104 protein-coding genes, 1 tRNA gene, 2 pseudogenes, 2 CRISPR repeat arrays and 1 riboswitch (2 of these 110 cut by a window edge) are annotated in these 115343 nt (G+C 58.9%); of the genes and pseudogenes, 75 read left to right on the top strand and 32 right to left on the bottom strand.

Annotated elements, in window-relative coordinates; all coding sequences use genetic code 11:
- The 8 genes from CVV65_RS14190 to CVV65_RS14155 form a co-directional block, all read left to right on the top strand.
- A protein-coding gene (locus CVV65_RS14190) for a basic amino acid ABC transporter substrate-binding protein (protein ID WP_100668682.1) crosses the window boundary here: on the top strand, positions 1 to 520 show its 3' portion. It extends 308 nt beyond the left edge of the window; 520 of the gene's 828 nt are visible here — the last part of the coding sequence; the start codon falls outside the window, past its left edge; its stop codon occupies positions 518 to 520.
- A gap of 141 nt (positions 521 to 661) precedes the next feature.
- Entirely contained in the window at positions 662 to 1330 is a 669-nt protein-coding gene (locus tag CVV65_RS14185) for an amino acid ABC transporter permease (protein WP_100668681.1), read from the top strand.
- Positions 1327 to 2049: an amino acid ABC transporter ATP-binding protein gene (locus tag CVV65_RS14180; protein WP_100668680.1), complete on the top strand. Its 723-nt coding sequence runs from the start codon at positions 1327 to 1329 to the stop codon at positions 2047 to 2049. The genes CVV65_RS14185 and CVV65_RS14180 overlap by 4 nt, the downstream gene beginning before the upstream one ends.
- A gap of 168 nt (positions 2050 to 2217) precedes the next feature.
- Positions 2218 to 2421, top strand: a complete 204-nt coding sequence (locus CVV65_RS14175; RefSeq protein WP_013076740.1) for a cold shock domain-containing protein — start codon at positions 2218 to 2220, stop codon at positions 2419 to 2421.
- Between the two features lie 181 nt (positions 2422 to 2602).
- Positions 2603 to 3145 carry a ribosome hibernation-promoting factor, HPF/YfiA family gene (hpf, locus tag CVV65_RS14170; protein WP_100668679.1) on the top strand — a complete coding sequence of 181 codons (543 nt, stop codon included), beginning with the start codon at positions 2603 to 2605 and terminating at the stop codon, positions 3143 to 3145.
- Positions 3146 to 3392: 247 nt separating this feature from the next.
- A complete protein-coding gene (gene secA / locus CVV65_RS14165; protein WP_100668678.1) occupies positions 3393 to 5954 on the top strand; it encodes a preprotein translocase subunit SecA in 2562 nt (853 codons plus the stop codon).
- 10 nt (positions 5955 to 5964) lie between these two features.
- Positions 5965 to 7114, top strand: a protein-coding gene (prfB, locus tag CVV65_RS14160; RefSeq protein WP_100668677.1) for a peptide chain release factor 2 whose coding sequence is annotated in 2 segments (ribosomal slippage) — positions 5965 to 6042 and positions 6044 to 7114 — 1149 coding nt in all. Because the reading frame shifts where the segments join, the coding sequence is not laid out codon by codon here.
- A 67-nt stretch (positions 7115 to 7181) separates the two neighbouring features.
- Positions 7182 to 7258 (top strand) — tRNA-Ile (locus CVV65_RS14155).
- Between the two features lie 76 nt (positions 7259 to 7334).
- Here the strand turns inward: CVV65_RS14155 and CVV65_RS14150 are convergent.
- On the bottom strand, positions 7335 to 7763 hold the full coding sequence (locus tag CVV65_RS14150) for a helix-turn-helix domain-containing protein (protein ID WP_100668676.1): 429 nt from the start codon (positions 7761 to 7763) through the stop codon (positions 7335 to 7337).
- Positions 7764 to 7917: 154 nt separating this feature from the next.
- Between CVV65_RS14150 and CVV65_RS14145 the strand changes: the two genes are divergently transcribed.
- From CVV65_RS14145 to rlmD, 12 genes are all read left to right on the top strand, one after another.
- Entirely contained in the window at positions 7918 to 8130 is a 213-nt protein-coding gene (locus tag CVV65_RS14145) for a helix-turn-helix domain-containing protein (RefSeq protein WP_100668675.1), read from the top strand.
- A 70-nt stretch (positions 8131 to 8200) separates the two neighbouring features.
- On the top strand, positions 8201 to 8977 hold the full coding sequence (locus CVV65_RS14140) for an enoyl-CoA hydratase/isomerase family protein (protein ID WP_100668674.1): 777 nt from the start codon (positions 8201 to 8203) through the stop codon (positions 8975 to 8977).
- A gap of 120 nt (positions 8978 to 9097) precedes the next feature.
- Positions 9098 to 9388, top strand: a complete 291-nt coding sequence (locus tag CVV65_RS14135) for a YerC/YecD family TrpR-related protein (RefSeq protein ID WP_100668673.1) — start codon at positions 9098 to 9100, stop codon at positions 9386 to 9388.
- Positions 9389 to 9505: 117 nt separating this feature from the next.
- Positions 9506 to 10159: a hypothetical protein gene (locus tag CVV65_RS14130; protein ID WP_100668672.1), complete on the top strand. Its 654-nt coding sequence runs from the start codon at positions 9506 to 9508 to the stop codon at positions 10157 to 10159.
- A gap of 219 nt (positions 10160 to 10378) precedes the next feature.
- Positions 10379 to 12646: a DNA helicase PcrA gene (pcrA, locus tag CVV65_RS14125; RefSeq protein ID WP_100668671.1), complete on the top strand. Its 2268-nt coding sequence runs from the start codon at positions 10379 to 10381 to the stop codon at positions 12644 to 12646.
- A gap of 36 nt (positions 12647 to 12682) precedes the next feature.
- Positions 12683 to 14716 carry an NAD-dependent DNA ligase LigA gene (ligA, locus tag CVV65_RS14120; RefSeq protein ID WP_100668670.1) on the top strand — a complete coding sequence of 678 codons (2034 nt, stop codon included), beginning with the start codon at positions 12683 to 12685 and terminating at the stop codon, positions 14714 to 14716.
- Positions 14717 to 14785: 69 nt separating this feature from the next.
- Positions 14786 to 15754 (top strand): MraY family glycosyltransferase, encoded by a 969-nt coding sequence (locus CVV65_RS14115; RefSeq protein WP_100668669.1) that lies wholly within the window; start codon positions 14786 to 14788, stop codon positions 15752 to 15754.
- Positions 15755 to 15993: 239 nt separating this feature from the next.
- Positions 15994 to 16284, top strand: a complete 291-nt coding sequence (gatC, locus tag CVV65_RS14110; RefSeq protein ID WP_100669552.1) for an Asp-tRNA(Asn)/Glu-tRNA(Gln) amidotransferase subunit GatC — start codon at positions 15994 to 15996, stop codon at positions 16282 to 16284.
- Between the two features lie 5 nt (positions 16285 to 16289).
- Complete coding sequence (gene gatA / locus CVV65_RS14105) at positions 16290 to 17774, top strand: Asp-tRNA(Asn)/Glu-tRNA(Gln) amidotransferase subunit GatA (RefSeq protein WP_100668668.1); 1485 nt, start codon at positions 16290 to 16292, stop codon at positions 17772 to 17774.
- Positions 17764 to 19191 carry an Asp-tRNA(Asn)/Glu-tRNA(Gln) amidotransferase subunit GatB gene (gene gatB / locus CVV65_RS14100; protein WP_100668667.1) on the top strand — a complete coding sequence of 476 codons (1428 nt, stop codon included), beginning with the start codon at positions 17764 to 17766 and terminating at the stop codon, positions 19189 to 19191. Before gatA ends, gatB begins: the two co-directional genes overlap by 11 nt.
- A gap of 130 nt (positions 19192 to 19321) precedes the next feature.
- Complete coding sequence (locus CVV65_RS14095) at positions 19322 to 20107, top strand: class I SAM-dependent methyltransferase (protein WP_100668666.1); 786 nt, start codon at positions 19322 to 19324, stop codon at positions 20105 to 20107.
- A gap of 283 nt (positions 20108 to 20390) precedes the next feature.
- Entirely contained in the window at positions 20391 to 21977 is a 1587-nt protein-coding gene (gene rlmD / locus CVV65_RS14090) for a 23S rRNA (uracil(1939)-C(5))-methyltransferase RlmD (protein ID WP_198592041.1), read from the top strand.
- Between the two features lie 363 nt (positions 21978 to 22340).
- Here the strand turns inward: rlmD and CVV65_RS14085 are convergent, their stop codons facing one another.
- Entirely contained in the window at positions 22341 to 23306 is a 966-nt protein-coding gene (locus CVV65_RS14085; protein WP_100668664.1) for a patatin-like phospholipase family protein, read from the bottom strand.
- Positions 23307 to 23363: 57 nt separating this feature from the next.
- Between CVV65_RS14085 and CVV65_RS14080 the strand changes: the two genes are divergently transcribed.
- From CVV65_RS14080 to CVV65_RS14065, 4 genes are all read left to right on the top strand, one after another.
- Complete coding sequence (locus CVV65_RS14080; protein WP_100668663.1) at positions 23364 to 24050, top strand: LexA family transcriptional regulator; 687 nt, start codon at positions 23364 to 23366, stop codon at positions 24048 to 24050.
- A gap of 18 nt (positions 24051 to 24068) precedes the next feature.
- Positions 24069 to 25571 (top strand): DHA2 family efflux MFS transporter permease subunit, encoded by a 1503-nt coding sequence (locus CVV65_RS14075; RefSeq protein WP_100668662.1) that lies wholly within the window; start codon positions 24069 to 24071, stop codon positions 25569 to 25571.
- 368 nt (positions 25572 to 25939) lie between these two features.
- Positions 25940 to 26614 (top strand): HlyD family secretion protein, encoded by a 675-nt coding sequence (locus CVV65_RS14070; RefSeq protein WP_100668661.1) that lies wholly within the window; start codon positions 25940 to 25942, stop codon positions 26612 to 26614.
- The gene (locus CVV65_RS14065) at positions 26611 to 27900 is read left to right on the top strand and encodes an efflux RND transporter periplasmic adaptor subunit (protein ID WP_100668660.1); all 1290 of its coding nucleotides are present in this window, start codon (positions 26611 to 26613) and stop codon (positions 27898 to 27900) included. Before CVV65_RS14070 ends, CVV65_RS14065 begins: the two co-directional genes overlap by 4 nt.
- A gap of 255 nt (positions 27901 to 28155) precedes the next feature.
- On the opposite strand, the gene CVV65_RS14055 is transcribed toward CVV65_RS14065, so the two are convergent.
- The gene (locus tag CVV65_RS14055; protein WP_331250468.1) at positions 28156 to 28521 is read right to left on the bottom strand and encodes a DUF1284 domain-containing protein; all 366 of its coding nucleotides are present in this window, start codon (positions 28519 to 28521) and stop codon (positions 28156 to 28158) included.
- 524 nt (positions 28522 to 29045) lie between these two features.
- A riboswitch (cyclic di-GMP riboswitch) is annotated at positions 29046 to 29132 on the top strand.
- A 59-nt stretch (positions 29133 to 29191) separates the two neighbouring features.
- On the opposite strand from CVV65_RS14055, the gene CVV65_RS14050 reads away from it, so the two are divergent.
- The 3 genes from CVV65_RS14050 (at position 29192) to CVV65_RS14040 (ending at position 33693) form a co-directional block, all read left to right on the top strand.
- The gene (locus CVV65_RS14050; protein WP_232796633.1) at positions 29192 to 30169 is read left to right on the top strand and encodes an EAL domain-containing protein; all 978 of its coding nucleotides are present in this window, start codon (positions 29192 to 29194) and stop codon (positions 30167 to 30169) included.
- Positions 30170 to 30230: 61 nt separating this feature from the next.
- Positions 30231 to 32075 (top strand): FapA family protein, encoded by a 1845-nt coding sequence (locus CVV65_RS14045; protein ID WP_157935539.1) that lies wholly within the window; start codon positions 30231 to 30233, stop codon positions 32073 to 32075.
- A 223-nt stretch (positions 32076 to 32298) separates the two neighbouring features.
- The gene (locus CVV65_RS14040) at positions 32299 to 33693 is read left to right on the top strand and encodes an MFS transporter (protein ID WP_100669548.1); all 1395 of its coding nucleotides are present in this window, start codon (positions 32299 to 32301) and stop codon (positions 33691 to 33693) included.
- 414 nt (positions 33694 to 34107) lie between these two features.
- On the opposite strand, the gene tnpB is transcribed toward CVV65_RS14040, so the two are convergent.
- Genes tnpB through CVV65_RS14020 form a run of 3 tightly spaced genes read right to left on the bottom strand, consistent with a single transcriptional unit; the run spans position 34108 to position 36622 of the window.
- A complete protein-coding gene (gene tnpB, locus CVV65_RS14030; protein ID WP_100668657.1) occupies positions 34108 to 35373 on the bottom strand; it encodes an IS607 family element RNA-guided endonuclease TnpB in 1266 nt (421 codons plus the stop codon).
- The gene (locus tag CVV65_RS14025) at positions 35370 to 35948 is read right to left on the bottom strand and encodes an IS607 family transposase (RefSeq protein ID WP_100668656.1); all 579 of its coding nucleotides are present in this window, start codon (positions 35946 to 35948) and stop codon (positions 35370 to 35372) included. Before CVV65_RS14025 ends, tnpB begins: the two co-directional genes overlap by 4 nt.
- A gap of 32 nt (positions 35949 to 35980) precedes the next feature.
- Positions 35981 to 36622: an AMP-binding protein gene (locus tag CVV65_RS14020; RefSeq protein ID WP_232796632.1), complete on the bottom strand. Its 642-nt coding sequence runs from the start codon at positions 36620 to 36622 to the stop codon at positions 35981 to 35983.
- Positions 36623 to 37042: 420 nt separating this feature from the next.
- On the opposite strand from CVV65_RS14020, the gene CVV65_RS14015 reads away from it, so the two are divergent.
- From CVV65_RS14015 to CVV65_RS17315, 10 genes are all read left to right on the top strand, one after another.
- Entirely contained in the window at positions 37043 to 38701 is a 1659-nt protein-coding gene (locus CVV65_RS14015) for an ABC transporter substrate-binding protein (protein WP_198592040.1), read from the top strand.
- 34 nt (positions 38702 to 38735) lie between these two features.
- Entirely contained in the window at positions 38736 to 39692 is a 957-nt protein-coding gene (locus CVV65_RS14010; protein WP_197945634.1) for an ABC transporter permease, read from the top strand.
- A gap of 45 nt (positions 39693 to 39737) precedes the next feature.
- Positions 39738 to 40658, top strand: coding sequence for an ABC transporter permease (locus CVV65_RS14005; RefSeq protein ID WP_100668653.1), 921 nt, complete (start codon positions 39738 to 39740; stop codon positions 40656 to 40658).
- Positions 40659 to 40663: 5 nt separating this feature from the next.
- Positions 40664 to 41653 carry an ABC transporter ATP-binding protein gene (locus CVV65_RS14000; protein WP_100669546.1) on the top strand — a complete coding sequence of 330 codons (990 nt, stop codon included), beginning with the start codon at positions 40664 to 40666 and terminating at the stop codon, positions 41651 to 41653.
- On the top strand, positions 41650 to 42486 hold the full coding sequence (locus CVV65_RS13995) for an ATP-binding cassette domain-containing protein (RefSeq protein ID WP_157935538.1): 837 nt from the start codon (positions 41650 to 41652) through the stop codon (positions 42484 to 42486). Before CVV65_RS14000 ends, CVV65_RS13995 begins: the two co-directional genes overlap by 4 nt.
- Positions 42487 to 42669: 183 nt before the next feature.
- Positions 42670 to 43914, top strand: a complete 1245-nt coding sequence (locus tag CVV65_RS13990) for a M20 family metallo-hydrolase (RefSeq protein WP_157935537.1) — start codon at positions 42670 to 42672, stop codon at positions 43912 to 43914.
- A gap of 12 nt (positions 43915 to 43926) precedes the next feature.
- Complete coding sequence (locus CVV65_RS16985; RefSeq protein WP_170099788.1) at positions 43927 to 44079, top strand: hypothetical protein; 153 nt, start codon at positions 43927 to 43929, stop codon at positions 44077 to 44079.
- The gene (locus tag CVV65_RS13985) at positions 44069 to 45523 is read left to right on the top strand and encodes an amidase (protein WP_232796631.1); all 1455 of its coding nucleotides are present in this window, start codon (positions 44069 to 44071) and stop codon (positions 45521 to 45523) included. The genes CVV65_RS16985 and CVV65_RS13985 overlap by 11 nt, the downstream gene beginning before the upstream one ends.
- Before the next feature lie 576 nt (positions 45524 to 46099).
- The gene (locus CVV65_RS13980) at positions 46100 to 46564 is read left to right on the top strand and encodes a substrate-binding domain-containing protein (RefSeq protein WP_157935536.1); all 465 of its coding nucleotides are present in this window, start codon (positions 46100 to 46102) and stop codon (positions 46562 to 46564) included.
- Positions 46565 to 46709: 145 nt separating this feature from the next.
- On the top strand, positions 46710 to 46895 hold the full coding sequence (locus CVV65_RS17315) for an ATP-binding cassette domain-containing protein (protein WP_269148826.1): 186 nt from the start codon (positions 46710 to 46712) through the stop codon (positions 46893 to 46895).
- Between the two features lie 459 nt (positions 46896 to 47354).
- Here CVV65_RS17315 and CVV65_RS13960 read toward each other — a convergent pair whose 3' ends face one another.
- Positions 47355 to 47867, bottom strand: a complete 513-nt coding sequence (locus CVV65_RS13960) for a hypothetical protein (RefSeq protein ID WP_100668648.1) — start codon at positions 47865 to 47867, stop codon at positions 47355 to 47357.
- A gap of 234 nt (positions 47868 to 48101) precedes the next feature.
- Between CVV65_RS13960 and CVV65_RS13955 the strand changes: the two genes are divergently transcribed.
- On the top strand, positions 48102 to 49151 hold the full coding sequence (locus CVV65_RS13955; RefSeq protein ID WP_100668647.1) for an XdhC family protein: 1050 nt from the start codon (positions 48102 to 48104) through the stop codon (positions 49149 to 49151).
- Here the strand turns inward: CVV65_RS13955 and CVV65_RS13950 are convergent.
- The 7 genes from CVV65_RS13950 to CVV65_RS13920 all read right to left on the bottom strand — a co-directional run bounded on the left by CVV65_RS13950 (position 49142) and on the right by CVV65_RS13920 (position 56565).
- Positions 49142 to 50296, bottom strand: coding sequence for a vWA domain-containing protein (locus tag CVV65_RS13950; protein ID WP_100668646.1), 1155 nt, complete (start codon positions 50294 to 50296; stop codon positions 49142 to 49144). The genes CVV65_RS13955 and CVV65_RS13950 overlap by 10 nt on opposite strands.
- Positions 50284 to 51144, bottom strand: a complete 861-nt coding sequence (locus tag CVV65_RS13945; protein WP_100668645.1) for an AAA family ATPase — start codon at positions 51142 to 51144, stop codon at positions 50284 to 50286. The genes CVV65_RS13950 and CVV65_RS13945 overlap by 13 nt, the downstream gene beginning before the upstream one ends.
- Before the next feature lie 25 nt (positions 51145 to 51169).
- Complete coding sequence (locus CVV65_RS13940) at positions 51170 to 51664, bottom strand: SRPBCC family protein (RefSeq protein WP_100668644.1); 495 nt, start codon at positions 51662 to 51664, stop codon at positions 51170 to 51172.
- A 99-nt stretch (positions 51665 to 51763) separates the two neighbouring features.
- The gene (locus CVV65_RS13935; RefSeq protein WP_232796630.1) at positions 51764 to 52873 is read right to left on the bottom strand and encodes an XdhC family protein; all 1110 of its coding nucleotides are present in this window, start codon (positions 52871 to 52873) and stop codon (positions 51764 to 51766) included.
- Entirely contained in the window at positions 52837 to 55188 is a 2352-nt protein-coding gene (locus tag CVV65_RS13930) for an aerobic carbon-monoxide dehydrogenase large subunit (RefSeq protein WP_100668643.1), read from the bottom strand. The genes CVV65_RS13935 and CVV65_RS13930 overlap by 37 nt, the downstream gene beginning before the upstream one ends.
- Entirely contained in the window at positions 55169 to 55684 is a 516-nt protein-coding gene (locus tag CVV65_RS13925) for a (2Fe-2S)-binding protein (RefSeq protein ID WP_100668642.1), read from the bottom strand. Before CVV65_RS13925 ends, CVV65_RS13930 begins: the two co-directional genes overlap by 20 nt.
- Entirely contained in the window at positions 55681 to 56565 is an 885-nt protein-coding gene (locus tag CVV65_RS13920) for an FAD binding domain-containing protein (protein WP_100668641.1), read from the bottom strand. Before CVV65_RS13920 ends, CVV65_RS13925 begins: the two co-directional genes overlap by 4 nt.
- A gap of 229 nt (positions 56566 to 56794) precedes the next feature.
- Here CVV65_RS13920 and CVV65_RS13915 point away from each other — a divergent pair, with 229 nt between their 5' ends.
- The 13 genes from CVV65_RS13915 to cas2 (CVV65_RS13855) all read left to right on the top strand — a co-directional run bounded on the left by CVV65_RS13915 (position 56795) and on the right by cas2 (CVV65_RS13855) (position 76863).
- Entirely contained in the window at positions 56795 to 58024 is a 1230-nt protein-coding gene (locus CVV65_RS13915) for a GAF domain-containing sensor histidine kinase (protein ID WP_198592038.1), read from the top strand.
- Positions 57990 to 58622, top strand: coding sequence for a response regulator (locus CVV65_RS13910; protein ID WP_198592037.1), 633 nt, complete (start codon positions 57990 to 57992; stop codon positions 58620 to 58622). The genes CVV65_RS13915 and CVV65_RS13910 overlap by 35 nt, the downstream gene beginning before the upstream one ends.
- A gap of 908 nt (positions 58623 to 59530) precedes the next feature.
- A CRISPR array of direct repeats spans positions 59531 to 60152; the repeat unit is 37 nt; unit sequence GTAGATCCGCGGAATGACTCCGCGGCCCCATTGAAGC.
- A 229-nt stretch (positions 60153 to 60381) separates the two neighbouring features.
- On the top strand, positions 60382 to 61410 hold the full coding sequence (locus CVV65_RS13905) for a helix-turn-helix transcriptional regulator (RefSeq protein WP_100668638.1): 1029 nt from the start codon (positions 60382 to 60384) through the stop codon (positions 61408 to 61410).
- 72 nt (positions 61411 to 61482) lie between these two features.
- The gene (locus CVV65_RS13900) at positions 61483 to 64122 is read left to right on the top strand and encodes a DEAD/DEAH box helicase (RefSeq protein ID WP_198592036.1); all 2640 of its coding nucleotides are present in this window, start codon (positions 61483 to 61485) and stop codon (positions 64120 to 64122) included.
- 11 nt (positions 64123 to 64133) lie between these two features.
- Complete coding sequence (gene cas3g, locus CVV65_RS13895; protein ID WP_100668636.1) at positions 64134 to 66752, top strand: type I-G CRISPR-associated helicase/endonuclease Cas3g; 2619 nt, start codon at positions 64134 to 64136, stop codon at positions 66750 to 66752.
- On the top strand, positions 66749 to 68986 hold the full coding sequence (gene cas8g1, locus CVV65_RS13890; RefSeq protein ID WP_100668635.1) for a type I-G CRISPR-associated protein Cas8g1/Csx17: 2238 nt from the start codon (positions 66749 to 66751) through the stop codon (positions 68984 to 68986). The genes cas3g and cas8g1 overlap by 4 nt, the downstream gene beginning before the upstream one ends.
- Before the next feature lie 48 nt (positions 68987 to 69034).
- Positions 69035 to 69985 carry a type I-G CRISPR-associated RAMP protein Csb1/Cas7g gene (gene cas7g, locus CVV65_RS13885; RefSeq protein ID WP_100668634.1) on the top strand — a complete coding sequence of 317 codons (951 nt, stop codon included), beginning with the start codon at positions 69035 to 69037 and terminating at the stop codon, positions 69983 to 69985.
- Between the two features lie 32 nt (positions 69986 to 70017).
- Positions 70018 to 71655 carry a type I-G CRISPR-associated protein Csb2 gene (gene csb2, locus CVV65_RS13880; protein WP_157935535.1) on the top strand — a complete coding sequence of 546 codons (1638 nt, stop codon included), beginning with the start codon at positions 70018 to 70020 and terminating at the stop codon, positions 71653 to 71655.
- Between the two features lie 539 nt (positions 71656 to 72194).
- A CRISPR array of direct repeats spans positions 72195 to 73041; the repeat unit is 37 nt; unit sequence GTAGATCCGCGGAGTGACTCCGCGGCCCCATTGAAGG.
- 246 nt (positions 73042 to 73287) lie between these two features.
- Positions 73288 to 73980, top strand: coding sequence for a CRISPR-associated protein Cas4 (cas4, locus tag CVV65_RS13875; protein WP_100668632.1), 693 nt, complete (start codon positions 73288 to 73290; stop codon positions 73978 to 73980).
- Positions 73981 to 74038: 58 nt separating this feature from the next.
- The gene (locus CVV65_RS16595; RefSeq protein ID WP_133121317.1) at positions 74039 to 74356 is read left to right on the top strand and encodes a CRISPR-associated endonuclease Cas1; all 318 of its coding nucleotides are present in this window, start codon (positions 74039 to 74041) and stop codon (positions 74354 to 74356) included.
- Positions 74322 to 75623 carry an IS256 family transposase gene (locus CVV65_RS13865; protein WP_232796624.1) on the top strand — a complete coding sequence of 434 codons (1302 nt, stop codon included), beginning with the start codon at positions 74322 to 74324 and terminating at the stop codon, positions 75621 to 75623. Before CVV65_RS16595 ends, CVV65_RS13865 begins: the two co-directional genes overlap by 35 nt.
- A 49-nt stretch (positions 75624 to 75672) precedes the next feature.
- Positions 75673 to 76560, top strand: a complete 888-nt coding sequence (gene cas1c, locus CVV65_RS13860; protein WP_232796629.1) for a type I-C CRISPR-associated endonuclease Cas1c — start codon at positions 75673 to 75675, stop codon at positions 76558 to 76560.
- A gap of 12 nt (positions 76561 to 76572) precedes the next feature.
- Entirely contained in the window at positions 76573 to 76863 is a 291-nt protein-coding gene (gene cas2 / locus CVV65_RS13855) for a CRISPR-associated endonuclease Cas2 (RefSeq protein WP_100668630.1), read from the top strand.
- 34 nt (positions 76864 to 76897) lie between these two features.
- On the opposite strand, the gene CVV65_RS13850 is transcribed toward cas2 (CVV65_RS13855), so the two are convergent.
- The 3 genes and pseudogenes from CVV65_RS13850 to CVV65_RS13840 all read right to left on the bottom strand — a co-directional run bounded on the left by CVV65_RS13850 (position 76898) and on the right by CVV65_RS13840 (position 77665).
- Complete coding sequence (locus tag CVV65_RS13850) at positions 76898 to 77230, bottom strand: ABC-2 transporter permease (protein ID WP_157935534.1); 333 nt, start codon at positions 77228 to 77230, stop codon at positions 76898 to 76900.
- A gap of 40 nt (positions 77231 to 77270) precedes the next feature.
- Positions 77271 to 77465: pseudogene (locus CVV65_RS13845) on the bottom strand (ATP-binding cassette domain-containing protein); the annotation flags it as partial.
- A complete protein-coding gene (locus CVV65_RS13840; RefSeq protein ID WP_198592035.1) occupies positions 77465 to 77665 on the bottom strand; it encodes a GntR family transcriptional regulator in 201 nt (66 codons plus the stop codon). The gene CVV65_RS13840 and the pseudogene CVV65_RS13845, both read right to left, overlap by 1 nt.
- A gap of 174 nt (positions 77666 to 77839) precedes the next feature.
- Here CVV65_RS13840 and CVV65_RS13835 point away from each other — a divergent pair, with 174 nt between their 5' ends.
- The gene (locus CVV65_RS13835; RefSeq protein ID WP_100668628.1) at positions 77840 to 78565 is read left to right on the top strand and encodes a hypothetical protein; all 726 of its coding nucleotides are present in this window, start codon (positions 77840 to 77842) and stop codon (positions 78563 to 78565) included.
- Positions 78566 to 78688: 123 nt separating this feature from the next.
- Here CVV65_RS13835 and tnpA (CVV65_RS13830) read toward each other — a convergent pair whose 3' ends face one another.
- Positions 78689 to 79105 carry an IS200/IS605 family transposase gene (tnpA, locus tag CVV65_RS13830; protein WP_100669540.1) on the bottom strand — a complete coding sequence of 139 codons (417 nt, stop codon included), beginning with the start codon at positions 79103 to 79105 and terminating at the stop codon, positions 78689 to 78691.
- A 22-nt stretch (positions 79106 to 79127) separates the two neighbouring features.
- Here tnpA (CVV65_RS13830) and CVV65_RS13825 point away from each other — a divergent pair, with 22 nt between their 5' ends.
- Positions 79128 to 80327 carry an RNA-guided endonuclease InsQ/TnpB family protein gene (locus CVV65_RS13825; RefSeq protein WP_100668627.1) on the top strand — a complete coding sequence of 400 codons (1200 nt, stop codon included), beginning with the start codon at positions 79128 to 79130 and terminating at the stop codon, positions 80325 to 80327.
- Between the two features lie 393 nt (positions 80328 to 80720).
- On the opposite strand, the gene CVV65_RS13820 is transcribed toward CVV65_RS13825, so the two are convergent.
- Complete coding sequence (locus tag CVV65_RS13820; RefSeq protein ID WP_157935533.1) at positions 80721 to 81119, bottom strand: c-type cytochrome; 399 nt, start codon at positions 81117 to 81119, stop codon at positions 80721 to 80723.
- A gap of 107 nt (positions 81120 to 81226) precedes the next feature.
- Here CVV65_RS13820 and CVV65_RS13815 point away from each other — a divergent pair, with 107 nt between their 5' ends.
- From CVV65_RS13815 to csx20, 3 genes are all read left to right on the top strand, one after another.
- Positions 81227 to 82615: a dipeptidase gene (locus CVV65_RS13815; protein ID WP_100668625.1), complete on the top strand. Its 1389-nt coding sequence runs from the start codon at positions 81227 to 81229 to the stop codon at positions 82613 to 82615.
- A gap of 105 nt (positions 82616 to 82720) precedes the next feature.
- Positions 82721 to 83455 (top strand): metallophosphoesterase family protein, encoded by a 735-nt coding sequence (locus CVV65_RS13810; RefSeq protein ID WP_100668624.1) that lies wholly within the window; start codon positions 82721 to 82723, stop codon positions 83453 to 83455.
- Positions 83456 to 83483: 28 nt separating this feature from the next.
- The gene (gene csx20 / locus CVV65_RS13805) at positions 83484 to 83897 is read left to right on the top strand and encodes a CRISPR-associated protein Csx20 (RefSeq protein ID WP_232796792.1); all 414 of its coding nucleotides are present in this window, start codon (positions 83484 to 83486) and stop codon (positions 83895 to 83897) included.
- A gap of 68 nt (positions 83898 to 83965) precedes the next feature.
- Here csx20 and CVV65_RS17310 read toward each other — a convergent pair whose 3' ends face one another.
- Both CVV65_RS17310 and CVV65_RS17460 read right to left on the bottom strand, forming a co-directional pair.
- Positions 83966 to 84088, bottom strand: coding sequence for a hypothetical protein (locus CVV65_RS17310; RefSeq protein WP_269148825.1), 123 nt, complete (start codon positions 84086 to 84088; stop codon positions 83966 to 83968).
- 5 nt (positions 84089 to 84093) lie between these two features.
- Positions 84094 to 84354, bottom strand: a complete 261-nt coding sequence (locus CVV65_RS17460; RefSeq protein ID WP_100668622.1) for a polysaccharide deacetylase family protein — start codon at positions 84352 to 84354, stop codon at positions 84094 to 84096.
- A gap of 223 nt (positions 84355 to 84577) precedes the next feature.
- On the opposite strand from CVV65_RS17460, the gene CVV65_RS13795 reads away from it, so the two are divergent.
- Both CVV65_RS13795 and CVV65_RS13790 read left to right on the top strand, forming a co-directional pair.
- Entirely contained in the window at positions 84578 to 85729 is a 1152-nt protein-coding gene (locus tag CVV65_RS13795; protein ID WP_100668621.1) for an aliphatic amidase, read from the top strand.
- Between the two features lie 364 nt (positions 85730 to 86093).
- The gene (locus tag CVV65_RS13790) at positions 86094 to 87872 is read left to right on the top strand and encodes a purine-cytosine permease family protein (RefSeq protein ID WP_100668620.1); all 1779 of its coding nucleotides are present in this window, start codon (positions 86094 to 86096) and stop codon (positions 87870 to 87872) included.
- A 26-nt stretch (positions 87873 to 87898) separates the two neighbouring features.
- On the opposite strand, the gene CVV65_RS13785 is transcribed toward CVV65_RS13790, so the two are convergent.
- On the bottom strand, positions 87899 to 88144 hold the full coding sequence (locus CVV65_RS13785; protein ID WP_133121315.1) for a hypothetical protein: 246 nt from the start codon (positions 88142 to 88144) through the stop codon (positions 87899 to 87901).
- Between the two features lie 323 nt (positions 88145 to 88467).
- On the opposite strand from CVV65_RS13785, the gene nfsA reads away from it, so the two are divergent.
- Positions 88468 to 89223: an oxygen-insensitive NADPH nitroreductase gene (gene nfsA, locus CVV65_RS13780; RefSeq protein ID WP_232796628.1), complete on the top strand. Its 756-nt coding sequence runs from the start codon at positions 88468 to 88470 to the stop codon at positions 89221 to 89223.
- Between the two features lie 101 nt (positions 89224 to 89324).
- Here the strand turns inward: nfsA and CVV65_RS13775 are convergent, their stop codons facing one another.
- Entirely contained in the window at positions 89325 to 90047 is a 723-nt protein-coding gene (locus tag CVV65_RS13775; RefSeq protein ID WP_100668618.1) for a TerC family protein, read from the bottom strand.
- Positions 90048 to 90341: 294 nt separating this feature from the next.
- Between CVV65_RS13775 and CVV65_RS13770 the strand changes: the two genes are divergently transcribed.
- Positions 90342 to 91688 carry an amidase gene (locus tag CVV65_RS13770; protein ID WP_100668617.1) on the top strand — a complete coding sequence of 449 codons (1347 nt, stop codon included), beginning with the start codon at positions 90342 to 90344 and terminating at the stop codon, positions 91686 to 91688.
- An 81-nt stretch (positions 91689 to 91769) separates the two neighbouring features.
- Here the strand turns inward: CVV65_RS13770 and CVV65_RS13765 are convergent, their stop codons facing one another.
- The gene (locus CVV65_RS13765) at positions 91770 to 92957 is read right to left on the bottom strand and encodes an aminotransferase class I/II-fold pyridoxal phosphate-dependent enzyme (RefSeq protein ID WP_100668616.1); all 1188 of its coding nucleotides are present in this window, start codon (positions 92955 to 92957) and stop codon (positions 91770 to 91772) included.
- Positions 92958 to 93123: 166 nt separating this feature from the next.
- Between CVV65_RS13765 and CVV65_RS13760 the strand changes: the two genes are divergently transcribed.
- A complete protein-coding gene (locus CVV65_RS13760; RefSeq protein WP_100668615.1) occupies positions 93124 to 93960 on the top strand; it encodes an amino acid permease in 837 nt (278 codons plus the stop codon).
- 47 nt (positions 93961 to 94007) lie between these two features.
- On the opposite strand, the gene tnpA (CVV65_RS13755) is transcribed toward CVV65_RS13760, so the two are convergent.
- Positions 94008 to 94424, bottom strand: coding sequence for an IS200/IS605 family transposase (gene tnpA / locus CVV65_RS13755; protein ID WP_100669540.1), 417 nt, complete (start codon positions 94422 to 94424; stop codon positions 94008 to 94010).
- Between the two features lie 22 nt (positions 94425 to 94446).
- Here tnpA (CVV65_RS13755) and CVV65_RS13750 point away from each other — a divergent pair, with 22 nt between their 5' ends.
- Both CVV65_RS13750 and CVV65_RS13745 read left to right on the top strand, forming a co-directional pair.
- Positions 94447 to 95646, top strand: coding sequence for an RNA-guided endonuclease InsQ/TnpB family protein (locus CVV65_RS13750; protein WP_100668614.1), 1200 nt, complete (start codon positions 94447 to 94449; stop codon positions 95644 to 95646).
- A gap of 255 nt (positions 95647 to 95901) precedes the next feature.
- Entirely contained in the window at positions 95902 to 96828 is a 927-nt protein-coding gene (locus CVV65_RS13745) for a DMT family transporter (protein WP_232796627.1), read from the top strand.
- A 28-nt stretch (positions 96829 to 96856) separates the two neighbouring features.
- On the opposite strand, the gene CVV65_RS13740 is transcribed toward CVV65_RS13745, so the two are convergent.
- Positions 96857 to 97633, bottom strand: a complete 777-nt coding sequence (locus CVV65_RS13740) for an ABC transporter permease (protein ID WP_100668613.1) — start codon at positions 97631 to 97633, stop codon at positions 96857 to 96859.
- Complete coding sequence (locus CVV65_RS13735; RefSeq protein WP_100668612.1) at positions 97630 to 98424, bottom strand: ABC transporter ATP-binding protein; 795 nt, start codon at positions 98422 to 98424, stop codon at positions 97630 to 97632. The genes CVV65_RS13740 and CVV65_RS13735 overlap by 4 nt, the downstream gene beginning before the upstream one ends.
- Positions 98425 to 98447: 23 nt before the next feature.
- Here CVV65_RS13735 and CVV65_RS17305 point away from each other — a divergent pair, with 23 nt between their 5' ends.
- Together CVV65_RS17305 and CVV65_RS13725 are read left to right on the top strand one after the other, a co-directional pair.
- On the top strand, positions 98448 to 99074 hold the full coding sequence (locus CVV65_RS17305) for a DEAD/DEAH box helicase (RefSeq protein WP_269148824.1): 627 nt from the start codon (positions 98448 to 98450) through the stop codon (positions 99072 to 99074).
- Positions 99075 to 99079: 5 nt separating this feature from the next.
- On the top strand, positions 99080 to 99433 hold the full coding sequence (locus tag CVV65_RS13725; RefSeq protein WP_133121314.1) for a hypothetical protein: 354 nt from the start codon (positions 99080 to 99082) through the stop codon (positions 99431 to 99433).
- Positions 99434 to 99595: 162 nt separating this feature from the next.
- Here CVV65_RS13725 and CVV65_RS13720 read toward each other — a convergent pair whose 3' ends face one another.
- The 5 genes from CVV65_RS13720 to CVV65_RS13700 all read right to left on the bottom strand — a co-directional run bounded on the left by CVV65_RS13720 (position 99596) and on the right by CVV65_RS13700 (position 104075).
- Entirely contained in the window at positions 99596 to 100759 is a 1164-nt protein-coding gene (locus CVV65_RS13720) for an ABC transporter permease (RefSeq protein ID WP_100668610.1), read from the bottom strand.
- A complete protein-coding gene (locus tag CVV65_RS13715) occupies positions 100756 to 101526 on the bottom strand; it encodes an ABC transporter ATP-binding protein (RefSeq protein ID WP_100668609.1) in 771 nt (256 codons plus the stop codon). The genes CVV65_RS13720 and CVV65_RS13715 overlap by 4 nt, the downstream gene beginning before the upstream one ends.
- On the bottom strand, positions 101523 to 102818 hold the full coding sequence (locus tag CVV65_RS13710; RefSeq protein ID WP_100668608.1) for an HlyD family secretion protein: 1296 nt from the start codon (positions 102816 to 102818) through the stop codon (positions 101523 to 101525). Before CVV65_RS13710 ends, CVV65_RS13715 begins: the two co-directional genes overlap by 4 nt.
- Positions 102802 to 103518: a TetR/AcrR family transcriptional regulator gene (locus CVV65_RS13705; RefSeq protein WP_198592033.1), complete on the bottom strand. Its 717-nt coding sequence runs from the start codon at positions 103516 to 103518 to the stop codon at positions 102802 to 102804. The genes CVV65_RS13710 and CVV65_RS13705 overlap by 17 nt, the downstream gene beginning before the upstream one ends.
- A gap of 149 nt (positions 103519 to 103667) precedes the next feature.
- Complete coding sequence (locus CVV65_RS13700; protein ID WP_100668606.1) at positions 103668 to 104075, bottom strand: hypothetical protein; 408 nt, start codon at positions 104073 to 104075, stop codon at positions 103668 to 103670.
- Positions 104076 to 104359: 284 nt separating this feature from the next.
- Between CVV65_RS13700 and CVV65_RS13695 the strand changes: the two genes are divergently transcribed.
- The 10 genes and pseudogenes from CVV65_RS13695 to CVV65_RS17555 all read left to right on the top strand — a co-directional run.
- Positions 104360 to 105133 carry an SIR2 family NAD-dependent protein deacylase gene (locus CVV65_RS13695; RefSeq protein ID WP_232796625.1) on the top strand — a complete coding sequence of 258 codons (774 nt, stop codon included), beginning with the start codon at positions 104360 to 104362 and terminating at the stop codon, positions 105131 to 105133.
- 361 nt (positions 105134 to 105494) lie between these two features.
- Positions 105495 to 106316 (top strand): CRISPR-associated endoribonuclease Cas6, encoded by an 822-nt coding sequence (gene cas6, locus CVV65_RS13690; protein ID WP_100668604.1) that lies wholly within the window; start codon positions 105495 to 105497, stop codon positions 106314 to 106316.
- On the top strand, positions 106285 to 108393 hold the full coding sequence (locus CVV65_RS13685) for a TM1802 family CRISPR-associated protein (RefSeq protein ID WP_157935532.1): 2109 nt from the start codon (positions 106285 to 106287) through the stop codon (positions 108391 to 108393). Before cas6 ends, CVV65_RS13685 begins: the two co-directional genes overlap by 32 nt.
- Before the next feature lie 80 nt (positions 108394 to 108473).
- Positions 108474 to 109451, top strand: coding sequence for a CRISPR-associated protein (locus CVV65_RS13680; protein ID WP_100668602.1), 978 nt, complete (start codon positions 108474 to 108476; stop codon positions 109449 to 109451).
- Between the two features lie 15 nt (positions 109452 to 109466).
- Complete coding sequence (gene cas5 / locus CVV65_RS13675) at positions 109467 to 110171, top strand: CRISPR-associated protein Cas5 (protein WP_100668601.1); 705 nt, start codon at positions 109467 to 109469, stop codon at positions 110169 to 110171.
- Positions 110165 to 112585, top strand: coding sequence for a CRISPR-associated helicase Cas3' (gene cas3, locus CVV65_RS13670; RefSeq protein WP_198592032.1), 2421 nt, complete (start codon positions 110165 to 110167; stop codon positions 112583 to 112585). The genes cas5 and cas3 overlap by 7 nt, the downstream gene beginning before the upstream one ends.
- A gap of 39 nt (positions 112586 to 112624) precedes the next feature.
- Entirely contained in the window at positions 112625 to 113128 is a 504-nt protein-coding gene (cas4, locus tag CVV65_RS13665; RefSeq protein WP_100668599.1) for a CRISPR-associated protein Cas4, read from the top strand.
- Between the two features lie 17 nt (positions 113129 to 113145).
- Positions 113146 to 114141 carry a type I-B CRISPR-associated endonuclease Cas1b gene (gene cas1b / locus CVV65_RS13660; protein WP_100668598.1) on the top strand — a complete coding sequence of 332 codons (996 nt, stop codon included), beginning with the start codon at positions 113146 to 113148 and terminating at the stop codon, positions 114139 to 114141.
- Positions 114142 to 114201: 60 nt separating this feature from the next.
- Positions 114202 to 114465 (top strand): CRISPR-associated endonuclease Cas2, encoded by a 264-nt coding sequence (gene cas2, locus CVV65_RS13655; protein WP_100668597.1) that lies wholly within the window; start codon positions 114202 to 114204, stop codon positions 114463 to 114465.
- 341 nt (positions 114466 to 114806) lie between these two features.
- A pseudogene (locus CVV65_RS17555) lies at positions 114807 to 115343 on the top strand (IS1634 family transposase); its annotated part runs 231 nt beyond the window's last position; the annotation flags it as partial.

The raw sequence follows: 115343 nt of genomic DNA, 5'->3' as shown, positions 1-115343 counted from the left end.
CATTGGCCAACGGGATATTTTGATTTCTGCTATCACAATTACCGATGAGCGCAAACAGTCCATGGACTTCTCCAATCCGTATTTTCAGGCGCAACAGATGATCGTCGTGCCGCCGGGTTCGCCGATCCGGACCCTTCAAGATCTGAAGGGCAAGAAAGTGGGGGTACAGATCGGGACCACCGGGGATGAGATTGTCACAGATTTTCTGGGCAAGACAGACCCGAATATCAAGCGTTATGACACGACGCCCCTTGCCTTGGAGGATCTGAGAAACAAAGCGGTCGATGCGGTGGTGGCCGATAACGGGGTGGTGCTCGACTATATCCGTCAGAATTCCTCCAAAGGATTCGAGCATTACACCGATCCCAAGTTCCCTAAGGAATACTACGGCATCGCCGTTAAGAAAGGGAACACGGCACTCTTGGAGAAGATCAATGAGGGCCTCGCCAAAGTGAAGAGCGATGGCACCTATGATACCATTTACAAAAAATATTTCGGATCGGCTCCCCCGGCGGAATAAAGCGCGGCTCGGGTTCGAGGGGGCCGGCGGTGGGCATGGAACCTCGGTGCGGTTCCGTGCCCATTTCGTGTGTGGGGGTATCGCGCTCGGGAAGGCGGGTCGGGGGACCGGCTGTGATCGCGCAAACGAGGAGGGAACCCGGTGGGGGTTCATTTTCGCTGGGAAGTCATTCGGGACTATTGGCCTTTAATTCTCCAAGGTACTCTGGTGACCATCGAGGTCACGGTGATCGCTGTCCTGGCCGGCACGTTGCTCGGTCTGATTCTCGGCTTGATGCGGCTGGGGCGGGGCTGGTGGTGGCGGTGGCCCGCCTTGGCGTATATCACATTTTTCCGGGGCACGCCCCTTTTTGTGCAAATCCTTCTGCTGCATTTTGCCGTGATCCCGCAGTTTAACGGCGGGCGGGCTCTGGACGCGCAGATCTCGGGCACCATCGCGTTATTGCTGAATTCCGCGGCTTATGTGGCGGAGATTTTTCGGGCGGGGATCCAGTCTATCGACCGGGGGCAGATGGAGGCGGCCCGGTCTTTGGGGCTGCGGATGGGCCAGGCGATGCGGTACGTGATTCTGCCCCAAGCGTTTCGCCGCATGCTGCCGCCTCTCGGGAATGAAGCCATCGCCCTTCTCAAGGATTCATCCCTTCTGGCGGTGATCGCCGGGGGCGAGATCGCCACCCAGATGAACCTGATGTTCGGGCGGATCCTGTCGCCTTGGGAGCCCTTTTTGACCTTGGCCTTTGTGTATCTGGTCCTGACCTTGGTTCTGCAGCAGGTGGTGGCCTATCTGGAGAGGAGGTACGGGCAGGGGTGATCCACGTCCGGGATCTGCACAAGCGTTTCGGGGATCTCGAAGTGCTCAAAGGGGTCAACTGCGACGTCCGCGAGCAGGAGGTGGTCTGCGTCATTGGCCCCTCCGGCTCGGGGAAGAGCACATTTCTGCGCTGTTTAAATGGCCTGGAGACGGTGACTTCCGGGGAAGTGGTGATCGACGGCATCCGGGTGTCCGATCCTAAGTGTGACATCAATGCTGTGCGCCGGGAAGTGGGGATGGTGTTCCAGCGGTTCAACCTCTTCCCGCATATGACGGCTCTGGAAAATATCATCCTCGCCCCGATGAAGGTGAGAAAGGTCCCCCGGGAGGAGGCCATGGACCAAGCCCGGGCCCTGCTGGCGAAAGTTGGGTTATCAGACAAGGCGGACGCCTACCCGGAACAATTATCCGGCGGGCAACAGCAGCGGGTGGCCATCGCCCGGGCCCTGGCGATGAAGCCGAAGGTGATGCTGTTTGACGAGCCGACGTCCGCGTTGGACCCGGAAATGGTGGGCGAGGTGCTTGCCGTGATGAAGGATCTGGCCAAGGAGGGCATGACAATGATCGTGGTCACTCACGAAATGGGTTTTGCCCGGGAGGTGAGCGACCGGGTGTTGTTTATGGACGAGGGGATCATCATGGAGGAAGGGGATCCCGCTCAGTTGTTCGGGGCCCCGCAGTCCGAGAGAACCCGGGCATTTCTCAGCAAGGTGCTTTGACGCAGGGCGCCCCGGCCGCGGTTTCACCCTTGGGGTCAAGGGGATGTGCCCACCGGCCCCTTGGCGGTATTGATTTGGATGTGTTTGGCGTACACTACGGGTAGCGCACAGCCGTCCCCGGACGCCTGGGGGTGGCCGCGCAATTACCCGAGGGGAAGGAAGGAATCCATGCAAGGACGAGTCAAATGGTTCAACCCGGACAAGGGGTACGGGTTTATTTCCCGGGAGGACGGGGAAGACGTGTTCGTTCATTATTCGGCCATTCAATCCCAGGGATTCCGCACGCTGTCCGAGGGACAATTGGTGGAATTCGACATCGTTCAAGGGGCTCGGGGTCCTCAGGCGGCCAACGTGGTGCCGATGGGGCTATGACCCAGGGGTGTTCGTTGTCTCTCTGATACATCGACGCAAGGAATGGGAGCCGGTGTCCGCCTGTGGCCCGGCCCTTTTTCTTTTGTCACGAAAAATCCCCATAGTTCCCTTGGGGATTCAGCAGGAATTTACGCAGACTGAGGGAATATTTCATATAGAGACCAAAGGGAGGGGTGTCCCCATGAGAATCCACGTGCGCGGAGATAATTTGGCTGTGACAGAAGCCCTTCGCGAGTACGCGGTACGTAAGGTGGGGCGCTTAGAGAAGTACTTCGACGCGCCGGCCGACCAGGATGTGTACGTCACCTTATCGGTGAAACGGGGCCTTCACAAAGTGGAGGTGACGATGACCCTGGGAGGTATCGTGTTCCGTGCCGAAGAAAAGTCTGGGGATATGTACGGTTCCTTGGATCTCGTCGTCGACAAACTGGTCTCACAGGCGGAACGCCATAAGTCTAAGATCAATAAACGGTTCCGGCAGGCGGGGATCCGTACGCTGACGGCGGAGGTGGAGCCGCCCGAGGAGAGCCAGCGGGAGATCGCCGGGGAAGTGGTCCGGGTGAAGCGGTTTCCGGTCAAGCCCATGCCGGTGGAAGAAGCCATTCTCCAGATGGATCTGTTAGGGCACGACTTTTTCGTCTTCGCCAATGCGGACACGGACGAAGTGAACGTGGTATACCGGCGCAAAGACGGAAACTACGGGTTGATTGAGCCGGCGTTTTGAGGCCGGGGTTGCGACCTTAAAAGGGGACCGAGCGGGGTCTGGCGATGGCCGGAGCCCGCTTTTCTCGTGCCGCTACTTTTGCTTCTTTCTAGATTCTGGATGTGCCCCTGGACTGGCTTCCGCTGACAAAAGGTGCTACAATAACTGTCTGAGATGATGTCGGCCGACAAGGGCCGGCCGCCGATGCGGACCCCGGCGGCGGGGCGCTCGGCGGGCGGAGGATGAGAGGAGAAAGGAGTGGTCCGGTTTGCTGGGACTCCTCAAGAGGATTGTCGGCGGTTCGAATGAGCGAGAAGTGAAACGGCTGCAGCCGATTGTGGAGCAGATTAACGCCCTTGAGCCCGAGGTTCAAGGGCTTTCGGATGAACAGCTGCAGGCCAAGACGACGGAGTTTAAAGAACGGCACGCAAACGGCGAAGACCTGGATGACCTATTGCCCGAGGCTTTTGCGGTGGTGCGGGAGGCTGCCCGCCGGACGTTGGGCATGAGACATTTTGACGTTCAGCTCCTGGGTGGGATCGTCCTTCACCAAGGCCGGGTCGCAGAGATGAAAACCGGTGAAGGTAAAACCTTGGTGGCGACCCTCCCTTCGTATTTGAACGCTCTGGCCGGACAAGGGGTTCACGTGGTGACGGTGAACGATTATCTCGCCCGGCGCGACTCGGAGTGGATGGGTCAGATTCATCGCTTTCTCGGTCTGACGGTGGGCCTGAATATTCCGGGCATGACCCATGGGCAGAAGCAGGAAGCGTACCGGGCGGACATCACCTACGGAACCAACAATGAGTTCGGCTTCGATTACCTCCGGGACAACATGGTGCTCCAAAAAGAGCAGATGGTTCAGCGGCCTCTTCATTACGCCATCGTCGACGAGGTGGACAGCATCCTCATCGACGAGGCCCGCACGCCGCTGATTATCTCCGGACCGGCGGAAAAATCCACCGATCTGTACGTGCGGGCGAATTTGCTCGTGGCGAACATGAAACCCGGAGAGGACTACACGGTGGACGAAAAAGCCAAGTCCGTCACGTTGACCGAGCAAGGGGTTCAGAAGGCCGAGCGGTTTTTCAATATCCAAAATCTCTATGACCACGCCAACGTCCTGATTCATCACCACATCACCCAGGCGTTGAAAGCGCACGGTTTGTTCAAATTGGACCGGGACTACGTGGTTCAAAATGGCGAAGTCATCATCGTGGACGAGTTTACGGGCCGCCTGATGTACGGCCGCCGGTACTCCGAAGGATTGCACCAGGCAATCGAGGCCAAAGAAGGGGTGCGGATTCAGAACGAGAGCAAAACCCTGGCCACGATCACGCTTCAGAATTACTTCCGGATGTACAAAAAGCTGGCCGGGATGACGGGTACCGCGAAGACCGAGGAAGAAGAGTTGCGCAGCATTTACGGGATGGACGTCGTGGTCATCCCGACGAACAAACCGATGATCCGCGCGGACCTGCCGGACGTCGTGTACAAGACGGAAGAGGCCAAGTTCCGGGCGGTGGTGGAGGAGATCGTCCGGCGCCACGCCACTGGGCAGCCGGTGCTGGTGGGGACGACTTCCATCGAGAAATCCGAGCGGCTGTCGGAGATGCTCAAAAAGCGCGGCATTCGCCATCAAGTGCTCAATGCCAAGCATCACGAGCGCGAGGCGGAGATCGTGGCCAAGGCGGGCCACCGGGGGGCGGTGACCATCGCCACCAACATGGCCGGTCGGGGCACGGACATCATCTTGGAAGACGGGGTGGCGGAACTCGGCGGTTTGCATATCATTGGTACCGAGCGGCATGAAAGCCGACGGATCGACAACCAGCTCCGAGGCCGGGCGGGCCGACAGGGGGATCCGGGGTCATCCCAGTTTTATCTGTCTCTGGAAGACGATTTGATGCGCCTGTTCGGATCGGAGAACACCATGGCGGTCATGGACCGACTGGGGCTGGAGGAAGATCAGCCGATCGAAAGCCGGTTGGTCACCCGGGCCATTGAAAGCGCCCAGAAAAAGGTCGAGGGCAACAACTTCGATTTGCGGAAGCACGTGCTGAAGTACGACGACGTGATGAACCAGCAGCGGGAGATCATGTACAAGCAGCGCCGGGAGATCCTCGAACGGGATAATCTGCGGGAAGTCGTCGTCGGCATGGTGGAAGATCTGATCGACTGGATGCTCGATACCTATGCCCCCCAGGATGCGATCCCCGAGGAGTGGGATCTCAAAGGGCTGCTGGAATACGCCGAGCGGACTTTTCTGCTGCCCGGGGCCATAGAGCTCGAAGGGCTAGCCGATAAAGGCCGGGATGAGTTGCACGACCTGCTGATGGAAGCGGTCAATCGGCAGTACGACATGCGGGAACAGCAGCTTGGCCCGATGATGCGGGATTTTGAAAAGGTCGTCCTGCTGCGGGCGGTGGACAGCAAATGGATGGATCACATCGATGCAATGGACCATCTGCGCCAGGGCATTCACCTGCGGGCGTACGGCCAGCGGGATCCGTTGGTGGAGTACAAGTTCGAGGGCTTCCAGATGTTTGAGGAGATGATCCACAGCATCCGGGAAGAAGTGGCCACCTTTATTTTCAAAGCGTATATCGCCGTGGCTCAGCCCGAAGTCGTCCAGCAGCAAGTCGTGGTGCAGGGCGAAGCGGTAGGTCCCAGTGAGCCGACGGGCACGGCACAACAGGTGAATCCCGGAGAGCCGGCGTCCGGCGAGGAAAAAGCGAAAAAGCCGGTGGTCAACAAGGACCAGGTGGGCCGCAATGATCTCTGCCCCTGCGGAAGCGGGAAAAAGTATAAAAAATGTCATGGTGCGTGAGGTGTTGAGGATGGCGCAAACCTTTGGTGAACTCCGTCAGGCGCTCCACGATCTGGTGGAGCGGCTCGACGAAATCGGGAGGTCTCTTTGACCTCGCTGGGAAAAAGAAACAGATCGCCGGTCTCGAACAGCGCATGGCGGCGGCCGACTTTTGGGATGACCAGGAAGGCGCCCAAAAGGTGATCGCCGAGGTCAACCGCTTGAAAGATGTCGTGGAGCGGGTGGAGGGCCTGCGCAGTCGGGTGGAGGATCTGGAGGTTTTATGGGAGCTCGGTCACGAGGAAGGGGACGAGAGCGTCCTCGGGGAGATCAAGGCCGGGATTAACCAGGTGCATTCCCAACTGGGTCAATTCGAACTGGAACTGATGCTCAGCGGTCCCTATGACCGCAACAATGCCATTGTGGAACTCCACCCCGGGGCCGGGGGTACCGAGTCCCAGGACTGGACGGCCATGCTCCTGCGGATGTACACCCGATGGGCGGAATCCCGGGGATACAAGGTGGAAACCTTGGATTATCTTCCGGGGGAGGAGGCCGGGGTGAAAAGCGTGACCTTGTTGATCAAGGGTCACAATGCCTACGGGTACCTCAAAGCCGAGCGGGGCGTGCACCGGCTGGTGCGAATTTCCCCTTTCGACGCTTCGGGGCGCCGCCACACCAGCTTTGCTTCGGTGGATGTCCTGCCGGAGCTCGATGAGAATGTGGATGTGGATATCCGCCCGGAGGATCTGAAAATCGACACGTACCGATCCAGCGGAGCGGGTGGGCAGCACGTGAACACCACCGATTCGGCGGTGCGCATCACCCATATTCCCACGGGTATCGTCGTGACCTGCCAGTCCGAGCGGTCCCAGATCAAGAACCGCGCCACGGCGATGAAGATCCTGGCCGCCCGGCTGTACGAACGACGCCGCCGGGAGCAGGAGGAGCAGATCGCCGCCCTCCGGGGCGAGCAAAAGGAGATCGCTTGGGGGAGCCAGATTCGTTCCTACGTGTTTCACCCCTATTCCATGGTTAAAGATCATCGCACCGGGGTCGAGACGGGGAATGTCCAGGCCGTTATGGACGGGGATATCGATGCTTTTATCGATGTCTGGCTGCGTCGGCAGGCGGCCGCCCAGTTGGATCGGGATGCCGAGGCGAAACCGGCTGCCCAGTGAGGGGCCGGTTTCCTTCTTGCCCGGTGGTGGATTCCTCTGTTATGATATCGATAGGCGCGAAAATCGCGGGCCCATAGCTCAGTTGGTCAGAGCCGCCGGCTCATAACCGGATGGTCCCAGGTTCGAGTCCTGGTGGGCCCACCATGAGGGTAGCTAAAGGCGCTTGTGCGCCTTTTTTTCTGGCGGGGAATTGCACAATCGTGAAATTCCCCTGGAGGAATCAGGTCTGGGTGGGATTGCGGCGAGGCTTGTCACCTGAAGTTCCCGATGTAGAGCTCTCGGGGGAGGAACGCTCATCGCGCAGCCATTGCTCCATCTCTTGGAGGGACACACGGGCTTCTTGTAGGCGCTTGGCGAGGTACAGATAAGGGGTGGCGTCCTCCCGGGTGACAAACTCCCTGATCTCGGGCGGCAGGTGTTCCAGTGGGTCGACTTCCTCTTCACCGGCGTCTTCCAGAAAGGTGGCCAGGGGGACTTCCAAGGCCCGGGCCAGCCGTACCGCCACCTGAAAGGAAGGCTTCATTCGGGTTCCGCGTTCCAGGGAGGAGATATGGCTGATGGACAAGCCCGAGCGGGCCGAAAGCTGTTCCAGGGTCCAGCCCCGCTCCGTGCGGAGTTGCTTTAATTTTACGCCGAAGGCGTTGCTCATCGAAAATCATCCTTTATGGCGAATCTTTTCCATTTCAGTATAACGGCTCTCTACACTTGTGTAAACCAAAGCCCGTATTCTCGGGCGGGCTTTCTTTGTTCCCCGGATTTCTTCAATCGTGAAAATCTCAGATCGCGATGGGGAGGGGTGCGCGATGGCGGAAAAACCGACGATGGGGGAACGCCTGCGGGAACTGCGCCGTGAGCGGGGAATGACTGTGCGGGAACTGGCGGAAAAAGCCGGAGTCTCTCAAAGCTATATCTATGCGGTGGAGGCGGGAACCCGGGGCAGCCGTTTGGCGAAACTGATCAAGATTGCCCGGGCGCTGGAGGTGGATTTGGCGACTTTGATCCAGGATGAGCCGTAAACGACCGGTCGGTTGTCCCCTTGCTTCGCCGGCGATATACTGGGCTTGCAGGCGAAAGGAGAGGTGTGGGATGAACGATGTGCGGTACGAGGTCGATCAAGGGGTGGCGGTCATTACCTTGAACCGGCCGGAAGTGCTCAATGCTCTGACGGACGGGGTGCTCACCGCATTGAGGGAGGCCCTCATCAGGGCCGAACAGGACCGTGGAGTTCGGGCGGTGCTGCTCACCGGGGCCGGGAAGGGATTTTGTGCGGGGCTGGACCTCAAGTCGGTGGATCCCGGGATGATGGGTCAGATCGACATGCATGTTCGGCGGGATTTTAACCCTTTGATTTTGAAGATGCAACAACTGCCCAAGCCGATCCTGGCTGCGGTGGGGGGTGTGGCGGCGGGGGCGGGCCTGAGTTTGGCCCTGGCGGCGGATCTGAGGATCGCTTCGGAAGATGCCCGGTTTGTCTCGGCTTTTATTCGAATCGGATTGGTGCCGGACTCCGGGGCGTCATATTTTTTGCCGAAACTGATCGGGGTGTCCCGGGCGATGGAATTGGCGCTGACGGGGGAATCCCTGGATGCCGAGAAGGCGCTTCAGGCGGGATTGGTCAATCGAGTGGTACCTCGGGAGCAACTCGAAGAAGCGTCGTTGGCCTGGGCTCAGCAACTGGCGGAAGGCCCGACCTATGCCATGGCCTTGACCAAGCGGATGATTTATGAAGGTGCCGCCGGAAGTTTGGCTGAGGCTCTGGACCGGGAGGCGACGTACCAAGGCTGGGCGGCCGGAAGCGCGGATTTTACCGAAGGGGTGCAGGCGTTTTTGGAAAAGCGGAAAGCCCGGTTTCAGGGGCGCTGATCCGAGGGGCGATTTTCTCGATTACTTTGGCGCGGTGATGCGTTACAATAGAGATAAACATGCATCGGAAGCTCGAAGCTCATGATGCACTCGGGGATGAGCGAATGGGGGGCGCGGTGGATGCAGCTGGATCGATTCCGGGACCAGACGGTGGACCAATTGTTCGAGGCCATTCTGCAGTTGCGATCGTTAGAAGAATGCTATCGTTTCTTCGATGATCTCTGCACCGTGGGGGAAGTGCAGGCGATGGCCCAACGCCTCGAGGTGGCCCGAATGCTTCGGGAGGGTTTGACGTACAGCCGCATAGAAGCGCTCACCGGAGCCAGCACTGCCACCATCAGCCGGGTGAAACGATGCCTGAACAATGGGACGGATGGATTCGAGCTGGCTTTAAGCCGCCTCGGCCGATAGCCGGGCGCGGGTGCACGGCGCCCCCGGAGATTCCCCTGAGTGCCGCAACCTGTTAAAAGGTCCAGGTATGGACGCTCCTTTCTGGCCGCAGAATAGGCTTGAAAGGAGGGAAGCCCAATGGCGTACGCCATTTTCTGGACTTTGGTCGTCATTGCCGTAGCCATCGCCCTGGGGTATTTCTTTGTCAACCCCCGGGACGAAGATCGCGGGCGGTCAGAGGCGCGGTGGAAAGACCGCTCGGCGTTGGACACGGAGTTCAGCCAGTGGCTGGGTCTTGATGACGAGGATCATCGCGAGGATTCGGATCACTCGACCGCCGATTCAAGACGGTCCGGAGATGCTCAGTCGCCGAACGACTCCGTTTTTCGGGGAACCTCCACTTCGGGGCGCTCTCCGGTGGCGGTGAGGGAGTTTAAAGCGAAAGGCGAAACCCAGGTTAGGAACAAGCCGGCTCAGGTGGTCGACCTCAAGGAAAGAGAGTTTCCCCCTGCACCCGGCCCGGCGGGGATCCACCAGAAAACCAAAGGTGAGACGGACGGGACGCGAGCAAATGCCGCGAATCGCGCTTTGGGCGCGGCGGATATGAAAGCGGACGCCCGGGAGACGGCCTGGACCGAAGGGGAGACGCCCAAAGCGGCCGATCGAGCCGTGGCTTCTACCGATCAAGACGCGGCCAGGGCTACGGCGAAAGCGGCTCTGGGCGAGAGCGCGGCGCTGCTGGCCATGGATGATGCGCCGGAGGACGATCAAGAGACGAAGGTCGAGTCTTAGGATTAACCTGGGATAACCGTTGAAGAAACCGGCTCAGAGTAGCGGCGGTGCCCGCCTGGTGACAGGCGGGCATTTTCACGCCAGGACGGGTGAAGGGCTGGGCCCCTGGGTATTCTCTTTTGGGACGACGGGACGAAACCTGCTATAATAAAGGGCGGCATATGCAGTCGGCAAGCGGTGGCCTCACCGCACCCGGCGTGCGGGAAAGGCGGGGAGAGCATGGCAATGGCGGGAGAGGAGGCCCTCCGGGCCGAGGCGCTTCTGGCCGGGCTCAATGATGCCCAGCGGGAGGCGGTTCGCCAGACCGAAGGCCCCTTGCTCATTCTGGCGGGAGCGGGGAGCGGAAAAACCCGGGTGTTGACCCACCGGGTGGCGTATTTGGTGGCCACCAGGAAAGCGCCGCCTTGGGGAATTTTGGCCATTACTTTTACGAACAAAGCGGCCCGGGAGATGCGAGAGAGGATCGGCCGGTTGGTGGGGCCGGAGGCCGAGGAGATCTGGGTCTCCACTTTTCACAGCTACTGTGTCCGGGTGTTGCGGCGGCACATTGAACCCCTGGGCTTTACAAGATCCTTCAGCATTCTGGACGCGTCGGATCAGACCACGGCGGTGAAGCAGGTTCTCGGGGAGATGAATCTGGACACGAAAAAGTTCGATCCCCGGCGGATGGCCGGGGCGATCAGCGCCCTCAAAAACGAGTTGATCACTCCTTCCCAAGCGGCGGAGCGGGCCAGGGACTTTTTTCAGGAAGTTGTCGCCCAGGTGTATGAGCGCTACCAAGAGAAACTCCGGGCGAACAACGCCCTGGATTTTGACGATTTGCTCATGAAGACAGTGGAGCTCTGGGATGCGTTCCCGGAGAGTTTGGAAGATCAACAGCGGAGGTTTGTCTACCTCCATGTGGACGAGTACCAAGACACCAACCACGCCCAGTACGAACTGGTGAAACGCTTGGCCCAGCGTCGGCGGAATCTCTGCGTGGTGGGAGATTCGGACCAGGCGATTTACGGTTGGCGGGGCGCCGATGTGAGAAACATTTTGGATTTTGAAGCCGATTATCCCGATGCCAAGGTCATCAAATTAGAGCAGAATTACCGTTCCACCGGCCGGATTTTGGCGGCGGCCAACGCTGTGATCGCCCACAATCGAAAGCGTAAGGAAAAACGGCTCTGGTCGGACAGGCCCCAAGGGGAACCGGTGATTGTCCACGAGGCGATGGACGAGCAGGGGGAAGCCTATTTTGTCGTCGAAGAGATCCGCAATCATGTGGAGCAAGGCGGAAGATACGGGGATGTGGCGGTACTGTACCGTACGAACGCCCAGTCCCGGGTGTTGGAAGAGATGATGATGAAAGCGTCCATCCCGTATGTCATGGTGGGCGGGGTAAAATTCTATGAGCGCAAGGAGATCAAGGATCTTTTGGCCTACCTTCGGATACTGGTCAACCCCCGGGACGATTTCAGCACCGAGCGGGTCGTCAATGTCCCGAAGCGGGGAATCGGGGAAGGGACGCTGGCGAAAGCGGCGGCTTTCGCGGCCCGGAGGAATCTGTCGCTTTACGAGGCTCTGGAGAGGGTCGACGAGTTGGAGGTTTCCGCCCGGGCGGCGTCGGGGATCCGGCAGTTTGTGGATCTGACGGCGGCTTTGCGGGCGATGATGCCATTCTTGTCCGTGACGGAATTGGTGCAGGAGGTCCTGAACCGGACGGGGTATCGGGAGGCACTGATCCGAGAGGACACCCTGGAGGCCCAGAGTCGGCTGGAGAACCTGGAGGAGTTTCTCTCCGTCACCCAGGAGTTTGATCGTCGCCAGGATACGGCGGCCGAAGGCGGGCTGGAGGCATTCTTGGCCGATGTGGCTTTGGTGAGCGATCTGGATATGGCCGAGACGGAAGACGGCGTGGTGCTCATGACCCTTCACAGCGCAAAGGGGCTCGAGTTTCCGGTGGTGTTTCTGGTGGGGATGGAAGAGGGGATTTTCCCCCATTCCCGGGTGTTGGACGATCCCGATCAAATGGAGGAGGAGCGGAGGCTCTGCTATGTGGGCATCACCCGGGCGATGGACCGCCTGCTCATCACCCGGGCCCAGCAGCGGAATTTGTACGGCCGCTGGCAGGCCAACCCGCCCTCCCGTTTTCTGGAGGAGATTCCCGAAGCGCTCCTTCAATGGAGCGCACCCCGGCGAAGTTTGCGCGATCGGGCCGCGGATCCGGCGCCGGCTTCAGGAAAGGGTGCAGGCGTTGGGCCGGGCCGAGGCGCCGGGAAGTCCGAAGGGGGACATTTGCAAGTGCCTTCGGGGTTTGGCGCCGATCCGGCGGAGAGCTGGGAAGTGGGAGACCGGGTGATGCACCGCAAATGGGGCGAAGGCCGGGTTGAAAAAAAGGACGGGGTCGGCGAGGACACAGAATTGGTGGTTGCTTTCGCGCCCCCCATCGGCCGGCGAAAGCTTCTGGTGCGATTCGCCCCGATCCGAAAGATTGATCAATAGCTTGGAATGGTAGGGCCACTCACAGGGGGTATACGGATGTCGGGCCAGGGGGATGCAGCCCGCCGGATCGAAGAGTTGCGGGCGCTGATTCGACGTTATGATTATCACTACTATGTGCTGGACGATCCGCTGGTGGACGACGCCGAGTACGATCGCTGCATGCGGGAATTGGTGGAGTTGGAGGCTCGGCACCCGGAGCTCGTGACCCCGGACTCCCCCACCCAGCGGGTCTCCGGGGCGCCGTCCGAGGCTTTTGCCAAGGTCGTCCACCGGGAGCCGATGCTTTCTTTGGCGAATGCGTTCAGCGAAGGGGATGTGCGGGATTTCGACCGCCGGGTTCGGGCGGCGCTGCCCGGCGAGGACGTGGAGTACGTCTGTGAGCTGAAGATTGACGGGCTGGCCATTTCCCTGCGCTACGAAAATGGCGAGTTTGTGCAGGGGGCGACCCGGGGGGACGGCGAACTGGGCGAGGATATCACCCGGAATCTGCGCACCATCCGGGTTTTGCCTTTGCGCCTCCCGGAGCGGGTCAGTGTGGAGGTGCGGGGCGAGGCTTACATGCCGAAAAAGGTCTTCCTGCGGGTCAACCGGGAACGGGACGAGGCCGGGGAACCGGCTTTTGCGAACCCCCGCAATGCCGCCGCCGGGTCCCTGCGCCAGCTCGATCCGCGGGTGACGGCCCGCCGGGGGTTGTCCCTGTGGATGTACGCCGCGGTCTTGGGGCCCGACGGGACTGTGCCTGGAGGACCGGGACCCTTTCGCACCCACGAGGAGATCCTAGAATGGCTAGATACCCTCGGATTTCCGGTGAACCCCCACCGGCGGGTTTGTCGGAACCTGGAGGAAGTGTTTCAATTCTTAAACGAGGGGGACCAGCTCCGGGCAACGTTGCCTTATGACATTGATGGGATGGTCATTAAGGTCAATAACCTCGATCAACAAAACCGGCTGGGCGCGACGGCGAAAAGTCCCCGATGGGCGATGGCTTATAAATTCGCCCCGGAACAGGCGGAGACGCGGTTGTTGACAATCGAGGTGAGCGTGGGCCGTACCGGTGTGGTGACCCCCACCGCCGTTTTTGACCCCGTTTTTTTGGCCGGTACCACGGTGAGCCGGGCGAGTTTACATAATGAGGATTTGATCCGGGAACGAGATATCCGCATCGGCGACATCGTGGTGGTGGAAAAGGCGGGGGAGATTATCCCCGAAGTGGTGCGGGTGCGGGCCGATCTCCGAACCGGAGAAGAGCATATTTTCTCCATGCCCAAGGATTGCCCGGCCTGCGGGTCCCCCTTGGTGCGCTTGGAAGAAGAAGTGGCCCTGCGGTGCGTGAACCCGGACTGTCCTGCCCAGATTCAGGAAGGGATCATCCATTTTGCCTCCCGGGATGCGATGAATATCGAGGGCTTGGGGGAAGCGCTGGTGGCCCAGCTGTACAGAGAGGGGTTGATTCATAGCGTCGCCGACCTCTATGAACTGAAGAGAGAGCAGTTGGTGCCCCTGGAGCGCATGGGGGCCAAATCTGCAGATAATCTGTTGCAGGCGATTGAGCGAAGCAAGCAGAATTCTCTAGAGCGGCTTTTGTTTGGCCTCGGGATCCGGTATATCGGCGAAAAGGCATCCCGGGTGTTGGCGGCACACTTTAAGGACATGGACGCGCTGATGGAGGCGCCTTCGGAAGAGCTGCTCAAGGTGCCGGATATTGGGACGAAGATGGCCCAGAGTATTCGGGTATACTTTGGTCAGGAATCGGCGCGCCGATTGATCGAGCGCCTTCGGACCCACGGTGTGAACATGGTGTATCGCGGGGCCGAGGCGGCGCCGGTGCCTTCCCGGCTGGCGGGGAAGACGGTGGTGTTGACCGGGACCCTTCATGCCATGGGGCGCCGGGAGGCCCAGGATTGGGTGAGGAGGCTCGGCGGGAAGCCCACCGAGAGCGTCAGCCGGAAGACGGACATCGTGATCGCCGGGGAAGACCCCGGCTCCAAGCTCGACAAAGCCCGGCAGCTGGGCATCGAAGTGATGAACGAAGATCAGTTTTTGTCCATTCTTCGTGAAGCCGGATTTTGACTGGGCAAGGTAGATTGGGTTCTGCTATAATAGACGCGACTTTGTCTGAACACTAGGGGGCCCGGACTGATGGCTTTCCTGTTGGCGTTCGCCGCGGCGTTCGCGGCGGTGTACGGGATGGTACCGGTGGTGCGTCGCATTGCGCTCAAGTGGGGTTTTGTGGACATGCCCAACCAGCGCAAGATCCACAAGGAGCCCATTCCCCTGATGGGCGGGGTGGCGCTGTATGTGGGGTTTGTTTTCGCCGCGACGGCGGCGACGGCGGTTTCGCCAAAAGTTCACCTGACCATGGATTTTTGGGGTATCGTCCTCGGAGGATTGGTGATTGTGGCCACGGGACTGCTGGACGACGGATTTAAAGCGAGGGGCAGGGAGCTCAGTCCTTGGCCGAAGTTGATCATGCAGTTTGTCGCGGCGGGGATTCTCATCGCCTTTGGGGTGCAGATTAAATGGGTGACCATTCCTTTCACCCCCCAGGGGATGTACCTCATGCCCGATTGGCTTTCCATCATTGCCACCCTCTTGTGGGTGGTGGCCATTACGAACATGATTAATTTTCTCGACGGTGTGGACGGGTTGGCGGCGGGGATAGCGGCCATTTCTTCGACCACCCTATTTTTTGTGGCACTCATCAAGGATCAGGCGCCCACCGCCCTGTACGCGGCGACAATGATCGGGGTCACCCTGGCCTTTCTCAAACACAATTTTCACCCGGCAAAAATCTTCATGGGGGATGCCGGAGCCATGTTTTTGGGTTTCACCCTGGCCGCCATTTCGGTGGACGGCGCTTTCAAGAGCGCGACTTTGGTGTCGGTGTTGGTGCCCGTGTTAGCCCTTGGGGTGCCGATTTTTGATACGGTGTACGTGATCTTTAAGCGGCTGAAGGATAATCGGCCGATCTACGTGGCGGACAAGGGGCACACTTTTCACCTGCTCATGCGTTCGGGTATGAACCAGGTGCAGACGGTGGCCTTTTTGTACCTTCTCGGCATCTGTTTTTCCCTGGCTTCGATCGTGGTGCTCCTTGCTGCCCGGTGAGGGGCGGCGATCGTTTTTCCCCTTGCAATTCTCCACTCGTACATAAACTGCCCCGACTTGGCCAAGCGCCGACAAGCTCCCCGCTTCCGGTGAATACGTGCAGTGACCGGGGACGGTGCGCTGCGGGTCCGTCCCGTTCTTCTCGGGATTTGGTGTGAAAGCGCAATTTGCCGCGATTTTCAGGGGTGTGATATAATGGTAACCTGAATGTGCAGGAGTCTGGCGCGGAGGTGTCATTTTTGAAAATCTCGTTGGAACAGGTGGAGCACGTGGCCCGGCTCGCCCGGCTGGCCCTGACGGAACGGGAAGCGGAGGTCTATGCAGAGCAGCTGGGTGCGATCTTGGCTTTTGCGGATCAATTGCAGGAATTGGACGTATCCGATGTGCCCCCGACCAGTCATGTGCTGCCGATCTCGAACGTGCTGCGGGAAGATGAGCAGCGGCCTGGGTTGTCCCGGGAGGCGGCTTTGGCCGGGGCCCCGGACCAAGAGGACGGACAGTTCCGGGTGCCGGCGATTCTGGAGGGATAGATCAGATGAGCATGTGGCGGTGGAGTGTGCGGGAGATGGCGGACAAGGTCCGGCGCCGGGAAGTGAAGCCGTCAGAGCTGGCGGAGGCGGTGTTGGGCCGGATCCGGGAGACGGACGATCGGGTGCGGGCGTTTTTACATATCGACGAGGATCGGGCATTGGAGAAGGCCCGGGAGATGGACGAGGCGGCATCCGCGGGCCGAGGGGAGGGGCCTTTGTTCGGGGTGCCCGGGGCGGTGAAAGACAATCTGTGCACCGAAGGGGTGCGCACCACCTGTGCGAGCAAGATTCTGGCCAATTATGTGCCTCCCTATACGGCCACGGCGGTTCGCAAGCTGGAGGATGCCCGGGCGCTGATCGTCGGCAAGACGAATATGGATGAGTTTGCGATGGGGTCTTCCACGGAGAATTCGGCGTTCCAGCAGACGGCCAACCCGTGGGATCTGGGGCGGGTGCCCGGAGGCTCTAGCGGCGGGTCGGCGGCGGCGGTGGCGGCGGGGCAGGTGCCCTTTGCCCTGGGGTCGGATACCGGGGGTTCCATCCGCCAGCCGGCGGCCTTTTGTGGTGTGGTGGGGCTGAAGCCCACGTATGGGCGGGTGTCCAGGTATGGCTTGGTGGCTTTTGCTTCATCCCTGGATCAGATCGGGCCCATCACCCGGACGGTGGAGGATGCGGCGGCGGTGCTCCAGGCCATCGCCGGACACGATCCCTTAGATTCCACGTCGGCGCCGGTGGAGGTGCCCAATTTTGTCGGGGCCCTGACCGGCGAAGTGAAGGGAATGCGCTTGGCGGTGCCGAGGGAGTACATCGGCGAGGGGACAGATCCCGGGGTGGCCGCCGCGGTGAAGCGGGCGGTGGATACCTTGGCGGGCCTCGGGGCGGAGGTGGAGGAGGTATCTCTGCCTCATACGAAATACGCCGTGGCGACTTATTATTTGATCGCGCCGGCCGAGGCGTCGTCGAACCTGGCGCGGTATGACGGGGTGCGCTACGGGGTTCGAGTGGAGGGGGACAACCTCATCGACATGTACCGCCGGACGAGGAGCGAGGGGTTCGGCCCCGAGGTCAAGCGGCGGATTATGCTCGGCACTTATGCCCTGAGCTCGGGGTATTGCGATGCGTATTATCTGCGGGCGCAAAAAGTCCGGACTTTGATCCGGCGGGATTTTGACGCCGTGTTTGAACGGTTTGACGCCGTGGTGGCGCCGACGACCCCCACCGTGGCCTTTCGTTTCGGGGAGAAGGTCTCGGATCCCTTGACGATGTACTTAAATGACATCTTGACGATTCCCGTGAATCTGGCGGGCCTGCCGGCGGTGAGCGTGCCCTGCGGCTTGGTGGACGGGATGCCGGTGGGGTTGCAGGTGATCGGTAAAGCTTTCGATGAGGCGGCGGTGCTGCGGGTTGCCCACGCCTATGAACAGGCGGCAGCGCTGGAACTCTGGCCTGCAGGTCTGGCGGAGAGGGGGAGCGGCAACAATGGAATTTGAAACAGTCATCGGTTTGGAAGTGCACGTGGAACTGGCGACGAAGACGAAGATCTTTTGCGGGTGTTCGACGGAATTCGGCGCTCCCCCCAACACCCACGTCTGCCCGGTGTGCCTGGGTCACCCCGGGGTGTTGCCGGTCTTGAATCGGCGGGCGCTGGAGTTGGCGATGAAGGCGGCGCTGGCCCTCAATTGCGAGATCGCCCGGGAGAGCAAATTTGATCGGAAAAACTATTTTTATCCGGATCTCCCGAAAGCATACCAGATTTCGCAGTACGACAAGCCGATCGGGGAGCACGGGTGGGTCGAGATCGAGACGGCGGATGGGCCGAAGCGCATCGGCATTACCCGGGTGCACCTGGAGGAAGACGCCGGGAAGCTCATGCACGGAGGGGACGGGCTGCATTCCCTGGTGGATTTTAACCGGGTGGGGGTTCCGCTGATTGAGATTGTCTCCGAGCCGGACATGCGGTCGCCGGAGGAGGCCCGGGCGTATCTGGAAAAGTTAAAGGCGATCATGCAATACTGCGAGATTTCGGATGTGCGCATGGAGGAAGGGTCCCTGCGGTGTGATGCCAATATTTCTCTTCGGCCGGTGGGGACGGCGGAGTTCGGGACAAAGACGGAGATCAAGAATATGAACTCGTTCCGCAATGTCCAGCGGGGCTTGGAGCACGAACAGGAGCGTCAGCGGGAGATTCTTGCGACGGGGGGGCAGGTGGTCCAGGAAACCCGGCGGTGGGATGAGGCGGCCGGCCGGACGCTGCCCATGCGGAGCAAAGAAGAGGCGCACGATTATCGGTATTTTCCCGAACCGGATCTGGTGACCCTCTCCATCGATGAGGAGTGGGTGAAGCGGGTACGGGAGACGATTCCGGAGTTGCCGGATGCCCGTCGGCGGCGCTTTGTGGAGCAGTATGGGCTGCCGGCTTATGACGCGGGGGTGTTGACCGCCTCCCGGGGCGTGGCGGATTTTTTTGAGGAAGCGGCGCGTTATGCCGGGGATGCGAAGGCGGTCAGCAACTGGATGATGGGGGAGCTTCTTGGGCACATGAATCAGAGCGGGCTGGAGATCCGGGATGTGAAGGTGACGCCCCGGAGTTTGGCCCGGCTGATTGAGTTGATCGCCGACGGGACGATCTCGACGAAGATCGGAAAAACTGTCTTTGCGGAGATGTTTGCGACGGGGAAAGAGCCGGATGCGGTGATTGAAGAGAAGGGGCTCGTCCAGATCAGCGACGAGGGCGCCCTGGCGGCTTTGGTGGACCGGGTGATCGAGGCCAATCCGAAGTCGGTGGCCGATTATCGGGGAGGCAAGGGCAAGGCGCTGGGGGCCCTGGTGGGCCAGGTGATGAAAGAGACGAAGGGGAAGGCCAATCCACAAGTGGTGAACAAATTGTTGCGGGAGCGCCTGGGCTGAGCGGATCCGGCCCGGGAGGTCCGGGCAAAGAAGTTGGGATAAGGGCCGGGAAGTCCGGGCAACTCCCCGGGCCATGGCTCTCCTGGTTTGACGGCGCCTGTCTGCGCCTGGGTACGGGTGGAACGAGGGGATGGTGAGGGGAACCATGGCGGCGGAAGTGCGATTTTTACAGGCAATTGCGCCCTATTATGATGTGTGGATGGATTGGGACCGGCGGCTGGCGGAGGAGATTCCGTTTCTGGAGCGGGGGCTGCCGACCCGGGGGCCGGTGTCCATCCTGGATGCGGCGTGCGGGACGGGCCATCGGGTGCGGGTGTTGGCGGACCGAGGGTATGAGGTGATCGGGGCCGACGGGGAATCGACGCTGGTGGACCGGGCTCGAGAGCTTCACGGCGGCATCGAGGTGTATCCCGTGTCCCTCGCGGAACTCACCCGGGCGGCCAAACCGGGATCGATGAATTTGGTGGTCTGCGGGGGAAACGCCGCGGTGCTCGGCCGCAGTCGGGCGGAATTGGAGCAGGCATTGAGCCGCATGTTCGACGTTTTGGCCCCGGGGGGCCGGCTGGTGATGGAGATGGACAATCTCGCCAAGGTGGTGCGGCGGAAGCTGAGGTTTTTGCCCCTGCGGCGGGGACGGCCGGCGGACGGCGAGGGGGAGTGGCTGCTCCTCGGGGAGTATGAATGGAACGGCACGGGGATTTTGTATCATCTTCTCGTGCTGCAGCGGGATTCCGGAGGAGAGTGGACGATGAACGTTCATTCTTCGGAGGTGTTGTCCCTGGAGCACAGTGATTTGGTGCCGATGCTCCGGGAGACGGGATTTAACGATATTCGCTTGTACAGCGATTATGCGGATGGGGAGTTTTTGCCCTTGGAGAGCGACCGGCTGATCGTGACCGCGAGACGCCCGGAGTAACGGGCGAAGAGGCGGAGAAGGCGGCCTCGGGATGAGCCGAAGGTCGAGCCCCCAGGTGGGAGCCTCCAGGACGAGCCTTCAGGCGGTGCCCTCCAGGAAGAGCCCCTAAGAAGGCTCCAGAACGAGCCCCTAGGCCGGCTCCTAGGACAAGCTCCCGGGTGTGCCTGGCCCACGACGTCTGTGGCGGAACGGGGCGCGGGTGAACTGGGCGAGCGGGTTGGCTTGCCGCGGTGTGGACAGGTGCAGGGCGGGGGAAGAGGCTCGCCGAAGGAGGTATTTGGCGGTGGACGAGAAAATACCGGTGTCGCCCGGGGATGAAGTGGACGTGGTGCTTCATCGGGTGACCCAGGAAGGCAAAGGGGTGGGCCGGATCTCGGCGGCCGGGTCGTTGGGCCAGGCGGACCGAGGCGGGTTCACCCTTTTTGTGCGGGGCGGGTTGCCCGGGGAGCGCGTCAGGGCCCGGGTCACCCGGGTGGCCCGGGGATACGCCGAGGCGGACATGGTCGCGGTGGTGGAGGAATCCGCCGACCGGGTGCGGCCGCTCTGCCCGGTGTTTGGGGCGTGCGGAGGGTGCCAGTTCCAGCACGGGGCTTATGGGTGGCAGTTGAGCGTCAAGAGGGTCCGGGTCGGTGAGACGTTGGAGCGGATCGGTCGTTTTCGGACGGTGTTCGAGGAGGGTGAGGATCCGGGGGTCGGCGAGACGGCCAGGGGGTCAGATGGGGGGCCGGGAGGCGCTGGGAAGCCCGAGGTCGTCGCAGGGGAGGGCCATGTGCCCGCCTCGCCCGGGTTGGATCGCCCGGTGGGCCCCGTGATCATCCACCCGACCGTCGGGATGGAATCCCCTTGGCGTTATCGCAATAACATCCATATGGCGGTAAAGGATCGGGGCGGGCGGTTGGTGGCCGGCTACTATTCCTCAGGAGGCCGGCGGTGGGTGGCGGCCGAGGATTGTCCCATCGCGGATGAACGACTGGTGGCGTTGATCCAGGCCGGACTGCGGGCGGCCGAAAGGTGCGGTTGGCAGGCGGCGGAGGAAACGGCGGGGTCCCGCTCCCAGGCCGAGCTCGCGACGGGCCGGGGTCGGTTGTACCATGTTGCGGCCCGGGTGGCGCCGGGGACGGGGCAGACGATGCTCATCGCGGTGGTGGACCGGGAGCGGATGAACCGGATGGGGGAGTTTGCTGCCTGGGTGCGGGACGCGGTTCCGGAGGTGACCAGCGTGATCCTGAATGTCCGGCGGGGGCGCGGAGACGGGCCGGTTTACGGAAGGCGGTCGATTGCCCTTTACGGTCCCAGCCGGATCGTGGATCGAATGGGTGGATTATGGTTTGAAATTTCGCCGACGTCCTTTTATCAGGTGAACAGCTTGCAGGCGGAGCGCATGTACGAGCTGGCGATGGAGGCCGCCGGACTCGACGGCTCCCAACGAGTGGTGGACGCCTACTGCGGGGTCGGAACTTTGTCGTTGTTTCTGTCCCGGGGTGCCTCCCAAGTGACAGGCATTGAAGTCGCTACGGAGGCCGTGGCGGACGCCCGCCGAAATGCGCGGATGAACCGAATCGAGAACGCGCGTTTTCAGGTCGGCGCCGTGGAGGAGCTTTTGCCAAGCCTGGTGGCCGACCGGCGGCCCGACGTGGTGACCCTCGATCCCCCCAGGCGGGGGTGCGGCCGGGCGGCGTTGGAGGCCCTTGTCCACGCCAAAGTCCCCCGAGTGGTCTATGTGTCCTGCGATCCCGCCACTCTGGCCCGGGATTTGCGCGTTCTCGCGGACGGCGGGTACCAGGTCCGGGAGGTTTGGCCGGTGGACATGTTTCCCCAGACCGGGCATGTGGAGAGCGTGGCGCTGCTGGTGAGAGGGGATGTTTTCTAATTGGACTTGTTTCTCACTTTTCTGTTCGGAGTGCAGAATCGGTCCCCTGCCCGTGTTGTGAGGGGGCGCTTGGCGTGATTTGAGATGATCCAATGGCAAATAGACAATAGACTTACAAGAGACCAAGCAAGATCGGTTTTTGAAGAGTATTCGCGAGAAATGGGCCGGGTTCCGCCAGTCTGTGGTGCAGGCTCCCTCGGCAGCCGAAGCGCCGCCGGCGGCGGAATGACGCGCGGCCTGCTCATCGGGAACCGTGCCCTTGGTCCCTACCGTGCGACCATAAGCCTGCGCTCGTTGTTTGACGGACATCCTCACCTTGTCCATCACTCATATGTTCCGGTTCTAAGCCGACGCAGGAAGAGTTCAAATGGAATGAATCAACTCCCCAAGAAATCGGTTGGCAGCGGTTTTTCCAGCAGCTATAGCTTCTTTCGCCAGGTCGAAGCGATGAGCGTCGATGTGGTCTATATCCGGATGAATGACCCAATCGGCCGCTGAAGAAGAATCGTTTTGAGCGGCCAACTGGGCTTCCAGTGCATCTACACTGGCAAGGAGAGTCTTTAGCAGGCCGAATCGGTTGCTTTTTTCCAAGGGATGGGGTGCGTGAGTTTCCTCGTTGAGGAGACCGACTACCTCCATGGCACGGGCGACAGGGGAGTGGTTGACAGAATCGTGCACCTCCTGCAAGAAAGAACGCAGGCGTGTCCAACGAACTCGCGCAAAGGTCGCTGTAACCGTCCACCTGTCTCGACTGGAACCCACGTCCACGGCGACAGTGGGAGCCGGGGATAAGGAACTGGCCGCATTCGATGGAACTCGGTTGCTCACACCGCCGTTCACCAAGAGACGGGAATTCAACGGCATCGGAGTAAACAACCCGGGGACTGAAATGCTTGCCCTTACGGCGTCGATCACCGAGCCGTGTCGTAACACGGCAGTTTCTCCGGTTACAAGGTCCGTGGCCACAACGGCCAGAGGTACCTTGAGGTCCTCAAAATGCACATCCCCGATTAACCTGCGCAGCTCTTGGGCAACCCGATCTCCCTTGATCAATCCGCCACTCAAAAACGCAAAATCGGCGAATTTGATTAAATCGATCAGACGGATCTTCAATGCAGTCTCTTCAAGAATATTCAATTTCCCTGCTCCGTAGGCCGCTGCAACCAGAGCTCCCATGCTGCAACCCGCGATCGCGACAACGGGCACGCTTTCTCTCTCCAGTGTTTGGAGAACCCCGATGTGGGCCAATCCCCGGGCGGCGCCGCCTCCCAACGCCAGGTTGACACCGTTCGTCAATTTTTTGGTTTTTTGCACCTTTCCCCTTGACATGGACGTTTCCCTTTCCTTATCATGGCCATGATTATGGGTTTTTTGGGGGGATTGAGCATGTCCCTTACGGAACGCCGCAGGCAATTTCTGCAACAACTCGTCGGATTATATCAAAAGACAACCTGTCCCGTTCATTACATAACCCTGGCGAAAGCTTTGGGGGTCAGCAAATGGACGGCCTATGACATGTTGCGGGAATTAGAGAAATTAGGATATTTATCTCGAGATTACATCCACGAACATGGAGGGGCAGGAAGGTCGCAGATCGTCTTCGTGCCAACCGAAAAGGCTGTTCAATTGATTTCCCTGGTTTATGAGAACCGACTGGTGCCCGCCGAATGGAGCGAGATGGAGCGAAATATGATCGGCTTGTTGCAAGAGTTGCGACATGCGGAGATGGGATTCGCCGTCAGCCGCCTCATCGAGACCGTCTCCCATACGCCCAATGGAATCACATTTTGCCTTTCGTTGTTGGGACTACTGACCCTTTTCCTCAGCCACGCAGAAGAGCCCGTGAGAACGACCGTTGAACAAGTCATTTTGAGCCTCGACCAACCGAGAACGCGCATCCTCGTCTTCATCGGCACCATGCTGGGAATTGTGGTCCAGACGGTGAGCGACGAGCTCGGACGGGAGACATCCCGTCTGATCGGCCGTGCTCTTTGCTGTGTACAGGAACTCTCGGAAAGCGAGCTCATCCAGTTGGCCAACTTTCTGTCCAAGGCGCTTCAGCAAGTCCAATGAGAGATGAGGTGTCGTGCGTTGCAGAAATGGTTGGTGCTCGCGGTGGTGGTCCTCGGATTGTCGTTGGACCTGCTGGATATGACCATTGTAGAGGTGGCGATACCGGATATCATGAACCAATTCGGCGCCGATATTCACCTGGCCCAATACGTGGTTACCGCGTACATGATGACCATCGGGCTGGTGGAACCGGTGACCGCCTATTTGGCCGAGACCCGTGGCATGAAGAAAATGTACATTAGAAGTCTGGTCGTGTTTATCTTGGGGTCTGCGTTGTGCGCCGAATCGTGGAGCATCGAGTCGTTGATCGCTTTTCGTGTTGTTCAGGCGATAGGTGGAGGCATGATCATGCCCTTGTCGTTGGCCATTGTCCAAAAAGTCTTTGGCAAAGAGGAATTGCCGTTAGCCATGGGTTTAATGGGCGTTCCCCTATTGATCGCCCCGGCTGTAGGGCCCGTGTTGGGAGGATACTTGGTGGAACATTTCAGCTGGAAATGGATTTTTTGGCTGAATATTCCTGTCGGCATACCAGCCTTCCTCGCCGCAGGGCTCGTCCTGACAGAATTTGAAACGATGCAGAGAAAATTTGACGCTCTCGGCTTCATTCTGTCGGGCATCGGTTTTTCGAGCCTGCTGTTGGCCATCAGTAACGGTCCGGACGAGGGATGGGGTTCTGCATCTATTGTCGGTCTGTTTTTCCTTTCCGTCTCCTGCCTCACCCTCTTTGTGTGGGTGGAGGCAGTCGTCTCAGATCCGCTGTTGGACCTGCGCCTCTTTCGCCACCGCATTTACACGTCTGCCACCTTCGTGACGTTTTTTCTCATGATGAGTCTGTTCGGAAGTCTATATTTAGTTCCCTTGTTTTTGCAACAATTGCGAAATATGGGTCCTGTCGACGCCGGACTGGCCTTGATTCCCGAAGTGCTGGGAGCAGCCCTGTTAGTGCCGGTCAGCGCACTCCTCCTCCCCCGGGTGGGAGCCACTTGGTTGACCATCGCCAGCGTGGTTGTCATGACCGCCGGAATGATGCCTTTGACAAGTCTCGAAATGGATACCGACCTCCAGATTCTCAAGCAACATCTAGCAGTGATAGGCTGCGGCCTGGGACTGGGCATCATGCCGGCCGTTACTCTCGCATATAGTACCGTTCCCGACGTTTTAGTGAATCAGGGTTCGGCATTTCTAAACCTCGTCCGGCAGATTGGCAGTGCACTGGGGGTTGCGCTGTTGACAACCATTCTTCAGGAAAGGCAACCCGTGTACCTGACGAGATATGCCGAGACCATTACTGTTGGCTCCCCTGCGGAGCAAGCGTGGAACCAGGTGGCCGTTTCTTTACAGGGCATGGGCTATTCGGTGGGGGAAGCGCAGCAACTGATGGTGTCTCTACTGGTTCAATCGGTTGAAAAGGCGGCGTCCGTTCTGGCGTTTCACGATGCTTTTTTTGCGGCGGTGGTGTTCGGTTGGCTGACGATGGTGCCCGCCCTTTTTCTGTATCAAAGGCACATAGGAGAACCATGAAAGTAAAGGAAGGCTGTCAAGCGTCTGAGAAAATGACAGGTTTATGAGTCTATAAAAGTATCAGGGATAGACCTGACTGGAGATCCTCCGAGTGACGAAACGTGATCGTCCCTCAAGGGAGGCCGGTTAACTGGCAACCGACTACCACGCCAGCTCCGATTGGCGTCCAACGGTCCGCTATGTTCCAGCGGGAGATCTAAGGTGGCTGACGCTGAAATACAACGGATAACGGTTTTTGGCCTTGGTGGTGAGCCTTACTGCTAAGTATCCTGCGCACCGCGCTCAGCAGCAACCGGAGCAATTCCGGAGAGAGAAGGCCAGCCCGATCTCGGGACCGGCTGGAGACAGGGAGGAGAGAAGACGAGGCCATGAAGCGAAGATTGATCTTAGTCGTTCTTGTGATTGCTATCGTGGTCGCTGGAGGGGGGATTGGCGCCTATTACTGGTACAACGCAACCCATTACGTCTCCACGGACGACGCGCGCATTGCCGGGGACGTGTACCGGATCATGCCCCGGGTGGCCGGGAAATTGACGGCCTTGAACATCCAGGAAGGGGACTATGTGGTGGCGGACCAGATCGTCGGCCAGCAAGAGATCAGCAATTTGCCCAACAGCCAACTGGATAACGCCCTCTTGCGGGCGCCGGCCGACGGCACGGTGATCAAGACCCTGGCTAAAGTAGGGGAAGTGGTGTCGCCGGGACAGCCGGTGGCCTTGATTGTCAACAAAAAGCAGGTGTACGTCTCGGCCAACATTGAGGAAACCGACCTGGCGAAAGTGAAGACCGGGCAACCGGTCGATTTTACCGTGGACAGCTATCCTGGAATGCTTTTCGCCGGGAAAGTGAAAGAGATCGGGGAAGCGACCAACTCCACCTTTTCCGCCATTCCGGCGGTCAACACCAGCGGGAATTTCACCAAAGTGACCCAGCGCATCCCGGTGAAAATCTCCATCGACGATCTCCACGGCGTGGATTTGTCGCCCGGGATGAGCGTGGAAGTCCGCATTCATCTGAAGGATAAGGAGGGGACACGGACGTGATTCATTGGCCGGTCAAACAGGTAGGTATGTGGTTGGCTGCCTCGTCCGCCGTGCTCTTCCTGGCGTCCGGTTGCTCCCTGCCGGGATCGGCGGCGACCTTGTCCCAGCCGGGGACGCCGGAGGTGCAGGTGTTCACGGTGGCAGGCGGGGGCCAGACGGTGACAGGCAAGATCGCGGCGGCCGACGAAGTGAAGGTGTCGTCGAAACTTGGCGCGCGGGTCACCGCCGTACACGTCAAAGAAGGTACCCGGGTACATAAAGGACAAGTGCTGGTCGAGCTGGACAGCTCCGATTATCAAGCCCAGGTGAACCAGGCCCAGGCCGGGTTGCAGCAGGCCCAGGCGGGACTGGCTGCCGCCCAGGCGAAACTGGCGGACACCAAGGCGGGCAGCCGGCAGGAGGAGTTGCAGCGGCTCCAGGCGGCGGTGGAACAAGCCCATGCGGCCTATGCGAATGCCCAGGAAAATTACAATCGCACGAAGAATCTCAATGATGCCGGGGCGGCGTCCAAAGCGACCCTGGATCAGGCCGAGTTGGCCGTCGCCCAGACGAAAGGCGCCCTTGAGCAGGCGCAGGCGCAGCTCAATCTCGCCAAGGCGGGAGCAACGGAAAACACCATTGCCGCCCTTGAAGCCCAGGTGAACCAAGCCCAAGGGGCGGTGAACCAAGCCCAAGCCGCCTTGCAAGCGGCCCAGAACAACTTGGTGAACACCAAGATCGTTGCGCCGATGGACGGGGTGGTGGCCGCAAAGAACATCAACGTCGGCGAGATGGTGCAGCCGGGCGCGCCCTTCTTGACCTTGGTCAATCTCGACTCCGTCCGAGTGGCGGTTAGCGTGCCCCAGTCCCTGTTGCCCAGTCTCCACACGGGCCAGACGGTCGGGGTGCACGTGCCGGAACTGGGCGAGGAGACGTTCTCCGGGACGATCACCTTCATCAGTCCGGTGTCCGACCAAAACAACAACACCTTCCCGGTCAAAGTGGAGGTGCCTAGCCCTGACCTCCGGTTGCGGGCGGGGATGGTGGCCGACGTGACCTTTGGCGCCACCGGCCAGGCCGGCGTGGAGATCCCCATGAAAACCCTTGTTAAACAAGAGGGGAAAACCTTCGTGTACAAGCTCAACGAGGACCGTGTCCAACTCGTTGAAGTGCACGGCCAGCAGAAGGACGACCACTGGTTCATCGCTTCGTTGGGGGTGAAAATCGGCGATAAATTGGTGATCGAACCAGGGCCCGGTTTGAAAGACGGCGCCCAAGTTCACGTGCGCAGAGGGGAGACGCCATGAGCCGCGAGGCGACAACCGCTGCCCCCGCGGCTGTTGAGGAAACGGCCAACTGGTTGGCCTGATCGTGGTCATGATGGTGCCAAGGAGAAATTTCCCGATAATCTGATCTCTAGTGGTGACGGTGGTGACCCGGAATCGTATCTCAACGTGCTTCATTTCAATGGGCGCACAGGTGAACTTGTCGACGCTGGGGAAGACATTCACGTCCTTGTCTTTTTATGGTGACGGGGTTCTGGTATGCCCCTCCGGGCGTCACTAGTCGATAATCCGAAGCCCTTTTCCAGCCCTGATTTCTTCGATTCCTTCTTCGCAAACACCATAGGATCGCCAAGGGCACGTGGGACATAGGATCGAAATGTCCCTTGGTACCATGTTCTCCCGAATGAGCTGTTGAATTTCGCTCCACGGAAGGCTTTGTCCGACCCGCAGGCCCAGTTTCTGAAGCACGGCGGAGTCGCGTTCATGGATGTTTGTATCGTCGCAGTGATAGGGTTGAGATTCCGGGAATTTTACGCATAGATCATCAGGCCCAGCTATGAGGAGAATCTCCGTTTCCGGTGCCATGCGCAAGGTTTGGTGAAGACGAGTCATGTTTGCGGCGTATTCGGGAGAGTATCCCATGCCTCGGTATCCAAGCAGACATAAAAGATGGTGACCTCGCAATCGAAACATTGGACGGCTCCCCGTCTCCTTTGTTCAGAGATTCCTTTCTAATAGACTTATATTCCAATCTTCGTGGTTAAATTTCCTGGATGAAAGCATTTTGGTGATCCCAATGGACGCCCGGAGCGCCGGCCACATCCACCTGTGTTTATGCTAGCACATCGGCGGAACGACGATGAACTCCGGTCCGGCCCATGAAAGGGCTATCATCACTTCCCTGCTCAGTTTTTTTTAGATCGTCATTATAGGCGCTGAACAGGGGTCCGTTGTCTCACAAGGCCAAGCTTTCAAGTGTTCACCCGGTCGGCTGCCGTTTCTTGTACTTTCTCCACCATGTAAGCGTTTTTCGCACCCTGATGACCTTGTCACTGACGAGTTCCAAGATGACAATATCACGGACGAACAGCAGCACGCACTGCGACCGCTTGACAGATGTCGAATAATGTAGGATTATGTTGGGACAAGGTGAATAGGTCGATAGAGTTGTCTCAGGGCAAACTAGCGGAAACGCTAGGACGCAAAGCCACGGGTCTAAGGGCACATGTGCCTATGATCGCCGGGTTGCCACTCGCAAAGGATGAGGCGCCCTGCAGGAAAAGGGCGCTTTTTGACATCATTACGAAGGAGGGTGAAGGAATTGGATCAATTTCCAAATAAACCCTCACCGGGGGGGGGGGGGGGGGGGGGGGGGTATAAATCCCCTAAAAACCCAAATCAATACAATTCCCTCTGCCGGAGTGTAGATGAGATCCTTAAACACGAAACGCTTGAAGTGGTTTATCAGCCCATCGTCAATCATGCCGAGGGCGTCGTTTTTGCTCATGAGGCACTAAGCCGTCCTCAGTACGGCGGCCATTTTATTCCGCCGGAAGTTTGGTTTCGTGCTGCTTACGAAAGCAAGCGTTCGATGGAAGCCGATTTATTAGCTCTCACTATCAGTGTAAATCGCCTCCGACTGTTGCCCCCTGAAATCAGTTCCATTCCCTTGTACGTGAATGTGATGCCGAGCAGCTTTGTTCAGGAGTCCTTTGTTGAACGGCTCGAAGTTTTGCTTCGAGAGGGACTGTGTGAACCAGACCAACTTGTAATCGAAATCGTCGAGTACATATCGTATGACCTTACTTTGTTGTCGAAAATGATCAAATCCATACGATCACTCGGCGTTCGGATAGCCCTTGACGATGTTTGTGCTGGGAGCACCAGTCTTGCGGGACTCTTTGAATTCGAACCCGATTTCGTCAAAGTAGACCGTACAGTGATTCAAGGGATTTCGATATCCTCTTCAAAACAGCGATTTCTATCCCGTTTAGTGAGATTTATGGAGTCCGGAAATTCAGTCATTGCTGAGGGGGTCGAAAACTACGAAGATCTGAATGCCATTCGGGAAGCTGGTGTCAATGTGAGTCAGGGATACTATTGGTCACGCCCGATGTCGATCAGTGAATTGTCGGATCTGCTCAGTGAAATTGAGAGAAAGAGGACTGAGTTGGCGGATCTTGCTCGGAATAGGGACGGCTCATTGACCGATAAGGCGGTGGTACAGAAAAGCCAAGAACTCGATACTCTGATTCATTTGTACCACCAATTATTGCGCAAGGATTTGTAGGTGGTCACAGAATCACCCTCCGTGTCGTTGGCGGCGACGGACAAGGATGAGAGGTGAGAGAATGCGGTCCTTGCTGGAGAAAGTAAGGCATTGGCTTTTCAAACCTCGCCTGTCAAGATCATCAGAACCTGAGACACAATCATTCCCGTCGTTTGAATCCAATGAAGAGATACGAAGCGTGCGGCATGGAACTGTCACTGTGGTGAACAATCAGCTTATTGTCTCTGACCCTGACGATGAAGGTTCATTTGCGATAATTGTTATCCCCGACGACCCTCGGTTGACGGTCGTGATTGACGGACAGAAATGTGTCGGAGAGGTCGTTGTTCATGAAAATCAACATATCGAGGTATCGCTGGCCAAGAGTTTGCCATCAATCCAATTTTCTACAAAAGTGACGAAGGACAACATGGAAGTCATTGGGAGAATCGACGTAAAACCGGGTGAAGAGCATCGTCTCAGAGACATGCACGGTGCGCATCGTGCGGTGCTGGAAATTGAAACAATAGATTTGCGTCCCGATCCATTGGGCACAGGCGAAATTGTGGCGCGGTTGGAGTCTGCGGGGTACGTCGGGGTACTTGACCCGACAGGAGTTGAGACCATTGCTCAGGCCAAGGACACGACCGAGTGTATCGTGTTGCGGGGAACTCCCCCCGTTCCAGGCCGAGCGGCTCGTTACAGACGGGTTGAACTTCCGAAGGTCCACGATCCTCTTCAGCGTCAGATGCCCATTACATCCATTGGTCTTGGCACAACGGTCGCTGTATTGGAACCAGAGATACCGGGTACGCCGGGGCGGGATGTGTTCGGCAGGGAGATTCCATGTTCAGTACACCGCTCGCTGCCAACGCTGGGTCAAGGTGTGATAGAAGTAAATGACCGCCTCGTGGCAGTTCGCAGTGGCCGACTGCTCTTTACGAAAAATCGTATCGATGTAATCCCGGAGTTGGTTATTGACCACGATCTTTCCAGCAAAGACGGGAAGGTTGAATTTGACGGGGACGTTGTGGTGTTGGGGTCGGTACTCGATGGTAGCTATATCAAAGCCATGGGGACAGTGCGGGTAAATGGTGGTGTGTTCCACTCGACGGTGCTGGGAGAACGTGGTGTGTCGGTACAGGATGCCATTGTGGGTTCGCAGATCGTGGCGGGAGCATCCAAACTTGTGTACACGAGGATTTATGAGATGCTGAAAAAAGGTATAGTGGAATATGAGAAGTTCCAAGCGGAGTTCCAGGAATTGTTGGGTCACGCCAGGCAGCGGATTGACCAGGGTACACACCTGGGGTTGTTGGCGGACGCACTGCTTACCACCCGCCATCCGGATCTGGAACGTTTTCTGCAATCCTTCTGCAACGAGACTGATGGAGTGCTGAACGCAGATGATCGGTATCGCCAGATCGTGCGTGAGATCCGCTCAAAGTGGTTCGGAATTGGCAGGACCAACATAACTGAACAGCATGTGATGGCTTTACACCACATGTTGGTTGATTACATCTTCCACATCGAATCGATGAAACACACTGAAACCGCCACGGTGAAGGCGGCCAGTATCACCTCCAGTTCGGTGAGGGCATCCGGGAGCATTGTGGTTACCGGGCCTGGTACTTACGCCAGCTCTTTGGAAGCCGGGAATTCAATCGTGATACGCGGCAGCATGCGGGGCGGATTTCTCGTAGCCCAAAATTTAATCGATATTGAAGAAATGGGTACTCCGTTCGGTATAGAGAGCAGTGCAAAAGTCGACAATCCGTCCGGGAGGATTCGGATTCGTTTACGGCATCCCAATACTGTGTTGCAAGTGGGCCATACCCGAGACAGGAACCTGGCTGTCGAATACAACACCGTGCTGTGGGAGGAACGAAATGAAGATCCGAACACTGCTCGTGGACAATTCGCCTGAGACGTTGACCACTTTCCTTTGATTAGCATACACCTTGGAAATGGAGCCGGTAATTCCGGAGATTCCTTCCGTGATGCCAAAGGTGTGCATATCCAGGTTGATCCCGCTTTTGGAAATTCTCGCGATACGAATGGTATACTGGATGGGAAACGTACGCGCCGGTAAACGGCGGATCGTCGATGGAATAATCCGATCGTAAGTGCACGCGGGAGGCCGGAAGATCGTGGAACTGGAGACAGAAAGACGAGATGGGACAGGTCCGCCGGCGTCGCCGCGCAGGAATCTTTTGCTGTTCACCATCGCCCTCGGGGTGCTGCTCAATCCGCTCAATTCGTCGCTGATCGCCGTGGCCCTGGCCCGGCTGGAGCACGCCTTTGGTCTGGATTTTGCCGCGGCGTCCTGGCTGATCTCGGCGTATTATTTGGCCAGTGCCATCGCCCAGCCGGTGATGGGCAAGCTGGCCGATCTGTTTGGGCGCAAAAGGGTTTTTCTCGCCGGCCTGATTCTGGTGGCGGTGTCATCGGCGACCGCTCCCTTCGCCCCGTCCTACGGGTGGTTGATCGCCTTCCGACTGATCCAGTCTTTTGGAAGCGGGGCGATTTATCCGGCGGGGATGGGCATCGTGCGCAATGTCATCACGGAGCGGCAGTCCCAGGCGTTGGCGTTTTTGTCGGTTTTTGCGTCGGGCGCCGCGGCCTTCGGGCCGTCCATCGGCGGCGTGCTGGTCCATTACGGCGACTGGCCGGCCATCTTCTGGGTGAATTTTCCGTTTGTTATCGCGGGGTTTGGGATGGCTTTGGCGGTGTTGCCAAAAGACAAGCCGCGCAAGCGGGCGGAATCGCTCCCCGGTTGGCTGAGATACTTGGATATTCCCGGCGTGGTGCTTTTTGCCGGAACCATCGTCACGGGGCTGCTCTTTCTCCTTTCGGTGACGGACCACCCGATTTGGGGCGCCGGGGTTCTGGCTGTCATCGCGAGTTTGGCCCTGGTCGCCGTTGAACTGCGGGTGGCGACACCATTTTTGGATGTGCGGATGTTTCGGCGCAATCTGTCCCTCACCTGGGTGTTGGTGCAATTCGTGACCGTGAACGTGATTTTTTACTCGATTTTCTTCGGAATGCCGACGTATCTGCAGGAGGCCCGGGGATTGAACGCCCAGGAGACCGGCCTTTTAATGCTGGCGGTGGCCGGGTTTGGGGTGATCGTCACTCCGTTGACCGGCCGCTGGGTGGCCAAAGGGGGCGTGCGCCCGCCTTTGCTTCTGGCCGGGATCTGCATGACGGTGGGATCCGCGTTGTTTTGGACCCTTCACAGCGCCTCGTCCGTCGCGTGGCTGGTGTTCTGTTTGTCGGTGCTCGGGGTGAGCAACGGGTTCAATAACGTCGGGCTGCAGACCGCCCTGTTTCAGGTGGCGCCGAAAGAGGTGATCGGCGTGGCGTCGGGGTTGTTCCAAACGTCCCGCTATATGGGAACGATCCTCTCCACGGTGTTGCTCGGGTTGTTTTTTGGCCATCACCTGGACACGACGAGTTTGCACGAGTTGGGTACCGTTTTGGCGGTTCTGGGCTTGGCGGTGATTTGGATGAGTTGGCGGCTCCCGGGGCGGTCCGAGGGGTGACGGTCGGCGTGTCTCGGGCCGCGGGGGACGCCCGTTAAACGGGCGCGGACGGGGATGCGTAGCGGCCCAGTGGACCGACCCACGCCCAGTCCGCAGCGACAGTCCCCGCATGGGCGGGGCCCCGATCAAAAAGGTCAACCCGTATTTCTCTACATACTCCAGGCATGTTCTCGGATTAAAATATCTCAGAATGACAATTTCACCCCCGACGTAGAGGGTGGGGGTTGGCCCGCCGGAGTGGAGTCCCCCGCGGTGAAACCAGGGGCTCATGTTCATGGTTTTATCGACGGGACTTAAGGGAAAATGCATGGCCACGTCATGGGCGGAGAGGACGTATGTTGTTCAGCGGTACCGTTACTTGAAACATATACATCTGTTTCAAGTACCCGTCCCTTGCGGGGCAGGGGCGCCGGTCTAACCCGGTTGCCCGGTGCCGGCTTCCCGTTTCATCGAAGACCGCCCGGTCAAGTCGGGTCTTACATCCTCTCGACGGGCGTTTTTCGTCTCCGGTCCACTCCCGGCGACGGCGGCCGCAAGAGCCGCCAGATTCCGCGCCGCATTCTCGTCCCGGTCCATCACCGTCCCGCACTCTTCACACCGATACACCCGCTCCCAAAGCGGAAGGACTTCCTTGATCGCCCCGCACCTGGAGCAGGTCTTGGAACTGGGATACATCCTGGGGGCCTGGACGAGACGGGACCCGTACCACTCGCATTTATACCGCAACTGCCGTCTCAACTCCGCCAGCCCCGCGTCGTAGATCGCCCGGGACAATCGCCGGTTCCGCCCCATCCCAGCCACATTCAGGTCTTCCACCACGACGGTGCCAAACGTGGTCGCCAGCCGGTGAGTCAGCTTGTGCATGGCGTCCAAGCGAATTCTCGCCACCCTCGCGTGGGCCCGGTTCAGCCGCCGACGGGTATCCTCCCAGTGTCGGCTTCTGCGTTTTCGCCGGGCCAACTCCCGGTTCAACCGCGCGATCTTTCGCAATGCCTTGCGCAAGGGTCGCGGGTTCGGCACCTTCTCCCCCGTGGACAGGACCGCCAGGTGTTTCAGCCCGGCGTCCACTCCCACCACGTCCCGGGGGCGCTTCGGCCGCCCGGCGTCCCGCTCCACTTCGCAGGTGAAACTCACAAACCACCGCCCGCCTTCCCGGGAGACAGTCGCCGACAGAATCCGCGCCCGGTCACTTTGCACCCGCTCCAAGAGCGCCGTGGTCATCTCGTGCGTTCTCACCCGCCCGATCCGGGGCAAAACGACGTGGCTTTTGTCGTCCACCCGGATCGCTCCCGTCGTGAACCGCACCGATTCCCGACCCCGGCCCTTCTTCCGGAACTTCGGAAACCCCACCCGACGCCCCTTCCGCTTCCCAGACCGGCTGTCGAAAAACGCCTTCAGCCCCCGGGCCAGGCCGTCCAGCCCCGCCGAGTACGCTTCCTTGGAATTCTCCCGCCACCACGGGGCGACTTGTTCCTTCTGCCGGTTCCACTCCCTCCGAAGGGCGGCAAGGGTCCACGGCACTTCGACGTCTTCGCCTCGTCCTCTGGCCTCCAATCGCTCTTTTACCAATGCCAGCCCCCAGTTAAAGGCAAACCGCCGGGCTCCGCTGTGGGAAGCCAACATCCTCTCCTGATGCGGCGAAGGATCGAGTGCAAAGCGGTACGCCTGAAGCGTCTTCATGATTCCTTCCCATCCTTTTTTGCGGCGGTCACAGCCCGCAAAGCCCGATTCCGTGCTCCCAGTCGGCCGTACAATCGGGCGCAGAACGATGTCAAGACCTCGATCATGTCCCGGACCAGATCGGCGCGGGTCTCCCCGGAATCCACCGCCACGATGTGACGGCCCTGAGCAGCCAGTGCAGATTCCAGGTACTCCACGCCAAACCTCGCCAGTCGGTCCCGGTGTTCCACAATGATGGTCGTCACCCGCGCATCCGCCAAAATACGCCGGAGCTTTGGACGTTTCCCGTTTATCCCCGATCCGACCTCCGTTACCACCTCGTCCACGACGAGATCTCGCTCGGTTGCCCACTGGGTGATTCGAGACACTTGCCTGTCCAAGTCACTCCTCTGGTCGTGAGAGGACACCCGGGCATACACAACCGTCCGGCCGCCTTTACGGCTCGGGGGGACATCCACCAGGATCGTGCCGGATTCGGTCTGACGGGCGGGTACAGGCAGCTTGCCGTCCTTCCACCAACGCCAAGCGGTCATGTAGGAGATTCCTTGTTGCCTAGCCCAATCGGATAGTTTCATGAGACGATTGTATAACAGAAATATATGTTCGTCTATAGATGTTTACAAACTTCCAGGCTGTTGATCACCCCCTTGGGGGTGCCCGTGGTCCCGGAGGTATAAAGGCGGGTGGTTTCATCGTAGATGTGGGACGGGCGCTCGATGGGCGGATTGTCCTCCGGCTGATTGTTGACATACTCGGCGAACGGAACGTGAGCTTCCGGCGCTTGCTGATCGCCGTTCAGGTCGACCATCACGATCCGTTTCGGTTTGTGCCGAGCCAGTGCCAACGCTTGCTCCGCCGTTTCCCGGATCTCCGCACCGTATATGAACACCGCCGGCTGGCTGTCGTCAATGATAAACGCCGTTTCCCCAGGCGAGAGGCGATAGTTGATCGGGCAGTTAATGGCCCCGATTTTTTGAGGTGCCAAATAGCTCAACACGAACTCAAAGGAGTTGAGCAGTTGGTACATGACCACGTCATTCTTGCCAATCTCGTCACCCAAAAGCGCGTGGGCAAGCCGATTCACTTCTCGATTGAGTTCGGCATACGTCCACGTCCGGTTGCGAAGCGGGCAAGTCACAGCTGGACGATGGGCGAACCGGTGCACGTTTCGCATGAAGCCGTTGATGTACGTGAACCCGTACTCAAAGGTCTCCTTGAACATCCGCACGTCATAGGTATAGGTTTCCATCGCATCCTCCCCCTCGCAGGTGTGAATGGACAAGTGATCCGCTACCTCGACTTTTCGGGTGATAGGCTTGGCTACTTTTATGGCTTATCCCACTGATTCATTATACTCTTTTTCGATTACTCGAAAAATATCTTGTGACCCGAAAAGGAAGAGTGGCGTTTATTGCCCCGGAACTGACGGATTTGGTGACCATATACCACCTGCCCATCCCCACTATCGCGAGGCAGGAAACCAGGTATCGCCGTTCACCTGAGGAAATATGTATATGGTATAAAACCTAACATGCCTTACGCAATGCCCCCTGTTTCTAAGCCAAAATAACCGGTTTTCTCTATTTGGCCTTGACAATCATGTCATATAGTCGCACTATTAAAGTAAGAAAAAGATACATACACGAGGGACATGGAGGTGGGTATCCACGTGTTCACATCCGGGGCCTTTCACCGGCTCGCCGGTCGGAAAAATGTGACGGTGATTCTGGGCGTTTTGATGCTGATTGCGGTGGCGGTATCCGGCTGCGCGTCCAAAGGAGCCAATGCCCCGGCCGAAACGGGTCAAGGGACTCCGGTGTCGGGAGGTGCGCTGATTATCGGCATGGAGTCCGAAGCGGACCAGTTGGATCCCCACCGCGGGGTGGGATGGGTGACCATGCGAATCAACAACCAAATTTATGAACCGTTGGTGGCGGAAGATTTATCGAAACCGTCCGACGTCCGCTCCGTTCCAGACTTGGTGCCGGCTCTGGCGACATCGTGGAAAGTGTCCGACGATGGTTTGGTATATACCTTCACCCTGCGCAAAAACGTCACCTTTCATGATGGAACGCCCTTTGACGCCTCGGCGGTGATCTTCAACATTCGCCGCTTAACGGACAAGTCGTTCCAGTACTACGACAAGATCGGCGCGTCGAAGACTTTTCGAACCTGGTTGTACTACGAGTCCGCCAAGGAGATTGACCCCTCCACCGTGGAGATCCGCTTGAAAAAACCGTTCCCGGATTTTCTGCGGGTGCTGGCCCAGATCAATTCGCTCCAGATTGTGAGCCCGGCGGCGATTCAAAAATACGGCAATGACGGCCTGGGCGACCATCCGGTGGGGACGGGTCCGTTCCGTTTCGACAGCCGTGTCCGGGGCCAGAGCATCACCTTGGTGCGCAACGACAACTACTGGGGGCCGAAACCTTATCTCGACAAGGTGATTTTCCGCCCGTTGCCGGATCCGGCCTCCCGCGTCCTGGCCCTGCAGAACCACGAGGTGGACATCATCGCCGTACCGCCGCCGGACGCCCTGGACAAACTCAAGTCCCAAGGATTTCAGGTGGTGTCCGGCCGTCCGCCCCACGTGTGGTACCTGGCGTTCAATTTTCAAAATCAATACATGAAATCGAAGGACGTGCGTCAGGCGATTAACTACGCCATTGACCGCGAGGGCTTGGCCAAAGATCTCTTGAAAGGGACGGTGCAGCCCGCCTACACGATTCAGTCGCCGGCCAATATCGCGTACGATCCCTCGAAGAAATGGTACCTGTACGATCCCGAGAAGGCGAAGCAACTGCTCGCCAAGGCCGGGTATCCCAATGGATTCGAAACAACCCTCATGACATCGGTGGACGGCTCCGGCCAATTGTTGCCTGTGCCCATGGCCGAGTGGATCCAGCGCAATCTCGCTGCAGTGGGCATTCGCGTGAAGCTCGACACCCGGGAGTGGATCAGCTATCTCAGCGGGTACACGAACGGCATGCCGCCCGAGGTGGGCATGAACCAGATGTCCTCCGGACGCACCACGCCGTATTTTCTGGCCATGATCGCCCACTCGAAATTTAAGGCACCGGGCGGGTTCAACTCCGGCCAGTACGTGAATCCGCAACTGGATGACGTCATGGACCGGGCGGCCACGGCCCGTACCCAGGAGGAGTCGGTCGCGCTTTGGAAACAGGCCGAAAAAATTGTGATGGAAGATGCCGCCTTTGCCCCGATTGTGAACGATACGGCGCCTTATGTCCTGGCGCCTCAGGTGCACGGATTCATCGTTCCGGCCGAGGAATGGTACAATTTGTCAACCGTGTGGCTCACCAAATAACCCGCATGGGGAATGGGAACGGGAGGTGGGTGAGGTGCGGCGCTATCTGCTTATTCGATTTCTGTCGGTTCCGCCGGTGCTGTTTGGGGTGACGGTGATCTGTTTTCTCTTGATGCACCTGATCCCCGGGGACCCGGTGCAAACGATCCTGGGTTCCGAAGCCACGCCCGAGGCCGTCGCCGCTCTGCGGAGCCAATTGGCCCTGGATCGCCCGCTGTATGAACAGTATCTGCGGTGGCTGGGAAATCTGCTGAGCGGGCGCTGGGGGATGTCCTATTCGTTGCACGTGCCGATCTCCGAACTGCTCTTTCCCAAGTTGGCGAACACGCTCATCCTGGCCGGGGCCAGCCTCGTTTTCTGTGTGGTTGTGGGTGTGTCCCTGGGGACCTTGGCGGGGCTCAGATCCCGGTCCTGGTTTGACCGGATCACCATGGCGGCGGCCCAGGTGGCGGCCAGCATGCCGGTGTTTTGGGTCGGACTGCTGCTCATGTGGGTGTTCGCCATTCAGCTCGGATGGCTGCCCACCGGCGGGATGCACGATCTTCGCAGTTCCGGGGGGATCGGCGATCTGCTGGTTCACCTGGTGCTGCCGGCGGTGGCCACGGCGCTGGTTTCCACCGCGGTGATCGCCAGACTCACCCGGAGTGTGGTGGCGGACATTCTCGAGCAGGATTTTGTGCGGTACTACCGGTCTTTGGGTATCGAAGGATGGTCGCTGACCGTGCGTCACGTACTGCGCAACGCTCTGCCTCCGATTCTGAACATGATCGGCCTGCAGGTCGGTTACCTCATCGGCGGGTCCCTTTTTAGCGAAGTGGTGTTCAACTGGCCGGGGTTGGGTCGACAGATGTATACGGCGATTTCGGCCAAGGACTATCCCATGGTGCAAGCGGGGATCTTTGTGATCGCCGTGATGGTGGTATTGATCAATTTTGCAGTGGACACCGCCAACATCATGTTGAATCCCAGACAGCGCACCGCCGTGTCGTAAGCCGGGGCGGCATGCAAAACGCGTTCGGAAAACGGGGGTGAAGCGATGAAAACCGGCGAGCTGCGGCGAGCGGCGGCGGCATTTATACGCGACCCGGCAGCGATGTTCGGCCTCGGGGTGTTGGTGATCACCGTGGCGGCGGCCCTGGGTGCACCCTGGATCTCTCCCTACGACCCGTTGGTGGGAGACGGCGCCCACCGGTTGGCGCCGCCCGGGACGCCGGGCCACGTGCTCGGCCTCGATGACCAGGGCCGAGACATCCTCAGTCGGCTGATCTGGGGATCCCGGACGTCCCTGCTGGCGGCTGTGGTTCCGGTGGTCGCGGCGGCGGCGGTGAGCCTGGTGCTGGGCATTGTGGCCGGGTATGCAGGCGGATGGGTCGGGACCCTGCTGATGCGGTTGGTGGACGTTTTCTTCGCCTTTCCCGCAGTGCTCCTGGCCATTGCCGTCGCCGCGGTCCTGGGGCCGGGGCTTCTGAATGTGATGATCGCGATGACGGTGGTGCGGATTCCCTACATGATGCGGGTGGTGTACACGGATACGCTGCAGGAGAAACGCAAAGAGTACGTGGAATCGGCGGCGGCCCTGGGCGCCCGGCCCTGGGAGATCATGTTTCGCCACCTGCTGCCCAATGTGTTTCCGTCCTTATTGGTCTATGCCGCCACTTTGACTGGTGTGTCGGTGGTGACGGCGGCGGGGCTCAGTTTCATCGGGCTCGGAGTCCAACCGCCCGCCGCCGACTGGGGCCGCATGGCGTCGGAGGGCAGCACTTTGCTCATGCAGGGGGATCCGTTTCTCACCTTGTTTCCCGGGTTGGCGATCCTGTTGGTTTCCCTGGCGTTCAGCTTTGTGGGAGATGGGCTGAGAGACGCGTTGGATCCCCGTCAGCGGTCGCTGGTCGTGAAGCGCCGCCGCGGCGATTCGGCGCCCTCGGAAGCCTCGGTTCGAGAGGAGGTTGGAGCGTGACCGGGATGGGAGGTGCGCTGCTTGATGTTCGGAATCTCACGACCCGGATCCGCACGCCCCAAGGGTCGGTTTCGGTGGTCCGCGAGGTATCGATAACGCTGCATCCCGGGGAGATCTACGCCCTGGTGGGCGAATCGGGTTCGGGAAAATCCATGACGGTTCAGTCGGTCATCCGGATGGTCCCCCGCCGATTGCTGGATGGACATTTCGGCAAGGTGGTGTTCGAGGGCACCGATCTGTTGCGCCTGTCCGAAAAACAGATGCGGACAATTCGCGGCGGAGGTATCGCCATGGTCTTTCAAAGTGCCATGACTGTGCTGGACCCTTGTTACCTCGTCGGCACACAGTTGACCGAAGTGTTGAAAAAATATGGGCTGCGGGGGGAGGAAGCGCAGCAGCGGATTCACATGTTGCTCACCCAAGTGGGCATTTCCGATCCGGAGGCCGTGTGTCGGGCGTACCCTCACCAATTGAGCGGGGGTCTTCGCCAGCGCGTGGTGATCGCCATGGCTCTGGCCGGGAATCCGAGACTGCTCATTGCCGATGAGCCCACCTCGGCGTTGGATCCCACCGTCCAACTTCAGGTGCTGGATCTGTTTCAAGAGATCAATCGGCGCCTCGGAACCGCCATTCTGCTCATCACCCATGATTTTGGGGTGGTGGCCCGGGTGGCCCGGCGGGTGGGGGTCATGTATAAGGGGGAGATCGTGGAGGAAGGCGACGTGGCGGAGGTGATCCATCGGCCGAGCCACCCCTACACCCGGGCACTGCTCGGCAGCGTTCCCGATTTGTCCTGGGTGTTTCGCGGCGAGCCCCGTCCGGCGGCCGGCGAGACGAGGCGGCCGGCCCGATCGGAATCCTCGAGTATGACCGGGTGTCCTTACCTTTCCGCATGTCCTGAATCGGGATGGCGGTGCAAGCGCATGTCGCCCCCGATGATCGAGGTATCTGCTCACCATCATGTAAAATGCTGGAAACGGAGGGAAGAAGCATGACTCGCACGGAAGAGAGCATCCTGACGGTGCGTGCACTGTGTAAGACTTTTCGGGTCGGCGGCCTGGGGAGAAACAAGACAGAAATTCGTGCGGTGGACGGGGTCAGTTTCGATGTGGCAGCGGGGGAGAGCCTTGGACTGATCGGCGAGTCGGGATCGGGCAAGAGCACCCTGGGACGGCTGATCGCAGGGCTGCTTCAGCCCGACAGCGGGGAGATTGTCTTTCGGGGAAAGCCGGCCTGGGATGGGGCGGGGGCGCGAACCCATCGCCGTGTGATCCAAATCGTGTTTCAGGACTCGGGGTCCGCGTTCAATCCCCGCCTGCCCATCAATCGGCAGATTCTGGAACCGTTTGTTCGCCACCATCGGGGGGTGTCTCTGAGCGAAGCCCGGGCCCGGGTGGCACGCCTGTTGGAGGTGGTGGGACTGACTCCGGGGCACGGTGAACGGTACCCCCACGAACTGTCGGGGGGCCAACGCCAGCGGGCCGCTCTGGCCCGGGCGTTGGCGGTGGAACCGGAGTTGTTGGTGCTGGATGAGCCGGTCTCCGCCCTGGATGTGTCCGTGCGGGCGCAGATTGTCCAGTTGTTGGTGGAACTTCGAGAAACCTACGGGCTCACCTACTTGTTCATCGCTCACAACCTGGACGTGGTGGCCCAGTTGTGCCACCGGGTGGCGGTGATGTACCGTGGGAAAATCGTGGAATTGGCCGAGGCGGAATCGTTGTATCGTCAACCGACCCACCCGTACAGCCGGATGCTGCTCAGTTCGGTGCTCACCGTGGATGGCGATCTGGGCCATGTGTATCGGGAGGCGGCCGGTGTCCGGGGATAGCGGGCGATTCCGGGTCGGGGAACGTGGCCTTGTGCCGGTATCGGGGGGATCGCGGATCGTAGACTTTTTGGCGCCAGGGGGCCATCAATCGCCGATCGAAGGCCTGGGGACATCGTTTCGCGACTCGAAGGATCGGACCTCACGGCGGGAACCCGAAGAATGGATTGTGGGGAGGAAGGGGACATGAAAATTCAGTTAAAGGAGTACTTGGTCAGATCGGAGCGCTTCCTGGCGTCGGTGCGGGATCTGGCGTCCATCGGGGCCACGGCGGGAGGCGGGGTGCACCGGTTGGCCCTCAGTCCCGACGACATTCGAGCCCGTAAACAGATGGTGGAGTGGATGGAAGAGGCCGGGCTGACGGTCTCCGTGGATGATATGGGAAACCTCTATGGTTTGCGGCCGGGACGCAACCCGGGACCGCCCATTCTATTCGGGTCTCACGTGGATACGGTGCCTTTTGGCGGTCGATTCGACGGAGCTTACGGGGTGCTGGCCGGCCTGGAGGTGATGCGGGTGCTCCATGAACACGGGGTGGAGACCGAGCATCCGTTGGGTCTGGCGATTTTCACGAATGAGGAGGGAGCCCGATTCCAGCCCGCCATGATGGGCTCTTCGGTGGCCGTGGGAAAATGGCCTGTGGAAGAGGCCTACGCGGTGAGGGATCAGGAAGGGATCGCGTTCGGCGACGCGCTGCAGGCCAGCGGGTTTCTGGGTGAGCGGCGCAACCGGATTTCCCGGCCGCTGTGTTATGTCGAACTGCACATTGAGCAGGGGCCGGTGCTTGAGGCGGCGGGCAAAACCATTGGAATCGTACAAGGGATTGTTGCCCAGTCCTGGCACGAAGTGGTCCTGGAGGGGGAGGCCAACCATGCCGGTACCACACCCCCGAGCCGGCGGCGCGATCCATTGGTCGCCGCGGCTCGGTGGATCGCTTACGTCCACGAAATGGCTGAGTCTTCGGAGGGCGCCCTGTTGGTCACGTGCGGCCGGATTGCCGCGGAGCCCGGGGCGGTGAACGTTATTCCCCGAAAAGTCGCGTTCACCGTGGATTTGCGAAGTGCGGACGAGGTACGGCTGCGGAAGGCGGAGGAGCAAATGTTTGCCTGGGGAGATGACCTGTGCCGAAGGGCGGGGGTGGAGAAGGCGGTTCGTCGCCTCCATTGGGCGCCGTACACGCCTTTTGCGTCTGGGATCCGGGAACTGATCCGCGAATCCTGTTTGCGGCGCGGGTATACATTTTTGGAGATGCCCAGCGGCGCCGGTCACGATGCCCAGCACCTGGCCGGCGTCTGTGAAACGGGGATGATTTTCGTACCCAGTCGGGAAGGCAAGAGCCACTGCGAAGAGGAATTCAGTGCGGACGGGGATTTGGTGAAGGGAGCCCAGGTACTGCTGGACACGGTCCTCGGGCTGGATCGCACGAGATAGGGGGTATTCGGGATGAGCACCCGGGAGTTTTTTGACCGTCTGGCGGTTCTTGCCGATACGATTCCGTTCGACGTGGAACCCGCGTTTACCGGTTTCGGGTGGGAGGGGCCGGATGTTGAGTCCCGGCCGGCGGTGGCCGAAAGGGGGGAGCCGGGTGACGAATGAAGAACTGCTTTCCCTCGATATCGACGGCCTGGCGACGCTGATTCGCCTGCGCGAACTGTCGCCGGTGGAAGTGACTGAGACGGTGCTCGGGCGGATTGCCGAACTGGATCCCGTTCTCAATGTCTTCATCGCGGTGACGGCGGAGTCGGCACTGGCCGCGGCCCGGCGGCTGGAGGCGGAGCTTAGGTCCGGGAAGTATCGCGGCCCGCTCCACGGGGTTCCCATCGCCCTAAAAGATATTTTTACCGTAAAAGGCGAGGTGATCACGGCGGGTTCGAAAATTCTTGCCGAGTGGCGGGCGGATGAAGACGCCACGGTGGTGAAGCGGTTGAAGGAGGCCGGTGCGGTCCTGGTGGGTCGGACAAATTTGCACGAGTTCGCAATGGGGGCGACCACCGAGAACCCGCACTATGGGCCCACACGCAATCCGTGGGATCCCCGGAGGATCCCGGGGGGATCCAGCGGCGGGTCGGCGGCGGCGGTGGCGGCCGGCATGGGTTATGGGGCCTTGGGCACCGATACCGGAGGGTCGATTCGGCTTCCGGCCGCCCTGTGCGGCATTGTGGGGTTGAAGCCGACATACGGGCGGGTCAGCCGGAAGGGGCTACTGCCTCTCAGTTGGTCGCTGGATCACGTGGGACCCATGACACGGACGGTCAAAGATGCGGCGTATTTATTGGAAGTGCTGGCCGGGGCCGACGACGGGGATCCCAGTTGTTCTCGTCGGCCGGTGGAGCCTTACGGGGCGCTGGTCGAGCCGATGGGGGACCGGCCGCTCAAGGGAGTGCGCCTGGGCGTTGTCCGGGAGTATTTTTTCGAAGATCTCGACGACGAGATCCGCCGGGCGGTGGATCGGGCGTTGGCCGTGAGCGAAGATCTCGGGGCTGAGATCGTCGAGGTAACCGTGCCCTGGATCGATGAGGCGGCGGTGGCCCAGCGAGCGATTTCCCAGGTAGAGGGGTTCGCTGTCCACGAAAGGTGGTTCCGCAGTCAGCCGGAGTTGTACGGCGAGGATGTGCGGATTCGTCTGGAAATCGGCGAAAAGATTCCCGGATATCAATACGTTCAGGCCCAGAGGATCCGGCGGATGTTTCAGAAGGCGTTTTTGAAGGTGTTCGACCGGTGCGACGCCGTGGTGGCGCCCACCAATGCCAGGCCGCCGTGTGGGATCGGGGAAGTCGGACCTGAAGAGACGGTGAATAATATTTTTCGCCTGGGGAGAACACCGCTGTTCAATCTTCTGGGGTTCCCGGTTCTTTCCGTCCCCTGTGGAAAGACCTCAGAGGGGTTGCCCGTGGGGCTGCAATGGGTGGGACGGCCGTTCGGGGAGGCGTCGTTGCTGGGGTTTGCCCACGCATATGAACAGGCCACTCCCTGGCATCGGGAATTTGCGCCCCGGGCAGTGACTCCCGAGTGCCTGTACGATAGCCTCGGCGATCGATGATACGGCCGGCCCGGGCGGGTGGAAGGAACGGGCCCGGTCAGTGGCCAGCCGTGCCGGCCACCGGGGAAAGGGTGCCCGCTACCGGGGAAGGAGTGCTCGTTACCGGAGAAGGGGAGCCTGTCTAGGTCATGGGATGCTCCACTGGAATCCAAGAGGGGGATGGGACTTCCCGTGGCAGGCACACGCCCGACCTCATGTGACAAGAAACGTTTCGGACGTAGTTCGCCCGTGCGAATGATGGCGAATTTGATGAACGAGGCGATGGTTGGTTCCATGTTTTTCCTTTGTTCGACCTGCAAAAAATGAGCGCGAACTTGGAGTGGTGCAAAAATTCACAGGGGTTCGCGAAAAAAGCCTTTGAAACTTGCGCCGGGCAAGGTATAAAAGTCGAAGAGTAGCTCCGCGGATTAACTCCGCGGCCCCATTGAAGCTACCTCGCCAACTAGCGTGACGGCGAACCTGCAAGCCGTAGCTCCGTGGATTAACTCTGCGCCCCATTGAAGCGTCGGCAGGACGGTGTTCGCGCACCTCCGGTTTACCCACCCTGTGATCCACACGGCCAGCCCAAAGTCTAATTTGGCCATCATCGAAGGCGGGGTTGGACAGGATCCGACGATCGAGCGCAACGCAGGGGTTCAGGAGGCGATCAAACCTTACCCAAACATCAAAATTGTCGCCACCCAATCCGTGGATTGGACCCGTAAGGGAGGCTGCAAAGTGATGGAGGGATATATTCAGAAATATCCGACCGGATTCCTTCAGGGAGTTTTCTGTGCCAGTGATGAAATGATGATGGGTGCCCTGGAAGCGTTGCAGGCTGCACATCTCACCGATCTAAACGGCTGGTTTTTTAGCGGAGATGGCCAGCTCGAAGGGTTGCAAATGGTTCTCCAAGGCGTCGCTATCGCCGATACCCAGAATTCTCCGTTCCATGGGGGTCCCGCTCTCCAGGCGGCCATCGCCATCACTCAAGGTATGAAATTGAATGGAGCATCGATCATGCGAGACAATCAGACCCTTACCAACATAACATCTGAATAACCTGGCAAAACCAAGCAGTATGTCGACAAACTTCTCCAGACTGGTTGACAGTTGTGACTATCGATGGGCGCCATTTGTCGTTGATTAGGAGAATCACCACAACTTCGAGAGGGATGACGATGGAGAGCGCGACGCCATTGCTAGAGTGAAGGGCATCACCAAACGGTATACCGGCACAAAGGTTTTAGACGATGTTTCTTTTGACCTCTATCCCTCGGAAGTGCACTGTTTGGCGGGAGAAAACGGGGCAGAAAAATCGACCCTGATGAAGATTTTGTCAGGGGTGTCTACTAAGCGGACTCCGGTGAGTTGTTGGTTGAAGGGGGCCTAACTCGCATCCGGTCGCCGCTGGATGGACCCGCAAAGGACCGTGGCGAATGGCCCACGGGCCGATGAACAGGGCCCTCGGCAACGCCTACTGGCAGGCCCAGGGGTTGATGAGTTTAAGCGAACGTTACCGAAGGCTCCGTCAAGCTTGATGAACCGCCGGATGCGGCCCGCATCTCTGGTGGTGTTACGGGATGGGGGCTAGCCGCCCATTCCTGCTCGATGCATCGTGACCCACCAACACCAAGTCGCCCCGGCTCGGACCGCCTGGACAGCCGCCTGGGAGATGTCATAGTTTTGTACGATGGCGCCATGGTCATGTCATCGATGATCATACCGTGAAACTGCAGTTCGCGGCGCAGGAGATCGGTCATGATGGCGGGGGACATGGAGGCCGGGTGGTCCGGTCTGCGATGGTCCCGGCTCAGCGCGTCTGGATTCAGTCCGTTGGTTGAGCAGGCCCTCACACCTCCGACTTCGTCTTTTCACCCGACAATGGCAACTCTCTTTTTTCTCCGACGAATCCGACGCGAACGGCGCTCCGCCACGCACCGACCACCCCTCCGGTCATACCGCCCATTCCGCCTCCCATCATGACGTTGACAATCGACATAAAACCCATCATGTCGGGCACACGACGCATGAACAACACCCATCCAACGGCAGCCAGGACCGTCCCGACCGTCGATCCGACCACTCCGCCCACCATGGCACCCATCAGGGACCACATGGCTCCATGTTGCTTGTGGATTCCGATGACCTCAAAAGGGTGGTTCGTCGAAGACAACAGATCTTGGACATCTTTCAATCCGATCCTGAGTCCCAAATAACTGCCGGAAAGGGAACCTGTGCCGGCGAGGATCAGCGTCAAAAGCCCGGATGTACCCGTCAGGAAATCGAGGATGCCGCCGAAGAGAGCTGCGGAAAAGCTGCCCCATGCACAGCTCCATCCCGTTGTCCGGTACAGTCGATCCACGATGTTGACCACCTTTCTCTGTATAATGAGTCCCAAAGTCCGTCACCGACCGGGTATGAAGAAACACCCATTTGGATATATAAAAAGTTCATTCTAATATTCTACAATAGTCTTGTGAATCCAAGACGAACCTTTAAGTCGAGCCCGACTTCGGCATGCCCGGCTCCCCGGGATGGGAGCCATCTCGATGAGTTGTCGAATCGGTCTCCAGTTCAGCCAAGGAGATGATCAACGGTGTCAAGGATCGATGAAGCGCGCGAGATGTTTGCCCGTATAGAACAGGCCTGGTCGGACGGAGAACGAACCGCTCTGTTGACGATTACCCAGGTGAAAGGCTCGGCTTATCGCCTTCCCGGCGCCAAAATGATGATGACGGAAAAAGGGAAGATGCTGGGAACCCTCAGCGGCGGTTGCCTCGAGTCGGACCTCTACGGATGGGCGGAAAAAGCCATTGAGGAAGGCAAACCCCGCCTCGTCCATTATGATCTCAGTGAAAGCGAGTTGTGGTCCCTCGGGATTGGTTGCAAAGGAACCATGGAAGTCGCCATTTTTCCCGTTCATTCCTCGGATCCGTTTTGGCAATCGGTGCGGGAGGCCGTGGCCCAAGATCGCGTCATCTCGTTGGCCATCGAACTGCCGACCGGGGTCCGCGTCGCATTTGAAGGCACGAATCCAATTGCCGGAGATAGGGACGCGTTGCCAGAAGTCGTCGCGCAGCAATTGATGCAGCGCGTATGGAGTCGGACGAGGGCGGAGGTCGCCGTTGTCGATGGCAGGCGCTTTTACGTCGACACGATGCGGCCGAGCGAACGGCTGATCATCTGCGGTGCGGGCCACGATGCGGTGCCCGTGGCGGCTCTCGCCGCCAAGTGCGGGTTTCGTGTCACCGTGCTCGATCCGCGCAAAGAATTTAACGGGACCGGCCGTTTTCCCGCGGCCGAACACCTGGTGGTCGAACCGGATCAAGCGGATCCTGCGCAACTGTCCGCCAGCTGGTGGGTGATCATGAACCACCTGCAATTGCGAGACGAAGCGGCGTTGCGTTTGGCGCTGCAAGCCCATCCCAAGTTCGTCGGCGTACTGGGTCCCGTGTCGCGAACCCAGGAAATGCTGAGCAATATCGGGGCCGACTTCGACAGCGGTCCGATCCATGCTCCCATTGGACTGGATATAGGCGCAGAAACGATCGACGAAGTGGCGGTCTCGATTGTGTCGGAATTGCTCGCCGTGCGATCCGGCCGATTGGGAGAATCCCTGCATGGGCGGGAGAAAATTCATGGTTGACGCTTCAACGGGGCGGCTTGGGGCGCCGCTCCTCGCATTACCCCGCCCAGTATCGCTTTTTTCCAAGTCGCCACATCGTGGACATCGACAAAGGCGTTGATGTACGGCAACGCCATCGACATCCCCGTCGAAGTCGGCTCATATCCCGGCTCGCCGAGCAGGGGATTGATCCACACCACGCGTCCCGCTCGGTCCGCCAGGTCGCGCATGGAGCTGTGCATGCGCTCCGGATGGCCGGCATCATAGCCATCCGACGCGATGATGACGCACGTGTGGCGATGGAGCAAACCGGGATACCGCCGAAGCAATTGTTCCAACGCTCCGCCAATCCGGGTGCCGCCTCTCATTCCCGGCAGATCGGATGATGGAATGCCCGAAACCCCTTTGCGGGCGATGAGCGACGTCACCCGCAGCAGCCGCGTGGAAAAGAGAAAGATTTGCGTGCGCGCCCGGGCCCGGGTGAACGACCAGGCAAGAGACGTGAGAAACGGCGCATAGGGCTTCATGGAGCCGGAAATGTCGAGGGCCAGGACAATTCGCGGCCTGTCGGGACGGCGCCGGCGCATTTTCAGGACGAAGGGCTCTCCGGCGCGGCGCAGGGCGCTCCGCATGGTTTGGCGCAAATCGATTTTCTCCCTTCCCCGGGATCGCCACTTGCGGCCGCGCGGTGCGTTCATCGTACGCACCGCCAACCGGGTGAGATGAACGACCTCCTTTAACACCCGATCGTCCGCCCGCAATGCGAACCGCTCACCAGTGTCCGGATGATATCCGGCGAGAAACCCCTGCACCGTTTCCGCCGTCGGACGCTCCACCCGCCGACCGGTGTCGGTTCCGCCGACCGATTCATCCGGTTGCAGGCGGCGCTTCTGCTTCAGTCGAACTCCCCGACCACAAAAGTATCGTTCGAACAAACTCGGAAAGATGCCCCATTCGGCGGGTGTTCGGGAGTAAATCGCCCGAAAGGCGTTGCAGACTTCGTCCATGCGGTCAAGGTTCAATTCTACCAGGGCGGCGATGGCGGTCAACGTTTCCGAAATCCCGGCGCGAAATCCATAGTTTCGCAGCCAAGGCGCGAAGTGGGTCACCTGCGTGACGATGTCGCCTGTCAACCCGCCAATCCCGTCAGCGGTCAGGCGTTCCATAGCACGTCGAGCCCCCTCTCCCGCACAAGGTCCAGGTCTTCCTGGGTTTTTAACAAACATCCGAGGGTCACCCGGATCACTCCTTCGTTCAATTCCTGCGCTTCTAATTCCATCAGTGCCTTGGCAAAATCGATCGATTCCGCCAGTCCCGGGGGCTTGAGCAAGGACAACTTGCGCAACCTCCGCACGGCGCGCGCGATCTGCTTCGCAAGTTCGGGCGCGATCCGCGGCACATGTAAAGAGACAATGTCCGCCTCCTGTTCCAAAGACGGGTAATCGACCCAAACGTACAGACAGCGCCGACGCAGGGCGTCCGACAGGTCCCGGGTGCGATTGGAGGTCAACAATACCATCGGAGGTTCATCGGCGCGGAACGTTCCCAACTCGGGAATGGTCAATTGGAATTCCGACAGAAATTCCAGCAACAGCGCCTCGAATTCTTCATCGGCCCGATCCACTTCGTCAATCAGCAGCACCGGAGCCGGCCTTTCCCGCAGGGCCCGCAGAAGCGGGCGCTCGATGAGAAATGGCTCGCTGTAAAGGGCCGCCTGGTTCACGGTACCGTCCGAGAAAGCCGCGCGCGCCGTCAGCAGCTGTTTGGGGTAATCCCAGTCGTACAACGCCTGGCTCGCATCCAGTCCTTCGTAGCACTGCAGGCGAACGAGGTTTATTGAGCGAACGGTGGCGAGCGCTTTCGCCAGGGCCGTTTTTCCCACACCTGCAGGGCCTTCCAATAACAGCGGACGGGCCAGCCGCTGTGCCAAGTGCAGGACAGTGGCCAGCCCTTCGTCAACCACATAGTTTGCCTCCCGCAATTCCTCTTGCAGTCGGCGCACCTGCTCGTTCATCCGTCCATCCTCCACGTCCAGCCGTTCAACCTTCCTCCGGTGCGGCCGCGTCCGCCACGGCGGCCTCCGCTTCCGCCGCCGCAGCGAGCAGGGCCTTTTGAAAATTTGCGAATACCTTTTGAATGATTTTACGCGCTTCTCCATCAATCAGCCGCCCGCCGAGGCTGGCGATCGGTCCGCTGATCACGGCATCGCACTGCCATTTCAGAAGGGTTCCGTTCTCCACGTCAGTGAGCCTGACTTCCACATTCATCTCGACCCCGCTGCCCATGCCCCCTCCCTTAATCGGGAGGGCCATCACCACTCCCGGTTCTATCACGGACAGTTCACAGGTCAGGTCAAACTTGCCGCGCACAGGTCCGACGCCCACCTTTACGCGAGCGTTAAAACGATTCTCACTCTCGACCTTCAATTCGAGCAAATCGGGAATACAAGGCCCCACTCGATGGGGATCGGTCATAAACTCCCAAACCTTTTCCCTCGGCAGCTCAAGGGTATATTCTCCTCCATATGTTCGCATGGCTTTGCCTCCCCACATGTTTTCAGTCAATGCTTGTGCCGCCGCCGATCTCCGGCCCAAAGCCCGGCCGTTGCCGACGGATCCCCATGCGGCGCCTCGTCAAGCGTGGCTCAGATAGGCTTCCGGATCGCGCGCAAAACGGTCCCGACACCCGGCGCAGCAAAACCCGTAGATCGTTCCGTCCAACACCAGACGGTGAGGAGACTTTTCCAAGTCCACGGTCATTCCGCACACCGGATCGATCACTTGTCGGGGGGCCGCAAGCTCTCGGCTGTCCGCGGCCTCGTCGGGTTCCGGATGCCCTTCGGCCGATTGTCCCCGCCAGCGCACTTGGGCGTGGCGGCGGCGGCGCTCCACGATTTGGGCCAGAATGCTGAGGGCGATCTCTTGGGGCCCCAGGGCGCCGATATCGAACCCCGCGGGTGCTGTGACGAAGTCGATGAATTCGCTCGAAGCACCTGCTGCCGTGAGATCGGTGCGCATGGCCGTCCAGCGTTTCGGGCTGGTGACCAAGCCCAGGTACCGGAGCGGCAGGGCGGACAGGGCCAGCAGTCCGTCGACATCGTATACCCCCATCGTGGCCACCACGCCATAGGCCGCCGTGCCGGTGTGAAGATCCAGTTGATTGCGCAGCCTGGTCGGCGGTTCGTCCGCAACGCCGCCGGGTGCCGCCTCTTCCAGAGAGATCCGGAGCGGCGCCAGGGCGAATCGGGGAGCCCATTCTTCCAGGGCGAGGGCGATCGGGGACGTTCCCACAATGATCAGCGGGGGATCCATGTTCTTGGGTTCCAGAAACAGTTCCACCGTGCCTTCGGATGCGCACGTCATGGACAGGACCGTCACATCTTCCTCCACCCGGCCAGGCGGCTGTGACGTGACCAGCACGAGTTTGCTCTCGCCGGTGCGCAGGCACTCCTGCGCTTGGCCGATCACCAGATCCCGCGTACAATGGCCGCCGACAAAGCCTTTCATCTCGCCGTCCGCCGTCACAATGGCTTTATCGCCGACCGTCGCCGAACTGGGCCTCTTGCGGCGGACCACCGTCACCATGACATACGGTTCGGCCCGTTCATCCAAGCTTTTCGCAGTCTCCCTGAGATTGTCCATCCGTTTGGCCCGGCGGCACCAAAACCGCCGGGCCTTCCCTCCTCCGTCCAGGATGGCGATCGAAATCACTCGTCGATGCCGTGTTCCCTCAAGATGCTCCATACCTTCCACGGAAAAATCGGCATGTCGATATGCTCCACGCCAAGCGGCGACAGGGCATCCACCACCGCATTGACGAACGCCGCGGGAGAACCGACATTCGGCGATTCGCCCACCCCTTTGGCACCGATGGGATGGTGCGGCGACGGCGTCACCGTGCGATCCGTTTCCCAATGGGGCGTGTCCAGCGACGTGGGAACGAGGTAATCCATCCAGTTCGGCGCCAGACAGTTGCCGTCCGCATCGTAGGGAATGTCTTGCATGAACGCGATCGCAAACCCTTCGGTGAGACCTCCGTGCACCTGGCCTTCGACAATCATGGGATTGATCACGTTGCCGCAATCATCGACGGCCATGAAACGCCGAACCTTGACGGCACCCGTGCCTTTGTCGATGTCGACCACGGCGATGTAAGCCCCGTTGGGAAAGGTGAGATTCGGAGGATCGTAGTAGTACGTCGCCTCCAAGCCCGGTTCCATGCCCTCCGGCACGTTGGTGTAGGCGGCAAAGGCGACATCTTTCATCGAGACCGATCGACCCGGCAACCCTTTCACCGTGAAGGCCAGGCCATCCCAGATCACATCGTCTTCGCCGACCTCCAACAGATGGGCGGCGATCTTGCGAGCTTTTTCCCGAATCCTGCGCCCGCAGAGTGCGGCGGCGCCGCCGGCCGTAGGCGTCGAGCGGCTGGCGTATGTGCCCAGCCCATAGGGCGCCGTATCGGTGTCGCCTTCTTCGATCAACACGTCATCCGCGCTGAGTCCAAGTTCTTCCGCGATGATTTGGGCAAAGGTCGTTTCGTGTCCCTGACCCTGGTGCCGCACACCGAGCCGGGCGATCACTTTGCCGGTGGGATGGACGCGGATCTGGGCACTGTCGAACATCTTGATCCCCATGATGTCGAAGGTGTGCCCCGGACCGGCGCCGACAATCTCGGTGAAGGTCGAGATGCCGATCCCCATGAATTCTCCCCGGGCGCGCTTTTCCGCCTGTTCTTTGCGCAGTTCGGCGTATCCGATGCGCTGCAGCGCGAGATTCAGTGTTTTTTCGTAGTCTCCGCTGTCGTAGACCCATCCGGTCGGCGAGTGATACGGGAACTGATCCTTCCGGATGAAATTGCGGAGGCGCAGCTCGGCCGGATCCATCTGCAACCGCCGAGCCAATACATCCATCACGCGTTCAATCAGGTATGAGGCTTCTGTGACGCGGAATGAACAGCGATAGGCCACCCCGCCCGGAGCTTTGTTCGTATAAACTCCGTCCACCTCGACAAATGCTGATCTGAAATCATAGGATCCTGTCACAATACTGAATAGTCCGGCCGGGAATTTGGACGGATCGGCGGCGGCGTCAAAAGCACCGTGGTCGGCGACCGTCTTCACCCGGAGCGCCAACACGCGGCCGTCCTCCCGGGCCGCGATCTCGGCGGTCATGTGGTAGTCGCGCGCAAAATTGGTGCTGGTAATATTTTCGGTGCGGGTTTCAATCCACTTCACGGGGACGCCCAATTTCAGGGAAGCGACGATGGCACAGACGTAGCCTGGATATACGGGGACTTTGTTTCCAAAGCCGCCTCCGACATCGGGTGAAATGACATGGATCTGGTGTTCGGGAAGGCCGCTGACCATCGCGAGCACCGTCCGGTGGGCGTGCGGCGCCTGGGAAGTGACATAAAAAGTCAACCTCCCCGTGGCGGAATTGTAGTCGGCCACGCACCCACACGGTTCGAGCGGTGAAGGATGGACGCGGGGAAAGCGCACATCCTGCTTGACGATCACCGGCGCGTCGCGGAAAAGGGCCTCGGTTTGCTCGCGGTCTCCCGCTTCCCAGTGGAAGATGTGGTTTGACTTCTTCTCTTTGTCTTCCCGGAGAATGGGGGCGTCCGGCTCAAGGGCCTTGAATGGATCCACCACGACCGGCAAAGGTTCGTAATCGACCTCAATCAACTGGAGGGCGTCCTCCGCCTGAGCGCGCGTCTCGGCGACGACCGCGGCGACTTCTTGATACTGAAACAACACCTTGCCCGTGGCCAGCACCATCTGCGTGTCCCCCGCCATGGTCGGCATCCAGGCGAGGTTCATGCCGGCCAGGTCCTCGCCCGTGATCACCAGTTTGACCCCGGGTGCGGCCAGTGCCGCGGACGCATCAATGCGGCGGATGCGGGCATGTGCGTACGGACTGCGCAGCACGCACATGTACAGCATGTTCGGCAGCATAATGTCATCGATGTAGCGGCCCTTCCCGCGAATCAGTCGAGGATCTTCCTTGCGGCCGATCGACTTGCCCATGGGCCGCAGCTCAGTCTGTTGCAGTGCCACTGGCGGCCACCTCCCCCAATGCTTCTCGGGTTTTGTCCGCCATGGTGCGAGCGGCGGACTGAACGGCTTTCACGATATTCACATATCCTGTACACCGACAGATATTGCCCGAAAGCCCCTCGCGGATCTCCGCTTCTGTCGGCATCGGATTCTCCTGCAGGAGTGCGTAGGAAGCCATGAGCATGCCCGGCGTGCAATAACCGCACTGCAGCGCGTGTTCTTCCCAAAAAGCGCTTTGCAGCGGGTGCAGTTGACCGTCCTGATCCAGGGATTCCACGGTCAACACTTCGCGGCCGTTCGCTTGTACAGCCAGTACGGTGCACGACTTAACCGCTTTCCCGTCGAGAAGCACCGTACAGGCGCCGCAACTGGTCGTATCGCAACCGATGTGCGTGCCCGTCAGTTTGAGTTCTTCGCGCAGGTAATACGCCAACAATGTGCGCGGCTCGACATCCGATTCGTACAGGCGACCGTTCACTTTGACCCGGATGATCATTGAATGCCCACCTTTCCGTGCAGTTCTTCCGCAATTTCACGGAGTGCGCGTGAGGCAAAGATGCGTAACAGGTCCCGCTTATAAACCGCACTGCCCCGCAGGTCGTCTGTCGGGTCGGCATCTTCCGGCACCAGCTTTGATGCGGCCGAGATGGTCTCGTCAGTCAGAGGCTGCCCGATGAGCGCCGCCTCCGCCTTCGTTGCCCGCAGAGGAATCGGACCGCAGGCGCAAATGCCGATGCCCGCGTCGCATACGAGGCCATCACCGCCAAGCCCGATGTGCACGGCCAAACCCGCGATAGCGAAATCACCGGCCTTGCGTTCGAGCTTCATGTACCGGGCGGCCACGGGTCCGGCGGGAGCCGGCAGATGGACCGCGACGGCGAGTTCATTTTCCTCCAGGGATGTCGCAAAGGTGTCCACGAAGAACTCGTCGATGGGAATTCGCCGACTTTTCTCCGGACTCCGCACTTCCACCTCGGCATGCAGGGCCATCATCGCGGTCCCCCAATCGGATGCGGGATCTGCGTGCACGAGGGAACCGCCGATTGTCCCGCGGTTGCGGATCAACGGATCGGCGATCCAGCGGGCGGTGCGGGACAACAGCGGGAATTGTTCGCGGAGTTCTGCCGAATGTTCCAATTCGGCATGGCGTGTCATTGCGCCGATCCGCAATGTTCCGTCGACTTCGCGCCAGCCTCGGAGATCGTCCACGCCGTTAATATCAATGAGTACGGCCGGGGCTGCGATGCGCAATTTCATCATCGGCAACAGGCTTTGGCCGCCCGCCAACACCTTGCCGTCGTAGCCGTACTCGGTCATGAGACGGATCGCCTCGTCGACCGATGTCGGCGCTTCGTACCTGAACGCATTGGGAAACACGGTAAAACCTCCTTTGCCTAAGAAATTCGATCGGTAAAACCTCCTAAAACGACGATCCACGGAAGGTTGCTTCAAAAATTGGACAAAGATTTTTTCCGTTTCCTTAAAGTATTATAGAATGTTACAATAGGTATGGAATAGACCCGATTGGGTGTTTTTCGATACCCGATCGATGGGTTCCCAGCCGATCTCCTGCCGCTACAGCCTTCGAAAGGACGGGAGAGAGTCTATGCGTGAACCTTCGAATCACGCTGAAATGGCACAGATTTTATCGGAAGCTTTGGAACGCCTGCAACCCTGGATGGAGGAGGGAATTGAACCGCTGCTGCAGGCCGCGGTTGACTATGCGCGAAAATTGGTGCGCGCCTCCTTCGCCGGGATTATCATCGTGGAACCCGAGGACCCGTTCGCCATCCGGTACTTGAAGGTTTCCGGCTGGCAATCGATGCCCGCCGAATTTCCAAAAGGGCACGGCATGTACTTTGTACCGGCAAAAACCGGCCACTCGCTGCGCGTGGAATCCATTTCCCAACATCCGCTATCCATGGGGGTGCCGTCGGGCCATCCGCCGGTCGAAGCGTTGCTGGCCATTCCGTTGAGGCACGGCGGGAAACCGATTGGCTGTATGTTTTTCGGCAAGCCGCCCAGGGCTGGAGCTTTTACCAAAAATGACGAAGACATTATGAACGGGTTTGCGTCATTGTGTGCGATTGCCATCTCATGGTGCGACCAAAAAGACGAGAACCGTTTTCACATTGTGGCGGAGGAACGGCGGCGAATTGCGGAGGAATTGCACGATTCGCTTTCGCAAACGTTGTTTGCGGTGTCCCGCGAGATTGACCGTCTGGAACGAATCCTGCCGACGGTGAGGGAGAAAGATGAAGTGCAGGTTCGGATCGCTCGTTTGCGCGAATTAACAGAACAATGCCAATCAGAATTGCGCACTATATTGTTCCGGCTCATGGATGATGAGGAAAAACCGAACGTGACCGCCTTGACGCATCTCGTGCAAGAATTCCAACGGGTGAGCGGGATTTCCACACGGCTGATTACGCACGGAAACTTCGGCCGGCTGAGTCTGTCCGTTCGGCAAGCCGTTCTTAAGATTGTCGCTGAAGCCTTGACCAATGTCTACCGCCATGCCAACAGTCCGGTCGCGGTCGTCCATGTTCTTGTGGAACCGGACCGGGCCACCGTCGCGGTGCAGGACGCGGGCATCGGCATCTCCGACGAGGCTCTTCGCTTCATGAGCTATCCCACCGGACATTTTGGGCTGTATTCGATGGCGCGGTCCGTGGCCGATCTCCATGGGACGCTGGATATCTTTCGCAATGACGACGGAGGAACCACCGTTCGCTGCACCTTTCCGGTCGACCCCGAGCAAGGGTCCATTTCCACAGGAGATTTACAAGGGGGTGGAATCATTGGCGGAACGCATTGTTGTCGTGGACGACCATGAACTGGTTCAAATCGGTTTGCACACCCTTTTGACCGATCACGGATTGGATGTGGTCGGGTACGCCGGCACCGGATCGGAAGGACTTGCGCTCATTCAATCTCTGCAGCCGGATCTGGCCTTGATCGATGTGCGTCTGCCCGATATGAGCGGCATCCAATTGTGCCAGTCGGTACGGGAGGCCAATACACATATCCGGCTGGCCATTCTGACCGCATTGATGGATAAATATGTCGTTCATGCTTGTCTTCAGACAGGAATTCAGGGGTACTTGCTCAAGAATATGCCCGGAGACGAGTTGTTCCGCGCCATTCGAAATATTTTGGATGGAAAGTCGGTTCTCGATCCGGCGGTGACCGAGTATGCCCTGCGCTGGATTGAATCCCGCAAGGACAGTGAATCGGGCAAAGATGCGCTCGACTTGCGGGATGTGGAGATTCTGCGCCTGATAGCCCAAGGACGGACCAATCAAGACATCGGTAGACACTTGCATTTGTCCGAAAACACCGTCAAGGTCATTGTGAATGAGATCTATCGTTGCCTCGGCGTCAGAAGCCGCGTGGAAGCCGTCATGGAGGCGAACCGGCGCGGACTTCTGTGAACTGGGTTCTCTGCCCGGCATTCTTCGGGATTTTCGCCGGACCGGCCGGACGTCGGTGAGACGGGAGCAATGCACCCGTGAACCTCGGTCCCGAGGATGCGAGGGCGATCCCGTGTGGGACGGGACAAGTCATAGGGACACTGCCATTGTTTCCCGCTCCGGCCTGCGCTCTTCACCCCAATTCCCCAGGATCCGGTCGATGTCCCGGTTGAGCTGGGGTTCGCGACAAAGGTCTTTGAAACCCACGCCGGGCAAGGTATCTCCGCGGGTTGACCCCGCGGCCCCATTGAAGCTCCTTTTTTTGTATGTCGAACCGTACCAGCATTTCGTCGGGAACAGGTCTCGGACGGTTCCGTCATATCTTCCGAAAACCAATTCCGGGTCAAAAGACTACAGATGGATCGGTGTGCATCGCATGTTGGGGTAGGTTAAATCATTGGGGCAATGGCTTCCCAACAGGTGGTACAAGGCATTGTTGTCTGGAGAGTTCTCGATAAGTGACCGAATACCTGGTCTTTTCTGAATTAAAGTAGATCCAACGGTGTGTAAATGGAATATATGTTTTATTTTACTTATAAGGGAGAACTATGATGTCCGGACGAATATGGGGAAGCGAAATTTGGGCAATGGGAAAAAGTACGGGGGAAGGCTTGAAGAGGCACATTTCTGGTGTTATAGGTGGATGGTGCAGGTCGCGACGGGGAGTTGTTCGAAGGGCCTGTAGTCCGTGCGCGAACCTGTAGTGACGGGGAATTTCCCGGGATGTTCGCGATCTGGATTTTTTGCCGGTTTGTCGGGAAAAGGAAGAAAGGGATATCAGACGCAAGTGCCTCGAGAGGCGCAATGCAGTCCAGGTTCGCGAAATAGGCCATTGAAATCCGCATCACACAAGGTATAATAAGCGAAGAGTAGATCCGCGGAATGACTCCGCGGCCCCATTGAAGCGGCACGAAAACCGCCCAACCACACACCGGACACCGAGTAGATCCGCGGAATGACTCCGCGGCCCCATTGAAGCTTGGATCGCTATGCACGGTCTGAAGACGAGTACTTGCAAGTAGATCCGCGGAATGACTCCGCGGCCCCATTGAAGCATCCGCCATAGGCCATCACATCCTCCATTTGCTCGGTAGATCCGCGGAATGACTCCGCGGCCCCATTGAAGCATCCGCCATAGGCCATCACATCCTCCATTTGCTCGGTAGATCCGCGGAATGACTCCGCGGCCCCATTGAAGCGTCGGTCTCTTCGATGCCGTGCAGCCGAAGGATGGTAGATCCGCGGAATGACTCCGCGGCCCCATTGAAGCTACGCGGTTCCAAGGTTCCGATGCTTCCCGATACGAAGTAGATCCGCGGAATGACTCCGCGGCCCCATTGAAGCAACAAATCCTCGCCCGTGATGACGTTCCGCCCAACGTTGGTAGATCCGCGGAATGACTCCGCGGCCCCATTGAAGCTCAAGTGCGTCCTCGCCTTCGTCAGTATCTTTGAGTAGATCCGCGGAATGACTCCGCGGCCCCATTGAAGCCTCTATCCGGCTGCCCCGAGTGCCATGCAGGCTGAGCCCACCGGCAGATTCCTGGTCACCACAGACCGTGTATCGCCCGCCCTGAGTCAAAATGACACTGCCGATCGTTCCTCTACCACCCGCGCACGCGACAACTTTCACGTCCATATGTGGAAGGTACCATGGTATAATGAATCCGTCTTGACGGTCCAAGCCCTGTAAGACCGACACGAATCAAGGCGGTGGGTGCATGTCTGCGTCTCAAACCGTTCGATTCGCAAGCCGACTCTTTGACTTGGTGAACCTGATCGTCACAAACCCCAAGCTGTACACAGCTCCTCGTCTGGCGGAACATTTTCATGTGTCCGTCCGAACAATCAGACGGGACATTCGCCTCATCGAAGACCTCGGCATCCGCGTCGAGTCGGAGCCGGGGGGAGGGTATTTTATCATGCGGGATTTGCAGCGAATCCCGGGGATTTTGACCGAAGATGAGCGAGCGGTTTTGGATATCATGCCCGCCCTCCTTCACGCCTCGCTCCCGCACGGCCGCGTTCATCCGCTGGTCGACACCTATCGGCGCGCCGTGGAAAAGCTTCTGCCAGAAAAATCTCTTCCCGCGCGTCAAGTCGCTGATGAATCCCTTTCGACTGAGGGGCGAATCATCGCGGACCTATCGAGATCCCCGCATCAGACAGACGATCGATTGCTGTTTGAAATTTTGTTCGCCATTCGGGCATGTCGCATTCTCGAAATGGATTATGTCAAAATCGGTGCGTCTGCACCGGAGACCCGGATGGTGAACCCCTACTACCTCGTACCTTGGCACAATTCCCTATATCTTATCGGTTTTTGTCACCTTCGTCAGGCATTTCGCACCTTTAAAATCCTGCGGATTCGTCGTGCCAAATGTCTCGCGCAAACTTTTGAGCGGGATGCCCGTTTTTCTCTGGGTGAATTTTTAAAATCGGCTTGGGGGATCGATCAATCCGGCCCAAGAGTGGAGGTGCACGTGCGGTTTGCACCACTTGTGGCGCATTATGCCCAGGAGGATGTCCGCCGTCACTCCATTCTTCGGGAAGTGTACCTTGCGGACGGAAGTTACGAAGTGTGGTTTAGGGTACATTGGAACTGGGAATTTTTAAGGTTCGTTCTCCAGTATGGCGGTGGGGTCGAAGTGCTTGAGCCTTTGGAGGTGCGGGATCAGGTTCGAGAGGAGATTTTGCGCATGAGCGGCTTGTACAAAAAAATTGATGAGGCTCCTCAAGGCGTGACATGATTTGACACCCCCGTCCTGTATGATGACGTTGCGAGCAAGTCCTAGGGCATGAATTTGGAGGAGGCGTCATTCATGTTTGCCTTCGGGGATTTTTATGAAGAGCGTGGATGGACCGTCGTCCATCAGTATGATCAGCCGGGGCGGTCACCCCAACGGTTCTCGACAGAGATTGTTGAGCTGTCGGAGGTCACACAAAAGTACGTGACGAAACAGTTCCCCAGTGGACTTTATCGCCATCAGATGGAAGCGGTTCGGCAGTTTACAAAGGGGGACCATGTATGCCTCAACACAGGCACCGCTTCAGGAAAAAGCGCGGCCTTTTATTGTAGCGGGATCGAGACACTAGCGAAGGAGCCGAAAGCCCGAATCCTCGCCATCTATCCGATGAAAGCTTTGGCCGCCGAACAGGAAGACCGGTGGAGAGAGGCCATTCGCCAATCGGGATTAACGGTCCAAGTCGGTCGCATCGACGGAAGTGTTTCCCGTTCGATGCGCAACCAACTGCTGACGGAGTGCAGGGTCGTGGTCGCGACCCCGGACGTGGTTCACGCGTGGTTTCTGTATAACCTGGCTGAATTGCCCATTCGGCGGTTTCTCTCGCACCTGAAGCTCGTCGTGGTGGACGAGGTTCACACCTATACCGGCGTCTTTGGCTCGAATGCGGCCTTCCTTTTTCGACGGCTGGCTCATGCTTGCGACAGCTTGGGGACGCAGTATCAATACGTCTGCGCTTCGGCTACAATTCGGGATCCGGCGAACCATTTGCGCCAGTTGTTTGGGGAACCCTTTGCCTTGATTGGTGAGAACTCAGATACTTCTCCGAGATATCCCGTCACCATTGAAATGGTGAGTCCCCCCAAAGACAACGATTTTTTGACAGAGACAACCGCGCTGCTCAAATATTTGAGCACGCAGTCCCGCGGACGTTTCATTGCGTTTGTCGACGGTCGCCGGCAAACCGAGATGATTACCTCGATTCTGGCGAGAAATGATACCGACGAGCCCATTGCAGATCCCGACCAGTTTATTCGGCCGTTGGAGCACCTGGACATTCTCCCCTACCGGGCCGGGTACGAAGAACAGGATCGATTGACGATTCAAAACCGCCTGTCCGGGGGTGGCGTTCGGGGGGTGGTGTGTACCAGTGCCTTAGAGCTGGGCATGGATCTTCCCCACCTTGATGTGGCGGTATTAATCGGCGTCCCCGCCTCGAACACCAATTTTATCCAACGCATGGGTCGCATCGGCCGCCATGGCCCGGGCCATGTCATCGTGGTGAATTCGTATGGGGTGTACGACCAGGCGGTGTTTCGCAATCCGGAGCTGCTTATGAATCGGCCATTAGCCGAAAGCGCGCTGTACCTTGAAAACCCGCGCATCCAATACATCCACGCCCTGTGCCTGGCCCGATTGGGAGGTGAGTACGATTCCGCGCTTCGACAGACCGACCCGGACCCCTCTAATTATGAACCTTCACAACAAGTCGAATGGCCGCCGGGATTCGTCGAATTGTGCAGGCAGGAACGCATGGGGCAGGTTCCCAAAGATCTTCAGCCGATGAAATCGGAAGCCGGAGATCAACCGAACACGACCTATCCTCTGAGGGACGTGGAGACGCAGTTCGAAGTGGAACTTGTCCAGGGCCCCCACCGTGAACGTTTGGGCTCTCTGTCCCATGCCCAGGTGTTGCGCGAGGCGTATCCGGGGGCCGTTTATTACTACGCGACACAGCCGTATCGCGTTTATCGCATCTTGACGAAAGAAAAGCGGATTCAAGTCCGGCGGGAGTCCCGGTATTTTACGTCCCCCATGCGAAGACCGACGATGGTTTTCCCGGGGCTGAGCGAGGACCAAGTTTATCAGGCTCTGTCTTTCGGCAGCCTCGTTGGGATCGAGGCAGATCTCCAGATCAACGAGACGGTGTACGGTGTCCGGGAAAGAAGGGGTTCCAAGGAGATGGAGCCGATTGAATATCCCTTTTCACCCGCTCACGGACTTGCGAATGTGTATTTTGACCGGGATCGTTTTAGTCGGACCTACTTTACGACGGGGGTGACGTTGTTTCACCCAGCCTTCGATGGCGACAAGGTAGAAATGGAAGCCTTGGCGCGTCTCGTCTACGAAGCGTTTTTGCTGGTCTTGCCTTTCGAACGCCGGGATCTGGGTTTTGCGGTGGACCGCCTTCGGCAAGATAATTTGCCCATGCAAAGGGGATCCCGTTTTATCTGCATCTATGACGAGACCTATGGAAGTCTTCGTTTGAGCGGGCGGATCCTGGAAGACGGTGTCCTCGTGAAGATGGGCCGGCACATGCAAAATCTCGCGGAAGCCTCTTTTGACGAACCGCTTCGCGATGAGACCTGGGAGGCGATGCTCCGATTGGTGGAAGACGCCCGGAACTCGGCTGTGCCCTATGGTTTCCTCCCATCTCCTCAATCTACTCCATCGAAAAATCAGCGGGTGAAGGTCATCCGGCCCGGAAGCGTAGGCCTGGCGGTCCGCAACAACAATGAGTGGTTTAAAGTCGAGAATGTTTTTTTCAGTCCCAGGTTTGGAACGATCGCCTACCGTGGCTCTTATCCCGGGCGTATGTCGTCAGAAGATGTCGCGATTACATGGCCCCAAGACGCGATCGTCGAAATTCCTGGAGTTACCGAATTCGCCGAGTATGATCTCGAAACGGGCGAAATTTTAGAATTGGATCGAGTGTGAGACGTAAGGGAATGAAGGAGGTTTTCGCTGCGGCGATGACAGACGCAGAACGATTCGCTCAACGTTTTGAGCAAGCAGTGGGATTTCCGCCATTGCCTTATCAAGTGCGCATGGCTTTGGCACCCGAATGGCCCGGTTTGGTCCGGGTGCCCACGGGCCTCGGAAAAACCGCGGCGGTCGTCCTGACCTGGTTGTGGAGACGGCGCTATGCTGACCCTAAAGTCCGACAATCCTGCCCCCGCCGATTGGTTTATTGCCTCCCCCTGCGGACGTTGGTCCAACAAGTGGTGGACAATGTGGCCCTTTGGCTATCCCGACTGAACGTGCCCGTATTCGGACATGTTGCCGCTGCGGGTTCACAGTCTTCTGAACGCGGATCAGATTCTGAGTTCGGCGAACCGGTCGGTGTGTACGTGATGATGGGCGGTGCGGTCGAACGGGATTGGGTGAGGTTGCCGGAGTACGATCAGATACTCATCGGAACCCAGGATCAATTATTATCCAGGGCATTGAACCGAGGTTATGGAGTCAGCCGAGGCCGCTGGCCGATGGATTTTGCTTTCCTGAACAACGATGTGTGGTGGGTCTATGATGAGGTTCAATTGATGGGTGGCGGCGGCATCTATACCACGGCCCAATTGGAGGCTTTTCGTCGCCGGTTCGGAACGTGTGGCTCGAATTACAGCACTTGGATGTCCGCGACCTTGGATCCCGAATGGCTGGACACGATCGACTTTGTACCCTATCGCAATGCCACCTGGTGGATTGATCTGGATGAGGACGATCTGACGCATCCCGTCATCCAGCAACGGTACAGAGCTCGGAAGCTGTTGTATTGGTCAGATTTTTATCTGTCTTCCAGTGACGCGAGTCGGCCTAACGAATATGCGAAACGGGTGGCCGAACTTGCCCTTGGGAAGCATCGGGAAGGGGCGCTGACCCTTGTCATTTTGAATCGTGTGAACCGAGCTCAGGCTGTGTACCGACAGCTTCTCGCCATGAGTCCCAATGTTCCGATCCGGTTGGTGCACAGTCGGTTTCGTCCGGCGGATCGCCAGGATATCGGACGCGCGGTCATTGAGATGGAGTCTTCCGGAGGGATTGTCGTGGCCACCCAAGCCGTGGAGGCCGGGGTGGACCTATCCGCCCGTACTTTGATCAGCGAAATCGCGCCTTGGGCATCTCTAGTCCAGCGTTTTGGTCGATGCAACCGCCGCGGGGAGTTTCAAGAGGCGGATGTTTGGTTGCTTGATATGGAAGACGACCTTGACTGTGCTCAGCCCTATGCTGAGGAGGAGATCAAGGAAGCGAGGGCTCGGCTGCGCGAGCTCGAGGAAGTTGGTCCGGAGAGCCTGAAAACCTGGCGCATGCCCCCGCCTGAGGGGCAGGTTTTGCGACAAAGGGATGTGCTGGATCTGTTTGATACGACGCCGGATCTGGCGGGACTCGACCTTGATATCTCTCCTTATGTGCGGGATATATCGGACACGGATGTCCAGGTCTACTGGCGGTCGATTGGGGAAGGACCACAACTATCGGACTGGCCGGCGAGACCCGAGGAAATTTGTAATGTCTCCATGTCTGCGATGCGGGACTATCTCACGGCGAAAAAAGAGAATCGAACGAGAAAGGACAGGGTTTGGACCTGGGATTGGTTAACCGGGACGTGGATGAGCTTCCGGGAGAGGAACCCCGTGCCTGGCAAGGTTTATTTGTTAGATGCGGCCCTCGGTGGTTATCGGAAGGACGTCGGGTTCGATCCTGGGGCATGGGAACCAGTTTCTATCGTTCCGTCCGGCGATGAGGAGACAAGAAGGGAGGAATTGTCCGACGCCGATGATCCGAATACCTATCAAGGTTCGTTTGTCTTGCTCGCCGACCATTTAAAACATGTGGGTGAAGCCGCGCAAAGCTTGATGGAAAAGTTTCAGGAGCAGATTCCGGAGGACTTGCGGCGGGCCGTGGTGGAGGCCGCCAATTGGCACGATATCGGCAAGGCGCACCCGGTTTTTCAAGAGCGGTTGTTGGCGGGACTCTCAAACGACCACCCATACCGAGCGTCTCTGTGGGCGAAATCCGGCAGGGGGCCGGAGTATCATGAACCACAAGCGCAGTCATGCCAGGAAGACTCGCAGGAAAGGCTTGCCGGAAGTGGCGGGGAAGAAGGGCCCCTCACCCTGCTGAAAGTTCCGGATCGAAAACATTTTCGTCACGAGCTGGCCTCGGCCCTGGCGTATCTGCAACTTCATGATCCGGAACGGCCGGATGTGACGCGAGACTTGGTCACCTATCTCATTGCTGCCCATCATGGTAAGGTGCGCATGTCGATTCGATCGTTGCCGGACGAGATTCCGCCAGCTGCGGATCCCAGGGAGCGTTGGTTGTTCGCCAGGGGTGTTTGGGATGGCGATTCGTTGCCGGGGGTGATATTGCCCACCGGGGAGGTGTTGCCTCAGGTCACATTGCAGTTGGGATGGATGACGCTCGGTCGGGGTCCGTGGGGCGAAAGCTGGGTGGATCGGACCATGCACTTGTTAAAACAGTACGGACCTTTTCGCCTCGGTTTCCTCGAAGCGTTGGTCCGGGTGGCCGACTGGCGAGGCTCCGAGAGGGAGGGGAAGCGGGTATGATTCAGTTCACTGGCACGGCCCCTCGACCGTTATCTCATTATTTGAAGGCGATGGGGGTTTTGCGGCTTCTCGTGGAACAGGCGGATCCACATGCCCGGGGATGGTGGGAAGACGAGACGTTTTGCGTCGAAACCTCTCTCTCCTCATCAGATGTAGAAATGTTTCTTTTAACCCAATATCGCCCCACGCCCCTGGTGACCCCATGGAATGGCGGGAGCGGCTTCTTTGGTCGCGACGAAGCGCTACATGCCATTGAAACGTCTGAAACTGATCGACTGAGTGCGTACCGGACCACGATTGAAGAGGCACGCAGGATCCTCCAGGCGTTCGGATTGGAAAAAAAGCCGGACAACAAGGACAAGCGCCCATTGGTTCAAGCTTGTCGGAACCGTTTTCCGGATGAGGCGATTGCATGGCTGGACGCTTCTGTGGTGCTCACCACTGGAGATCTGGGATTCCCCCCACTTGCCGGAACCGGGGGGAATGACGGGAATCTGGAGTTCTCGAATAATTTTATGCAGCGAATCTTGAACGTGATGTCTCCCGTCAGCGGTGATCCGACCCCGATGGCGGCCACGTGGCTCCGGGCGGCGCTGTGGGGAGAGCCGACGTCCGGCCTCATGAAGGGAGCAATTGGCCAGTTTTCTCCAGGAGAGGCCGGTGGGCCGAATGCTCGCAGCGGGTTTTCGGGAAATTCTCTTGTGAACCCATGGGATTTCATCCTGATGCTCGAGGGCGCCCTCTTGTTCGCTTCGGCGGCGACCAAGCGTTTGGAACGACAGTCAGCTTCGGTGGTGGCGGCCCCGTTTACCGTCTACCCGACGGCGGTGGGACACGGTTCTACGGCGGATTCTGACAACTCCCGGGTGGCTCGGGCTGAAATGTGGTTGCCAATGTGGTCTCAGCCAGTGTCCTTAAGGGAACTGCAATATGTGTTTCGGGAAGGCCGGGCACAACTGGCGGGCAATCGGTCCCGGCGCGTCGCGAAAAATGGCGTCGATTTTGCTCGGGCCTGTGCGACTTTGGCCGTTGATCGCGGGATCGACAGCTTTCAGCGCTACTCTTTCCTCAAGCGATATGGGAAGGCCTATCTGGCAGTACCTTTGAACCGTTTTGTGGTTCAAAGGCGACCCTATGCGGAATTGTTGTCCGAAGCGGACAACTGGATCGAACTATTCTCTCGGGTAGAGAATACCTCTCACGCCTTTCAATCCGCCCTGCGAAAGATTCGGGAGGCTGAGTTCCTGTACTGCCAATACGGTGGGAGCCGGCGTATGCAGGAACTGTTGATCGCCCTGGGGCGGGCGGAGAAGCTGCTGAGCCAAGTGACGAGCGCCCGTGAAAAAGTGCCGCCACTCACACTGCGCAATCCGGCTTGGTGGGAGGCTGCCGACGACGGCTCGTGGGCTTTTCAAGCAGCGCGCGGTTTTGTTTCGACCTTACCGGGCACAGCGGGATCGATTCGCTCCTTTTTGTCCCCGGTGGAACCGGACCAGCCAGGTCGTTGGAGTGTGGAATCGAGTCCGCCTCGGGTGGTCTGGAAGTCCACCGATTTGGCGACGAACCTGGCGGCGGTGCTCCGACGACGCTTTTTGGAGGCTGAGCGGGCTGAGGTCGACAGAGGCGATAGGCGGGGGATCGTGCGACCGGAGTCGGTGGACAAGCCCACGGCGGGCCTCCGTCCGGTGCCGGTGTGGATCGTGGTGCGACTGCTCCATGAGACCAACAGCGACAGGCGAATCGCTGACTTGATCTGGGGTTTGTTGCCCTTGAGTCAGAGTGCACGCCCGGGAGGTGTTTTCGATCGAAGCGTGCGGCGAGAAGAGTCAAAATACGCAGTGCCTTGGGTATACATCCTGGCCCGACTGATTACGGCACCGGAGGCGCAGATACAGCGCATTTTTCCGGGAGTTGCCCCGGTGCCGGTACCCAACCAGTTTCTCGCCTCCCTTGCGGCCGGCGATCTGGACCGGGCGGAGAGAATGGCTGAACACAGGCTTCGGGGGAGTGGATTCGCGAGCCCATTTTTCCAAAAAGGTGTTTCACCCTGGCTCAGCCGCAGCTCGGTGGCTGACCGCCGGCGAATGGGCACACGTATTGTCGCAATGTTGGCCTTACCCGTTGCGGATCGGGATCTGAGAACCCTGGCACACATGGCTGCGCTCGCCACAGACGTCGGGGCGCAAGAAGCGGTTGAACATGGGCCACCTTTTGCCGATGAACCTACCCGGTAAAGGATGGTCGCGCGGTCGTCATTGTGACGGAGAGAGGAGAATGAAGTCATGGATCTTGATTTCTCGATGCTGAAGAGTCAACCGAGGCTGCTGCTGGAGGCGGAATTGAGGCCGATACAAGGAACGAGATTTCAGCCGACGGGATTTCCGGATTTGGGAGCGGCTCAGTACGAAGGGCCAAACGGAGAATCATTGCTGCTGGTGGAATCGGCACAAAGCATGGCCAACCGGTTGGAGATCGTGTGCTGGGACGAACAGGCCCAGGATTGGGTGGAACCTTTGCGGGGGCTGCCCATGATCAAGGTGGTTAAACCGAATGGAGAGATGTTGACCAACTCCTTGCTGGAATCCCATCGGCTCAATTCCCCCTATATATTGGAAGGAAAAGATACGTCCGTGTTGGCGCTTCTCAAAGAAGAATTGAACAGTATGGAAGAGGGACCTGTGAATCTGCGCAGGCTGGCGGAAGTGGTTTTTCGCTATGACACGAATGCGCTGCTCCACGGCGTATTCTTGGCGAAGTCGGAACTCGCCGGCGGTCGGTTGCGGTTGCCCCGGGTGTTGTCGGCCTTTATTGAGGCGGAAGGCGTCAAAGTGGCCCAAAATGGCGGGGTGAAAAATGACCGGGTGAATCCGAGTGGCGACACGCGCAAAGGATTTGGCAATGTTCCCTTTTACCGGGAGGAATATACGGCGCAACGGATCGTGGCGTATTTTAATTTGGACCTGTCCCAGATCCGGTCTTTTGGCATTCCCGACCCCGGGGAAGAATTTCTGATTTCGTTTGCCCTGTACAAAATCCGGCGCTTCTTGGACGTGGGGTTGCGATTGAGGACGGCCTGCGATCTGGAATGTGTGAGCATCCGAGCGACTCGTCCCGAGGATTGGCCCATTCCGGAAGAGGAGGACTTGGTTCGGGTGATTCCTGGTCAGATCCGTCAACTGCGGGACAAAGGTCTGCTGGGAGAATCACTCACGGTCGAGTATCGGCCTAAGTAAGCACGCGGAAATGAATCTGGGGGGTTCGGGCAGTGGATCACGAGTGGGCTGTCGCATTTCGGTTTCCCGGTGGGCGATACCACGCTAACCCTTGGGGCCGCCATGTCAATGAAGGGGACGTGGAGTGGCCCCCGTCTCCGTGGAGGGTGTTGCGGGCGCTTATGGCAACATGGTTCCACAAGGGTCCGGTCATCCGGGAGGATTTATTATATGGGGAAGACGGCGATGGACAAGGCCGCCTGGAGGCGGACCAAGTTTTTGATTCGTTGGTGGTCAAATTGGCTTCGGTGTTGCCGGTGTATTATTTGCCCAAGGCGAGTCGGGGACACACTCGACACTATATGCCTGGGCCGGGTCATGACAAATCCCTCGTTTTTGATGGGTTCGTTCGCCTCAACCCCGAAGACCGGGTGGTGATGGCCTGGCCGGGACTGGCGTTCGCCGACGAAGAGCGTCTCCTGTTGGATCGTATTTTGCGGCATATGACGTATCTGGGTCGCACTGAGAGTTGGGTGGAGGCGCGGCTGGTGGAATGGACGGGGATCCCCAACTGCTATCCGATTGAGCGGGAGAGCGTATACGGTTCGACTGCGGAGGACATGGAGCCGGTGGCGGTTATGGCGGTGCAGAGTGAAGATCAGTTTCTCGCGTGGCGGGATGGGGTACGAGAGGGTTCCCGGATCGGAGGGGGGAACACCCGGCGAGGCCGGAGAGGGCCGAAGATTCCCGTGACAATCGTCGAAGCCCTGGCCGTCGATACCTCCGACCTGGAGCGAGAGGGTTGGAATCAGCCACCCGGATCTCGCCGTGTCATCTATCTTCGCCCCTACGGGTGTTTCGAAGAAAAAATTGACAATCGCGGTGGGGGAGACGAGGGCAGAGGCGCCTTTCACATCGCGCGTTTTGCGTTGGCCGGAACTCCCTTGCCGAGCCGATTTAATGCCGTTACGGTGGCGGAGTTGTTCCGCCGAGCCTTGTTAAGCCGTCTGGACAAACAAGCTCCCCGGACGATCACCGGGCGGGACGAGCACCAACGCGTCCTCGCCGACAGTCATAACCATGCGTTCTTTCTCCCGGAAGACGCGGATAGGGATGGCCGGGTGGACCATCTTTTGCTGTACAGTGCGGAACCATTTACTGAACCGTTAATTCGTGTGTTGCAATCTTTGAGGAAACTATATACCGGGGAACAAGAGTGGCGGGTGTTCTTGGAAGGGCTGGGATCGAGGTTGGACCAGGCCGTGGCGAAAGGAATGGAGTCTTCCTTGTCTTCCTTGCTCGGTCCGGCCCGGGTTTGGGAATCGGTGACCCCTTATCTTCACCCGTGGTTCCAGAAAAAGGGCGGGAAATTCGGCAGGGAGGAGCAACTGAGGAAAGAGATTCGCCTTCGGGGGCTGCCGGAACCAGTGTTGATTGAATGGAAGCCCTTCGTGCGCGTGGGGGGCCGGGCGGCCTCTGTGCTTCAGTTCCGGCGTTTTCGAAGCAAAGGAAGTTCCCAAAGCCAACCGGATCGTCACGGAGGGTTCTACCATATCGAGTTCCCGGAACCAGTTCCGGGCCCCCTTGCTTTCGGATATGGGTGTCATTATGGACTCGGTTTATTCGCTCCGGTGGCGGCATCGTGGTCCCAACCGGAGGTTCAGGGAAAAAGCGAAGGTACTCGGATGTAGGTCCCGCAACGGTAGGGTGGTGGGAGGAGTTGCTTGGCGGTAGCCAATTTAAGGTAGGCCAAATAGCTGGGGCAGTGGTGTCCACCACAGGTGTGAGAGGGCACTCGGGTGTGAGGAGGTTGCAGTGAGGGACCAAGCCTCTTTACTTCTCCGGGCTGTGGGGGAGCCAGTCGGCTTTACACGGCATGGGGGAGTGGTTATGGCGGTATGTCTCGGGGAGTGTAAGGCTGCGGCGAATATGAGCAAGCAGATTTTCAGGGAAATAGTGCTTATGGGAGAAGGGTGAGGAGCCGATTCCGGTGCTGTCACTGGATGGCGCCGGTGTCGGCGGGGGCTGTTTGCGGGCATCTCTGGTTGCTTGCGCGAACCTGTAGTGATGGGGGATTTCCCAGGGGGTTCGCGATCCGGATTTTTTGCTGGTGTGGCGGGGAAAAAGGGAAAGAGGTGTGAGATGGAATGCCTTCGCGGAGTACCATGCAACTGAGGTTCGCGAAAAAGACCATTGAAATCCGCACCACACAAGGTATAATAAGCGAGGAGTAGATCCGCGGAGTGACTCCGCGGCCCCATTGAAGGTTGAGACGGATGGTGAACGGTGCAAGCTTGTGGACTATGTAGATCCGCGGAGTGACTCCGCGGCCCCATTGAAGGATTCGACACAAAAGACACATCATTTCCCCATCTCAGGTAGATCCGCGGAGTGACTCCGCGGCCCCATTGAAGGTTCTTGGAGCGATTGGGAACGGTCTCGAATTTGGATCGTAGATCCGCGGAGTGACTCCGCGGCCCCATTGAAGGGCCCACTTTCGGAACGATGTTCGTTGGCGATCACCCCCGTAGATCCGCGGAGTGACTCCGCGGCCCCATTGAAGGGCGGTAACACTGGTAACTCTGATACACAGATACTCGTAGATCCGCGGAGTGACTCCGCGGCCCCATTGAAGGTACTTCGGCTGTTCCATCATGGCCGGATGCGTGACGTGTAGATCCGCGGAGTGACTCCGCGGCCCCATTGAAGCCTTTCAGCCTCCGTTGCAGCTCGTTGATTGCCTCGATGTAGATCCGCGGAGTGACTCCGCGGCCCCATTGAAGCAGCGCGAAGTACAGCATTCCAACGAAAGCCACAAGCTCGTAGATCCGCGGAGTGACTCCGTGGCCCCATTGAAGCACGTATAATACCGAAATTAGGCTGCCATTGTAAGTCAAGTAGATCCGCGGAGTGACTCCGCGGCCCCATTGAAGCAAGTCTACCGTATCGTAGGAGATTGGCAGGAAAATGTAGATCCGCGGAGTGACTCCGCGGCCCCATTGAAGCATCCTCAGATGGAGTTTTTAATCCCCCAGCCGTCGTAGATCCGCGGAGTGACTCCGCGGCCCCATTGTTGCCTCGGTGGTCGGTCCTTCGGCGAGCCCCTCAGTGTGAACATCTGTGGAACAATGCCATGATCATTTAAAGCCTTCCATGTTTTGATGAGGCTTTATTAAGCCCCGGCGGTTTCCTCGGTCAACAACGCAAACTTCTTGTTTGAAATCATCAGCCGCACGTCTAACCCGTCGAAATTCTGTTCACAATGATAGATAACGTGAAGATATTTCGATGTCCTTGTGAGAACGACGGGCGGAGGGTGGAGCATGAGCGATCCCGGCGATTCGACGGTGGGGCGGGAAGAGATCGAGTGGGCGGATGAGGATTGGGTTCCCCTGTCTGCGATTCAACATTACAGCTATTGTCCGCGGCAGTATGCGTTGATCCATATCGAGCAGGCGTGGGCGGAGAATATTTATACGGCCAAGGGGAGATGGGTGCACGAGCGGGTTGATGAAGAAGGGGCGCAATCCCAAGACGGTATACGGGTGTTGACGGGTCTGGCCGTGTGGTCCGATCGGTATGGTCTAGTTGGTAAGTGCGATCGGGTGGAAATTCGAGGCGGCATTCCTTTCCCGGTTGAGTTCAAGTTCGGCAGGATGAAGGCGTCGATCCACGATGAGTTGCAGTTATGTGGACAAGCGTTGTGTTTAGAAGAAATGTTTGGCGTGGCCGTGCCAAAGGGAGCGATTTATCATGTGCAGTCCCGACATCGACGGGAAGTGCTCCTTGACGATAGGCTACGCCAACTGGTTTTGGAAATTGTCGCTGAGATCCGCGGGGTGAATCATCGCGGCGTTCTGCCGCCAGCGGTTAACGACAAGCGGTGCAATCGGTGTTCCCTGGAGCCAATCTGTCTCCCCGATGCGACGGATGGGCATCTGCCGGATCATTGGTCAGACTGGCCTTTGGTGCAACAGGTGGTGGAAGAGAGGCAGCGAGAAGGAACGCGCGACTGACGGAAAAAAAGGGGGGTTATCCGGGAGAACTCCATGCGATGTGGGGGGAGGTTGAAACATGATTCAGGAGGCGATGAACACGCTGTACGTGCAAACAGAGGGGGCGATCCTGCGCTTGGACCACGATAATGTGGTGGTTACCTGGAAGGGGGATCAGAACCGCAGTTCAAGCCCGGAGACCGGGCAAGAGAGGAGCTTGCGCATCCCCCTGCATCATCTTCAGGGCATCGTCGTATTGGGGCGGGCGTTGTCCCAGGTTTCGTGGAAATTTGAAGGTGGCGGTCTCCTGAACCCGTTTGGTATAACGGGATTGGGCACAACAAGAAAGGAGAACGCCACCTATGAAATCAAGGGTACATCAAATTGTGAGAAATGACCAGAGCCTGTTTTCGACACTAGATCCTTTTCAGCAGTTCACCCTCCAACTGTCGCTACTGGACGTGATGGAGAGCGCGAAAGAGGGACTCATGGCCTTGGCGGTTCAAACCGGGCTTCGAGTGATTCAACTCATGATGCGAGAGGAAGTCGAAGCTTTGGTGGGCCCCAAAGGGAAACACAATCCAAAGCGCAAGGCTGTGCGACACGGAAAGGAAAAGGGCTCCGTGATGCTTGGGGGCCGGAAGGTGGCTGTGGAAAAAGTTCGGGTACGCAGCGTCGACGGTCATGAAATCCCGCTGGAGACCTACCAGGCTTTTCAGGATCCAACGCTGCTGACCCAGGCCGCGTTGGAGCGGATGATTCATGGCTTGTCGACCCGAAACTATGCGTTTGGTCTTGAGCCGGTCGGAAACGAGGTGGAAACCTCCGGCACGAGCAAGAGCGCCGTTAGCCGGCGTTTCATTGCCGCCACGAAGAAGCTGCTCGAAAAACTCATGCAGCGGCGCCTGGACGACCGCCGGTACGTGGCGCTAGTTATTGACGGGATCGTCATGGCGGACCACACCGTAGTGGCGGCATTAGGGATTGACGTAGGGGGACAGAAGCAGATCCTGGGCATCTGGGAGGGAGCGACAGAGAATGCGACAGTGTGTAAAGGACTGCTGACCGATCTTGTGGACCGGGGACTGAAAACCGATGATGGGATCCTGGTCGTCATCGACGGGAGTAAGGCTTTGCGTGCCGCAGTACGGGACGTGTTTGGAGAGACGGCATTGGTTCAGCGGTGTCAGGTGCACAAGGAGCGCAATGTCCTGGAGCATCTGCCGGAGAAACAGCGAGATTGGGTCAAGAGGCAATTGCGGGAGGCCTGGCGCCAGGAAACCGAAAAAGAGGCACTGGCGGCCCTGCGGCGCTTGGCGGCACAACTTGAGAAGTCGCATCCAGGAGCAGCAGCCAGTTTGCGCGAGGGGATGGAAGAGACCGTGACCGTGATCCGGCTGGGAGTTCCGGAACTGCTTCGGGGAACTCTGCGCTCGACGAATGCGATCGAATCAGCCAATGAGAAGGTGCGGATGGTGAGTCGGAACGTCAAGCGCTGGCAGAATGGGGAACAGGTGCTGCGCTGGGCGGCTGCAGGATTTTTGGAGGCGGAGAAAAAGTTCAGGACCGTCAAGGGATTTCGCCAAATCCCTCTGCTTCTTGATGCATTACACAAATGTGTACATCCGCAACCACAGCAGGAAAACAAATCCATCACCGCGTAAATTGAAGAAAAAGGCCGTCACGAAAATCCACGACGACCGGGACAACCTCTTGGGGCGTGTATCACTGACGAGTCCGTTGCTCGCCAGGTGCGCCGCGGACGGGCGGTCCGTGGCGGTCCTGAACTCCCGGGGCCGGTTCCTGTACCGTATTGAGGGCCGTCAATCGGGCAATGTATTGCTGCGCGTTGCCCAGCACCGTCTGTTTCGTGAGCCGGCCAAGGCGGTCCCGATTGTTCAGGCTATTCTCGCCGGGAAAATGCACAATAGCCGGCAGGTGCTGCTTCGGGCGGCCCGGGACGTTTCGGAGGAGACGGTGCGCAGTGAGCTCCAGCAGACCGCCGGAGAAATCTCCAGGGATTTGCGCCGCTTGCCGCAGGTTTGCGATTTGGATGCCCTACGTGGTATGGAAGGAATCAACGCAAAACGATATTTTGGCCAATTTTCCAATCTGCTGCGGGGCGACGGGACGTGGCGGTTCACGGGAAGGAATCGCCGACCTCCTCGGGACCCGGTCAATGCAGTTCTCTCTTTTTTATACTCGTTGCTCGGTAACGACTGTACATCTGCCGTCGAGGCCGCGGGCCTGGATCCACAAATCGGCTATTTGCATGCTCTGCGACCGGGGAGGCCTGCTCTGGCCTTGGATCTGATGGAAGAGTTGCGGCCGATTCTGGCCGACCGAACGGCCATCACCCTGATCAATCGCCGACAACTCCGACAGCAGGATTTTGATGCTGTGCCTGGTGGGGCTGTGCTGTTAAACGAAGGCGGGCGGAAAACGGTTCTTGACGCATATCAAAGGCGGAAGCAAGATGCGTGTCGGCACCCGCTTTTCAAGAGACCGATCACGTTCGGAATGTTGCCATATCTCCAGGCCCGGCTTTTGGCCCGGGCTATCCGCAGCGATGCCGTGTACGTTCCATTTTTTTATCGTTGAAAGGGGATCGCCATGTTCATCCTAGTGGCCTACGATATCTACACAGATACGAAGTCGGGCCAAAAGCGCCTGCGCCGGGTGGCCCAGGCTTGCCAACGCGTGGGGCAGAGGGTGCAAAAATCGGTCTTCGAGTGTACATTGGATGAGGTGCGGTACGCCGGCCTCGTGCGCACGTTGAGCCGGATTATGGACAAATCCGAGGACAACATACGGATTTACTGTTTAGGGGAACAGCGACCCCGAAATATTCTCCAACTGGGCCGAAGTCCCGCGGTGAATTTTGAGGATCCGTTGATTTTTTAACATGCCCTTGCTCACCTTGGTGGGCGGGCCATTTTCAAAACTCCCGCCGTTGGTAGAGGCGGACGGACGGCAGCATAGACCCCACAAAAAGCACCGCGGCTGTCAGGAGCAGATAAACCCAAGCCAAGGCTTCTCCGGCTGCGAGGCTCCGGGACCAAGCCCACAGGTGCACGATCCACCCGGTACTTTCGGAACTGACTAAAGCGCGAATGGCTCCCGCCGCAGACCCAATGCCAAAAGCGATCACGAAAACAATGAAACTCAAATACTGTACAAACACCGATCCCAACCAAAAATACAACGGGAGAATGGTCGCGGACCACAGGAGGGCGGCGGTGACCACGCCCCCGAGATGCGCCCAACCCATGGCAGCGGTCTTTGGCCTTTTGACGGCTGCGGGGATCGCTGTGCCCGAACAGCCGGACCGTGCCCGCATCCGGGTGCAACAGGTCCATGATCAGCTTAATCGTCGTCGTCTTGCCGGAGCCATTTGGCCCGATGAAGCCGGTGATATACCCTCTCTTGATCGAAAAGGACACATTGTCCAAGTGAAAGCCCCGGAATGTTTTGCTGACGCCCTCCAAAGTCACCACTTCTTTCATCAGCGCTCCTCCTCGTACAGAATCTCGAGCATGGTTTTGATGTCGTCCAGCCCGAGGCCCAGGGCTCGACACTCTTTCACCACCCTGGCCAGCTGTTCTTCGATTGCCTTGAGCCGCTGTTCTTTTAAGAACGACGGGTTCTGGCCGGCGATGAAGGAGCCCTTGCCCACCACGGAGACGACCAGCCCCTCTTTTTCCAACTCATCGTAGGCGCGCTTCGAAAAATGACGGTGTCAAGGGGTCCCCCCGCCTGGGTACTTGCAAGGGGGTTCTACCTACCGACAGCCGGTTTGATCGCCGGGAACAAATCGGCCGTCCCGCCCGTCTATTAGGATGAGTAGATCGGAAGGTCGAGAGACCGGGAGGGGATTCAGGTGAAAACCGCGATGGCGGCGGGGGCTTTGATGGCTTCATTTGTTGGGGCCGTACCGGGGTTGACGGCGGGCCCGGCGGTGGGCTCCGGGGCGCAGGCGCCGGTGGACCCGGTTTGGCGGGATGTGGTGATTCAAGGGCAGGTCACCGAGGTACAACCCGGGTGGGCGACGGTCAAGGCCGATGATTGGCGTCCGACGTGCCCGCCGGGAAAAGTATGCACACTATACATTATGCTTGGGCCAACATATCGCGTGGATACGTCGACGGCGGAGTTTCAGACTTCCTTCGGGCAGCCGATTGGACAAGGTGAACTGTTCGTCGGGGAGCGGGTCGTGATCTACGGAGTGGTGCCCGAGGTTCCGGGTCAGAAAGGCGGCCCGGCGGCTTCAAAATCTCCCGCTCCTGGATCCGGAGGGGCCCCGAAGGCCGGTGCGGCTACACAGGGTTCGCCCTCGGATAGCGTACCGTTTCTGACTCCCGCCGCGCCGCCGGAGATGTCCGCACCAAGCCAGGGTGCAGCAACGGCGGGAGGCGGCGCTTCGGTGAGCACGCCGCCCAGCGCGAATGCGGATATTGCCCTGCCCCAGCCCGCAGGAAATGGCGATCCGTCCAAACCTCTATTGCTCCGGGCCCGGATCATCGAGGAGATTCAGCCTTCTCCTCAGCCATTGCCCAAGCCTCTTCCCGAGCAGCCCTCGGCCGGAGCCCAGGCGGCCGGGCAGTAGAGCCCAGGGAGAAGAGAATCTGGGGCATGGCGGGCAATCGGCCTTTCTAAGCCCCTCTCTCGGGGTGTTGATCTGAAAAAAACGCGCCGCAAACCTCTTCCTTCAGGAAGAGGATAAGGCGCGTCATTCAGGTGTTCTCTGACTCTCGATATACTGTCGGATAACGGACAGAGGAGCGCCGCCACAGCTCCCGGCGAAATAACTTGGGGACCAGAGATGTCCACCCCATAGCTTTCGGCGAATTTGCGTATAGTTTTTCTTTCGAATCAGGCGGCTGGACACGCCTTTCAGACTGTTCACCAGCGTGGAAATGGCCACTTTGGGTGGATAGGTCACCAAAAGGTGCACGTGGTCATCCTCACCGTCAAATTCCAACAATTCGGCTTCAAAACCTTTACAGACGGAGGCCATAATCTCGCGCAGGTCTTCCAAAATCTCTTTGGTGAACACTCCGCGCCGATATTTAGTCACAAAGACCAAATGGACATGAAGATTATATACGCAATGTCGACCTGTACGGATTTCGTTTGACTTTGTCATAGACCAAGTATATCCTAAAAACATGAAAATTCTCAAGTCATTTCGATTCCGTTTGGAACCGACAACGGAACAATCCCAGTGCCTCACCCGTTACCGGGGATGTGCGCGGTTGGTCTGGAACAAGGCGCTGGCCTTGCAAAAGGGGCGACTGGAGGCCGGGTACCCTTTACTCTCGTATGAGGAGCTTGCCCGGCTCCTGACACTCTGGAGACACAGCGAGGAATACGGGTTTTTGGCGAATGCGCCCATACATCCCCTGCAATGGACGCTCAAGTTCCTGGATCGGGCAATCCGGGCGGCGTTTGACAAGTCCAACCCGGCGCGCTTCCCGACGTTCAAGAAAAAGAACCGGGACGAGGCGGGCCTGCGCTTTCCGGACCCGAAACAGATCAAGCTCAACCTGTCGACTAAGGATGCAGACGGGCGGTGTGTCTTGCCAAAGGTTTGCCTCCCCAAGATCGGGTGGGTGAAGTTCCGCAAGTCCCGGACCATCGACGGGACGATTCGGAATGCCACGGTAACATGGCAAGCCGGGCACTGGTACATCTCTTTCCAGACGGAGATCGACGTGCCGGAGCCGGTTCACCCGTCGGAGTCGGCTGTGGGGATCGACCGGGGAATTGTGCATTTTGCGGCGTTGTCGGACGGCACGTTTGTCGATGCGCCGGGATGGTTCCGGCGGCATGAAAAGAAACTGGCTTGGGAAATGCGGAAGCTGTCGCGGAAGAAAAGGTTCTCGCGAAACTGGCAGAAACAGAAGGCCAGGCTTCAGCGTCTTCATGCGCATATTGCGAATGCCCGGCGGGATTTTCTGCACAAGACCTCCACGGCCATCAGCAAAACCCACGCGATGGTGTTTGTGGAGGATTTGCGGATCCAGAACATGAGCCGGTCAGCCAAGGGGACGAGGGAGAATCCGGGAAAGAACGTGCGGGCCAAGAGCGGGCTGAACAAAGCGATCCTGGACCAAGGGTGGTTCATGTTTCAAACGTTCTTGGGCTACAAGCTCCACTGGTCGGGAGGCTGGCTGGGGACCGTCCCGGCCCCGTACACGAGCCAAAGATGCCCGGTACCGGAATGCGGGCATGTGAGCAATGCGAATCGGCCGAGGCAATCGACATTCCGGTGCGAGAGGTGCGGGTATGAGGGCAATGCCGACACAGTGGGAGCGATGAACATTTTAAGGGCTGGACTGGCCCGGATCGCCTGTTCTCCGGTGTAGCGCCGGGGAGTCGGTTGTTCGACCGATCCAAGGGGTGCAACAAGGCCCCTGGTGGCAGGAAGGAATCCTCCGCCTTCAGGCGGGGGAGGAGGTCAAAATGGAATAACCCGTATGTCGTGTTCAAGGATGGTTGTTCAAAAGCTCGACCAGGGCCATGGTGTCCGGGACCGGGCTTTTTCATTTTGGCGGGAACGACCACCTGGCGGGAATAAAGTGGCACGGCGTGGTACTATATAGGATAGCAATAGCAAATGCAGTGAGGCAGCATCCGAGCCGGATCGCCGGGCAACAGGAACAACTGCCCGGCGACTGAGATGAAGGGATGCAAGAAAACGGCAAGCCGGCTGTCCGAGGCAACCGGCTTGGAGGTTTTCTCAAGATTGGGAGTCGTTCTCACTTCTTGGCGGCAAGCCAAGTGGCGAGGGCTTTGATGTCGTCCTCTTTCATGCTGCTCTTGAACCCGGGCATGGTTCCACCGCCGTTTTCGATCTGCTTTTGAATCTGGTCTTCGGACAGTTTGGCGCCCACCTTGTCCAGCGCGGGTCCGACTCCTCCTTCGAGGTTGGCGCCGTGACACGCCTGGCAATTCTGTTGGTACAAGGCTGTCGCGTCCGCACTGCCGCCGCCAGAACCCGAAGATGAAGACGAGGAAGAGGACGACCCGCTTTGGCTGGAGGTGTTGGGCGTCGAGGCACTGGAGGAACCCGAGCCCGAAGAGGACGGGGAAGATGCAGCGCCGCAACCCGCCACTAACAAAGCGCCTGCCGCGAGGACAGCGAGAAGTTTCTTCATAAAGTAGACCCCTCCTTTTGTCAGTCTCTTACAGAAGTTTAACAGAAATCCCGGGGGGAAGACAGGGACGTTCTGGGCCATATTTGTGAACGAAAGGGGAACAGATCGTGAACAATGGAATTGACGCCGCAATCCGATATGCCGAGGCAGAAAATGAAAGATTTTTAGAGGAGCTCAAGGATTTTATTCGCATTCCGAGCATCAGTGCCCTGTCCGAGCACAAGGGGGATGTCCTGGCGGCGGCCCGCTGGTTGGTGGATGCGCTGACCCGGGCGGGGGTGCAGGGGGCGCGGCTGGTGGAAACGGCGGGGAATCCCGTGGTATATGGAGAGTGGATGGGCAAACCTGGAGCTCCGACAGCGCTGATTTATGGCCATTATGACGTCCAGCCCGTGGATCCTTTGAACCTTTGGCAGTCGCCGCCCTTTGAACCCAAGGTGCGGGATGGGAAAATCTACGGCCGGGGTACGAGCGATGACAAGGGCCAGGTTTTCATGCACGTGAAGGCGGTCGAAGCGTGGCTAAAGACTGTCGGAGAACTCCCGGTGAACGTAAAATTCTGCTTTGAAGGCGAGGAAGAGGTGGGCAGCGGGAGTCTGCCGGGGTGTCTGGAGGCGAACCGGGATCTTTTCCAGGCGGATGTGCTGGTGATTTCCGACACCTCCATGCTGGCCCCCGGGCGTCCGGCGATCTGTTACGGGCTCAGGGGGATGGCGGCTCTGCAGGTGGATGTGTACGGTGCGAAGGGAGACCTGCATTCCGGGATCTACGGAGGCGGCGTACCCAACCCCATCCACGCCCTGGTGGAAATCCTGGCGTCCATGCACGGGCCCGATGGCCGGGTGCGGGTCGAGGGGTTCTACGATCGGGTGCGGGAGTTGACTCCCGAGGAGCGGGAGGCGATCCGGGAACTCGGCTTCGACGAGGGGGCGTTGGCCCGGGACCTTGGCCTGCCGGCCCTGGTTGGGGAGGCGGGCTATAACTATGTGGAGAGGACCACCGCCAGACCGACCCTGGAGATCAACGGGATCTACGGCGGATTTCAGGGGGAGGGGACGAAGACGGTGATCCCCGCCGAGGCCCACGCGAAGATCACCTGTCGGCTGGTTCCGGATCAGGAGCCTGGCGAAATCATGGATCTCATCGCGGCTCACGTGTCCCGGCACGCGCCGGCGGGCGTTCGGGTGGAGGTGCGGCGGTTTGACGGCGGGCGGCCCTACGTGGCACCCCTGGATCATCCGGGCATTCAGGCGGCGATCCCGGCGTACGAGGCGGTGTACGGTACAGGGCCGGTGTTCACCCGATTGGGCGGATCCATTCCTATTGTGGAGGATTTTCATCGCATTCTCGGTTTGACCGCGGTGATGATGGGGTTCAGTTTACCGACCGAAAATAACCACGCGCCAAACGAGCATTTTGACCTGGAGAATTTTAAGAAAGGGATTCAGACGCTGTGCGTGTATTGGAATGAGCTCGCCCGTCGGGGGTTAACGTAACGAGTTGAAAGAGGCGGCGCCACGGGGTCCCCGGGGGTATGAGCGTATCTCGCTGTGACTTTTTGGCCTTGCTGGGAGGACGAACTGCGGGAGGAGGCTTTGACCATGCGGGTGGCGTTTTTGTCGGACATTCACGGCAATGTCGAGGCTCTTGATGCGGTGTTGGCGGATGTGCGGAGGCGGGGTGTTGACCGTATCGCAGTGCTGGGGGATATCGCCTATCGCGGCCCGGAGCCCGCCCGGGCGGTGGAGAAGGTGCGGGAGTTGGCGGCGGCCGGCGCCGAGGTGATTCAAGGCAATGCCGACCTGTGGGCGGTACGGGGCGTGGAGGCCGGCGAGGTGCCGGACCCGTTTTTGGAGATTATGTGCCGGGAGCAGGAGTGGACCGCCGGCCGGCTGACGGCAGACCAGGTGCGGTACCTGGAGGAACTTCCGGAGGACATCTTTTGGGATCTCGAAGGAGTGCGGATTCACGCCTTTCACGCCACGCCCACCAATTTGTTCACCGCAGTGTGGCCGGATGCCTCCGCTGAAGTATTAGAGGGGCGGCTGATGGTCAAACCGGCGGTGGACGTCTATGTGTACGGGCATATTCACCTGCCCTATGTGCGCTATCTCCGGGGAAAATGTGTGGTGAACACCGGCAGTGTCGGCCTGCCCTTCGACGGCCTGCCCCAGCCGTCTTACGCCCTGCTCGAGGTGGAGACCGGGCGGTTTCGGGTGACCCTGGAGCGGGTGCCCTATGACGCGGACCGGGCGGCGGAGCGTTTGCGACAAGTGGATTATCCGAATCTACAAATGATGCGGGTGATTCGGGAGGCGATCAGTCCTTTCGGATGAGGAGTAGGGGGTATTGTCGGTGAGAACCATGGTTTTGCTCTTTTCGCACAGCCTGATGTCGGAGCAGGAGGAGGAGGCCCGGGAACGATGGGGGGTGGGGCGGTTTGCGGCCCTACCCGCGGAGCTGCAGGAGCGGTGGTCCCAGATTCCCCCGGAGGGGCCTTTTCCCGCGGATTGGCTGGACCCGATCTGGAACTGGATCGAACAGGAGACGGTGCCGGGTGACCTCGTGCTTGTGCACGGCGAACCCGGCGCCATTTTGCTGGCGGTGGCGTGGTGTCGGCGGCACGGGCGGATTCCGCTCTATGCCACCACCCGGCGGGAATACACTTCAGTGCCGCGGCCGGACGGCGGGGTAGAAAATCGGCACGTATTTCGGCACGTGCAATTCCGGGAATACCCGAGTTTACCGGATGATACGGGCACTCCCCGTTCGGATTAAGGGCGGGGGAGGTGTCCGGCCGATTGCGGCCCGAACCGGCCGAGGGAGCCGGCCGGGGACTCACAAAGTTACAAGTCATCCAGGGTGCCGAAGGTGTACCCTTGGGCCTTCAGGTCGGTTAAGATCCGCCACAGCGACTCGGCGTTATCTTTGGAAACCGCGTGGAGAAGAAGCGCCGCTCCGTTTTGCACTCCCATCATGACCCGATTGTATGCGTATTCTGCCCCTTTCTGTCCCCGGGATCCCAGTCTCTATAGGCAAAACTCCAGAAAACGCTGCGATATCCCAGATCTTCGGCCAGTTTCAGCGTGGGTTCACTGAACTCCCCACCCGGGGGCCCAAGGTAGGGCATTTCTTTCCCCGTTTGTTTGCGAAACGCCTGATCTACTTGGAGGATTTCGTTCGTGAACCGCGCATCGGACACTGTCGGCGTCGGACAATTCGCGGGGACAAACATATATTGAAAATTCCCTCAAGAAAACGAGAGATGACGCATTAACGGTAGATTTCTTACCATAAACGCGGTTAATCCCTGAAAATGCGGGTTGATGACAAAAGATTTGATCGCTAGAATGAACATATAGGTTATATAAATTAACACATAGGATGAAATTGTCACCGATAACACCCTATATGTCGTAAATGCTTACAAAATCGCAACAAGAAAGGAGTGAAGGAACGTGCGACACGGGGATATATCCAGCAGTCATGATACCGTTGGGGTGGCAGTCGTCAACTATAAGATGCCCCGACTGCACACCAAGGCGGAGATCCTGGACAATGCCCGGCGGATAGGCGATATGGTCATCGGCTTAAAACAAGGATTGCCTGGCATGGATTTGGTGATTTTTCCCGAGTACAGCACCCAGGGAATCCTGTACGACCCCGACGAAATGATGGCTTTGGCCGCTCAGGTTCCCGGTGAAGAAACGGAGATTTTTGCCACGGCCTGCCGCCGGGCCGGTGTGTGGGGCGTCTTTTCCATCACAGGAGAGCGGCACGAAGACCATCCGAACAAACTCCCCTACAACACCCTCATCCTCATGAACCCCCGGGGTGAGATCGTCCAAAAATACCGCAAAATCATGCCCTGGGTGCCCATTGAGCCCTGGTACCCCGGGAGCGGGACCCACGTCTCCGAAGGGCCGAAGGGCTTGCGGATCAGCCTGATCGTGTGCGACGACGGGAACTACCCCGAGGTGTGGCGGGATTGTGCCATGAAAGGGGCCGAACTGATCGTCCGCTGTCAAGGCTACATGTACCCCGCCAAGGACCAGCAGGTGATCATGGCCAAGGCCATGGCCTGGGCGAACAACGTGTACGTCGCCGTCGCCAACGCCAGCGGGTTCGACGGCGTGTACTCGTATTTTGGCCACTCCGCCATCATCGGGTTCGACGGGCGCACCCTTGGGGAGTGCGGGACCGAGGAAAACGGTTTCCAGTACGCGGAACTTTCCCTGTCCCAGATTCGGGATTTCCGGCGAAACGCCCAGTCCCAGAATCATCTCTATAAGCTTTTGCACCGGGGGTACACGGGCATCCTGCGCTCAGGGGAGGGCGAGGCCGGTGTAGCAGAGTGCCCATACGAGTTTTACCGAACCTGGGTGATGGACCCGGAAGAAGCCCGGCGCCGGTCCGAGGCGATCACCCGGAGCACCCCGGGAACGCTGGAATGCCCTGTTCCAGGGATCCCCGTCTTCGCCTCGCCCTGCGGATGCGGGGGCGATTGTACGCCGTCGCTAGAGGGCGGGGCGGGGGACTCGTTCGCTGACCGGGAAACCGGGAGCACCGTCCAACCCGGGGACACGTTCACGAAGGAGCCGGTTGGCTAGTGCGTCCCCCTTTGTTAGGGAGGGCGGTCGCTGGCCTTCGAGGAACGGGGCGACCGCCTTAGCTGGGCGGCTTGCGCCAGCTGGGACTCCCACCTGGCCGCCCCGCCGGGACGCCCATCCACCCAGGGGCGCATCACGCCTCGGTGCCGCCCGTGGGGGATGACCACCAGGGGCGAAGCCCACCACCCCGGCCGGGCCGGGCCTGGTCTGACGTGACCAATAGGAGATCAGGCGCCTCCCGGCGGGGGCCGGGCACCGGCTTCCCCTGGCGCTAGTGCCCCAATACACCCCCGGCGGCGCCCGGCGGGAGATCCGCCGGCCGCCCGCCGATTTCTCTGAGATCCCTGAAAGGAGGCCTGTCGTGATGAACTCCCATTCTCCCGTTTCCCCGGGTGCTCCGAAGGCGCGGCCGAAACGCACCTTCCACCGCTGGGTCAACAACCCGATTCTCGAAGACTACGCGTTGAGGTATGCCCCGAAGTCTTTCAGAAAGTGGAGCGAGTTCGCCGTGTTCAGCTCGGCCATCGGTGGTATCGCCTACATGGCCGATTTCGCCATCGGGGGGTCGGTGGCCATCTCTTACGGGTTCACCAACGCCCTCTGGGCCATCCTCGTAGCGGCGGCGGTGATTTTTCTGACAGGCCTCCCCATCGCCTACTATGCCGCCAAATATAACATCGACATGGACCTGCTTACCCGGGGCGCGGGTTTTGGCTATCTCGGGTCCACACTGACCTCGCTCATCTATGCCTCATTTACGTTTATCTATTTTTCGCTGGAAGGGTCCGTCATGGCCCAGGCCCTGAATCTGTACTTCGGCATGTCCCTGGGCTTGGCCTACCTCCTGTGTGCCTTGGTAATCATCCCCATGGTGATCTACGGGATGACCTTCCTGTCGAAGCTGCAGATGTGGACCCAGCCGATTTGGCTGATTCTCATGGTTCTTCCTTTCGTGGTGATTTTCGCGAAAGATCCCGGGAGCCTCGCGGCCTGGACCACCTTCGGGGGGCACTCGCCGTCCGGGGCGGGCTTTTCCGGCCTCGCTTTCGGGCTCGCGGCCGGGGTGGTCCTGTCGCTCATCGCCCAGATCGGCGAGCAGGTGGACTACCTGCGCTTTATGCCCGACAAAACCCCGGCTAACCGGGTTAAATGGTGGTGGGCGGTGGTGCTGGCCGGCCCGGGGTGGGTAATTCTCGGGGCCCTCAAGCAGCTCGGCGGGTCGTTTCTCGCTTCGTACATTGCCCCGACGGTGGGGTTGCAATTGGCGAACGAGCCGATTCACATGTATACCGTGGCTTTCGAGCAACTGATCCCCAGTGGGTTCGCCGCGCTGACGTTGGCCGCGTTCTTCGTGGTGCTGTCCCAGGTGAAGATTAACGTGACCAACGCGTATTCGGGGTCACTGTCCTGGTCGAACTTTTTCTCGCGGCTGTTTCATTTTCACCCCGGTCGGGTGGTGTGGTTGTTTCTCAACGTGGGGATTGCCCTTTTGCTCATGGAGGTCGGGGTCTTTGGGTTCTTGAACACAGTTCTCGGGTTTTATTCGAACGTCGCCGTCGCCTGGATCGGAGCGGTGGTGGCGGACTTGGTGATTAACAAAAGCCTGCTCAAGATTAGCCCGTCCTACGTGGAGTTCAAGCGGGCTCACCTCTACAATTTCAATCCCGTGGGCTTTGGCTCGATGGTGATCGCCTCGGCGGTGTCCATAGCCGCGTATTTTGGCGCCTTTGGGCCGGTCATGCAGGCCTTTTCTCCCTTTGTCTCCCTGGGTTTGGCCATCGTGCTCGCTCCGGTGATCGCCTTGATCACAAAGGGAAAATATTACATCGCCCGGGAAAATTCGTGGGTTCAAGGGGCTCACGGGTCACAAGATGGTCGGATCCACGTGATCGCCGGCTCAGCCGGGGGCGAGGGACCCAGCGGGGTGGCTGGTCTTGGTGGACATCGGCACGGGGATGGAGAAGAAGAACTGGCGTGCGGGGTTTGCGCCTTCGAATACGAGCGGGCGGATATCACGCACTGTCCCTTCCACGGTGCGACGATTTGTTCCCTGTGCTGCAGTCTGGAGAAAGAGTGTCATGATATGTGCAAAAAAGAGCCGGCCGTGGAGGTGGCTTCCGGAGCTGCCGTCGAGATGCATTAGGAGTCGGGTGGCCAGGATTTCCCCCTTCACCCGCCGGAGGAAAAGGGGGAGCCGGTGTCCTGGACTTGTCCGGGGAATCCCGATTCGACGGGGATGTCTGGGACGGGGGACGCCGGGGGCAGAATCCACGAGACACAGTGGGCGTTGCGCGCGGCTTGAAAGCGCAACGCCCTCACTTGTTCAGCGACGCGATCCCGAGACGCCGCCCGTTGGGTCAGGGCCTCTTGGACGGCCCGGGTCAAGCGGGCCGGGTCCACTTGTCGAAACCTCACCCCTGCGATCTCGCTCTTGGATCCCACACGATGAACAACCGGGGCGATATCGGTGGCACCAGTTTGGACATCCAGGTGCTTTTCCAGGCGTAAAAAGCAGTGCTACGGATAAAATTGTGCCCGTGACCCACTTCACGTCGACCGAATCCTCTGGGACGCCGCCCCCGGTTTTGGGAGTCCGGATGCGCAACAAGGTTACGATTCCCTAAATCTGGAAGCTGTATTCGTCCCTGAAGGAGTCGCACCGCAGAGGTGCGCTCGCCAAGGATCGGTTGATCCACGGACGATGCCTGGGTAAGATGGAAAGGGAAGGAGGGGCCGTCGTGAACGACACGATACGTTTGATACAAGACCATCGGTCCGTACGGGAGTATTTGCCCCGCGAAGTATCTGAGGAGATGATCGAGGAGATCGTGCGCAGCGCGCAATCGGCGGCCACTTCAAGCTTCGTTCAGGCTTACACCGTGATCGCCGTTCGAGACCCGAAGATAAAACGAGAACTGGCCGAGTTGTCCGGCAATCGGCACGTCGAGACTTGTTCGGTGGCTCTGGTGTTTTGTGCAGACGCGAGGCGGATGATGGAGGCCGCAGGGGCTGGGGGCAGAGCGGGTGAGCTTTCGAACACCGAACTTTTTATCGTGGCCACCGTGGATACTGCCTTGGCGGCGGAGAATGCCGCCCTGGCCGCTGAATCGATGGGGTTGGGAATCTGTTTCGTCGGGGGGATCCGCAATCAGATACGGGAGGTGACCCGGCTGTTAGAGATCCCGCGCTTCGTTTACCCGGTATTTGCGCTGACGGTGGGCTATCCCGCCGAGCGACCGGAGAAAAAGCCGCGGCTGCCCGTAGAGGCTGTGCTGCACCGGGATCGATACGAACCGGACCGGGATGCGCACATTGCCGACTATGATCAGATGGTGAGCGCTTATTACCGCGCTCGGACCGAGGGGAAACGCACCCACGGGTGGAGTGAATACGTGGCCCAGGTTCTTCAGGCGCCCCGCCGGCCCTTTATGTTCGATTACCTTCGGGAACAGGGATTTTTGGAAGATACGCGGGGGAAATCTCGCCAAAGCTGACCCTGCCGGCGGCGGACTGCAGAGGGGCAGTCCGCCGCCCACCACAGGGGTAGCCCAGGCGGATGAATGGTGCGTGTTTTCAATCCGGCTCAGTCCTCGGTTTAACTCCCGGCGGCATGGTGCCTCTTTTGATTCGTGAGCAGACCGGCCGTGAGAACTCCGACGATGACGAGGACGATGGTCGTCCAGTACAGCACAGAGTTGTCAAATACCGTTTGCAGCAGTGGTTCGTCGGCGATCATTTTTCCCGCCGTCCACGCCAAGACCCCACCGCCCACGTAGATGAGCCACGGGAAACGATCCATGAGCTTCACGATGAGGGTGCTGCCCCACACGACGAGGGGAATACTGATCAAAAGGCCCAAGAAAACGAGAATCCAATGACCATGAGCTGCTCCAGCCACCGCCAGGACATTGTCTAAGCCCATGGCAGCGTCGGCGACGACGATGGTCCGGATGGCTGCCCGAAGACCGACGGCCGCTTCCGCCACGGCCATGGTGCCGGCAACCTTCCCTAACTCCGACCTGCCCTCTTCATGAGGCCTGCTTTCCTGAACGAGTAATTTGTAAGAAATCCAGATTAAGAGCAGTCCCCCCGCAAGGAGAAGACCGGGGATCTCGAGCAGCCACACCGCGACGAAGGTGGCGAGGATGCGAACGGCGATAGCGATCAGGGTACCCCATACAATCGCTTTTTTCTGTAGGTCCTTCGGGAGGGTCCTAGCCGACATTCCGATCACGACGGCGTTGTCGCCGGCCAGCACCAGGTCGATGATAACAATGGCCAAAAGCGCGGAGAAAAATGCCGCTGAAAGAAACTCCAACCCACTCGCCTCCTACCTTGAGATTGTCCTCGTTGGATGAAGAGCATGCGCCGCGACGGATGTCAAAAGACATTCATGATAGGGTCGCGATCAATAAAAAAGACCTTTACCGCTTTTCGGTAAAGGTCTCGCTCACAACGTCACCGTTGCCGCAAAGCCGGGGGCCGCAACCCCGTACTGACGACTTTGCCGTTCCGCTACTCCCCTTTGGAGACATATACACCTTGTGCCCATATTCTACAGTTAATAGAATGAGGGCGTCAAGAGGTTTGCCCCAAAAAGGAGGCGAAAGTTATGATAGATTATATGACCGTTCTCGAAATGTTATCTGCTTTGGAAAGAGGTGCGATGACTCGGGAGGCATTGGCCACCCGGGTTCGGGAACAACTGAACGTTCTGGAGCCGAAAGTTCAGGCGTTTTTATATGTGGATCCGGAGGCGGCGGATCGCATTGCGGATCCCCCCGGGTCTGGCCCGCTGTCCGGGATACCCGTGGGCGTGAAAGACATGATCGATGTCGCCGGCATGCCGACGACCGGGGGTTCTCGAGCCTATCACAGGACGGCGGACGAAGACGCCCCTTGTGTTGCAAAGCTTCGGGCAGCGGGGGCGGTGATCGTCGGGAAGACCAACACCCAGGAGTTGGCGTACGGGGTGATCACGCCTCCTACCCGTAACCCCCGAAACCTCGAGTACATCCCCGGGGGCTCAAGTGGAGGTTCGGCCGCGGCGGTGGCCGCGGGGATGGTGGCGGCAGCTCTGGGGACGGATACCGGCGGTTCCGTTCGCATTCCGGCATCGTGTTGCGGGATTGTTGGCTTTAAGCCGACGAGAGGCCGAATTTCCACCCAAGGGGTGATGCCCCTCAGCACCACCTACGACCACGTGGGGGTCCTCACCCACACCGTCTCCGATGCTCGCTACTTATTTCATTTATTGACGGAGCATCCTGGGGATTCCCTGATTCCCGCTGCGGATGGGCGCGCTGAACGTCCCAGACCCGGGGAGCGGGCTTCTCACGACCGCCTGCTCGCCGTGCCCTGGGACTACATCCGCGAGAGGACAGATCCAGAAATCGTTCAAATATTCGAAGATGCCCTCGGCATTTTTCGCCATTTGGGGTATGGATTTGAAGCTGTGGAGATGGAGCCCTTTGACGAATGGAAAGCGCTTCAACTGACCGTTCGCCTTCCCGAGGCGTATCTCACCCACCGGGAGGTGCTTGAGGGGCCCCGGCGGGGACTGCTCCAGGGGGATCTTGCCGAAAGGCTCGATCCCGGTCGAGAGGTCTTCGCTTTGGACTATTTGGCGGCCCAAGCGATTCGGAGGGAGAAGATTGCCGACTGGACCCGGAAAATGGGAAGATACGCCGGGCTCGTGATGCCGACTTTACCCTGCCCCGTTCCCAAGGTGGGCCAAGAGCAGGTGCAGATCCAGGGCTATGACGTACCTGTTTGGGATGCGTTGGTGTCCATGACTGCGCCGTGGAATGTCGTAGGATTTCCCGCCGTGTCGGTGCCCTGCGGGGTGGATAGCCGAGGATTGCCCGTCGGTCTCCAGGTGGTCGGCTCGCCGATGGACGACGACGGACTGCTGGATCTAGCGGCGCAATTCCAAGCCGCCGCCGGGATTCGGCTATGATGAAGTCGGCCCCGCTCGTTTGTCCCATGACGGAGGCTCAAGGCGGGGCCGCCAACCGGATCAACCGCGGGAGCCGTGGATTCATATCTTTGGCCTTTCGTTGTGATACGCCATGGCCAATCGCCGGGCGGCCTCAACAAGCCTCTCTTCTGGCGCCAAAAGCCCTACCCGGACATATCCCTCGCCGTGCGGCCCGAACCCCACCCCTGGAGCCACCACGACGTGAAAGGTTTCCAGTACCCGCTCGGCGAATCCTTCGCTGGTCTCGCCCGGGGGGACCGGGAGCCAGCAGAAAAACGATCCCTCCGGGGGCTGAACCGGATAACCGAGGCGCCGCAACTCTCCACAGAACGCATTGCGCCGATTCTCATAGGTACGGCGCATCGTTTCAACGGGCTCTAACGGCCCCGTCAAGGCCGCAATGCCCGCCCTTTGGACGGCGCCGAATACACTGCAGTAAAAATGGTCGTGAACCAGTTCCAAGAGCTGGATGACATCGGCCCGGCCCACCGCGAAAGCCAGGCGCCACCCCGCCATGTTGAAGGTCTTGGAGAACGAGTAGAGCTCGATCCCCACGTCTTTGGCTCCGGGAACCTGTAGAAAGCTCGGCGGCACCTTGCCGTCAAAACCGATGGCCCCATAAGCGAAATCCTGGAAGACCACGATCTCGTGCCGCTGGGCAAACCGGACTGCTGTCTCGAAAAAGGCGAGGTCTGCCGCCGCTCCGGTGGGGTTGTTGGGGTAATTCAAAAACATCAACTTGGCCCGGTCGGCCACGTCGGAAGGTATTTCGGCAAAATACGGAAGGAATCGGCGTTCCGCCCGAAGGGGCATCGGTACCATCTCTGCTCCGGCCCAGGCGATCCCCGATAAGTAATCCGGATAACCCGGATCCGGGACCAGGCAGACATCTCCTGGGTTGAGCAAAGCCGGGCTGATCTCCACCAACCCGGTTTTGCCCCCCGGAAGGATGGCCACCTCGCGCTCGGGAGCCAGATCGACGCCGTAGCGGTCTGCATACCATTTGGCGGCCGCGCGTTTCAATTCCGGGAGCCCGCGAAACGGCGGATAGCGATGTGTGGCGGGATCTTCTGCCGCTTGCTGCAAAGCCTCGACGATATGGCTCGGCGTCGGCAGGTCGGGGTTGCCCTGGCCGAGATTAATGACATCAAATCCTTGTTCCACGTAACGTGCCGCTTCGGCGGTGAGGCGTGCAAAAAATTGTTTGGGCAACCGCGAGATGCGGTCTGCCGGGTGAAGGGTCCCCACGTGACTCCATCCTTTCCGTTCGACTCGCTAAATTTCATCTTAGCACAAACCCTCTCTTCTGTTCGCGGAAGTCGCAGATTTTGTATACTAAAAGGAAGGAAAGGACCTGACGGGCGAGATTTCGTGGAGCCCGGGATCCGAGAGAAACTTCGAAGGGGGAGAGCCATTGGAAGAGGGGGCGATGGAACAGGGAAGTACTCCGGGCCTGTCCCGGGGACTTTTGAGCCGGCACATCGTGATGATGTCCCTCGGCGGCGTGATTGGCGCCGGGATGTTTCTCGGCAGCGGTTCGACGATCCATTTGGCCGGGCCGGCGGTGGTGGTGGACTATCTCGTGGGCGGAATTCTGCTTTTGTTCGTTCTTTTTGCCCTGGCGGAGATGTCCATTCACAAACCGGTGGCCGGATCCTTTTTGGTCTATGTCAGGCAGTACGTCGGGCCGATGTTCGGTTATCTGGCCGGTTGGCTGTATTGGTTTTGCTGGGTTTTGGTCTTGGCGGCGGAATGCACCGCCGGGGCGACCTTTTTACACTTTTGGCTTCAGGGGGTCCCCCTGTGGGTCCTCAGCCTCATCATCTCCCTGGCGTTGACGATTGTGAATTTGTTTCAGGTGCGCGCCTACGGGGAATTTGAGTTTTGGTTTGCGGGGATCAAAATCGTCACCATCATTCTTTTTTCCCTGCTCGGGTTTTTGCTTCTCGTCGGCGCGGTTCCAGGGCATCCGGCCATCGGGTTCGGCAACCTTACCGCCCGTGGAGGATTTTTCCCCACCGGCTTCAGCGGTTTGGCCGGCGCGCTGCTGGTGGTGATGTTTTCTTATGGTGGCAGTGAGATGATCGGGCTGACGGCAGCGGAGACCCGAGACCCCGGCCGGACCATTCCCCGGGCGATGGTCGGAGTGGTGTGGCGGACCGTCCTATTTTACGTGTTGCCGCTTCTGGTGATCGTAGCCCTGGTGCCTTGGACCACAGTGGGGACCGGGGAAAGTCCCTTTGTGATCTGAAAAAAACGCGCCGCAAACCTCTTCCTTCAGGAAGAGGATAAGGCGCGTCATTCAGGTGTTCTCTGACTCTCGATATACTGTCGGATAACGGACAGAGGAGCGCCGCCACAGCTCCCGGCGAAATAACTTGGGGACCAGAGATGTCCACCCCATAGCTTTCGGCGAATTTGCGTATAGTTTTTCTTTCGAATCAGGCGGCTGGACACGCCTTTCAGACTGTTCACCAGCGTGGAAATGGCCACTTTGGGTGGATAGGTCACCAAAAGGTGCACGTGGTCATCCTCACCGTCAAATTCCAACAATTCGGCTTCAAAACCTTTACAGACGGAGGCCATAATCTCGCGCAGGTCTTCCAAAATCTCTTTGGTGAACACTCCGCGCCGATATTTAGTCACAAAGACCAAATGGACATGAAGATTATATACGCAATGTCGACCTGTACGGATCTCGTTTGACTTTGTCATAGACCAAGTATATCCTAAAAACATGAAAATTCTCAAGTCATTTCGATTCCGTTTGGAACCGACAACGGAACAATCCCAGTGCTTCACCCGTTACCGGGGATGTGCGCGGTTGGTCTGGAACAAAGCGCTGGCCTTGCAAAAGGGGCGGCTGGAGGCCGGGTACCCTTTGCTCTCGTATGAGGAGCTTGCCCGGCTCCTGACACTCTGGAGACACAGCGAGGAATACGGTTTTTTGGCCAACGCCCCTGTGCACCCTTTGCAATGGACGCTCAAGTTCCTGGATCGGGCAATCCGGGCGGCGTTTAACAAGTCCAGCCCGGCGCGGTTCCCGACCTTCAAGAAAAAGAACCGGAACGAGGCGGGCCTGCGCTTTCCGGACCCGAAACAGATCAAGCTCGACCTGTCGACCAAGGATGCGGACGGGCGGTGTGTCTTGCCGAAGGTTTTCCTGCCCAAGATCGGGTGGGTGAAGTTCCGCAAGTCCCGGACCATCGACGGGACGTTTCGGAATGCCACGGTAACATGGCAGGCCGGGCACTGGTACATCTCTTTCCAGACGGAGATCGACGTGCCGGAGCCGGTTCACCCGTCGGAGTCGGCTGTGGGGATCGACCGGGGAATTGTGCATTTTGCGGCGTTGTCGGACGGCACGTTTGTCGATGCGCCGGGATGGTTCCGGCGGCATGAAAAGAAACTGGCTTGGGAAATGCGGAAGCTGTCGCGGAAGAAAAGGTTCTCGCGAAACTGGCAGAAACAGAAGGCCAGGCTTCAGCGTCTTCATGCGCATATTGCGAATGCCCGGCGGGATTTTCTGCACAAGACCTCCACGGCCATCAGCAAAACCCACGCGATGGTGTTTGTGGAGGATTTGCGGATCCAGAACATGAGCCGGTCAGCCAAGGGGACGAGGGAGAATCCGGGAAAGAACGTGCGGGCCAAGAGCGGGCTGAACAAAGCGATCCTGGACCAAGGGTGGTTCATGTTTCAAACGTTCTTGGGCTACAAGCTCCACTGGTCGGGAGGCTGGCTGGGGACCGTCCCGGCCCCGTACACGAGCCAAAGATGCCCGGTACCGGAATGCGGGCATGTGAGCAATGCGAATCGGCCGAGGCAAACGACATTCCGGTGCGAGAGGTGCGGGTATGAGGGCAATGCCGACACAGTGGGAGCGATGAACATATTAAGGGCTGGACTGGCCCGGATCGCCTGTTCTCCGGTGTAGCGCCGGGGAGTCGGTTGTTCGACCGATCCAAGGGGTGCAACAAGGCCCCTGGTGGCAGGAAGGAATCCTCCGCCAAAAGGGGGAGGAGGTCAAGAGCGCCGAACAGCGCTTGGGGATTTGGACAAGTCTTGGGGCGATGGCCGTGATGCTCGTTGGATATGGGTTTGTCCGGCGCGAGTCTCGTAGAGAAGTGAGGCCTTGAAATTGGCATACGATGGAACAGTCAGGGAGTTGGGGCGGACGGGACGTGTTCCGGTGGATGAGGGTTCTTATCCCGGGACGACCCGATCCGGCCGGGTAAAAGGTTTTGTTATGGTGTTGGCCGCGGCCGTGTTCTGGGGGTTGTCCGGGACGGCCGCTCAGGTGTTGTTTCAGGGGGAGGGGTTTCGCCCGGAGTGGCTCGTGACCGTGCGAATGGGGCTATCCGGGATGATCTTGGTGCTGGGGACGGCGGTGTTTGCGGGGCCCCGGGCGGCCTTGGGGCCTCTCGTGCATCTCGTGGACGCGCTGAGGTTAACGCTGTTTGGGATCTTCGGGATGCTGGGGGTGCAGTACTCGTATTTTGCTTCGGTGGCCGAGGGCAATGCCGCTACGGCCACGCTGCTCCAGTACTTGGCCCCGGCGATGATCGTCCTTTACGCGGCGGCGAGGTCGCGGCGAATGCCCGGCCTTCGGCAAATCGCCGCGGTCGGTCTGGCCTTGGCGGGGACGTTTTTGCTTGTGACCGGCGGGCAGATCCAGGCGCTAACTGTGCCCTGGACGAGTGTGGTGTGGGGGCTGGCCTCCGCCGTGACGTTGGCTTTTTACACGGTGTACCCCGGAGGGTTGTTGCGCCGCTACGGGGCGCCGGCCACGGTGGGGTGGGCGATGGTGGTGGGGGCGGCGGTGCCGGCCCTGGGCGGGGCGCTTCAGCCCGGGCCGGCGGTGCCCGGGGAGACGTGGTGGATCGCCTGGGGCCTCACCGCCTTTGTCGTGCTCTTTGGCACATTGGTGGCGTTTCTGTTTTATCTCACCAGTCTGCGTTTTCTAACCCCGGCTGAGACCAGCCTTTTGGCCAGTGCCGAGCCACTTTCGGCGGTGGTGTCGGCGGCGCTGTTTCTCCACGTGAACCTGGGCATGACCGGGGCGGCGGGGGCCGCGTGCATCCTCGCTGCCGTGGTGCTGCTGGCCCGGTCCAAGTGACCTTTGGTTGCTCGGTGACGAAGGGACATTAAGAACCGAGCTTGGCCGAGTTCTGGGCCGGCAGCACCAGTTGCTGATACGTGTTGAACAGTCGCGGGTACGTCAGGAACCCCAGGACCATGCTGGTGAGGGCGGCGGAGGCGAGGATGGCGAAGAGGATTAAAAGCTGGTACCGAACGGCTTGGATGGGGTCGGCCCCGGCGATAATTTGTCCGGTCATCATTCCCGGCAACTGGACCAGCCCGGTGGTTTTGGTGCTGTCGATCGTGGGAATCATCCCGGCGCGCACCGCCGTCTTGAGCACCGGTTGGATCGCCTGGCGCGGGGTGCCACCGAGGGAGAGGATCAGGTTGATCTCTTCCTTGCGGTTTTCCGCCTCCGCCCGAAGCCGATTGAGAAACAGGCCGGCCACCACCATGGCGTTGCCGATGATCATCCCGCTGATCGGAATCACATATTGCGGGGTGGGTGGCACGATTCGCATGAGGAGAAGGAACGCTTGGGTGACCGCCTCGGTTAAGGTGAGGGCGAACAGGATCCGCAGGTGGATCCCCGGCATGCCCCGGCCGCGCTTGGCGGCGTTAAAGGTGGCCACCACCAGCATGAGGAGGATCATGGCGAGGATGAGGGCGGGACCTTGGATGCTGAAGACGACCTTTAATATGTATCCGACGATGAGGAGCTGGACGGTAGCCCGGACTGTGGAAACGATCATGTCTTTCTCCATTCCCAGGCGCTGCCAGAGGGAGAGAATCAGCGCCAGGACGACAAATCCAAGGGTAAACGATAAGGCGAGCAGACTCATACAGACCCCCCTTTTGTCGTAAATGGCTCAGACGTTTCGCCCGGTTGAATGTGTCCGCCCGCCAAGAACCGAAGGGTGAGAGGATTGTCGGGCTGCATAAAAAAATCCTCCGTGGCTTTGGCCTCGATAATCTCCCCGGCCGCCATGAGCCAGGTCCAATCCCCCACCCGCCGGGCCTGGTCCAGATCGTGGGTGACCCAGAGGATCGTCACCCCGCGAGAATGACAAAGATCGGTCAGAAAAGTCTCCACCTCCCGCACCGCAGAGGGATCCAGGGCGGAGGTGACTTCGTCCAACAACAGAATGCGCGGTTCCAACACCAGTGCCCGGGCGAGGCCCAGCCGTTGCAACTGACCGCCGGATAATTCCCTGGCATCCTGATCGAGAAGCTCCCTGGGCAGCCCTACCATTTCCAAGAAGTCTTCCGGGTGATCGAGGGGTCGGCCCTGAAGCCGGGCGCCGAGGATGAGGTTGTCCCGCACCGACCCCGGAATCACGGGAGGCCGCTGAAACACCAGGGCGGCGGTGCGCCGGAGAGCAGGCGGATCCCACGCGCTGGCCTCCCGGCCGAACACGAACACCCGGCCCTCATCCGGTGTGACCATCAAGTTGACCAATGACAATAACGTACTTTTGCCAGATCCCGACGGCCCCACCAAGGTGAGGATCGCCCCGGCAGGCACCTCCCCGCTGATCCCGCGAAGAGCCCTCACCGGACCCCGGGCGGTTACAAAAGTTTTTGACACCTCTTCAAACCAGACGGCCTGATTGTCCGAAATCCTGTCCGCCACGTGCGATCCTCCTGTTCCGGAGTGTGTACACATATAGAATCATTCCACAGGGGTCCTTGGAATTCCTCCAAAAGGACGGTGAAGGCGTCCCCCCTTCACTCATTTTGGGGAGACCCCTTCCTTCACCCTCGAAGAAGCCGAACTGCTCCATCGGTTCTGCACAGTTCTGTTGGACGTGCCGGAGGTCTCGGCCCGGTTCATCACGTCGGGGGATTGGAAGGGATCCCGCGGCACCACCTTTTGACCTCGTCATTTTTGACGAAGCCTCACAAGTTCCCACATGTGAGGCGGTGGGTGCCATGGCCCGGGGGCGGAACGTCATCGTGGTAGGGGATCCGAATCAACTTCCGCCGACGAGTTTCTTCACGTCAACAAACCGGGATTCCGAGGATAAGGACCTTTCCGAGGATTTGGAGAGCGTTTTGGACGATTGCCTGGCCATCGGAATGCCGCAAGGATTCTTGCTATGGCATTATCGAAGCCGTCGCGAAGGACTGATTTCATTTAGCAACCGCCATTATTATGACAACAAATTGCTCACATTTCCCTCCCCCGATGAACTTGTGCCCAGTGTGAAACGCGTACATGTGGCGCTTGGGGAATTAAGCGGATTGGCCACCGATTGCGGATGCGATTGGACGAAGTTGTAACACTTATGCGCCCCAAGTGTACAATCCAAGACCAGAGGCCGTTCTTCTGGCCGAGGGATGTCGATCCCGCCACCTACATTCGGTTTCGCATCCGCGAGGGGGATGCCGAACGCCGGGACGCTGCTGACTTGCCCGTTCAAGAAGTGGCATCGGCGGTCCAATATATTCTAGAAGGCCAGATCAGTTTGCCCAAAGACCAATTGATTCGGGAGCTCGCAAGGCTGTTCGGGTATCAGCGCTTAGGGTCTGCGGTGGAAACCGCACTGGAACGGGGTGTGCATGAGGCCATCGAACGCGGCTTCGTACGTTGGGAGCCCGACAGAGAACGGGTTGTGTACAAGGGGGACATGTTCCGCTGACTACCGCGACGACTTGGCGGTAGTGCGTCGCGGAGGTCGGTTCAGGTGGCACGCGACCGCCTCATGGTGTGCCGGGGGGAGGGCGGATCAAACGCCCGCACCTCCGGGCCAACCATTGGCAAACATTCCAGGTGGCATGCGGGGCCCCGCTGCATACCCCCCTCAATCCAACCGCTTGCGGAACCGCAGGACGGCGACCGTACAAAACAGCACCGCGAAAATCGCCAGGCTCACCGTATCCTGCCAGAGTTGCCCGATGCCGATTCCTTTCAAGAAGATCCCCCGCAGGATTTCGAGAAAATAGGTCAGTGGGATCACCGCCCCGATCCACTGGATCACCAGGGGCATGGTCTCCCGGGGAAAAATAAATCCTGATAATAGCACACTCGGCAGGATGAAGGCAAAGGCCATCTGCATCGCCTGGAGCTGGGTTTTGGCCACGGTGGAGATCAAGATCCCGATTGCCAAAGCGGTGACCAAGAACAGCAGGCTCAGGATCAGCAACAGCCCCACACTTCCTTTGACCGGCACGCCAAACCAGGCGGTACCCGCAGCCAACACCAAGACAAAGGAAAACATTCCGATCAGGACGTAAGGCGTCAGTTTCCCCACGATCAACTCACTCGGCCTGACCGGAGTGACGATCAGCTGCTCCATGGTCCCCCGCTCCCGCTCCCGGACAATCGCAAAAGCCGTCAAAATCGCCGTGACATTTTGCATGATCAGGCCGATCAGTGCCGGGATGTTAAACAATAGACTCTTCATGTTCGGATTGTAGAGCACCCGGGCCTGCACCTGAATGGGAATCTGAACATTACCCAGACCCTCCGCCGACAACTGGGCTTGTTGTTCCTCCATCGCCCGATTCTGGAGAATCAATTGGGCATTGGCCAGGGCTGTCCGGGCGGCGTTCGGGTCCGTTCCGTCCACCAGGACCTGCACGTCCACCGGTTGCCGGGTGTCCAAAGCCTTGCTGTAGTCCCGGGGAATCACCAGTCCCACTTTGATTTGACCGCTGTCCATCAACCCCTGGAGCTCCCCATACCCCTCCACTTGATATCGCTCGTCAAAATATCCGGTGTTGGTCAGATTTTGCACCAACTCCCGACTTTGCGCCGTCTTTGCCTGATCCCACACCCCCATCGACAGGTGGTCCACGTCGGTGTTCACGGCGTATCCGAACAGGAGCAGCATCAACAACGGCATGGCCAAAGCGATGGCCAGGCTCGCGGGGTCCCGCCGGATTTGTAAGAATTCTTTCCGCACAATGGCCATCAAGCGGTTCCACTGAAAGGACGACCGACCCTGTTTCCCTTTGTCGCTCATGCCGTGCCCCCTCCATTGCCGAGAGGGTGTTCCTGGGAGGAAACGAGCTGGATAAACACATCATCCAAGGTCGATGTCCCGAATTGCCGCTTGAGTTCCTCCGGCGTTCCGTCCACCAGCAGTTTCCCGAAGAAAATAAACCCGATCCGGTCGCAGGTTTCGGCCTCGTCCATGTAATGGGTACTCACCAGGACGGTGACCCCGGTTTTGGCCAGGTCGTGGATCAAATTCCAGAAAATTCTCCTCGACACGGGATCGACGCCGGCGGTGGGTTCATCGAGGATCAGCAACTCAGGCTCATGAAGGAGGGCACAGGAGAGGGCCAGCCGCTGCTTCCAACCGCCGGAGAGGGAGCCGGCCCGCTGTTTCTCCCGGCCGGTCAGACCGGCCAGGGCGATCAGTTCCTCCTTGCGCTCTCGGACCCGGGGTCCGGAGAGCCCGTAGATTCGGGCGTAAAAATCGAGGTTCTCCATCACCGTCAGCTCCTCGTAGAGGCTGAACCGCTGGGACATGTAGCCGATTCGGGCCTTGATTTCCTCGGCATCCCGAACGATATCGTAGCCCAGCACCCGGCCGGTCCCTGAGGTCGGGGTCAGCACCCCGCAGAGCATCCGGATGGTGGTGGATTTTCCCGATCCGTTCGGACCGAGAAAACCGTAAATCGCCCCCCGAGGAATGGTGAGGGAAACCCGGTCCACGGCGATTCGGGAGCCGAACTGTTTTGTCAGGTCTGTACAGGTGATGGCCGGTTCGTCGATTTCCTTCATGACGCACCTCCCGCCGGACCGCCCAGGACCACATCCGCAGGCATCCCCGCCCGCAAGCGATCCAGGCCCGACGTGATCTCCACCGTCACCGCAAACACCATCTTGGCGCGCTCATCGGGTGTCTGCACATTTTTCGGCGTAAACTCCGCTCGGTCGGCGATGACGGAAACCCGGCCGGAGAACGTTTCCCCGGGATAGGCGTCCACCCGGATGGCGGCCGGTTGACCCAGTTTCACCCGCCCCAAATCTGCTTCGGGTACGTAGATCACCACCTTCAGTTCATCTTTTTTGAGGAGCACGCCCAAGGTGGCCCCGGGCTTGACCACCTGGCCCACCTCGACATCCCGGCGAAGGAAGACCCCATCCTCCGGGGAGGCCACCCGGGTTTTTTCGAGTTGCCGTCTGGCTTCGGCCAGTTTCGCGTCCGCCTGATCTTTCATGGCGATCAATTGTTTGAGATGCTGGTCAGTGGCCCCGGCTTTGAGCAGGTCGAGCTTGGCCTGGGCGGAGCGTTCATTGGCCAGAGCCGAAGCGTACCCGCTCTGGGCGGCCGCCTGGGCATTCTGCGCTTGGCGGATCTGGGCCTGAATGCCTTGAAGCTGGGCCTGGAGGTTATCCACCTGGGTCTGGGCCTGATTGACCGCCTGCTGGGCGGCATCCACCTGTTGCTGGGTGGCCGCCCCGGCCTTTTGCAAGGCCTGGACCCGGGCGAGCTGTTGTTGCTGGTAAGCCAAGGTATCTTGGGCCCCTTTGAGGTTGCTCATCAACTGACTCTGGTTGGCAATCAACGCGTTCACTTGTTCCCCGGCGGCCTTGCTGTTGGCGGCGGACTGATCGGCCAGGGCCCGGGTTTGATCGACGGCGGCCATGGCGGCGGCGATTTCCTGGGCCCGGCTCCCGGCCTGGGCGTCCCGAAGGGCGGCGAGAGCGGCGTCCACGCCGGCTTGGGCCCCCTGCACCTGAAGTTGATACGATTGGTCATCCAAGGTGACCAGCAGCTGGCCCTTTTTGACGGATGCCCCTTCGGCCACGGGCAGGCTCTGGACTGTGCCGCCCACCTCGGTTTGTATGGGAATCTCGGTGCCCTCAATGATGCCGGAAAATGTCGATCCCTGGGCCGCCCCGCAGCCGGCGAGAAGGGTGGAGCCGAGCAGCAGGGCGGTCACAGGAGTCAACCAGGCTGCCAGGGGTGAGGGCCGGGCTTTACGCCACCGACTCCGCCACTGAACGTGGCCGGCCGCTCTCATCCTGGCGCCGACCAGGAGGTTTTTCAGATCAGTTTTCCGGTGCATGAGCACCCCCTCCTTCCCGGGGTTCTATCGTGCGCGCGATGCCGTGGAGATAGATGTCGAGCATCCGGCGGATCTCCACGTCGTCAGCCTCCCAGGGGACAGTGCCCGATTCCAAAGGGAGTCCCTCGGGGAATGCCTTTCGGGCGAGCACATAGCCGACGATCATACTCATGAACACCCGGAGGGCGGCGGTGTCATCGACATCCCGAATCGTTCCCCGGGATTTTTCCCCCTGAAACCATTCTCTGACCAAGGCGATCATGTACGGCGTCACCCGGGTCCGGACCGGATCGAGCAGTTCCGGGTGAAATGCCGCTTCGGCCGCCACCGTTTTGATGAGGGGCCAGTTCTTCTCGATCAGTTGAACCCGGTCTTTCATGATGTCAAACAGGACTTGATCAAAAGGTTGATGGCCCCGGCGGTTGAGGATGTTCTCCACACTGCGGGCCAACAGGGGGCGAAAATACCGGGCAACCAGAGGCAGCAGCAATCCTGTGAGCAAGTCTTTTTTCGTCTTAAAATAGTTGAATACAGTTCCCTCGGAGACGCCGGCTTCTTCCGCGATTTCCCGGGTCCGGGCTGCGCTGAATCCTTTTTCGGAAAATACCCGTATGGCCGCCTCCAGGATCCGCCAGTGCTTTTCTGTCATGTCCTCGTCGGCAAAGAGGTGAAAAGGGTCGGGGACTTCGGGTTTCTTCACCGGCATCACTCCTAATTGAGTACTCACTCAGATTATGGGCCGGCTGAATGGAGGTTGTCAAGAAGTCTTGATGAACTGCTAGGGATCGCGAAAAAGGAGGGTGTGCATCGAAGAGAAAGGACCGAACGATGTTTTCGGTCCTTTAACGGTCATGCCCGTCCGGAAAGCTTACGGTTAATCTGGAAAATATCTTGGTCGTGTTCCATGACTTTTTCTTTCAAGTATTCGACGCGATCGTGGATCTTCTCGACTTTCTGTTCCACACCGGCGAGTCGCGTATCCATTTGGTCCACCTGGGTTTTCAACGCGGTCAAGTCAGCCTGTATTTCTTGCACGGTTGTTTCCACACGGTCCAACCGCTCCTCGACGCGGTCCAGCCGCTCCTCGATGCGATCTTGGCGCTGCTCCAGCCGATCCAGGCGTGCTTCGATCTGTTCAAAGCGGCGATCCATGTCCGCGAAACGTTCCCGGACCTCGTCGCGGAACTGGATCAGCATGTCACTGAGCTCTAAAATGGCCTGAATGATCTGGTTCTTTTCCCCATTAAGCCGTTCCATGGCACACCCTCCCCCGGGTCTCCTGGCTGCTATTGTACGCGAAAAGCGGGGAAGAACAAAATTGATCCCTACGCCAAAACCCGGAGACAATGGACAAGAGGGCCGCCGGAGAACCACGCCCACCCCCGTTCGTCGATTTTTGTCGAGGTCTGCTCACCGGCTGTGGATCCACTCGTTCCCATGTTAGAATAAACACAGGGGTGGCGGATGTTTTTGATTCCATTCCGGGCGACCATGGCCGCTCCGGATTTTCACAGCCTGTTGGGATAGGAGGTGGGATGACGTTGGGCGAACGGGAACGCGAACCGAAGGATGACGGGATTCGCCGGGTGGCGGAGTGGCTTCGGGAGGCCCGCCGGGCCGTGGCGCTGACCGGGGCCGGGATGTCCACCGAGAGCGGGATTCCCGATTTTCGCTCCCAGGGCGGGCTTTGGGCCCAGGTCGACCCCCGGGAGGTGGCGACGGTGGAGGCCTTGGAAACCAATTACCCGAGGGTGCGGGAATTTTACCGGAAGCGCATCGACGAGATCAAAAAGCACCGGCCCCACCTTGGGCATGAGATCCTGGCCCGGTGGGAGAAGGCGGGCCGCCTTCAGGCGGTGGCCACCCAGAACATCGACGGCTTTCACCAAATGGCCGGCAGCCGCGTGGTTCATGAGCTGCACGGGTCTCTGCGGCGGTTTCACTGTCTGGATTGCGGACGGTCGGCCACAGAGGCGGAGTTTCTCGGCGGCGAGCCCTGTCCGCACTGCCGGGGACGTCTTCGGCCGGGGGTGGTGATGTTCGGGGAGCTGTTGCCCATGGACGCCTGGAACGCCGTGGAAACCGCCATGCGCGCCGCAGACCTGGTCCTCGTGATTGGCACCAGCCTCGAGGTCTACCCGGTGAACCAGTTGCCGGCCCTCAGCCAGGGCAAACGCGTGCTCATCAACCTCGAGCCCACCGAACAGAGAGCCCTGTTCGACGAGGTCCTCATCGGCAAGGCCGGGGAAGTGCTGGCGGCCATCGATCGGGAGATGGGCAACCAGTCGGGTGATGCCCAAGGTCACAAGACCTAGATATCCTGGACAGGAATGGAAATTTTATCATTTGCGTGAGGCTACTAGAATTCCTATAAGGCGTTGGCGAAATTATCAAGCCCGGGTGTGGTTTGCCCATCCGGGTTTGTTTGTACCCGAGACCAGAGAAGAAAGGATGGGTAGAAAAATTTTTCATGAAAGAAATTGACACGGAAAAACACACAAATTATAAATAAGATATAGAGACGGTGGCTCGGCGTTTGCCTCGGGTGAGCGGTGGTTCCCCTTGGGTAACAAAAAAACTGCACGAAACATTTGTTTTCTGACAGACCGCTGTCACTGTGGATGTGGTAGAACAAAGGTGCCGAGGGTTTTCTCTAGGCGAAGGAGGTGAATTAGGTTGCGATTGGTACTGACGATGCGGCCGTCCTCCGGTGGGGATCATTTTGTCCTGCCGCTCACGTACAACGAATACGTGCAAGCGGCGTTGTATAGCATCCTGCCCGAGGACTTTGCTGCGTTTCTCCATGACGAGGGCTACTCCTATCTAAAACGGAAGTTTCGCATGTTTTCTTTTTCCCGGCTGCTCGGGAAGTATGAGGTTCTTCGCGACGAGGGATTTATCCGTTTTTTCGGTCCGGTGCGGTTGGTGGTGGTGTCTCCCCTCGCGGAGTTTACTCGTGCGGTGCTGGATCGGTTGTTGGGGGATGCGATGCTCCGGCTGGGGAACGTGGAGTTGGAACTGGTGGAGGTCGAAAGCTCGAACCCCAGGGTTGATTCTTCCCGAATTCTCGTCCAGACGCTGTCGCCGATCACGGCATATTCGACGTTTTTCAAGCCGGATGGGCGCAAATACACAGTTTATTTTCATCCTAGGGAATCTTCTTTTTCCGAAGTGGTTCGGGAGAATCTGCGCAAAAAGGTGAAGGTGGCCCGGGATGAGATGGGGATCGACATCGGGTTTTCGGACGAGGAATTTGCTTTTGACATCCGTCCGGTGGGCCGTACGAAAAAATCTGTGGTCGTTTACCGGGATATTTTCGTGCAGGGGTATTCGGGCCGATTCGAACTGATCGGTCCGCCCGCCGTTCTCTCGTTGGCGCTGGATTTGTCATTAGGAAGCAAGAACAGCCAGGGTTTCGGTTGCGTGGATTTGATCAAAACGTACGCCGAGGAAGGCGGGGATGGGTATGTTGATCGAGAGCCTCATTCGGCTGGGTAAACCCTTTGTCAGCGGCGGACTGGCGCCGGCGATGATTTTGGATCAAGTGTCCGATATTCGAGAGCAGAACGCTAAGACCTTCTTGTCCCACGTGGTGATCGTCGAAGCTGATCCGGAGACTAAGGCCGTTGCCGTGGAGTGGGTTCGGTGGGTTCAGGTCCATATCGAGCGAGAGGGGAAAAAGACGAAGGAGATCACGTATCCGGATTATGAGCACGCCCGGACCGCCCCTTTCGTTGTGCCTGCCGGGGGGGCTCCCACGAATGCCCAGGGCCGTTATGGGATTCCTACATATATTTTCTACGAAAAGCATGTGGACGCCTTTCGGAAGGATTCCGTGGAAGTGGAAAATTTTCTTCGGAACAGGCTGAAACGAACCAAGGACGGGGATTTCCTGGTTCCCTTGGTGGATGAGCTTTCTCAGCGGATCCACGAATTCTTCAAGGCCACGGAATTTCCGGCCAAAGAGAAAGCGATCGGGCTGTTGGTATTGGCCATCATGGACGGCCGCGGCACTTACCGGTACGAACCTCAAGGTTATGCGCCACGAACGGGTTGGGAAGGGATCTTGACCCCGAGCTTCCTCGACCCGAACCGGGTGATCGTGGCGGATCTGGAGCGCACGGTGGACCGCTTCTGGGAGTCGAAGATCGCCGAGGGGGAAGAAAAGGGACGGCTCTCCGGCGACGATGCCGTCTGCGCCTTTTGTGGCGCAACCGGGGAAGTGATTTCCGCTTATTCGAAAGCTTGGAACTGGTTCACCACCACCTGGGTGGGACCCTTGGCGACTGAGTTGCCTCAAGACCGGCTGGTGGAGGGGGTGGCGCTTTGTCCCGATTGCTACAAGGCGCTAACGTACGGAAGCCGGGTGTTCGATCGGCTCACCAGGCCCATGCCCTTGTCGCTGGCTCGGGAAATCTTCGCCCCTGCCAGTAGCCCGTCGGGTATAAAACAACAAAGGATGCGCAACGCGGCCGACATTCCCACCGTCTATGGGGGTGTCCTCCCTCTGCCGGTGCTGGACGAATGGCTGGTGGACCCCGACGAACGAAAAGCCTTTATCCAGAAAATGTCCAAAATGATGGGCCAGGACCAGGCCGTCTTTGAGTCGTCCAGGGACCTCCACCTCAAGACGTTGACTGGGTTGGAGATGTGGCTGCCGGATGTGGATGAATCCCAAGAGTATCGGCTCATGATTCTCTACTATTCCGGCGATCCCAGCCGGGCAGATATTCATCTTCGAGCGGTGATCGAAGACGTCATCCCGTCCATGGCCAAATCAGTAAACGATCTCGTCCGGGAGGTGTATGAAGAGAGCGAGCCTTTGCGCGAGCGGCTGCTGGGCCCCGACTTGGTGGACAGGATGAAAGAATTCTTTTTGTCACTTCCGGGCCTATTGACCAAGGCTTATGGGCCGGCTCACGTCTGGATGACCTTGGCCAGTGTGTTGCACGGCCGACCCCTCAGCCGGCGGCGGTTTGTGGAACTGGCGGCGGCGCGATTGCGGGAGTTGACCTCGCAGTATACACAAAAGCTGTTTGACATTCGGCAAGAAGTTCTGTTTGATCTGGTATTTTCGGATTTTCTCCAACGCTACTCGGCGAAACTGGCTGCGAAAGGAGCGGAAGTACCCATGCGTCCATGGCCGGAAATGTTGGAACTTCTAAAGGGCTCTGTCGACCACCCGCCGGTTTGGAAAGATGTTGAGGAACTGGGCTTTGCAAGTGGATATTTGCTGCGGGAGTTTGGCAAACGTTACTTTTTAAAGGCAAATAAGGATTACTTAGAGAGCCGGGTTATCACTTTTGGAAATCAGGTGACGCCCGAGGTGATTCTCAAATACGGACTTATGAATCTGAGAACCCACGCGGCCAGGCACCACATCAGCGTGTGGGATTTGGAAAAGCTGCTGGGCTCCTTGATGGCTGGATTTCTGGAACACAAGGAGGGCTTGCGCAGGGACTCCGATGCTTTTCTGGCCGCATTTTGGGCGGGATACTGCCTGAATCGCCCGGATAAGAAGACTGCAGGAGACGAGGATGACGAGGTTTCTGAAGAAGGCAAGACGGCGATGTGAGAGGGCACCGTATCCTCGCCAGCTGACCACATCATACCTTTGGAATCAACCACCTATATGTTGAGAAGGAGTGAAGTATGATGTCCGATCTTCGCAGTGGAGAAATCATTTTCGTCAAGAGTGTGAAAGACGGGATTCCCAACCGGGATCCGTTAAATGAGAGTGATGCCCGGCGGCTGTTCAGTGAAGAGGACGGGCGGATCTCCCTGTCTGACGTTAGTATCAAACGGGATGTACGGGACTACGTCCTGGCGCGATACCCCGACGGCGGTGGGGAAAGGAACAATTTCGTGTTTGTTCGGGAGGAACGGACCGAAGACGGTAAGTTGCTCGGGCGAGGAAGTTTAGCGAAAAAGATCCAAGAGCGGTCGGGCCGTACGGGAGACACGGAGGAGATTTTAAAAGAAAGTGCGTTTGATGTGCGGGTGTTTGGGGCCGTCTTCAGTGTGGGGGGATCCTCCTTTCATCTCACCGGCCCGGTGCAGTTCGGTTGGGCTCATTCGCTTCATCCCGTAGAAACGCGGTATGTCCAGGGCACGGTGGTAATGCCGAGCAAAGACATTAACGAGAAAGCGAGTAATCGGAGCGGAGAATCCGAGGAGAGCGCGGGGAAGCAACAGGGGACGATTTGGACCACGTACACCCTTCCCTTTGCCGTCTTTGTGATGCCCGGTATCGTCAATGCGTCGATTGCCCGGCAGACGGGGATGAAGGAAGAGGATATGGATCTGTTGCTTGAGGCGCTGTGGAAGGGGACGCAGTATCGCCAGGCCCGGGGCCGGGGGATCCAGCAGCCGCTGTTTCTGGCCCACGTGGAGTACACTGATCCGTTTTTCCGAATCGGCTATCTTGAGGAAAGTGTGCGGTTGTTGCCGGAAAGAGAGGTTTGGCTATCCGGGGAGCGGCCGAGCTCGGTGGCAGAGATCTCCCTGAACGTGCAAGAGTTGGGTCAGGTCCTCCGGAATCACCAGGACCGGGTGGCCCGGGTAAGGTGGTGGGTCCATCCGTCGTTGAACATTAAGGGAGAGTTGCCCGGGGAGAAACAGCCGGTGTGGTGAAAGGTGGGACAGGTGATGCAACTGCTGGTGTTCGACCTGAGGGGCACCCTGGCTCATTTTCGACGACCGGATACTACAGCCACTCATGCGTCGTATCCGGTGATTACGCGCACAGCTCTGCGGGGACTGTTGGGCTCGATTCTGGGATTAGCGGAGTTTAGCGGTGAATCTTGGGCGGGAATCCAACTGCTGGCCCCGGTGCGCACCGTCCTTCAGGAACTGTCTCTTCTGGGGAAAGGATTTTTGACGAGCGGGCCGGCGATGAATCGTCCCACTTCGATTGAATTGGTGGTCAATCCCGCTTATCGCATTTATTATCACGGAGATTACCAAGAGGAGTTAATGGCGCGGATCCGGGAGGGGAGAAGCCATTATCACACATATCTGGGGAGTGCTTTTGCCCTGACATTTCCCCGGTTCGTGGGGTCTTGGGAGGTCCCGGAGGTGGAGTTGACGCCGGGGATGACCTATCGCTGTCGAACGGTCCTGCCGACCCATGTGGTTCAGGGATTGGTGATGCCCCCGGGGGATTCGAAGCTGCAAGTGGGGCGTATCGGAGGGGTTCATTACCATTACCTGGGCGGTCGGCGGTTCCGGGGCGCGGTTCACTTGGTGTATGAAGTGCAGGGGCAACCGATTTCCTTTGTCCCGACGGCCTCCCCGGCGGAACCGAAAGTCCGGTTCGCGCAACTTGGGGACGAGGTGGTATGCCTGTGGTAAGACCATTTGGTGAATGTGTGGCGCGTCCTGCGGAGGGGGAACGTCAATTTCCCCTGCCCCGGCACTTGGAAACGGTGGCATCAGGGGTGGGGAACTTCCAGGGTCAGCCCGCCGAGCGTCTGGATTACCTGGCGGGTTGGATGCACGACATTGGCAAGTCAAACGAAAAATGGCAGTGGTACATTGAGTCGCCGCGGTCCCGGAAGGGGCCGCCGCACTCGGTATACGGCGCCATTTTGTATGTCTATTATGCCGAACGGTTGCTGAATATCTGGAAAATGCCCAGGAGGGAAAAGACTGAACTGCGGAGGAGGGTGCAGTGGTGGTGCCGGGATCTTCTCGATCACCACGGGCGGCTCGGCGATATCGAGGAAACGGAAGTGCCCTGGAGAAGCTTTCCGCCGCAATGGGAACACTTTGATCTCCCGGGTATTCACGACGCGGTCAGTCGGCTGTTTCCGGAGGTTGCGGGGGCCGCTCCTACTGTGGGGTCGTTGAAGGCCTGGCACAAGGGGTTTGTTGACACCTGGGCCAAATGGTATATGGATTGGACGGGTCAGGCAGTGTTAGCGGAGTACGAAGAGGCGGAGGCGCCGGTTTCTTGTCTTCGCCTCTCTACCGCCTCCCTGATTCGCGCGGATCGATTCGACGCGGCCCAGATCGAGCCCCGGCGGCTTCAGCGCGAAGAGCTGGAGGGTGCCTTGGCGCATTTGGAAAAATTTCTCGAAGATAAAGGCCGACAGTCGGCGGGATCCACGCCAGCGGGAGGCGGGCTCACCGGCGTGACGGCCCTTCGCCAACGGGTGCACCAGCAAGCGGTGGAGCGATACCGCCAAAACCCCAAAGGGGACTTGTATGTCTTGAAGCTTCCCACGGGTTTGGGGAAGACCCTCACGGCTCTGCGGGTGGCGTTGGAGATCGCCGGGGACCGGGGGAAAGAAAGGATTGTCTATGTGGCTCCTTATCTGACGATTTTGTCCCAAGCTGCGGGAGAGATCGCCAAGGCCTCTGGGCTGGAAGTAATGGAGCACCATTCTCTGTCAATGACTGAGGACCGTGAATGGGATGACAAAGCGATTCTCTTGCTGGAATCTTGGCAGTCCCCGGTGGTGGCGACGACGTTTAACCAAATGTTTCGGGCTTTTTTTGCGCAGCGTGCCCAAGAAACCCTCCGGCTGGCCGGTCTTGCGAATTCCGTAGTGATTGTCGACGAGCCACAAATCGTCGATGACTCCGTCTGGCAACCTTTTCTCGCCATGATCCAGGGCGCCGCCCGGGAGATGAATGCGACGTTTCTCTTTGTGACGGCCACCCTTCCGCCGCTCCGGCCGGGGCTGAAGGAGTCCCCGATTCCCCTGGCACCCGCCGACATCCGTTATCCGGACCGATACCGTGCCCGGGTCGTGGTTGAGCCGTGGGACGAGAAGCAGCTAGCCGATCATCTGGTCGGACGTGAGAGAGACACGCGGCATCTGGCCGTGATTTTGAACACCATTGGGGATGCGGCGAGGGTTTATCAAGAGCTGTCTGAAAGGCTGAAGGATGCGGGACCCGCCGATTCGGAGCCCCGAATTTTGCATCTTCACGGCTTGATGACGCCCTTGCACAAGCGGCTGCGGATTGAAGAGATGAAAGAGTGTTTGGGGGCGGGGCAGCGGTTATGGGCGGTGACCACCCAGATTATCGAGGCCGGTGTGGATGTGAGTTTTCAGAAAGTCTACCGGGCGCGGCCGATCTACTCCTCGGTGATTCAGGCGGCGGGACGGGTCAATCGGCACGGGAGCGAGGGGGAGCTTGGGGAGATCGTGGTCTTTTCGTTTTTGCGAGGCGGGGAACAGGATTCCCGGGTTTGGGTTTATCGGGACGCCATTGTCCGTGAGGAGACGGACCGCAGTTTGGGCAAGGCGGCCGAGTGGATGGAGCACGAACTGTATGAAGAGGTTGATCAGTATTTTTCCCGGTGTTCGGCCCGCACGAATAGTGCCGCGAAGATGCAGGCTTTGGCCCAGGCGGCCCAGGGGCGGTGGAGCGCCGTGAGCGGCTGGTCGCCCTTCGAAGAAGATCCGCGGCGGGTATCGATTTTTGTTCCTTGGGGAGAGGAGTATCTCGAGCGCCCGATCGGCCTGGACATCCGGCGGCGGATGAACGAGTTCGGGATTCGCGGAGTTCGAGAGATTTATGAACGGTATTTGGATCGGGTGTGGATGGGGGGCCTGTCCTTTGTGGCCCGAAAGCGGTTCATGGCGCTGATGCAGCAGTTCATTGTCTCATTGCCTCCGAAAATGGCGCTGAAGGTGGCGGCAAACCTGGCGGATGACGTGGAGATCAAATTAGCGGCTGACACACCGAAGTATCAAGAGGATCGCGGGTACGCCGATTTGGCCGCGGGGTGGGTGGAGGATTGTATTTTATAAACCTGTGGATGGGAAGGTCCGAAGAGTTGAGGTGAGTCCATGGAGGATGAAATTCGGATTAATGGGACGTTGGTGTGGTATTACACGTTCTGCCCCCGGGAAGCGTGGCTCATGTCTCGTCAAATGACCCCGGATGAGGACGATGAGAACGTGGTGATCGGCCGATTCTTGCACGAGAACCGGCAACCCAGAGGGCGCAAGGAGGTTGAGGTAGGTCATTCGAAGTTGGACGTGGTGCGCCGGGACTCGGGAACGCTGGTGGTTACCGAGGTGAAAAAAAGCAGGCACTCGCTAAAGGGCGCCCGGATGCAAGTGTTGTTTTATCTCATAGAGTTGAGAAAACGGGGGATCGAGGCCGAGGGGGAACTGGTGGTTCCGGAGGAGCGGAAAGTCGAACGGGTGGTGCTCACCCAAGAGGACAGGGTGAAGATCGAACAGACGGTGGAAGAGCTTCGGGCGTTGTTGCGCCGGGCGACGCCGCCACCGCCGAAACGAATCCCTGCGTGCAAAAGGTGCGCGTATGGGGAATATTGCTGGGCGTGAAGTGAGGGGTCGAGACGGTGGGGACAAGCGTATACCTGTTTTCCGGCGGGCAATTGCGACGAAAGGACAACACGCTGGTGTTTGAGAGCCCGGACGGAACGAAGTACCTTCCCGTGGAGAATATTCAAGAGATTTATTTGTTCGGAGAGGTGGACCTGACCAAAAGTCTTTTGGAATTCTGCTCCCAGAAAGAGATCCTCCTTCACATTTTTAATTCGGAGTATGAATATTACATGGGAACGTTTTATCCCCGTGAGCATTTGAACGCAGGGCATGTGACGGTGAAACAGGTGGAGTATTATCTGGATCCGCAGCGTCGCCTGGATTTGGCCCGGCGGTTCGTGGAGGGCGCGGCCCGCAATATGCTGCAGGTGTTAAAATATTACCGCAACCGGGGCAAAAAGGTGGAGGGCCACCTGGAGCGCATCCAGGAGTTGGAGGGGAAAATCCCTGAGACGGCGGAGGTTCCGGCCCTGATGGCTTTGGAGGGCAATATCCGGGAGCAGTATTACCGCGCATTCGATGCCATCGTGTTACAGGAAGATTTTCAATTTGATCGCCGGACCCGGCGGCCGCCGGAAAATCATCTGAACACGTTGATCAGTTTTGGGAATTCTCTGTTGTATTCCGCGGTTTTGCGGGAGACGTACAAGACCCATTTGGATCCGAGGATTGGATATTTGCACACGTCAAATTATCGCCGGTTCAGTCTGAATCTGGATGTGGCGGAGATCTTTAAGCCGATTTTGGTGGACCGGCTCATCTTTACCGTGCTCGGAAAGAAAATGATTACCCGACGGGATTTTGATGCGAAGTTGGAAGGAATTTATTTGAAAGAAAGCGGGCGCAAAGTGTTCGTGTCCGAGTGGGAGCGGCGTCTCGGGACCACGATCCGTCATCGGAGTATTGGGCGAGAGGTATCCTATCGCCGCCTGATTCGCCTGGAGCTCTACAAAGTGGAAAAACACGTGGTGGAAGGGGAGGAGTATCGGCCGTTCGTGGCCCAGTGGTAGTGGAGGGCGAGGGATGGACTGACTCGGCGGCGTGAGTGGCGGAGAGGGGAAGGTTCAGCCGTGTTCGTGATCCTGGTGTACGATGTAGCGCAGAAGCGGGTGGCGAAAGTGTTGAAAAAGTGCCGGGAGTATCTGACATGGGTGCAAAATTCGGTGCTGGAGGGGGAGATTACGAAGGCGAATTTGTACAGGCTGAAAAGGGAGTTGAAGCAAATCATTGAGGAGGACGAGGATTCGGTGATTATTTATATTTTGAGAACGACAACCTACTCGGAAAGGCAGATTATGGGGGTTGAGAAAGGGAAGTTTGATCAGATTTTGTGATGACAGCTGAGTGGAGGGACGACCGGGCGCGAGCCATGTTGGAGCGGCAAATAGAGAATTGTGGGTTGATCGGGAGCCTGGGCTGGTGGTCCGGCTCCTCACTTTGTAGCCCAGCGCTGGCTCCCCAACCTAGACCCCATTTTCCGCATGTCAGATTTTGTCGAATAACGGCATTTTGAGGAGTCTCAGGAGGAGAATGCCTATCCAACTCCGAATTGTCCTTGTATTAGGATTCGGAGGGGAGAAATATGCAACTTCCGGGTGTTACGGTGGAAGTTCACAAGCTGGAAGCGGCACCTCTGGTGGCGTACTTGTGTCGAGAGCTTCGGGTGGCGGCGATCATGGCAGAGGAGGCTCAGGCGATTGAGAAGGATGGTGGCCCAGCAGGAGCGGCTGAGCTACCACTGCGAAGCCGACGCCGAGGTGGCTTTGGAAGATTGGCGGCGGCGTCATAATCGCTGGGGATTTCATCAAGTCACCGGCCAGGTGGTGCAGGAAAGGACCGTGAAACGGCGGGTGGGACGCCCGCGAAAACAAGATCCCGACTCAGGGAGCGTCGAGGTGGTTCGGTGGCGGGTGAACTTCACGGTGGAAACCGACACGGAGGCCATTAAACAGCGACGGCGGCGGGAGAGGACCTTTGTCTGATCAGTAACGTCCCGCGGACGCGTCGGGCCCACGATGCCGATCTGCTGAGGGATTACAAAGGCCAGATCGAGGTCGAGAACCTGTTTCGGGCCTTGAAACAGCCCTATTTTGTGCACGGGATCTTCGTCAAGACCCCCAAACGCGTGTTGGCCTTAGCTTATGTCTTCCTGTTGGGGCTGCTGGTGTACGCGATCATTCAACGCCGGGTGCGCCAAGGGATGCGGGAGGAT

The sequence above is a fragment of the Kyrpidia spormannii genome, assembly GCF_002804065.1.
Classification (GTDB): Bacteria; Bacillota; Bacilli; order Kyrpidiales; family Kyrpidiaceae; genus Kyrpidia; species Kyrpidia spormannii.
This window is presented reverse-complemented; position numbering and strand designations above follow the sequence as displayed.

Excerpts from the sequence above, each read along its gene's own strand:
- CVV65_RS14175 (WP_013076740.1), top strand. The coding sequence starts at position 2,218 with ATGCAAGGACGAGTCAAATGGTTCAACCCGGACAAGGGGTACGGGTTT.
- hpf (WP_100668679.1), top strand. The coding sequence starts at position 2,603 with ATGAGAATCCACGTGCGCGGAGATAATTTGGCTGTGACAGAAGCCCTT.
- CVV65_RS14150 (WP_100668676.1), bottom strand. The coding sequence starts at position 7,763 with ATGAGCAACGCCTTCGGCGTAAAATTAAAGCAACTCCGCACGGAGCGG.
- CVV65_RS14145 (WP_100668675.1), top strand. The coding sequence starts at position 7,918 with ATGGCGGAAAAACCGACGATGGGGGAACGCCTGCGGGAACTGCGCCGT.
- CVV65_RS14140 (WP_100668674.1), top strand. The coding sequence starts at position 8,201 with ATGAACGATGTGCGGTACGAGGTCGATCAAGGGGTGGCGGTCATTACC.
- CVV65_RS14135 (WP_100668673.1), top strand. The coding sequence starts at position 9,098 with ATGCAGCTGGATCGATTCCGGGACCAGACGGTGGACCAATTGTTCGAG.
- CVV65_RS14130 (WP_100668672.1), top strand. The coding sequence starts at position 9,506 with ATGGCGTACGCCATTTTCTGGACTTTGGTCGTCATTGCCGTAGCCATC.
- pcrA (WP_100668671.1), top strand. The coding sequence starts at position 10,379 with ATGGCAATGGCGGGAGAGGAGGCCCTCCGGGCCGAGGCGCTTCTGGCC.
- ligA (WP_100668670.1), top strand. The coding sequence starts at position 12,683 with ATGTCGGGCCAGGGGGATGCAGCCCGCCGGATCGAAGAGTTGCGGGCG.
- CVV65_RS14115 (WP_100668669.1), top strand. The coding sequence starts at position 14,786 with ATGGCTTTCCTGTTGGCGTTCGCCGCGGCGTTCGCGGCGGTGTACGGG.
- gatA (WP_100668668.1), top strand. The coding sequence starts at position 16,290 with ATGAGCATGTGGCGGTGGAGTGTGCGGGAGATGGCGGACAAGGTCCGG.
- gatB (WP_100668667.1), top strand. The coding sequence starts at position 17,764 with ATGGAATTTGAAACAGTCATCGGTTTGGAAGTGCACGTGGAACTGGCG.
- CVV65_RS14095 (WP_100668666.1), top strand. The coding sequence starts at position 19,322 with ATGGTGAGGGGAACCATGGCGGCGGAAGTGCGATTTTTACAGGCAATT.
- CVV65_RS14085 (WP_100668664.1), bottom strand. The coding sequence starts at position 23,306 with ATGTCAAGGGGAAAGGTGCAAAAAACCAAAAAATTGACGAACGGTGTC.
- CVV65_RS14080 (WP_100668663.1), top strand. The coding sequence starts at position 23,364 with ATGTCCCTTACGGAACGCCGCAGGCAATTTCTGCAACAACTCGTCGGA.
- CVV65_RS14070 (WP_100668661.1), top strand. The coding sequence starts at position 25,940 with ATGAAGCGAAGATTGATCTTAGTCGTTCTTGTGATTGCTATCGTGGTC.
- CVV65_RS14055 (WP_331250468.1), bottom strand. The coding sequence starts at position 28,521 with ATGGGATACTCTCCCGAATACGCCGCAAACATGACTCGTCTTCACCAA.
- CVV65_RS14045 (WP_157935539.1), top strand. The coding sequence starts at position 30,231 with ATGCGGTCCTTGCTGGAGAAAGTAAGGCATTGGCTTTTCAAACCTCGC.
- tnpB (WP_100668657.1), bottom strand. The coding sequence starts at position 35,373 with ATGAAGACGCTTCAGGCGTACCGCTTTGCACTCGATCCTTCGCCGCAT.
- CVV65_RS14025 (WP_100668656.1), bottom strand. The coding sequence starts at position 35,948 with ATGAAACTATCCGATTGGGCTAGGCAACAAGGAATCTCCTACATGACC.
- CVV65_RS14020 (WP_232796632.1), bottom strand. The coding sequence starts at position 36,622 with ATGGAAACCTATACCTATGACGTGCGGATGTTCAAGGAGACCTTTGAG.
- CVV65_RS14005 (WP_100668653.1), top strand. The coding sequence starts at position 39,738 with ATGAAAACCGGCGAGCTGCGGCGAGCGGCGGCGGCATTTATACGCGAC.
- CVV65_RS14000 (WP_100669546.1), top strand. The coding sequence starts at position 40,664 with ATGGGAGGTGCGCTGCTTGATGTTCGGAATCTCACGACCCGGATCCGC.
- CVV65_RS13995 (WP_157935538.1), top strand. The coding sequence starts at position 41,650 with ATGACTCGCACGGAAGAGAGCATCCTGACGGTGCGTGCACTGTGTAAG.
- CVV65_RS13990 (WP_157935537.1), top strand. The coding sequence starts at position 42,670 with ATGAAAATTCAGTTAAAGGAGTACTTGGTCAGATCGGAGCGCTTCCTG.
- CVV65_RS16985 (WP_170099788.1), top strand. The coding sequence starts at position 43,927 with ATGAGCACCCGGGAGTTTTTTGACCGTCTGGCGGTTCTTGCCGATACG.
- CVV65_RS13950 (WP_100668646.1), bottom strand. The coding sequence starts at position 50,296 with ATGGAACGCCTGACCGCTGACGGGATTGGCGGGTTGACAGGCGACATC.
- CVV65_RS13945 (WP_100668645.1), bottom strand. The coding sequence starts at position 51,144 with ATGAACGAGCAGGTGCGCCGACTGCAAGAGGAATTGCGGGAGGCAAAC.
- CVV65_RS13940 (WP_100668644.1), bottom strand. The coding sequence starts at position 51,664 with ATGCGAACATATGGAGGAGAATATACCCTTGAGCTGCCGAGGGAAAAG.
- CVV65_RS13935 (WP_232796630.1), bottom strand. The coding sequence starts at position 52,873 with ATGGAGCATCTTGAGGGAACACGGCATCGACGAGTGATTTCGATCGCC.
- CVV65_RS13925 (WP_100668642.1), bottom strand. The coding sequence starts at position 55,684 with ATGATCATCCGGGTCAAAGTGAACGGTCGCCTGTACGAATCGGATGTC.
- CVV65_RS13915 (WP_198592038.1), top strand. The coding sequence starts at position 56,795 with ATGCGTGAACCTTCGAATCACGCTGAAATGGCACAGATTTTATCGGAA.
- CVV65_RS13905 (WP_100668638.1), top strand. The coding sequence starts at position 60,382 with ATGTCTGCGTCTCAAACCGTTCGATTCGCAAGCCGACTCTTTGACTTG.
- CVV65_RS13900 (WP_198592036.1), top strand. The coding sequence starts at position 61,483 with ATGTTTGCCTTCGGGGATTTTTATGAAGAGCGTGGATGGACCGTCGTC.
- cas3g (WP_100668636.1), top strand. The coding sequence starts at position 64,134 with ATGAAGGAGGTTTTCGCTGCGGCGATGACAGACGCAGAACGATTCGCT.
- cas8g1 (WP_100668635.1), top strand. The coding sequence starts at position 66,749 with ATGATTCAGTTCACTGGCACGGCCCCTCGACCGTTATCTCATTATTTG.
- cas7g (WP_100668634.1), top strand. The coding sequence starts at position 69,035 with ATGGATCTTGATTTCTCGATGCTGAAGAGTCAACCGAGGCTGCTGCTG.
- cas4 (WP_100668632.1), top strand. The coding sequence starts at position 73,288 with ATGAGCGATCCCGGCGATTCGACGGTGGGGCGGGAAGAGATCGAGTGG.
- CVV65_RS16595 (WP_133121317.1), top strand. The coding sequence starts at position 74,039 with ATGATTCAGGAGGCGATGAACACGCTGTACGTGCAAACAGAGGGGGCG.
- CVV65_RS13865 (WP_232796624.1), top strand. The coding sequence starts at position 74,322 with ATGAAATCAAGGGTACATCAAATTGTGAGAAATGACCAGAGCCTGTTT.
- cas2 (WP_100668630.1), top strand. The coding sequence starts at position 76,573 with ATGTTCATCCTAGTGGCCTACGATATCTACACAGATACGAAGTCGGGC.
- CVV65_RS13850 (WP_157935534.1), bottom strand. The coding sequence starts at position 77,230 with ATGGGTTGGGCGCATCTCGGGGGCGTGGTCACCGCCGCCCTCCTGTGG.
- tnpA (WP_100669540.1), bottom strand. The coding sequence starts at position 79,105 with ATGACAAAGTCAAACGAAATCCGTACAGGTCGACATTGCGTATATAAT.
- CVV65_RS13825 (WP_100668627.1), top strand. The coding sequence starts at position 79,128 with ATGAAAATTCTCAAGTCATTTCGATTCCGTTTGGAACCGACAACGGAA.
- CVV65_RS13820 (WP_157935533.1), bottom strand. The coding sequence starts at position 81,119 with ATGAAGAAACTTCTCGCTGTCCTCGCGGCAGGCGCTTTGTTAGTGGCG.
- CVV65_RS13810 (WP_100668624.1), top strand. The coding sequence starts at position 82,721 with ATGCGGGTGGCGTTTTTGTCGGACATTCACGGCAATGTCGAGGCTCTT.
- csx20 (WP_232796792.1), top strand. The coding sequence starts at position 83,484 with ATGGTTTTGCTCTTTTCGCACAGCCTGATGTCGGAGCAGGAGGAGGAG.
- CVV65_RS17460 (WP_100668622.1), bottom strand. The coding sequence starts at position 84,354 with ATGTTTGTCCCCGCGAATTGTCCGACGCCGACAGTGTCCGATGCGCGG.
- CVV65_RS13790 (WP_100668620.1), top strand. The coding sequence starts at position 86,094 with ATGAACTCCCATTCTCCCGTTTCCCCGGGTGCTCCGAAGGCGCGGCCG.
- CVV65_RS13770 (WP_100668617.1), top strand. The coding sequence starts at position 90,342 with ATGATAGATTATATGACCGTTCTCGAAATGTTATCTGCTTTGGAAAGA.
- tnpA (WP_100669540.1), bottom strand. The coding sequence starts at position 94,424 with ATGACAAAGTCAAACGAGATCCGTACAGGTCGACATTGCGTATATAAT.
- CVV65_RS13750 (WP_100668614.1), top strand. The coding sequence starts at position 94,447 with ATGAAAATTCTCAAGTCATTTCGATTCCGTTTGGAACCGACAACGGAA.
- CVV65_RS13740 (WP_100668613.1), bottom strand. The coding sequence starts at position 97,633 with ATGAGTCTGCTCGCCTTATCGTTTACCCTTGGATTTGTCGTCCTGGCG.
- CVV65_RS13725 (WP_133121314.1), top strand. The coding sequence starts at position 99,080 with ATGCGCCCCAAGTGTACAATCCAAGACCAGAGGCCGTTCTTCTGGCCG.
- CVV65_RS13720 (WP_100668610.1), bottom strand. The coding sequence starts at position 100,759 with ATGAGCGACAAAGGGAAACAGGGTCGGTCGTCCTTTCAGTGGAACCGC.
- CVV65_RS13715 (WP_100668609.1), bottom strand. The coding sequence starts at position 101,526 with ATGAAGGAAATCGACGAACCGGCCATCACCTGTACAGACCTGACAAAA.
- CVV65_RS13710 (WP_100668608.1), bottom strand. The coding sequence starts at position 102,818 with ATGCACCGGAAAACTGATCTGAAAAACCTCCTGGTCGGCGCCAGGATG.
- CVV65_RS13700 (WP_100668606.1), bottom strand. The coding sequence starts at position 104,075 with ATGGAACGGCTTAATGGGGAAAAGAACCAGATCATTCAGGCCATTTTA.
- CVV65_RS13685 (WP_157935532.1), top strand. The coding sequence starts at position 106,285 with ATGTTGATCGAGAGCCTCATTCGGCTGGGTAAACCCTTTGTCAGCGGC.
- CVV65_RS13680 (WP_100668602.1), top strand. The coding sequence starts at position 108,474 with ATGTCCGATCTTCGCAGTGGAGAAATCATTTTCGTCAAGAGTGTGAAA.
- cas5 (WP_100668601.1), top strand. The coding sequence starts at position 109,467 with ATGCAACTGCTGGTGTTCGACCTGAGGGGCACCCTGGCTCATTTTCGA.
- cas4 (WP_100668599.1), top strand. The coding sequence starts at position 112,625 with ATGGAGGATGAAATTCGGATTAATGGGACGTTGGTGTGGTATTACACG.